The sequence below is a fragment of the Streptomyces lothianensis genome, from assembly GCF_047779955.1.
Lineage (GTDB): Bacteria > Actinomycetota > Actinomycetes > Streptomycetales > Streptomycetaceae > Streptomyces.
Genome location: NZ_JBLMKT010000064.1, coordinates 1 through 111,015, shown reverse-complemented (window position 1 = coordinate 111,015; position 111,015 = coordinate 1). Strand labels below are relative to the sequence as shown.

The following is a 111,015-nucleotide window of genomic DNA, read 5'->3' as shown; positions in this document are numbered from 1 at the left end:
AGGCCGGTGAGAAGGTCGACCTCAAGCTGCGCCTGAGCGTCTCCGGTGCCGCGCCCGCCGGTTCTGCGGTGGCCATCGCCTTCGGCATCTACTACGAGGGCGAAAACGAGGACTGCTTCCTCAACGAGAGCTGGTACAACTTCAAGATCCTTGCCGCCGGCGCCAAGGAGCCGGGCGGCAACGATGCCAAGCCCCAGACCGGCAAGCCGCCCGTGAAGATCAAGCCCGAGGCGAAGACCAGCCCGGAGAAGAAGATCGAGGGCAACCTCGCCGCCACCGGTTCCAGCTCGCAGCTGCCCGTCATCGGCCTCGTCGGCGGTATCACCGTCGTCGCCGGTGCCGGTGTCGTCTTCGCCGTGAGCCGGCGTAAGGGTGCCGACGCCGCGTAACGCGTCGGGCACACGAACCCGTTGAGGACCTGCGCTCGGAGGGGGGCGCAGGTCCTCGATGTTGTACGGGTCCGAAGGAGCCGGTTACGGCTGCGGTGGGCGGACCTTCGGGATGCCCAGGAACGGCAGACGCAGCGCGCCGAAGGCCGTGTCGGGGACCGTCGGGGACTTCGGCGCGACCGGGGCGAGGCGTTCGTAGGCCGCGTCCTGGGCCGGACGCGGGTCCTCCTCGCCCTTGTTGGGCCAGAGCGACATGGCCCGTTCGGCCTGCGCCGTGATCGTCAGGGACGGGTTCACGCCCAGGTTCGCGGAGACCGCCGCGCCGTCGACGACGGAGATGCCCGGGTGGCCGTACAGCCGGTGGTACGGGTCGATGACGCCGGTTTCCGCGGAGTCACCGATGGGGCAGCCGCCCAGGAAGTGCGCGGTGAGCGGGGTGCCCATCAACTCGCCGATGTTGGAGCCCGCGAAGCCGTTGATCTCCTTGGCGAGGAGGGTGGCGGCACGGGTGGCCGTCTCGATCTGGTTGGGGTTCGGGGCGCCGTGGCCCTGGCGGGCGGTCAGCAGGCCCTTTCCGATGCCGCGCGGCTTGCGGTACGTGGTCAGCGAGTTGTCCAGGGACTGCATGACCAGGCCGATCATGCTGCGCTCGGACCAGCGGCGGACGGAGAGGGAGCGCAGGGACTGGATGGGGTGGCGGGCGGTGTTGCCGAGCCAGGCAAGGACCCGCCGCGAGGAGTACGGGACCTGGAGGATGGTCAGGTTGCCCATCGAGTTGGAGCCCTTGCCGTAGCGGACCGGCTCGATGTGGGTGTCGCCGTCCGGGTGGATCGAGGACGTGATCGCCACGCCCTGGGTGAAGTCCACGCGGGGGACGCCGTGGCGCTTGCGGTAGCGGCGGTTGTCGGTCTGGGCGCCGACCAGGGCCTCGGAGTTGGTGCGGGTGAGGTCGCCGAGGCGGGGCGAGAGGCGCGGGAGCAGGCCCGTGTCCTTCATGCGGTGCAGAAGGGTCTGCGTTCCGTACGTACCGGCCGCCACGACGACGCGCCGCGCGCGGAAGACGCGGCCCGCGCCCTTGCGCTTCCTGTCGGTGGGCAGGGTCGCGACCGCGTAGCCGCCCTGGGCGTCCTCGGTGAGGGAGACGACGGAGGTCATCGGGTGGATGACCGCGCCCGCCTTCTCGGCGAGGTGCAGATAGTTCTCGTTGAGGGTGTTCTTCGCGCCGTGCCGGCAGCCCGTCATGCATTCGCCGCATTCGGTGCAGGCCTTGCGGGAGGGGCCTTCGCCCCCGAAGTACGGGTCCTCGACCTCCGTACCGGGGGCGGCTTTCGAGGCTCCCTCGGCGTCCTCGCCGTCGCCGAAGAAGACTCCGACGGGCGCCATGTGGAAGGAGTCGCCGACGCCCATCGCCTCGGCGGTCGCCTTCAGATGGACGTCCGAGGGCGTCATCGTCGGGTTGAGGCGGACGCCGAGCATGCGCTGCGCCTGGTCGTAGTACGGCTTGAGCTCGTCCTGCCAGTCGGTGATCGACGCCCACTGCGGATCGTCGAAGAACGGCTTCGGCGGTACGTAGAGGGTGTTGGCGTAGTTGAGCGAGCCGCCGCCGACGCCGGCGCCCGCGAGCACCATCACGTTGCCGAGCAGGTGGATGCGCTGGATGCCGTAGAGGCCGAGGGCCGGGGCCCACAGGTAGTTCTTCAGGTCCCAGGAGTTGCGGGGCAGTTCCTCGCGCGTGAAGCGGCGGCCCGCCTCCAGGACGCCGACCTTGTAGCCCTTCTCCGTGAGGCGCAGGGCCGATACGGAGCCGCCGAAGCCGGAGCCTATGACCAGGACGTCGTAGTCGTATTCGACGGCCGCCGCCTCGCCCACGGCCGCCGCCTCGCCCACGGCCCCGGCGTCGTCCACGGCCCCTGCTCCGTCCGTGGCCGCTGCCGCGTCCGCTCGCGTCTCGTCGCTCATCGCAGCCTCAGCGCCTTCATCGCACGCAGGCTGCGGCTCATGAACGCCGCGTACTTCTCGTCGTTCATCCCGAACGACGGCGCCATCGGCATGATCCGCTGGTGCGCCACGGTCTGCGCCTCGGTGTACTTGAGGATGCCCTCGGAGCCGTGCCGCCGCCCGAGCCCGGAGTCCTTCATGCCGCCCATGGGCGACTGGACGCTGCCGTAGGCGGGGGCGTAGCCCTCGTTGATGTTGACGGTGCCGGTGCGCAGGCGTGCGGCGACCTCGCGGCCGCGGCGGGCGTCCTTCGTCCAGACCGAGGAGTTGAGGCCGTACGCGGTGGAGTTGGCCTCGTCGATGACCGCGTCCTCGTCGCTGAAGCGGTAGACGGAGACGACGGGGCCGAAGGTCTCCTCGCCACAGACCGCCATGGGTGCCTCGACGCCGTCGAGGATGGTGGGCTCGTAGAAGTACGGGCCGATGTCGGGGCGGGCCGTGCCTCCTGCGACGACGGTGGCGCCCTTGGCGACGGCCTCGTCGACGTGGCGGGTCACGGTCTCCAGCTGGCGCTCGCCGACCAGGGAGCCCATGTCGGCCCCGTAGGCGAGGGAGTTGCCGAGGCGCATGGCCTTGGTCCGGGCGGCAAAGCGCTGCAGGAAGTCGTCGGCGATCGACTCGTGCACGTAGAGCCGCTCGATGGAGATGCAGAGCTGGCCGGCCGAGGAGAAGCAGGCACGGACGGCGCCCCCGGCGGCCTTGTCGAGGTCGGCGTCCTTGAGCACCAGCATCGCGTTCTTGCCGCCGAGTTCCAGGGAGACGCCGACGAGCCGGGCCGCCGCGCCCTGCGCGACCTCGCGGCCGGTGCGGGTGGAGCCGGTGAAGGAGACGTAGTCGGCGTGCTTGACCACCTCGGGTCCGACGACCGGGCCCTCGCCGAGCACCACCTGGAAGACCTCGGCCGGAAGCCCGGCCTCGATGAGCAGGTCGCGGGCCCACAGGGCGGTCAGGCAGGTCTCGGTGTCGGGCTTCATGACGACCGCGTTGCCCGAGACGAAGGCCGGGAGCGCGTCGCCGACCGAGAGTTCCAGGGGGTAGTTCCACGGGGCGATCTGGCCGACGACGCCGCGCGGGTGGCGCATCTCGGTGACCTTGGTGAGCGTCGGCACCGCGCCCGTGTGGCGCTTCGGACGCAGGTACGAGGGGGCCTTGCGGCCGTAGTGCCGGGCAGCGACGGCGACGGCCTGCACCTCCTCGTGGGCGTGCAGGCGCGCCTTGCCGGTCTCCAGCTGGATCAGGTCGAGCACCTCGGCCTGCCGCGCGAGCACCAGGTCGTGGAAGCGGAGGAGTACGGCGGCGCGCTTGCGCACGGGCGTCGCGGCCCAGACGCGCTGGGCCGCGCGGGCCCGTTCGAACGCCGTGGCCACGTCCTGTGGCGTGGACTCGGGCAGATCCGCCAGCTTCTCGCCCGTGTACGGGGTGTGGTTGGCGGTGCGGCCGGAGCCGACGACGTCACGGGTGAGCTGCGCGATCAGCTCGGGCGTGACCACGTCGGCGGCGGTGCGTGCGCCCGCGGGTGCGGGGGCAACCGGGTTGGTGCCGGTCTTCTCAGGGGCCTGGGCGTCCGTCATGAGCGTGAGCGTACGGCTCCGGGACGTGTTTGTGTACCCGTCGGTAACGGGGCTTCACGGGGTCCGCACACCCTGCCAGTGGTTGCTGGCAGCAAAGGCCCTGATCAGCGGGTTGTCACGGGCTCAGTCAGGGATTTCAGTCAGGGACTTCAGTCAGGGATTGACGACCTTCAGGGTCTTTACCGCGTGCTCGGCGACCTCACGGCCGCGCTCGACGAGATCACCCGCACCCGGGTACCAGATGCGCAGTCGGTACATATCGCCGTTCTTCGCCCGGTAGTACATGATCCGCACCTCGCGCGGCGCACCCGACTCGGTCTTGAAGGTGACCAGGTTCTCGGCCGCCTCCTTGCCCTCGTAGTCGGTGACCTTGGTCTTCACCTCGGCCTCGTCGGAATCGAACTCCGAGGACGTGCCCTGCCTGATCTTCTCCGCATCGGCGTTGGCCTGGGCGCTCGCCGTTCCCGCGATCCGGCCGCTCTTGTCCTCGTCCTTGCGCAGATGCTCGAGGTGGACGCTGATCGACCAGCTGACGTCGCTGTACTGCAGCCAGTACTCGTCGTCCTCGTACTTGTCCGGCTTGTCCGACTCGACATAGCCCTCGGGCACCTCGACGCTCGCGCCGATCGCCTTGGGGAACTTCGGGGTGTACCAGGCGCCGTCCTCCGCTCCCCCGGCGAACGGATCCGCGACCGCCACACCGAGCGCGAGCACCAGCGCGAGGAAGGCCGCGCCCGCCCCGTACAGCAGCTTCCTGCCGACGCGGATGCCGTCCGTGGGGCCGGGGACACCGCCCGATGCGGTCATCAGCTGGGTGGCCGGCTGCGGGAGCGGTGGCCGGACCGCCTCCTCCAGGAGGCGCCGTACGGTCGCCGCGTCCGGGCGGTGCGCCGGGTCCTTCTGCAGCAGGCCGTTGATCGCCTCGGCGAGCGGGCCGGTCGCCGAGGCCGGGGCGGCGGGGGTCGCGTTGAGGACGGACTGCAGCGTGGCCGGGGTGTTGCTGCGGCGGAACGGCGAGACGCCCTCCGTGGCCGCGTACAGGACGACACCGAGCGACCAGAGGTCGGAGGCGGGGCCGGGACGCTGGCCGAGGACCCGCTCGGGGGCGATGAACTCGGGCGAGCCGACGAAGCCGCCCGTGTCGGTCAGATTGGTCTCGCCCTCGATCTGGGCGATCCCGAAGTCCGTGAGCACGACCCGGTCGTACCGGCCGAGCATCACGTTGTCGGGCTTCACGTCGCGGTGCAGGATGCCCGCCTGGTGCGCTGCCTCCAGGGCGCCGAGCACTTCGAGGCCGACACGGGCCGCCTCCCGGGCGCCGAGCGTGCCCTCCTGGAGCGCGGCGCCCATCGAACGGCCCTGCACGAACTCCATGACGATCCACGGCTGGCCGTCCTCGACCGCCACATCGTGCACATTGACCACGGCCGGGTGGTCGAGCCGGGCCGCCGCGCGGGCCTCACGGCGCATCCGCTCGAAGGCGGTGGCGCGCTCACGCTCCGGCAGATGCTCCGGTACGCGCGGCTCCTTGACCGCGACCTCACGGTCCACGGTCTCGTCCTTGGCGCGCCACACCGTGCCCATGCCGCCGTGCCCGAGCTTCGACAGCAGCCGGTAGCGGCCCGCGATCAGGCGGCCCGCGCCCGGATCCGGCTCGGGGTCGGGAACGACCTGGGTCGGCAGCGGAGGCTGCGCGGGGGCGCCGCCCGGCGCGACCGGCGGTTGCGGGGCCTCGGGGGAGGCGGGTCCGGCCGGGTGCGCCTGGGTCGGGGCCGTGGGCCGGGAGTACGGGTTGACGCTGCCGGGGGCGTACGGGTCGCCGGGGTGCGGGCCGCCGCCGTAAGGGTTCTGCGGCTGTCCGGGGCCGCCGCCCTGCGCCTGGCGGGGGTCCTGGCCGTACGACGGTACGGGCCCCTGACCGTACGGCGGTACGGACCCCTGACCGTGCGGCTGCTGCGGCTGCTGCGGCTGCTGCAGCCCGAAACTCGTCGGCTCACCGTTCGGGAAGGGCGCTCCCCCGTCATTGCTCATGAGCACATCCCTATCGTGTCGGCCATGCCGGAATCCAGTTCGGTCACGGAGCCGTGACCGAGCCGGGGGTTTTCGATGGACTTACCGGGCGGGCATCACACCCTAAGCCGCATGAAATCGGGCCTGGTGCCGTACGGACCGGCCTCACGCGAGCGAGGGACGCCGCCCCCGATCGCCGGTTCAGCGCGTGGCTTCGTACGTGTCCACCGCCTGCTCGAAGAAGCGGGTCACCTCGTCCCGCTCGGCCTCGGGGCCCTTGACGAGGACGACGTGGTAGGCGCCGTCGACGATGATGGCCGCATTGCGCACATACAGCTTCCGGCCGCCCTCGTCCCAGGTGAACTGGCCCTCGGCCCGCACCTGCCCGCCCACCTCGACGCGGCGCAGGCCGCCGGAGGTCGCCCAGGTGGAATCGCGGAACGGCTGCAGCTCGCGCTCGTCCTCACGCTGGTAGGCGAGCGGATCGTCGCCGTAGTCCTCGGTGCTGTCGCGGCCGGGGACCACGGTGAGGGAGAAGCCGCCGCCGCTGTACACGACCTGGCCACGGCCGTTGGCCGGACTGCGGTCCCAGCCGGAGGCGACCGCGAGCCGGAAGCCCTCGGTGTCCTTGCGCAGAACGAAGCCCTCGGGCAGGCCGTCCGCAGGCGCGCCGGTCTCCTCGGCGGGCCCCTCCGTCTCCTTCGGCGGCTCCCCGGACTCCTTCGGGGGCTCGCCACCGCCGTCGCCGGGCGACTCGCGCTTCCCGCCTCCCGGCTCCTGCGGCGCCGAACTCGCCGAGCCCGCCGGATCCCTGCGGTCGCCCGAGCCCGAGCCCGCGCCCTTGTCCGCCGTATCGGCCTTCGGCATGAAGTACATCGCGTACGCCATCGCTGCGACGACCCCGAGCAGCACCAGGAGCAGCAGCACCCGCCCGAGCCGTCTCGGGCCGCCGCTGCCGCCCGGCCGGTCGTGGCTCAACTGCCGCATCTGGCGCTGCTGTCTTCGCTCCCACTTCTGGGCCGAGGGCGACATGCGCTCACGCCCGGCGCGCTCGGGGGCGCGGCCGTTGCCGCGCGTGTGCTTGTGCCGCTGCTTCTGCTGCTTCGGCTTGTTCTGCCCGTCCTTCTGCCGTCCCTGCACGTCCTTGCCGCCCCGGCGGCCGCGGCGCCTGCGGACCAGTTCGCCCCGGCGCCGTACGACGGGCAGCCGGGTGCGGTCGTACGCGGGGGCCGGGACGACATGCGCGCCCGCCTCGGCCTCGGGGGCCGAGCGCACGAGGGAACGCAGCCAGCCGCGGAGTTCCTCTATGTCGGGGCGCTCGGTGGGGTCCTGGCGCAGCAGCGATTCGACGACCGGGCGCAGCGGGCCGCACTCCTCGGCAAAGGCGGGCGGTTCGGCGCAGACCAGCTGGACGAGCTCGTAGGCGCTGTCCTCCGGGTAGGGCGCATGGCCCTGCACGGCGCGGAAGAGCAGCGCGCCGAGCGCCCACAGATCGGTGGCGGGGCCGATGGGGGCGGCCAGCTGCCAGTTCTCGTGCACGGGCCCGGCCTGCTCGGGCGCCCAGCGCTCGGTCACGGCCCCGACCACGGTCATCCTTGCCTGCCGCGCGCGCTCCAGCTCCAGCGGAGTGGCGCGCCGCGCACCACCTTGGCCGACACCGGCCAGTTCGTCCCAGCGGGAGGGGGCGTCGGGGGCTTGGGGGGCGTCGGGGGCTTGGGGGTCGTCCGGGTCGTCGACGGGGTGCGGGCTTCCGGTAGCCGGGCCGGGGAAGCGGCCGTCGGCCGCCGGGGACGGTCCGCTGACCGCCCGGCCCGGGAGCCCGTCGCCGTCCGCGGTGTCCGGATGCTGCAGCTGTCCGGGGATGCGCCGGGCGGCGCCGTGCCAGGCGACCCCGGACGGAGCGGCCTCGGGGGCGGCCTGGTGTCCGGGCCCGTCGGACGGGTGCGAGGGCGTGCCGCCTGCCGCACCGTACGCCGCGCCGCCCGTCGCACCGTCCACCCGGACGTCCCGGTCCTCCCGCTCCGTGGCCGCCGGTCCCGCCGAGAGGTGCCTGACCTGGGGGGCGGGCCGTGCACCGGGGCGTCCCGCGACTCCGTACGGGTCGGCTATCCGCCCCGGTGGCGTCGGGGCGGACTGCTGGGTGCCGCCCGGCACCGCTTCACCGGCCGCACCGCCCGGCGGCAGCGTGCGGGCCGCCGCCGCGGAGCGCACCCCGGCGCGGTACGCCGCGATCGCCCCGGCCCGCGCGGCCCGGACATCACCGGCGGGCAGGGCCCGCCCCGGCTGTCCGTACTGCTCCGGACGCCCCGACCCCGCCCTCGTACCGCCACTCCCACCACCGCTCCCGGCCGCACCCCCGTCACCGGCCGGCTGACCACCCGAAGCGGCGCCGTATCCGGCCGACTGGCCGCCCCACGTCCCTCCGCCACCGGCTCCGCCGCCCGCGGCCCCGTCCGACTGCTCCCGTGGTCCGGGCAGTGCGGGACGTTCGCCGGAGTACGTCGCGCGGCCGTCCGGGGCCGCCGTGCCCGGGCCTGCGGGGGGCTGCGGGACCGCGCCGGCCGCCGGTTCGCCCGCCGCGCGGCCGTCGAAGCCGCCGGTCGCGTCCGGGACCGGGTCGTAGCCGCAGAGCGCCTCCTCGGCGGCGCCCGCGGCGAGGCCCGTGAGCATCACCCGGCCGTCGTCGCAGACCAGGACCGTACGTACGGTGATGTTGCGGTGCACCCAGCCGTGCGCGTGCAGCGCGCGCAGCGCGGTGAGCACGTCGGAGGCCACCTCCGCCGCGCGGTACGGGTTCAGCGGGCGCTCGGCGAGCAGTGCGGCCAGCGGGCGGGCCTCGACGACCTCGCTGACGATCCACAGCGAGCCGTCCTCGGCGAACACGTCGAAGACCTGGTCGAGCCTGGGGTGGTCGGGAATCCGCGCCGCCGCCTCGGCCGCCTCGATCGCCCGCCGTACGGCCGGATCGCCGGGGGTCCTGCCCGTACGGAAGTTGCGGGGGTTGCGGGGGTTGCGGGAGCTGCCGGGGTCGCGGGGATCGGCCGGGTTGCGGGGGCCGTTCCCGTACGGCCACGCCTGCGCGCCCGGCTCCTCGATCACCTCCGCCTCGACGACCTCCGGCAACGGCACCTGCCGCACGAGGACTTCAAGGCCGCTGTGCGTGTCGAAGGCGCGTGTCTCCGCGAATTCGTACGCGTCCGAAGGGGGCAGCGGCAGGCGGTAGCGGTCGGCCAGCACCCGTCCCGCATAGTCGTCCACGTCGCCTCCCCGTCAGCGCGCGCACCGCCGATACCTGTGCCGCACACCGCACAAACCCGTCAACTCCGGTCGGAATCCGGCACGTTGCGGCTGCGTACGGTCCGCGGCTTCTCACGATACGTGGCCGCACCGACGTACGCGGCAGGTCTCACGAACCCGCGGCCCGATCCCTGGGAGCTTCCGGCTGGCTCAGTCGCGCGGCTCGAAGGTCCCGAAGGCCGTCTTGCGCAGCTGACGGCACTCCGCGCCGTCCCATTCGCTCGCCTTGCAGCTGATCATGATCGCATAGCCGTGGGTGGCGTCGGCCTTGAAGCCGCGGTTGAGTATCCGGATCCGCTGACCCTGCTGGTCGCGCTCGAACTCCCAGTCGGCGACGGTGGGATAGCCGTTGTAGTCGACCTTGTGGATGCCGAGCAGCTTGAAGTTGGTGCTGGAGCCTGCCACGGCGGGGGCGAGCGAACGCCACGCGGCCGCGGCGTCGTCGGCGGGGCTCGCGTTGAAGTCCACCTGGATCCGCGGGAATCCGCCGTCGGCGCTGTAGATGCCGCCGGAGTTCTGACCGGCGATCGCGGTGCGGCGGAAGTTCTCCGGCATGGCCATCGTGAACTTGAACCGCTCGTCCGTCACCTGCCGGAACCCGGCGGGCAGGCTGTCCTGACCACTCGCACCGCCGGTGTCGCCTTCGCCGTCCCCGTCGCCCTTGCCGTCTCCCTCGCCCTCGCCCTCGCCGGAGTCCGTCCCGGAGCCGCCTTCCTGCTCCTCACCCTTGCCGCCATCGGTCTTGCCGCCGTCGGTCCCGTCCTTGCCGCTCCCGCCCTCGGCCCCGGCGCTCGCGGCGGTGTTCTCGCGCCCGCCGCCATCGGCCTCGTCCCCGCCGCTGACCGCGAACCCGATCACGGTGCCGAGCACGGCAAGCGCCACGAAGACGGCCACGATCAGCTGCGTACGCTTCGGCACCACGTCCCCGAGCGAGGCCTTCGGCGGCTTCGCGGGGCCCGCGCCTCCGGATGAACTCACGGCGGCGGCAGATGCCTTGGCCGCCGCGGGGTCACTGACCGAGGTCTCGGAGACCGCGCCGACGGCAGCCGGCGCCGCCTTGCCCGCCACACCACCCGAAGCACCACCACCCGAAGCACCACCACCCGCAGCACCACCACCCGCAGCACCACCGGCAACTGCCGCACCGGCGGACGCCCCACCCGCAGCAGACGCACCGGATACGGCCGCACCGGAAGCCGCCGGGGCGGCGGGCGCCTTCGGCTCCTCCGGAAGCGGGACGACCTTGGTCTCCTCCGACACCGGCAGCACCGGCTTCTCGTCCACCGGCTCCGGCGCATGGATCACATCGAGCAGCAGCGCCCGCGCCCCCGCGTCGTCGAGGCGCTGGTCCGGGTCCTTCTCCAGGAGCCCGTAGAGCACCTTGTCGAGATTGCCCGCGTGCTCCGGCGGCTCCAGCGGTTCGGTCATCACCGCGGTGAGCGTGGCGATCGCCGAGCCCTTGTCGTACGGAGGGGTGCCTTCTACCGCCGCGTACAGCAGACCGCCGAGCGACCACAGGTCCGCCGCGGGGCCGGGCTTGTGGCCGCGGGCGCGTTCTGGCGAGATGTAGGAGGGCGCGCCGACGAGCATGCCGGTCGAGGTGATGGACGGGTCGCCCTCGACCTGGGCGATGCCGAAGTCGGTGAGGACGACGCGGCCGTCGTCCGAGATGAGTACGTTGGAGGGCTTCACATCGCGGTGCAGGATGCCCTGCTTGTGCGCACTGCGCAGCACGTTCAGGACGGCGAGGGCGACTTCGGCGGCGCGCTTCGGGGTGAGCCGGCCGTCCTCGCGGATGACCTCGGCGAGCGACTTGCCCTCGATCAGCTCCATGACGATCCAGGGCCGGTCGTCCTCGTCGACCACGTCGAAGACGGTGACGGCGCCGTGGTCGCGGATCCGCGCGATGGCCTTGGCCTCGCGCAGGGTGCGGGTGATCAGCCGGCGCTTCTCGTCCTCGTCGATGCTGGACGGGAAGCGCAGTTCCTTGACGGCCACCGTCCGCCCCAGCGTCTCGTCACTGGCTCGCCAGACGGTGCCCATGCCGCCGCGCCCGAGCACGTCGCCGAGCCGGTAGCGCCCGGCGATCAGCCGCGTGTTCTCTCCCTGACGGGCCTCCTCGGACCGCTCACCCTCCGACATGCGTCCCCTCTGCAATCAACCCGCCCTGGCAGAAGGACCATTGTCCCTCACGCCGGGCGGGACGCATGCCGCGGCCCCGGCTATCCGGAGCCTCGACCGGGACGCGTCACCGCGGCACGATCTCCGGCGCCCCCAGCCGTGCCGCGTCCGCCGTCAGGTCATCCGGCTGCAGCTGCGACTCGCGTTCCGCCTCCACCCGCTTCTCGTAGTGCTCGACCTCCCGTTCGACCTGGTCCTTGTCCCAGCCGAGCACCTTGGCCATGAGCTCGGCGCACTCCCGCGCGCTGCGGGTACCGCGGTCGAAGGTCTCGATGGAGATCCGGGTGCGGCGGGTCAGGACGTCGTCGAGGTGCCGGGCGCCTTCGTGCGAGGCCGCGTAGACGATCTCGGCCCGCAGGTAGTCGTCGGCGCCGGGCAGCGGATCGGCGAGCGAGGGGTCGGCGGCGATGAGTTCGAGCAGTTCCTCCGTCATCGATCCGTAGCGGTTCAGGAGGTGTTCGACGCGTACGACATGGAGTCCGGTCCGGGCGGCGATCCGGGCCCGCGCGTTCCACCGCGCCTTGTAGCCCTCGGCGCCGAGCAGCGGGATGTCCTCGGTGACGCATTCGGCGACGCGCTGGTCGAGCCCGTGCACGGCCTCGTCGACGGCGTCCTTCGCCATCACCCGGTACGTCGTGTACTTGCCGCCCGCGACCACCACGAGGCCGGGCACGGGGTGGGCCACGGTGTGCTCGCGCGAGAGCTTGCTGGTGGCATCCGACTCCCCGGCGAGCAGGGGCCGCAGGCCCGCGTACACGCCTTGCACGTCATCGCGGGTGAGCGGTACGCCGAGCACCGAGTTGACGTGTTCGAGCAGGTAGTCGATGTCGGCGCTGGAGGCCGCCGGATGGGCCTTGTCGAGGTCCCAGCCGGTGTCGGTGGTGCCGACGATCCAGTGCCGGCCCCAGGGGATCACGAAGAGCACGCTCTTCTCGGTACGCAGGATCAGCCCGGTGGTGGAGTTGATCCGGTCCTTGGGCACGACCAGGTGGATGCCTTTGGAGGCCTTGACGTGGAACTGGCCGCGCTCGCCGACCATGGCCTGGGTGTCGTCGGTCCACACGCCGGTCGCGTTGACGATCTGGCGGGCTCTGATCTCGTACTCGCCGCCGCCCTCGACGTCCTGCACGCGCGCCCCGACGACCCGTTCGCCCTCGCGCAGGAAGCCGGTGACACGGGCCTGGTTGGCGGCCTTCGCGCCGTAGGAGGCGGCGGTACGGACCAGGGTCGCGACGTAGCGGGCGTCGTCCATCTGGGCGTCGTAGTACTGCAGGGCGCCGACGAGCGCGTCCTTCTTCAGGCAGGGTGCGACCCGCAGCGCGTGCCGCCGGGTCAGATGGCGGTGCATGGGCAGGCCGCGGCCGTGGCTCTTCGCCATCGACATGGCGTCGTAGAGCGCGACGCCGGAGCCCGCGTAGAGCCGCTCCCAGCCCTTGCCCTGCAGCGGGTAGAGGAACGGCACAGGTTTCACCAGGTGCGGTGCGAGGCGTTCGAGCAGCAGGCCGCGTTCCTTCAGGGCCTCGCGCACGAGCGCGAAGTCGAGCATCTCCAGATAGCGCAGGCCGCCGTGGATCAGCTTGCTGGAGCGGCTGGACGTGCCGGAGGCCCAGTCGCGGGCCTCCACGATCCCCGTCGACAGGCCCCGGGTGACGGCGTCGAGCGCCGTTCCCGCGCCGACCACGCCGCCGCCCACCACCAGCACGTCAAGTTCCCGCTCGGCCATGGCCGCGAGGGCCTCCGCCCGCTCGGCCGGTCCCAGTGTCGCTGTCCTCACTGCTGCCTCCCGTCGCCCCTGTGGTCGGGCTCACACCGTCGATTCTGTCCGCAGTCGCCGGGTTCGGCCACCACCCGCTCCCCGGGTTCGGCCGCCATCCGGGGCCGTGGCGTCCGGGGTGCGGGGGCCGTCGGATGCCCTGACCTGCCGACACGCGCGCTGTCCTGACCTGCCGACACTCGCGAAACCACGATCCGCTAATCCGTCATATCGGTCATATTTACCCCTAACCTGACAGTGCGCTCAGCCGTTTGCCTGCCCGGCTTGCGCGTCCCGCCCGTTCCGGTTACTGGGGAAGGTGCTCGCCATGCCCGCGGATCTCGCCATCGTCGGACTCGGCCATCTCGGTCTCCCGCTCGCCCAGGCCGCCGTCTCGGCGGGCATCGAAACCCTCGCCTACGAGCCGCGGCACCCCGAGGAGAGCGCCGCAGAACTCGCCGCCGGACGCCTCCCCGCCGGCGAAGGCGCCCTGACCGCCGCCGAACTGCGCCGGATGCTCGCGACCGGTTTCCGCCCCGCCGCCACCCCCACCGGACTCGGCCGGGTCCGCACCGCAGTGCTCTGCGCCCCCACCCCGCTCGGCGCCGACCGCACCCCCGACCTCACCCAGCTGGCCGAAGCGGCCCGCGCGCTCGCACCGCGGCTGCGGCCGTACACCACCGTCATCCTCGAATCGCCCGCCTACCCGGGCACCACCGAGGACTTCCTGCGCCCCCTGCTCGAAGAAGGCTCCGGCCTCACCGCGGGCCGCGACTTCCACCTCGCCCACTCCCCCGGCCGCTTCGACCCCGGCAACCGCACCCACGGCTACACCAACACCCCCAAGGTGATCGGCGGCCTGACCCCCGCCTGCACGGAATCGGCGGCGGCGTTCTACGGGCGGCTCACCGAGAAGGTCGTCCGCGCCCGCGGCCTGCGCGAGGCGGAGGCGACACACCTCCTGGAGAGCAACTTCCGGCACGTCAACATCGCCCTCGTCAACGAGCTCGCGGTGCTCTGCCACGACCTCGACGTCGACCTGTGGGACGTCATCCGCTGCGCCGAGACCAAGCCTTACGGCTTCCAGGCCTTCCGCCCCGGACCCGGCGTCGGCGGGCACGCGCCCGCCCTCGACCCCGCGTACCTCCCGCACACCGCCCACGCCCCCGGCCATCCGCTGCGCCTGGTCGGCCTGGCGCAGGAGGTCAACCAGCGGATGCCGCAGTACGTCATCCAGCGCGCCGCCATGCTCCTCAACGAGCACGGCAAATCGGCCCGCGGCGCGCGGATCCTCCTCCTCGGCGTCACCTACAAGCCGGACATCGCGGACCAGGAAGGCACCCCGGCCGAGGAGATCGCCACGCGCCTCATGCAGATGGGCGCCTCGATCAGCTACCACGACCCGCACATCCCGCACTGGCGCGTCCTCGGCCACCCGGTCCCGCGCGCCGACACCCTCTACGAATCCGCCGCGGCCGCCGACCTCACCCTCCTGCTCCAGCCCCACCGCACGTACGACCTGCAGGGCCTGGCGGTGAAGGCCCAGCTGCTCCTTGACACGCGGGGGGTCACGCCGGTGGGGGCGGCACACCGGTTGTAGGCGGGGCCCCTTGGCGATATTCGCTGCACGGGCGTGGCGCACGGGCCTACCGTGAACGCATGGCTGCGCACCTGAGGTTCCTCCGCGCCCTGCGCCTGCTCGTACGGGAGAGGTGGCTGCGCCAGGCACGCACCGACGCCGAGCGCCTCGCGGACGAGGACCTCGACGCCGAGGCGGACGCGTGGCGACACCCGCGGCGCCCGGTGCCGGCCGGGGCGCCGGGTAGCTGCGGAGGTGCCGGGTAACCGCTGGGCCCCGTTGCAAGCGGCTGCTAGCCTGCGGCGTCGTTCGTCGTACTGGTGTGCGCCGCTCTCGGACGAGTGTGCGCAACCGTTCTTGGGGGGGATCACCCGCATGTCTCAGCAGTACCCGCCGCCGCAGCAGCCTGCGGGCGGCAACCCGTTCGGCCAGCAGGCCCCGTTCCAGCCCGCCCCGCCGGCCCCGCCCGCCCCGCGCACCGGCAACGTGGCGCTCGCCGTCCTCGTGGGCCTGGTGGCGATGATCGTCGGCGCAGCCGCGTACGGCGGTCTGATGCGCGCCTTCGCGGACGACGAAGGCGGCTACACCGAGATCGGCTACGTGGCCGTCGGTGTCGGCGCCCTGGTCGGCTTCGCGGTCGGCAAGCTCGGCGGCCGCAACCCCGTACTGCCCATCGTCAGCGCGGTGCTCGCCGTCGCGGGTGTCTACATGGGCCAGATCTTCGGCCTGTGCCTGGTCGCCAGCCACTTCTTCGAGGCCCAGTTCGGAGCCGATCTGTCCTGGACCGAGTTCGTCACGCACGAGGAGCTCAACGCCTTCGACGTGTGGTCGGAGGATTCGGCCCCGATGGCGTTCCTCTTCCTCGCCATCGGCGGCTTCGTCGGCTTCAGTTCCGCCAAGAAGGCCGGCGGCTGACCCACGGCAGCACACACAGAAGGGGCCCGCATCCGCCGGTTGGCGGTGCGGGCCCCTTCCGTGCGTACGAGCGGAAGCCCACCCCCGTACGAGAAGACCTCAGCGCTTGTGCTGCGCGTCCGCCACCGTGACCTCGACGCGCTGGAACTCCTTGAGCTCGCTGTAGCCGGTCGTGGCCATCGAGCGGCGCAGGGCGCCGAAGAGGTTCATGGAGCCGTCGGGGCTGTGCGAGGGGCCGGTGAGGATCTCCTCGGTGGTGCCGACCGTGCCCAGGTCGACCTTCTTGCCACGCGGCACGTCCTCGTGCACGGCCTCCATGCCCCAGTGGTGCCCGCGGCCCGGCGCGTCGGTGGCGCGGGCGAGCGGGGAGCCCATCATCACGGAGTCGGCGCCGCAGGCGATCGCCTTCGGCAGATCGCCCGACCAGCCGACACCGCCGTCGGCGATGACGTGCACATAGCGGCCGCCGGACTCGTCCAGGTAGTCGCGGCGCGCGGCCGCGACATCGGCGACGGCGGTCGCCATCGGGACCTGGATGCCGAGGACGTTGCGGGTGGTGTGCGCGGCGCCGCCGCCGAAGCCGACGAGGACGCCCGCCGCGCCGGTGCGCATCAGGTGCAGAGCGGCGGTGTACGTGGCGCAGCCGCCGACGATGACCGGGACGTCGAGCTCGTAGATGAACTGCTTGAGGTTCAGCGGCTCGGCGGCGCCGGAGACGTGCTCGGCGGAGACCGTCGTACCGCGGATGACGAAGATGTCCACCCCGGCGTCGACGACGGCCTTGGAGAACTGCGCGGTGCGCTGCGGGGAGAGCGCGGCGGCGGTGACCACACCGGAGTCGCGCACCTCCTTGATGCGCTGCCCGATCAGCTCTTCCTTGATCGGCTCGTCGTAGATCTCCTGGAGGCGGCGGGTCGCCGTCTCGGAGTCCAGTTCCGCGATCTCGTCGAGCAGCGGCTGCGGGTCCTCGTAACGGGTCCACAGGCCTTCGAGGTTGAGCACCCCGAGGCCGCCGAGCTCGCCGATGCGGATCGCGGTCTGCGGGGAGACCACGGAGTCCATGGGGGCCGCCAGGAACGGCAGCTCGAAGCGGTAGGCGTCGATCTGCCAGGCGATCGAGACCTCCTTCGGGTCCCGCGTACGACGGCTCGGGACGATCGCGATGTCGTCGAACGCGTACGCGCGGCGGCCGCGCTTGCCGCGCCCGATCTCGATCTCAGTCACTTGGGAGGTGCCTTTCCCTCGGGGTACTTCTGGGCCTGTGCATCCTGGCCCGGTACTTCTGGGCCCGGTACTTGTGGGCCTGCGCGTCCAGTATCCCTGACGCAGCAGGAAGGGGCGGCCCCGGTAATCCCGGGCCGCCCCGTCGCGTACGGCGGATGCTGCTCGCGGTGCCGCCCGCGGCTGCCCGCGGCTGCCCGCGGCTGCTGCGGCGGATGCTACTTGCGGCTGTAGTTCGGCGCCTCGACCGTCATCTGGATGTCGTGCGGGTGGCTCTCCTTGAGGCCCGCGGAGGTGATGCGCACGAAGCGGCCCTTGGACTCCATCTCGTCGATGGTGGCGGCGCCCACGTACCCCATCGTCTGGCGCAGACCGCCGACGAGCTGGTGCAGCACGTTGGCCAGCGGGCCGCGGTAGGGCACCTGGCCCTCGATGCCCTCGGGCACGAGCTTGTCGTCGGTGGCGACCTCGGCCTGGAAGTAACGGTCCTTCGAGTACGAGCGGCCCTGGCCGCGCGACTGCATGGCACCGAGCGAGCCCATGCCGCGGTACGACTTGAACTGCTTGCCGTTGATGAACATCAGCTCGCCCGGCGACTCCTCGCAGCCCGCGAGCAGCGAGCCGAGCATCACCGTGGAGGCACCGGCGGCGAGCGCCTTGCCGATGTCGCCGGAGTACTGCAGACCGCCGTCGCCGATGACCGGGACACCGGCCGCCTGCGCGGCGAGCGCCGCCTCGTAGATGGCGGTGACCTGCGGGACGCCGATGCCGGCGACCACGCGGGTGGTGCAGATGGAACCGGGTCCGACGCCGACCTTGACGCCGTCGACGCCGGCGTCGATGAGGGCCTGGGCGCCGTCGCGGGTGGCGACGTTGCCGCCGACCACGTCCACGTTCACCGCGGACTTGATCTTCGACATCCAGCTCAGGGCGTTGCTGTTGTGGCCGTGCGAGGTGTCGACGACGAGGAAGTCCACACCTGCGGCGGCGAGCGCCTGGGCGCGCTCCAGCGCCTCGGGGCTCGCGCCGACCGCGGCGCCGACGAGGAGACGGCCCTCGGCGTCCTTCGCCGCGTTCGGGTACTGCTCCGCCTTGACGAAGTCCTTGACGGTGATGAGGCCCTTGAGGACACCGGCGTCGTCGACCAGCGGCAGCTTCTCGATCTTGTGGCGGCGCAGCAGCTCCATGGCGTCCACACCGGAGATGCCGACCTTGCCGGTGACCAGCGGCATCGGCGTCATGACCTCGCGCACCTGGCGCGAGCGGTCCGACTCGAAGGCCATGTCACGGTTGGTGACGATGCCGAGCAGCTTGCCGTTGCCGTCGGTGACCGGGACGCCGGAGATGCGGAACTTCGCGCAGAGCGCGTCCGCCTCGGCGAGGGTCGCGTCCGGGTTCACGGTGATCGGGTCGGTGACCATGCCGGACTCGGAGCGCTTCACGAGGTCGACCTGGTTGACCTGGTCCTCGACGGACAGGTTGCGGTGCAGCACACCGACGCCGCCCTGCCGGGCCATGGCGATCGCCATCCGCGCCTCGGTGACCTTGTCCATCGCGGCGGAGAGCAGCGGGATGTTCACGCGCACGTTGCGCGAGATGCGGGACGAGGTGTCGACCGCGTTCGGCAGGACCTCCGACGCGCCCGGCAGCAGCAGCACGTCGTCGTAGGTCAGCCCGAGTGTCGCGAATTTTCCGGGCACTCCGTCGACGTTTGCAGTCATGACACCTTCCCCAAATGGCCTTGATCGGTGCGGATGTCCATGCTAACGGCCCGGGGAGGTGTCTCATTCCACGAGCAAGATCATCGCCATTCTTTGTACGTTCACACGTACGGCGGTGCGCAGGCGCGTGGGCGGGCGGGCGCGCGGGCGGGCAGTTCGGGCAGAGGTCGGGCGCCGGGTGCGGGCCCGGGCTGCCCGGCTACTGCTCGGCCAGCGCCCTGAGCCTGCTCAGTGCCCGGTGCTGTGCGACGCGCACCGCACCGGGGGACATCCCCAGCATCTGTCCGGTCTCCTCCGCGGTGAGACCGACAGCGATCCGCAGGAGCAGCAGCTCGCGCTGTGTCTGCGGAAGATTGGCGAGCAGTTTCTTGGCCCATTCGGCGTCACTGCTCAACAGCGCGCGTTCCTCGGGCCCGAGCGAGTCGTCGGGCCGCTCGGGCATCTCGTCGCTCGGCACGGCGGTCGAGCCGGGGTGACGCATGGCGGCGCGCTGCAGATCGGCGACCTTGTGTCCGGCGATGGCGAAGACGAAGGCCTCGAAGGGCCGCCCGGTGTCCTTGTAGCGCGGCAGTGCGAGCAGCACCGCCACGCAGACCTCCTGGGCGAGGTCCTCGACGAAGTGCCGTGCGTCGCCCGGCAGCCGGGAGAGCCGCGTGCGGCAGTAGCGCAGCGCGAGCGGGTGGACATGGGCGAGCAGATCGTGTGTGGCCTGCTGATCGCCCTCGACGGCACGCTGAACGAGGGCACCCACTGTGCTTGTCCCGTCCTCGCGCATCGGACCATGGTGCCTTGACGTCTTCCGGTCCGCGGCACCGCGTCCATAGTTGTGCACCGAAGCGTTATGAGCAGGTGCGCCGGAACTCATCCGCTGCGCCCTCCCCTCCCGCTCGACCGACTCGTCCCCGAGGAACTCCACACCTCAAGGATGCGGCATCGCGCGGGAAACTGGCCAAACCGCTCCCGGAGAGACCCCTTCGGCCTAGGGCGTGTTTCGAAAGTCGCCCTAGCCACCGGCCCGCCCGCGCGGCCGCGGGCGGGACTGGTCGGTGACAGCCGGAAGCGGACTCCGAACCGGGGCTCACCTGCCGCGAAACCGTTGCCGGACGGTTTCGGGGCGGACCGGCTCAGCGGACCAGACCCCAGCGGAAACCCAGCGCCACGGCATGCGCACGGTCGGAGGCGCCGAGCTTCTTGAAGAGCCGGCGCGCATGGGTCTTCACGGTGTCCTCGGAGAGGAAGAGCTCGCGTCCGATCTCCGCGTTGGACCGCCCGTGGCTCATGCCTTCGAGCACCTGGATCTCCCGCGCGGTCAGCGTCGGCGCGGCACCCATCTCGGCCGAGCGGAGCCGACGCGGGGCGAGCCGCCAGGTGGGGTCGGCGAGCGCCTGGGTGACGGTGGCGCGCAGCTCGGCGCGTGAGGCGTCCTTGTGCAGATAGCCGCGGGCACCGGCGGCGACCGCGAGCGCGACACCGTCCAGATCCTCCGCGACGGTGAGCATGATGATCCGGGCGCCCGGATCGGCGGAGAGCAGCCGGCGCACGGTCTCGACACCGCCGAGCCCCGGCATGCGTACGTCCATGAGAATCAGGTCCGAGCGGTCGGCGCCCCAGCGGCGGAGGACTTCCTCGCCGTTGGCCGCCGTCGTCACTCGCTCTACACCGGGCACGGTCGCGACCGCACGGCGGAGCGCCTCGCGGGCAAGCGGGGAGTCGTCGCAGACGAGGACGGAAGTCATGACTGTCGTCCTCCGCGGCTCCTGCAGCTGATGCGCGTCACCTTGAGCCTCCAGGCTGTGAATCGTCACCTGAGCGGTTGACACCCTCGGACACCTGCCCGAGCGCTTCCCTTTTCAACCGCCTCCGCACTCTCAACGACGGTCACTCGAAAGAGTTACGGGTCGGTCGGCTGCCATCGGCACTCTACGTGATGGGCCCCTCACGGCACCGTGATCGCGGGGATCGGAGCGGCGCCGGGGTGGGGCGAGGCGCCGAGGGTTCACCGAAAGCTGTGCCCCATTCAGCCGCTTTTCTTCCCTTTCGGTGGTGTCTGTGACTAGATTCGCAACCAGTCATATTTACATCTACTCAGACAGGAACAGTCAGGAGATGTACGGCACGGGCGGTCCGTCCGGCCTGGGGCCGGGCAGCCGCTCAGGCCCGCGCCGGGCATCGGATCCGCTTCAGAACGGCTGCAAGGGGACAAGCAATGGCAGATTTCTCCCGCCTTCCCGGACCGAACGCCGACCTGTGGGACTGGCAGCTGCTCGCAGCCTGCCGCGGGGTCGACAGCTCGCTCTTCTTCCACCCGGAGGGCGAGCGCGGCGCGGCACGGAGCGCGCGCGAGAACTCGGCCAAGGAGGTCTGCATGCGCTGTCCGGTACGTGCCGAGTGCGCGGCGCACGCGCTCGCGGTACGTGAGCCCTACGGCGTATGGGGCGGCCTGACCGAGGATGAACGCGAGGAGCTCATGGGACGGGCCCGCAACCGGCTCGTCACGGCGACGAGCCCGGTGTCGCCGGGGTCAGTCCCGCCCGGTTCCGTCTCGCCGAGCACGATGGCGTCGGGCTCCGTCTCGCCGAGCACGATGGCGTCGGGCTCCGTCTCGGCAGGCGCGATGTCGCCGGGGTCCGTTCCGGCAGGCACCGTGGCGTCGAGCACTGTCCCGGCCCACTGAGGAAGAGTTCGGCCGGTCGGCTGCCGAAACGTTTTTCCAGGGCAGCCGACCGCTCTTCCGAAGCGGAGTTCGGCAACAGCTTCTCAGCGCGTGACCGCCTCCGGCAGCCCGCCGGCGGCCGCCGCGAGCTGGTCCAGGGTGGCCGCGACAGTCGGCACCCGGGCGAGGTCCGGCAGCGTGAGCGCCACGATCTCGCGGCGTACGGCAGGCTCCACCGCGACCGCCCTGGCCCCCTTCGTACGGACCGAATCGAGCGCGAGCCGGGGCAGCACCGCGACACCGAGACCCGCACCCACCAGGCCGATCACGGCCGGATAGTCATCGGTCGCGAAGTCGATGCGCGGGGTGAAACCGGCGCCCTCGCAGACGTCGACCAGCTGGCGGCGGCAGCGCGGGCAGCCCGCGATCCACGACTCATCGGCGAACTCGGCGATGGACACCGCCTCCTCGCCCGCCAGCCGGTGCCGCTCCGGGATCAGGCCGACCAGCCGGTCGGCGAGCAGGGGCCGTACGACCAGATCGCTCCAGTCGTCGTCCTGCTGCGCCGCACCCCCGTCCGCCCGGCTCCCACCCTCCCCCCGGGCGCCGTCGCGCGCCTCGTACCGGAAGGCGAGCGCGATGTCGCAGTCGCCCTCGCGGAGCATCTCGACCGAGCGCGGCGGCTCGGCCTCCACGAGCGAGACCCGGGTGCCGGGGTGCTCGGCGCGCAGCGCGGCGAGGGCGGAGGGGACGAGCGCGGAGCTGCCGCTGGGGAAGGAGACGAGCCGGACCCGCCCGGCCCGGAGCCCGGCGATCGCGGCGACCTCCTCCTCGGCCGCGGTGAGCCCGGCGAGAATGCCCGCCGCATGCCTGACCAGCGCTTCCCCGGCCTGCGTGAGGCGCATCTCGCGGCCGGTGCGGATCAGCAGCGGGGTGCCCGTCGAGTGTTCGAGCGCCTTCATCTGCTGGCTGACGGCCGGCTGCGTACAGCCGAGTTCGCGGGCCGCGGCGGAGAAGGAGCCGGTGGCGGCGACGGTGCGCAGTACGCGGAGGTGACGGGCCTCGATCATGACATCAATCATAAGCGGGCCTTGGAGGGTGCCGCCCGAATCCACTCGACGGCTTGGAGATCATTCTCTACCGTCACCTTCTCGGCCGTGAACTGCCGAGCTGTATTGCTCGGTCGTTCACACTTTGTCGCGCTCCCGACTACCCCCTACAACGGGACGGTCACGGGTCGCATCTCGCTTCAGGTCCCGGATGGGGATGCTGGAGCGACGGGCATGGTGACGAATGCCCACGCCGAGCGTGCGCGGTCGCGCACGTTGACCCCGGCGACGAGGTCGGCCGGGCCAGCGAGACCGCACCGACGACAGGAGAAGTGGTCCCGGTCGGGCCGGTTGGCCCGCTCGGTGTGCCCGCAACGCGGGCAGCGCTGCGAGGTGTAGGCCGCATCCACCTCAAGGAACGGCACCCCTGCCCGGCGGGCCTTGTAGGCGAGGTGCTGGCCGAGCTGGTGGAAGGGCCAGGAGGAGAGTGTTGCCCGCTGGTCGCGGCGTAGCCGTGCCCGGTCCCGGATCCCGCCGAGTGCTTCGACGGCGATCCCTCTCCCGGTGCGTTGCGCAACGACAACGATCTCCTTGCTGATCCGGTGGTTCATGTGCGTGGCATGGCGCCGCTCCTTCTTGGCCCGACGCTTGAGGCGGCGCGTGGCCGAGCGAGTCTGCTTGGCCTGGAGTTCAGCGCGTTTACGGGCCTGCCAGCGCCGGTAGCGCGACAGACGACGCCCCTGGTAGTTGGTGTCGTCACTGGTGGTGGCAAGATTGATGACACCCCGGTCCACCCCGATGAAGTCGACCGGTTCATACACGTCCGGGTCGGGAATCTCGCAGGTGGCGTTCAGGAACCACTTCCCGTCGCGGAACAGCAGATCACTCTCACCCTTGCGGTACGCGGTCAGCGCCTTCAGCTGTTCCGGCGAACCCGCGAAGGCAATCCCCCGCAACCGCCCACGCACGGTCCAGATCGACACCGTGCGGGCATCGAACTGCCAGGACAGACACCGGTCGTCGAACGGCTGCGCGGCCAATGGCCGGAACGCGATCGCGGAGCCGGTGGCTTTGCGGTGCCGCTTCGACCCGACCGGGCCCAGATTCCCGGCCTTCACATTGGCGCGCAGCGTGGCATACGCGTCGACGACCTTCTTCACCACCCGCACGGCAGGCTGCGCGGACAGCCCGAACCCTGCCTTCAACTCGGCGTACACGGCCTTCTGCAGGCCATTACGACTCCGCACCCCCGTCGCGTACGCGACGGCCGAGGCACGGTCAGCGGCCTGGTTGCAGGCACGCAGGGTCGCCTCAAGCGCCGCCGCCTGCACGGGCGTCGGCAGCAGCTTCACGCGCACCACCAGCTTCACGGCCCCGACGCTAGTGCGACGATCCGACACCCGTACCCAACATCCCACTCATTCGTCATGATCAGTGATCACTCGTGCACACATTCGCATCCCCCGACTCCGTCGGGAAGCCACGGCAGGAGCTCCGCACCCGCATCCAGACTGATGCGGCGACGCTCCGCGTCGCAGTCACAGGATGCGATTCCTCCCCGGCGTGAACGCCGGGGCCTCCTCGCAAGAATCAGGTGAAAGCATGACGCCCATGAAGCTGCTCAGCGTGAACACCGGCAAGGCCCGGCCCGTCCAGGACACCAGTCACTCCAGCGGGACCTCCGGGATCGACAAGCTGCCGGTCGAGGGACCGGTGCGGGTGGCGGCGCCCGGGGTGCCCGGTGCGGGGCCGAGCGGGGTCGCCGGGGACACGATCATCGAGCAGCGCCACCACGGGGGCGACGACCAGGCCGTCTACGCCTTCGCGCGCGAGGACCTCGACGGCTGGGAGCGGGAGCTGGGCCGGGAGCTGCGCAACGGGTTCTTCGGCGAGAACCTCACCACCTGCGGACTCGACGTCTCCGGCGCGCTGATCGGCGAGCGCTGGCGGATCGGCGCCGGCGTGGTGCTGGAAGTGACCAGCAGCCGTATCCCGTGCGCCACCTTCGCCGGGCAGACCGGCGAGCAGGGCTGGGTGCGCCGCTTCACGCAGGCCTCGGCGCCCGGCGCGTACCTCAGGGTGATCGAGCCGGGCGAGATCACGGCCGGCGATCCGATCGAGATCGTGCACCGGCCGGATCACGACGTGACCGTCGCCGTGCAGTTCCGCGCGATGACCCTGGAGCGCTCGCTGCTGCCCCGGATGCTGACCGCCGGGGACGCGCTGTCCGAACGGGCTCGGCGCAAGGGGCTGGAGTACGTGGAGAAGCACGGGAGTTGAGGGCCCGGCGCCCCTCGATGATCCACCGCCCCTAGGGGAAGGGCCGGGGTCGGTTCAGGGCCCTTCCCGATGGGCCGGCGGGCCCTCCGCCGCGAGCGTGGACGCATGACGAAACAGGGTGGCGGGCGCGGCAGGCTGAAGCGGGTTCTCATCACGTTCGGTGTGGTCGTGGGGGTCCTCGCCGCCACGGCCGGCGGGGGCTTCGCCTGGCTGTGGACGAGCGCGGACGTCAGCACGGTCGGCAAGGAGCCCTTCGGCAACCGGCTGGCCGTGCCGCCGCTCGCCGAGTCCACCGTCGACGAGGAGGGCACGCGGGTCTTCGATCTGCGGATGCAGGCGGGCGAGACGGAGTTCCGGCCCGGGCGGCAGACCCCCACCTGGGGTTTCAACGGCAGCTACCTCGGGCCGACGCTGCGGGCCGCGCGCGGCGAGAAGGTGAAGGTGCGGATCGCCAACGGCCTGGACGAGGCGTCCACCGTGCACTGGCACGGGATGCATCTGCCGGCCCGGATGGACGGCGGCCCGCACCAGATGGTCGAGGCGGGCGGCACGTGGACCCCCGAGTGGCAGGTCGACCAGCCCGCCTCGACGCTCTGGTACCACCCGCACCCGCACGGGGCGACCGAGAAGCACGTGCAGCGCGGGCTCGCCGGGATGTTCCTGCTCGACGACGAGAACTCCGCGGCGCTGGATCTGCCCGATGAGTACGGGGTCGACGACGTGCCCGTCATCGTGCAGGACGTGAGGTTCGACGGGGACAACTTCGACCACGGGCACGGACTGATGCGGAGCACCGGCTTCCTCGGCGACCGCACCATGGTGAACGGCACGCTGAGTCCGTACCACGAGGTCGGGGACGAACTGCTCCGCCTGCGGCTGCTCAACGCCTCGACCGCCCGCGTCTACTCCTTCGGCTTCTCCGACGCCCGCGGCTTCAGCCTGATCGGCACCGACGGCGGGCTGCTCGAAGAACCGGTGCGCAAGCAGCGGCTGCAGCTGTCGCCCGGCGAGCGTGCGGAGATCGTCGTACGGATGGAGCCGGGCGAGCGGACCGTGCTGCGCAGCCACCCGCAGGACAACTACGGGGACGGCTGGCAGAAGCGGTTCGGCGGCGGTGACGACTCCTTCGACGTACTGGAGCTGCGGGCCGCGAAGCAGCTCCGCGCATCACCCGGACTCCCCGCGCGGCTCGGCGAGTTGGAGGTGCCCGAGGCGAAGGACGCGGTCCGCGGGCGGTTCTTCGGGCTCAGGATGTCCGGGATCAACGGGCGCAAGATGGACATGGGCCGGATCGACGAGGTCGTCACACGCGGCGAGGCGGAGACCTGGACGGTGCGCAACGAGGACGGGGTGCCGCACAACTTCCATGTGCACGATGTGCAGTTCAGGGTCCTGGAAGTGGACGGCGAGCAGCCGCCACCCGAGCTGCGCGGGGCGAAGGACACGGTGTTCGTGCCGGGCGGTACGACGGTGAAGCTGGCGATGCGCTTCGACGGGCCGGCCGATCCGGACACCCCGTACATGTACCACTGCCATCTCCTCTACCACGAAGACGCCGGGATGATGGGGCAGTTCGTGGTCGTGGAGAAGGGCCAGAAGGCCGGAAAGCCCGCGACGCCGGGCGGCGGCCACCACGATCACTAGAGGCGGCAGGTCGGCAGCGGTCACCAGGGCCACCACGGCCACACGGCCACACGGCCACCAGTACCGGAACGGCCGCCCAGGGCCACCGGAGCCGGAACCGGAGCGGGTCACTAGCCTTGGCGCATGACTACGGCTCTCATCACCGGTGCCACCGCCGGAATCGGCGCCGCCTTCGCGCGGCGGCTCGCGGCGGACGGGCACAACCTGGTCCTGGTGGCCCGGGACACCACGCGGCTCCAGGAACAGGCCACCGAGCTGCACGACCGGCACGGGATCGAGGCCGAGGTGCTCACGGCCGATCTCTCGACGGAGGAGGGCATCTCGTCCGTCGAGAAGCGGCTCGGCGATCCGCTCGCCCCCGTCGACCTCCTGGTCAACAACGCGGGCTTCGGCAACAAGGGCCGCTATCTCGAGGTCTCCATGGCCGACGAGCTGACCATGCTGAAGGTGCACTGCGAGGCTGTGCTCCGGCTGACCTCGGCGGCGGCCGCGTCGATGCGGGGGCGCGGGCGGGGCGGCGTGGTGAACGTGGCCTCGGTCGCCGCCTTCGTGCCGCGCGGCACGTACGGCGCCTCGAAGGCGTGGGTCGTGCAGTTCACGCAGGGCGCGGCGAAGGACCTGGCGGGCTCGGGGGTGCGCCTGATGGCCCTCTGCCCCGGCTTCGTCCGTACGGAGTTCCACGCGCGGGCCGGGATGGGCACCGACAACATCCCGTCGTGGATGTGGCTCGACGCGGACAAGGTGGTCGCCTCCGCCCTCACGGACCTGGCCCGCGGCCGCTCCCTGTCGATCCCCGACCCCCGCTACAAGGCGATGATGGGCGCGGCGAAGCTGGTCCCGCGCGGGATGCTTGGCGGCATCACGTCGAAGACGGGGCGCAAGTACGGGCCGCAGTAGCCCCTCAGTCCCGCGCGCCGGCCCCGGTCAGCCCCGCCGGCGTTTGAGGCGATCCGAGCGAAGCTCAGATGCGGGGTCCGGGGCGGGGCCCCGGGAAACGGTGAAAGGGCGGGGCGGGGAGAAAAGCCCGCCGCAGGCGCAACGACCCGCACCCGGCAACGCACCGCACCGCACAGACGACGGCCCGGCCCCCGCAGGAACGGGGCGCCGGGCCGTCGTACGACCGACCTACCAGGTCGAAGAAACCTCAGTGGGCGTGACCGTGACCGTGGCCGTGGCCCGCCTCGGGCTCCTCCTCCTCCGGCTTCTCGACGACCAGGGTCTCGGTCGTCAGGAGCAGGGAGGCGATGGAGGCCGCGTTCTCCAGGGCGGAGCGGGTGACCTTGACCGGGTCGATGACGCCGGCCTTGACCAGGTCGCCGTACTCGCCGGTGGCCGCGTTGAAGCCCTCGCCCTTGTCGAGCTCGGCGACCTTCGAGGTGATGACGTAGCCCTCGAGGCCGGCGTTCTCGGCGATCCAGCGCAGCGGCTCGACGGCGGCGCGGCGGACGACGGCGACACCGGTGGCCTCGTCGCCCTCCTTGCCGAGGTTGCCGTCGAGGACCTTCACGGCGTGGACGAGCGCGGAGCCACCACCGGAGACGATGCCCTCCTCGACCGCGGCGCGGGTCGCGGAGATGGCGTCCTCCAGACGGTGCTTCTTCTCCTTGAGCTCCACCTCGGTGGCCGCACCGACGCGGATCACGCAGACACCGCCGGCCAGCTTCGCGAGGCGCTCCTGCAGCTTCTCGCGGTCCCAGTCGGAGTCCGTGGCGTCGATCTCGGCCTTGATCTGGGCGACGCGGCCCTGGACGTCCTCGGAGTTGCCGCCACCGTCGACGATGGTGGTGTCGTCCTTGGTGATGGTGACGCGGCGGGCGGTGCCGAGCACGTCGAGACCGGCCTGGTCGAGCTTGAGGCCGACCTCCTCGGCGATGACGGTGGCGCCGGTGAGGGTCGCCATGTCCTGCAGCATCGCCTTGCGGCGGTCGCCGAAGCCGGGGGCCTTGACGGCCACGGCGTTGAACGTGCCGCGGATCTTGTTGACGACCAGGGTGGAGAGCGCCTCGCCCTCGACGTCCTCGGCGATGATCAGGAGCGGCTTGGAGCCGCCGGCCTGGATGACCTTCTCCAGGAGCGGGAGCATGTCCTGGATCGAGGAGATCTTGCCCTGGTGGATCAGGATGTACGGGTCGTCGAGGACGGCCTCCATACGCTCCTGGTCGGTGACGAAGTACGGGGACAGGTAGCCCTTGTCGAAGGCCATGCCCTCGGTGAAGTCGAGCTCCAGACCGAAGGTGTTGGACTCCTCGACGGTGATGACACCGTCCTTGCCGACCTTGTCCATGGCCTCGGCGATCAGCTCGCCGATCTGCTTGTCCTGGGCGGACAGCGCGGCCACGGCGGCGATGTCGGACTTCTCCTCGATCGGACGCGCGGTGGCGAACAGGTCCTCGGAGACGGCCTTGACGGCGGCGTCGATGCCCTTCTTGAGGAGGGCGGGGGAGGCGCCGGCAGCGACGTTGCGCAGGCCTTCGCGGACGAGTGCCTGGGCGAGCACGGTGGCGGTGGTCGTACCGTCACCCGCGATGTCGTTGGTCTTGGTCGCCACCTCCTTCACCAGCTGGGCGCCGAGGTTCTCGTACGGGTCCTCGACCTCGACCTCGCGGGCGATGGTGACACCGTCGTTGGTGATGGTGGGGGCGCCGAACTTCTTGTCGATGACGACGTTGCGGCCCTTGGGGCCGATCGTCACCTTGACCGTGTCGGCAAGCTTGTTGACGCCGCGCTCAAGGGCGCGACGGGCGTCCTCGTCGAACTTCAGGATCTTCGCCATGGAGCTTTTCAAGTCCTCTCAAATGAACCGCGCCCCTGGCCGCCCGGCAATCGCGGGGCCAGGGGCGCGGAACGGAAGCAAATCCGGTGAATTACTTCTCGACGATCGCGAGCACGTCGCGGGACGAGAGGACGAGGTACTCCTCGCCGTTGTACTTCACCTCGGTGCCGCCGTACTTGCTGTACAGCACGATGTCGCCGGTCTTGACGTCGAGCGGAAGGCGCTCGCCGTTCTCGAAGCGGCCCGGGCCCACGGCGAGGATGACGCCCTCCTGGGGCTTCTCCTTCGCGGTGTCCGGGATGACCAGGCCAGAGGCCGTGGTCTGCTCGGCGTCGAGCGGCTGGACCACGATGCGGTCCTCGAGCGGCTTGATGGCAACCTTGGAGCTGGCGGTCGTCACGATCCGACCTCCCCCTTCGGAGATCTCGGGGATGAACTGTCTGAGGTGGCGACCAGGTGGATCCGTCGTCGCGGGTGCCGGACCTGCCCGTCGCTGTGTTGGCACTCTCCAGTGGTGAGTGCCAGAGCTGAGACTATGACCGCGATTAGCACTCGGTCAAGCGGAGTGCCAAGTTGCGGGTTCGTGCCTCCGGCGCGGACCTTCTGGAGCCCCCCTCTGGAACCCCCTGGGGGACTGCCCGTCAGAGGTAGTCCTCAAGGCGCGCCACTCTGAAGCCCCGGGCCCGGATGCGGTGGACGAGGCGGGTCGTGGTCTCGGTGAGGGAAGCGGCCTGCGGCGCGTGGGGCAGGATGATGTCGCCCGGCTGGAGCCGCTGGAGCTGCGCGCCCGCCGCGCGTCCCCGTACCAGCGCCGTGATCCCGCAGTCCGCCGCGGCCCGCAGTGTGTCCGTGTCGTAGGCGCCGTGCGGCGGCCTGAGGAGGCGGGGGCGCTGCCCGAAGCGGGTTTTGAGTTTGTGCTGCTGTCCGCAGATCTCCCAGCGCTGGCCCTCGTAAGGGAGTCCCGGCAGGTACGGGTGGTCCAGGGTGTGGTTCTGGACGGTGGCGCCCACGGAGGCGAGTTCGCCCAGGTGGGCATAGCCGGGACCGGCCACGTGGCCGGTGAGGAACAGGCTGACGGGCAGCCGTAGCTCCTTGACCATGGGGACGAAGTCCGGATCGCGCTGGGCCTCGTCGCCGAAGACCAGGAACACCACCTTGTTCTCCGTCGGCACCCGGTCGACCACGGGCGGGAGCCCGGACCGCGCGCCCTGCGCAACCTCCCCGGCGGCCTTCATGTCGGCCGGACCGGCCGGGCCACCGCACCCGGTCACGGAGAGAGCGAGCGCACCGGCCGCCAGCACCCCGGCGAGCAGCCGGTGCGCGCGCCTCACAGGTAGTCCTCCAGGCGCGCCACCGCGTAGCCCTTGTCGGTGACGACCTTCATGAGCTTCCGGATCATGTCGGGCATCGTGCCCTTCCAGTCCTCCTCGCCCCGGAAGTGCGTGAGGATGATGTCCCCCGGGTGGATGTCGCGGTCCCATTCGCGGTAGTCCATCCGGTCCACGAACACCTCGGCGTTCCACAGCGGCACGGCCTTGATCCCGCAGGACTTCGCGGCCTTGAGCGTGTCGCGGTTGTAGTTGCCGTACGGCGGCCGGAAGAGCTCGGGGCGTTTGCCGTAGCGCTTCTCGATCACGTCCTGCATGCCGCAGATCTCCCGCTTCTGCTGGGCGTAGGTGAGGCCCGGCAGGTAGCGGTGGTTGAGCGTGTGGTTGTTCAGGACCACGCCCTGGTCCTGCATCTTCCTGAAGTAGCCGTAGTCCTCCTTGACCAGGTAGTCGCTGAGGAAGGCGGTGTAGGGGATCTTCAGTTCGCTCATCATCCTGAGGAACTTCGGATCCTTCTCGGCCCCGTCGTCGATCGTCAGGAAGACGACCTTGTCCTTGGTCGGGATGGTGGTGAAGACCGGCGGGAGGTGCTTCTGGCCGGAGACCTCGAAGCCTTTGCGAGTCGTCGGCTCGGTCTTCTTCTCGGGCGGCGCGGGTGGCTCGATCGGCATCTCGGCCAGGCCCCAGCGCTTGACCGCCTTCACCCTGGCGGCGCGCGCGGCGGCCTTCTGCTTGGCCTCGGCGGCCGCCTGCCGGCCGGGCGCGGGTTTCACGGGCTCCTCGGTGGCGCCACCGGAACAGCCGGTGGCGAGGACCGCGGTGGCGGCGATGACGGCCACCGCGGTCAGGGCCAGATGCGCCCGTTTCTTGTCCTTTTGTCGTACTAGTTGCATGGGGCAGGATCCTGGCAGCGCCCACCCCGCCGACCCGGCACGCACCGCCGCCCCGAGCCGCACGATCCACCGAGTGGCCGACAACGCGCGTGGCCGACAATGGCGGAGTGAACGCGCCCGACCCCGCCACCGCCACGTTCCGCGCCCTGCTCACCGACGAGGGCCGCGCCCTGCTCGCCGAGCTGCGCGACCACGATCCGGCCCAGGAGCTCGCCCTCGCCACCCGCCTGCGCCGCGGCTACCCGCCCGAGCTGGTCTCCGCCGCGTTCGGCCAGGCCCGCCTGCGCCAGCGCGCGGCGGCGAAGTTCGGGGCGGACGCGGCCCGGATGTTCTTCACCCCGAACGGCGTCGAACAGGCGACCCGGACCAGCGTCGCGGACTATCGCGCGGAGCAGTTCAGGGAGCTCGGAGTGCGCTCGCTCGCCGATCTGTGCTGCGGCATCGGCGGCGATGCCATCGCGCTCGCCCGCGCCGGCATCCCGGTACTCGCTGTCGACCGCGACCCGCTGACCTGCGAGGTCGCCCGCGCCAATGCCGAGGCGCTGGGCCTGGAGGAGCTGATCGAAGTACGCGAGGCGGACGTCACCGACGTCGATACGACCCCGTACGACGCCGTTTTCGTCGATCCCGCCCGGCGCGGCGGCAGACAGGCAGGGGCCGCGCGCAGCGCGTCCGTGAGGGGCGGTGGTCGGGCGACGGGCGGGCGGATCTTCGATCCGGAGGCGTACTCACCGCCCCTGTCCTGGGCCGTCGAGGCCGCCCGCAAGGCGCCGCACGCCGCGCTGAAGATCGCACCGGGCGTACCGCACGAGGCCGTCCCCGAGGACGCGTACGCGGAGTGGATCTCGGACGCGGGCGAGGTGAAGGAGGCCGTGCTCTGGTTCGGCACCCGGCCCGGCACCTTCGGCGCGCGGCTGCTCCCGTCCGGCGCCTCGCTGCGCTCCGCGCGCGCCACGATGCTGCCGGACCCCGAGCCGCGGCCGGTCGGGCGCTATCTGTACGAGCCGGACGGCGCCGTGATCCGCGCGCACCTGGTGGCCGAGGTGGCCAGGGAGGTGGGCGGCGGGCTGCTCGATCCGATGATCGCGTACGTCACCTCCGACGAACTGCACCCGAGCCCGTACGCCACGGCGTACGAGATCACCGACCAACTGCCCTTCAACGTGAAGAAACTGAAGGCGCTGCTGCGTGAGCGCGGGGTCGGGATCCTGACCGTCAAGAAGCGCGGTTCCGCGGTCGAGCCGGAGGAACTGCGCAAGAAGATGAAGCTGCAGGGGAGGAACGCTGCGACCGTGTTCCTCACCAAGGTGGCGGGGGCGCCGACGATGCTCGTCGGCCACCCCGCCGCAGCCTCGGCGTGACGAGGAGAGGGGAGGAGAGAGGAGAGGGGAGGAGAGAGGGACTCAGCCCTCGACGGTTCAGCCTCGCCGACTCAGCCCTCGACGATCTCGCGCAGCTCGCAGGTGATCGTCCACTCGGGCTCGTGGACCTTCAGGAAGCGCTTCGTCCACTCCACGGCCTCGGCCTCGTCCTTGGTCTGCATCAGCGCATAGCCGCCGATGACCTCCTTGGTCTCGGTGAACGGGCCGTCCGTGACGGAGAGTTCACCGCCGCTGTAGAGGACGCGCTTGCCCTCGGAGGCCGGGTGCAGGCCGGAGGTGTCCAGGAGGACGCCCGCCTTGGTCATCTCCTCCATCAGCTTGCCCATGCGCTCCATGAGCTCGTCGCTCGGACCGCCCGGGTTGTCGTTCTCGTCGACACGGATCAGCGAGATGAAGCGGGGCATGGTGGCTCCTTCGTACGGGGCGGAGGCGGGGCCGTTCCCCGGCCTCTCACCCATGTGTCGAACGGGAGACGCGCGGATCGACACCTGCGCGGAATTTTCTTCCGGGTTTTCGGGGCCACGAAGTCCGGGGCTACGAGTACAGGTTGTCCTTGGCCGCCTCGTGCACGTGGTCGTGCGTGTGCGCATGGCCGGGGACGTGCGGATCCGTGACCGGCAGGGAGGAGTCCGCCGACAGGTCCCAGTCCGAGGCGGACCGGTTCCGGGCGACCATCTCCGCGCCGAGCGCGGCCACCATCGCCCCGTTGTCCGTGCACAGCTTGGGGCGCGGGACCCGGAGCCGGATGCCGGCCTTCTCGCAGCGTTCCGCCGCCAGCGCGCGCAGCCGGGAGTTGGCGGCCACGCCGCCGCCGATCATCAGATGGTCGACGCCCTCGTCCTTGCAGGCCCGTACGGCCTTGCGGGTCAGCACGTCGACGACCGCCTCCTGGAAGGAGGCCGAGACATCCCGTACCGGAACGTCCTCGCCCGCATTGCGCTTCGCCTCGATCCACCGGGCGACGGCGGTCTTGAGGCCGGAGAAGGAGAAGTCGTACGCGGGGTCGCGCGGGCCGGTCAGGCCGCGCGGGAAGGCGATCGCGGCCGGATCGCCCTCCTTCGCGTACCGGTCGATGACCGGGCCGCCGGGGAAACCGAGGTTGAGCACCCGGGCGATCTTGTCGAAGGCCTCGCCGGCCGCGTCGTCGATGGTCTGGCCCATGGGCCGTACATCGCTGGTGATATCACTCGAAAGGAGGAGGGACGAGTGCCCGCCGGAGACGAGCAGCGCCATCGTCGGCTCGGGCAGCGGGCCGTGCTCCAGTTGGTCGACGCAGATGTGCGAGGCGAGGTGGTTGACCCCGTACAGCGGCTTGCCCAGCGCGTACGCGTAGGCCTTCGCGGCCGAGACGCCGACGAGCAGCGCGCCCGCGAGGCCGGGGCCCGCGGTCACGGAGATGCCGTCGAGGTCGCGGGCGGTGACACCGGCGTCCTTCAGGGCGCGTTCGATCGTCGGCACCATCGCTTCGAGGTGCGCGCGCGAGGCGACCTCGGGGACGACACCGCCGAAGCGGGCGTGCTCGTCGACGCTGGAGGCGACGGCGTCGGCGAGCAGGGTGGTGCCGCGGACGATGCCGACGCCGGTCTCGTCGCAGCTGGTCTCGATGCCGAGTACGAGCGGTTCGTCAGCCATGGGTCTCGGTTCCTTGCTCGGTTCCTTGTACGGAGGGGTCTGAGGCGGCGGGGTCCACGTCGGCCGGATCCACACCGGCGGTGGGCTCCGCAGGGGCGTGGGCGGGGTCGGCCAGGCGCATCACCAGGGCGTCGACATTGCCCGGCTGGTAGTAGCCGCGCCGGAAGCCGATCGGTTCGAAGCCGAAGCGTTCGTAGAGCTTCTGGGCGCGGGTGTTGTCGACGCGTACTTCGAGCAGCACCTCGGCGCACTCGAAAGCCGTGGCATGCCGCAGCAGGTCGGTGAGCAGTGCCGAGCCCAGGCCGGTGCCCCAGTGTTCGCGCGCCACCGCGAGGGTCTGGATATCGCCGAGCCCGCCGACGGCCGCGAGGCCGCCGTAGCCGACGATCCGGCCGTCCTCGACGGCCGCGACATAGCGGCGGGAGGCGCCGGGGCCGCGGGCGTGCGCGAGCTCGGACCAGAACATGCCCCGCGACCAGGCGTCGTCGGGGAACAGCTCCTTCTCCAGTTCGAGCACCGGCTCGATGTCCCACCAGCGCATCTCGCGCAGTTCGGGAGCCGACGGGGTCACTGCGGTCACTTGGGGGTGACCACCTTGTAGTTCTTGGGCACCTGGGCGTCCGGGCGGCGCAGGTAGAGCGGCCGGGGCTCGGCCAGCGCCTCGCCCGCGGCGAGCTTCTCGGCGGCGAGCCCGGCGAGCGCGCCAGCGGCCACGTGCTCGGGGGCGCGCGGGTCCGGGAAGGTGTCCGGGTAGAGCAGGGCGCCCGCGCCGACCGCGGGCAGGCCCGCGAGCTGCTCGGTGATCTCGGCGGGCCTGTCGACGGCCGGGTCGGTCAGTCTCGTACGGCTGTCGCGGTAGCGCGCCCAGAACACCTCCTTGCGGCGGGCGTCGGTCGCGACCACGAACTCCTCGTCGAGGCCCGAGGCGTAGGCGAGGGCGTCGAGGGTGCACAGGCCGTGCACCGGGATGCCGAGCGCCGAGCCGAAGCTCAGGGCGGTGGCGAGTCCGACGCGCAGGCCGGTGTACGGGCCGGGTCCTGTGCCGGCCACGATGTGGGTGACGGCGTCGAGTTTCACGCCCGCCTCGGCGAGCACCCGGTCGACGGCAGGAAGCAGCAGCTCACCGTGTCTGCGCGCGTCGATGCCGCTCGACTCGGCGAGGACGGTGCGGCCGTCGTGCAGGGCGGCCGTGACGGCGGGGGTGGCGGTATCCAGAGCGAGCAAGAGCACGCGAACAGCCTACGGCGTGCGGGAGCGGGGCACGGCGCCCCAGGGCAAAGGCGGCCCGACTGCTAACGTCGCTCCCCGGACGTATATGACGTCACCAGTCATATGTACGAAGGGTGTGGAGGTAGCTCGGTGGCACGCAGCAGCGCCGGATACGTGGCCGGGCTCACCGCGGCGGCGCTCGCGGTCGTCGGCTTCCTCGCCGTCCAGGCCTCGGGCACCGCGCCGGAGCCCACCGCCAAGCCCTCCACCTCGGCCTCGGCCTCCCCCGGCGCCTCGAAGAAGCCCGGCGTCAAGACCGAGCCGGACCGGCTGCCCGCGCAGTCCGGCCAGGGCGAGCGGGTCGTGTACTCCCTCGGCGCCGACCGGGTGTGGCTGGTGGCCGAGAACGGCAAGGTCACGCGGACGTTCACGGTGCAGCCGAGCACGGTCGACCCGCTGCCGGGCGAGTACCACGTGACCACGCGTTCCGGGGCGATCACCGGCTCGGACGGGGTGCCGATCGAGCATGTGGTGCGCTTCGCCTCGAACGAGGGCGTGACCATCGGATTCAGCGCGGCGGCGAACGGCGCGACACCGAAGCCGGACCCCTCGAAGCGGACCGGCGGCATCCGCGAGACCCGTGAGGACGGGCTGGCGATGTGGGAGTTCGCGACGGTGGGGACGAGCGTGGTGGTCGTCGGCTAGGGATCGGGCCGGGCTCGGGTTCGTCGGCCGGTTTCTGTCTAAGCGGCGTCGCGGTGCGGCGCCGCTTCTCGTTGCGCCACGTCCCGCTGCGCCACGTCCCGTTGTGCCACGTCCCGTTGTGCCACGGCACGCTTCGCGGCGGCCACGGCCCGTCGGCGGCCCTCGTCCCGTACCCGCTCCCGTACGCGGTCGTCGAGCCGGGGCGGTGTGGAGACCTCTCTGGCCGCCGCGCACGAGGCGAGCAGCCGGCTCATCGACGGCTGCGGGCGGGGGGTCTCGTGGTCCGGGGCCGACATGGTGCCTCCCGAGGTGCGCGGATGCGGGCGTGGTTAGGTAGACCTAACCACGTCTCGTATCCATGGGAACACGGCAGGCCCGGGCGATGCAATATCTTGCCGACGGCCTGTCGGAATACCCGGGGACGCCGTCCCCGGGCGACGCGGAATGCCTGCTTAGGACGAGATGGAGGCGTCGGCCTCGGACGAGGTGGGGCATCGGCCTCAGGCGAGGTGGGGCATCGGCCTCGGACGAAGTGGGGCGTCGGCCTCAGGCGACGAGATCCCGCAGGTCCATGTCGGCCCACCGGGCGCCGAGCCCGGTCAGCGTGACCGTACGGACATCGGAGTCCGTATCGCCCTCCTCGCGGTGGATCACCACATGCAGCCGGTCCTCGGTGAGGTCCTCGACCTTGCCCTCGCCCCACTCCACCACGATCACCGACTCGGGCAGCGAGACATCGAGGTCGAGGTCCTCCATCTCGTCGAGCCCGCCGCCGAGGCGGTACGCGTCCACGTGGACCAGCGGCGGTCCGTCGGCAAGCGAGGGGTGGACGCGGGCGATGACGAAGGTCGGCGAAGTGACCGCCCCGCGCACACCGAGGCCCTCGCCGAGGCCGCGGGTCAGGGTGGTCTTGCCGGCGCCCAGCTCCCCGTTGAGCATCACGAGATCGCCGGCGCGCAGGATCCTGGCCAGGCGCAGCCCCAGCTCGGTCATCTGCGCGGGTGAGCCGATGGTCAGGCGGGCGCTAGCCGCCGGGTGGTGCGGTGCTCGTACTGCTTCCATGAACCACCACGTTACTGGCCGACGCGGACACTCCCACCACTCCGGCCACTCCCGCCCGCGCAAGAAGACCGGCGAGACGGTCCGTGACGAGCTCCGGATGTTCCAGCATCACCAGATGCCCGGCGTCCGGCACGATCACCAGCTCCGCACCGGGCAGTTCGTCCGCGATCGCCTCGCTGTGCCCGCTGGGGGTGACCAGGTCCTGCTCGCCGGCGAGCACCAGGACGGGCAGGCCGTCGAAGTGCCTTAGCGCCGCCTTCTTGTCGTGCTCGCCGAAGAGCGGATAGAACTCCGCGACCACGTCGATGGGGGTCGACTCGATGAGACGTTCGGCGAAACGCTCGACGGCCGGGTCCACCTCGCGAGAGGCGAACGAATAACGCTTGATGACGCCCGCGAACAGGTCCGCGGTGGCGCCGCGGGCCCGCTCGACCAGCTCGACGCGCGAGCCGAGCGCTCTGAGGACCGAGGGCAGCACCCTGCGTACGGCGTTGACGCCCGCGCCCGGCAGCCCGTAGTTCACCTCGCCGAGCCGCCCCGAGGACGTACCGACGAAGGCGACACCCGCGACACGCTCGGCGATCAGCTCGGGGTACTGGTCGGCGAGCGCCATGACCGTCATACCGCCCATGGAATGGCCGACCAGGACCAGCGGTCCCTCCGGCGCGGCCGCGTCGATCACCGCCTTCAGATCGCGGCCCAACTGCTCCACGGTGACCGGCTCGTCCCGCTCCGTCTGCGCCCTGCCGCGCTCCGAACGGCCATGGCTGCGCTGGTCCCAGTGGACGGTGCGGACCACGCCGCGCAGGGCCGCGCGCTGGAAGTGCCAGGAGTCCTGGCTGAGGCAGTAGCCGTGCGAGAAGACCACCGTGACGGGCGCGGGAGCCCTGCGGCCGAAGAGGCGGCGGCGACGCCCCTTCGCGCCCGCCGCCGGTTCGGCCTCGTCGATCTCGTAGTGCAGCGCCGTGCCGTCCTCGGCGAGGGCCCTGCCGGGCAGGCCGCGCAGCGCGCCGTACGGGCCGGCCGAGTCCAGCGCGAGACGGGCCTTCCTGCGCATCCCGCGCCCCACCGTGAGTCGCTCGACCGCGACGCCCGCCGCCGCGCCCGCGGCGACCACGCCTATCGCGGCGCCCGCGATGCCCGCCCTGCGCCAGCCGCCGCCGGCCGTCTCCCCGGCGGCGGCCTGCGCGATCCGACTGCCTGTGTCACCCACGTGCCGCTCCTGCCTGACTGCGTTACGAGCCCTGCGAGTACACCGCACGCGCGCCGCACCCGCATCTCACCCGCGTGTCATCAGCATCACACCGGTCACTCGTTCACATAGACGCGGGGAACGCGGGCCCCGATGCGCGTGACGATCTCGTACCCGATCGTGCCCGCCGCACGCGCCCAGTCCTCGGCAGTCGGTTCACCCCGCTCCCCCGGACCGAAGATCACCGCCTCGTCGCCCACCGTGGGCTCGTCGCCCTCCAGATCGACCACGAACTGGTCCATGGCGATCCGCCCGGCGGCCGTACGTACCCGGCCGCCGACCAGGACCGGTCCCGCGCCGGAGGCGTGGCGGGGCAGCCCGTCCCCGTAACCGGCCGGGACGAGACCGAGGGTGGTGGGCCCGGGGGTGACGTAGTGGTGGCCGTAGCTGATGCCAAGCCCCTCCGGCGCGTGCTTCACCGAGGCGAGCCGGGCGCTGAGCGTCATCACCGGGCGCAGCCCGAAGTCCGCGGGTGTGCCGACCTCCGGGCTCGGCGAGAGCCCGTACATCGCGATGCCCGGACGGACCAGGTCGTAGTGCGCGCCGGGGAGCGTGAGCGTGCCCGGCGAGTTGGCGATATGCCGGACCTCGGGATCGAGCCCCGCCTCCTCGGCGTGGCGCAGCGCCTGCGCGAACTCCTGCTCCTGCAGGGCGATCGAAGGATGCCCCGGCTCGTCGGCGCAGGCGAAGTGCGACCAGATGCCGGTCACCTTCACCGTGCCCTCGGCCTCCGCCTTCAGCGCGGCCTCCACCAGCTCCGGCCAGTCGCCCGGCAGACACCCGTTGCGCCCGAGGCCCGTATCGATCTTCAACTGCACGCGCGCCGTACGCCCCGCCGCCCGTGCCGCCGCGGTCAGCTCACGCAGCGCCCACATGCCGCTGACACCGAGATCGACATCGGCCTCGATCGCCTCACGCCACGGGCCGCCCGGCGTCCACAGCCAGCACATCACGCGCGCGTCCTCGCCCCCGATCCCGGCCGCGCGCAGCGCCAGCGCCTCCTCGGGGGTGGCGGTACCCAGCCAGGTGGCACCCGCCCGCACGGCCGCACGGGCACACGGCACCATCCCGTGCCCGTACGCATCCGCCTTGACCACGGCCATGAACGCGGCCCGCGGCGCACGCGCCCGCAGTGCCCGCACATTGGCCCGCAGGGCGGCTAGATCGATCTCGGCGTGGATGCGCCCGGCTGTCTCAGTCATCGCGGCCCTAGTGTCTCAGAGCCGGACCGGCATGCCTGGCCGGCGGTTGCGGATGTGCGCGCCGGGCTCGTCATGAGCGATCCGCCGACGGCCGCTCGGGCATCGTCGGCTCAGCAGCCGGTCCGCGACGCCGCCGGCAACCGTCCGACCGGACCCCATCCGACCGGACCTTCCGGGGCCCGATCAGGCCAGCTGGTCGGCGCTCGTGATGTCGAGTGCCTGGTCGAACCAGGTGTCGAGCCGGTCGAGGTCCCGGCATGCGAGGATGCGGTCCCGCTGGGCGGCCGGGACCTCGATGCCGCGGTGCCCGAGGATGCGCAGCACGTCCTCGGCTTTGCCTTCCGCCCTGCCCTCCGCTTTGGCTTCGGCTTTGCCCTGTGCCTCCGCTTCGGCCCAGCGTTCCCTGGCGGAGACGGAGTTCCAGCGGTAGTCCTTGGTGTCCATCAAGTGCCTCCAGTGCTCTCCGGCGGGGCCGTCGCCCAGTCCGTCTTCGGTGAATTCGGCGAGCGCGTCGGCCTGCTCCTCGTCGAGGGTGTCCAGGGCGAGGGCGAGCGTCCCGGCTGGGAGGACAACCGGCCGGGGTGTCAGAGGAGTTCGTGATGTTCGCCCGAGTGGGTGATCACGCTCCGCCACACCGCAGGCAGTGCCTCCGCCACCTCCGACGCCGTGACGGGCGCCCCGCCCGAGGCCGCCCCCGGCCCCGTGACGGGCGCCCCGCCCGAGGCCGCCTCCCGCGTGGGAGACGCCGCCGCCCGCCCGGCGAGACCGTGCAGGTAGGCCCCCACGGACGCCGCGTCCACAGCGGAGAGCCCCGACGCGAGCAGCGCGCCGCACAGGCCCGACAGCACATCCCCGCTCCCCGCCGTGGCCAGCCACGGGCTGCCCGTGGGATTGACCCGCACGGGTCCGCCGCCCGCATCGCGCCCCGCGTCCGCGCCGTCCCCGCGCCCGCCCGCAGACGGGGGCGGGACCACCCCCGGCGCGACCACTCCCGGCGCAACCCCCGCGGGCGCGACCACCGTGGTCGCCCCCTTCAGCAGCACCGTCGAAGCGAGCGACGCGGCCAGCCGCCGTACGGACGCCAGCCGTGCGCTCTCCACCGAGGCGCGCGGCACCCCGAGCAGTGCCGCCGCCTCCCCCGCGTGCGGCGTCAGCACGGTCGCCGCCGTGCGCGCCCGCAGCAGTGCCGGGTCGGCGAGCCGCAGCGCGTCCGCGTCGACGAGGACGGGGACGTCCTGCGCGAGGACGTCCGCGACGCTCGCCGCGTCGTCCCCGAGCCCCGGCCCGACCGCCCACGCCTGTACCCGCCCCGCCGCCGACGGCGGCCCCTCGGAGACCAGCGTCTCGGGAAAGCGCGCGAGCACCTCCCGTGCGGCAGGCCCGACGTACCGGACCGCCCCGGCCCCGCCGCGCAGCGCGCCCGCGACGGCGAGGACCGCGGCCCCCGGATACGTGGCCGATCCGGCCGCGATGCCGACTACACCGCGCCGGTACTTGTCGCTGGCCGCCCCGGGCCGCGGCAGCAGCGCCGCGACGTCCGCGTACTGCAGCGCCTCGCACTCGGGCCCGGCGGGCAGCAGCCTGAGCCCGATGTCGACGAGGCGCACCGCCCCCGCGTACGAACGCGCCGGGTCGATGAGCAGGCCCGGCTTGTACGTCCCGAACGTCACCGTCGCATCGGCCCGCAACGCCTGACCGAGCACCTCCCCCGTGTCCGCCTCGATGCCGCTCGGCAGGTCGACGGCGACGACCGCGGCGCCTGATTCCCGTACGAGCGCGGCGAGCCGGGCCGCATCCGGCCGCAGTCCGCCGTGCCCGCCGATGCCGACGATGCCGTCCATGACGAGGTCGGCGCGGGCGATGACCGGACCGGCCTCGTCCGCGGTCACCGTCCACCCGCCTGCGGAGCGCAGCGCCGCGAGCCCGCCCTCGTGGGCCCGCGTGGGCGCGAGCAGCACCGCCGTGACCCCGGCGCCGCGCCGGGCGAGCCGAGCCCCGGCGTACAGCGCGTCGCCACCGTTGTCGCCGCTGCCGACGAGCAGCACGATCCGGGAACCGTAGACCCGGCCGAGGGGGTGTCTCCCCGAGACACCCCCTAGCAGATCCGCGCAGGCGGCCGCGAGCCCCGCCGCGGCGCGCTGCATCAGGGCGCCCTCGGGCAGCTCGGCCATGAGCGCGCGTTCGGCGGCGCGTACGTCCTCGACGCTGTGAGCGGTCCGCACTACGGCTTCACCTCATCCCTCCGCGATCACCACGGCGGAGGCGATGCCCGCGTCGTGGCTCAACGAGACATGCCAGCCGCGTACACCGAGCGCCTCCGCGCGGGCCGCCACCGTGCCGGTGACGCGCAGACGCGGCTGCCCGCTGTCCTCGACGTACACCTCGGCGTCCGTCCAGTGCAGGCCCGCGGGCGCGCCGAGCGCCTTCGCAATGGCCTCCTTGGCCGCGAATCGGGCGGCGAGGGAGGCGAAGCCGCGGCGTTCGCCGCTCGGCAGGTACAACTCGCTCTCCAGGAAGAGGCGTTGCGCGAGGGTGGGGGTGCGCTCCATGGAGGCCCGGAAGCGCTCGACCTCGGCGACATCGATCCCGACTCCGATGATCATTCGCTCCCGCCCGGCTGTGGTGCACGCATGGCGGCAGCCTACGGGGCGCGGGGCGCCCGCACCGTACGAGCGCGGCGCGCGAACACCCACCCGGACCCGCACCCGCACCCGCACCCGCACCCGCCCGCACGCACGCCCCGCCGTCCACCGCACCGACACCCACGCGTCCCACCGCACCGACACCCACGTGACCGATGCCACGTCACACACCGTCCACTCAGCCGCAACAATGACAGGGTGATCACCTCGTCGCTGCCGGACGCCCACCGCCGCACCGAGCCCACCCCGTACGTGGACCTCACCCGCCGGGAATGGAGCGCACTGCGCGAGAAGACCCCGCTGCCGCTGACCGCCACAGAGCTCGAACGGCTGCGCGGGCTCGGCGATGTGATCGACCTCGACGAGGTACGCGACGTCTACCTGCCGCTCTCCCGGCTGCTCAATCTGTATGTGGGCGCCACCGACAAACTGCGCGGCGCGCTCAACACGTTCCTGGGCGACGCGGGGGACGGGAACGGCACGCAGGCCGGCACGCCGTTCGTCATAGGGGTCGCGGGCTCGGTCGCCGTCGGGAAGTCCACGGTCGCGCGTCTGCTCCAGGCGCTGCTCGCGCGCTGGCCCGAGCATCCGCGGGTGGAGCTCGTGACGACCGACGGGTTCCTGTGGCCGATGAAGGAGATGGAGGCGCGCGGGCTGCTCTCCCGCAAGGGCTTCCCCGAGTCGTACGACCGGCGGGCGCTGACCCGGTTCGTCGCGGACGTCAAGGCGGGCAAGGCGGAGGTGAGCGCGCCCGTCTACTCGCACCTGAAGTACGACATCATCCCGGGCGAGCGCCTGACCGTGCGCCGCCCCGACATCCTGATCGTCGAGGGCCTCAACGTGCTCCAGCCCGCGCTGCCCGGCAAGGACGGCCGCACGCGCGTCGGGCTCGCCGACTACTTCGACTTCAGTGTGTACGTGGACGCCAAGGCCGAGGACATCGAACGCTGGTACCTGAACCGCTTCCGCAAGCTGCGCGAGACGGCCTTCCAGAACCCGGACTCGTACTTCCACCGCCACACGCTCGTCACGGAGGACGAGGCCATGGCCTACGCCCGCCGCATGTGGCAGACCATCAACCTGCCCAACCTCACCCAGAACGTGGCTCCGACCCGCGCCCGCGCCACCCTGGTCCTCCGCAAGGGCCCGGACCACAAGGTCCAACGCCTGCGCCTCCGCAAACTCTGACCCCCACCGCTGCCCCGCTCACCCACGGGCCGCTGCCCTGCTCACCCACGGGCAGCGGGGCCGGGGAGACTGCACCACGCACTCGGGCCGGTCGCCCGAACGGACGACCGGCCCGAATGGGGCAAGGACCGGGCTCAGCCCAGAGCCGACTTCACCGCGTCCGCCAGCCGCTCCGCCACCGACCGCGCCTGCTCGATGTCCGCCGCCTCCACCATCACCCGCACGAGCGGCTCGGTTCCGGAGGGACGGAGCAGTACGCGGCCCGTGGCGCCGAGTTCGCGCTCCGCGTCCGCCACCGCCGAGGCCAGCTCCCCGGAGGAGGCGACCCGCGACTTGTCGACGTCGGGCACGTTGATGAGGATCTGCGGCAGCCGCTCCATGACGCCCGCGAGCTCCTTGAGCGTGCGCCCGGTCTGGGCGACCCGGGCCGCGAGCAGCAACCCGGTCAGCGTCCCGTCGCCGGTCGTGGCGTGGTCGAGGACGATGACGTGCCCGGACTGCTCGCCGCCGAGCGCGTAACCGTGCTCCTTCATCGACTCGAGGACATACCGGTCGCCGACCCCGGTCCGTACGAGCGAGACGCCTTCGCGCTCCATGGCCAGCTTGAACCCGAGGTTCGACATCACGGTCGCCACGACGGTGTCCGACCGCAGCTGCCCCCGCTCGCGCAGCGCGAGCGCGAGGACGGCGAGAATCTGGTCGCCGTCGATCTCGTTGCCCTCGTGGTCGACGGCGAGGCAGCGGTCCGCGTCACCGTCGTGCGCGATACCGAGCTGCGCACCGTGCTCGACGACGGCGGCCTTGAGCAGGTCGAGGTGCGTGGAGCCGCAGCCTTCGTTGATGTTGAGACCGTCGGGTTCGGCCCCGATGGTGATGACCTCGGCACCGGCCCGCGCGAAGGCCTCGGGCGAGACCCGGGCGGCCGCGCCGTGCGCCTCGTCGAGGACGATCCTCAGCCCGTCGAGCCGGTTCGGCAGCACCCCGATGAGGTGCGCGACGTACTGGTCGAAGCCTTCGTCATACGTCTTGACCCGGCCCACACCCGCACCGGTCGGCCGGTCCCAGGGCTCACCGGCGCGGTGGCGCTCGTAGGCCGTCTCGATGCGGTCCTCGAGCTCGTCGGCGAGTTTGTGCCCGCCGCGCGCGAAGAACTTGATGCCGTTGTCGGGCATGGCGTTGTGGCTCGCGGAGAGCATGACGCCGAGGTCAGCTCCGAGGGCACCGGTGAGGTACGCGACAGCGGGGGTGGGCAGCACGCCGACGCGCAGGACGTCCACGCCCGCGCTGGCGAGTCCGGCCACGACGGCCGCCTCCAGGAACTCACCCGAGGCACGCGGATCGCGTCCGACGACGGCCACCGGGCGGTGCCCTTCGAAGGAGCCCGCCTCCCCCAGGACATGTGCCGCCGCCACGGAGAGTCCGAGCGCGAGCTCGGCCGTCAGATCCGCGTTGGCGACGCCGCGCACGCCATCGGTGCCGAAAAGTCGTCCCACTGCTTGTCCTCCGCTGCTCACCACTGAATGCTTATGCCGTTGTTCGCCTACGGGCTGTAATAAACGAACGCCCCGGCAGCACTCGCGTGCCGCCGGGGCGAACGGGATGGCAGAGCTCCGTGTCTGCCGGGCAGTGCAGCCGGCGAGATTAACGCTTGCTGTACTGCGGAGCCTTGCGGGCCTTCTTGAGACCGGCCTTCTTGCGCTCGACCGCACGGTCGTCGCGGCGGAGGTAGCCGGCCTTCTTGAGGGCGCCGCGGTTGTTGTCCACGTCGGCCTCGTTCAGGGCGCGGGCCACGCCGAGGCGCAGGGCGCCGGCCTGGCCGGAGACGCCGCCACCCGAGATACGGGCGACAACGTCGTAGCGGCCCTCCAGCTCGAGCACCTTGAAGGGCTCGTTGACTTCCTGCTGGTGGACCTTGTTCGGGAAGTAGTCCTCGAGCGTACGCCCGTTGACCTTCCACTTGCCGGTGCCCGGAACGATCCGGACACGGGCGATGGCGTTCTTGCGACGGCCCAGGCCGGCGGCCGGCTGCGGGTCGCCGAAGCGGGAGGCCATGGACTCCGAGGTGTACTCGCCCTCGACGGGGACCTCGGACTCGGTCGTGTACTGCTCGGGCGCCTCAGCCTCGATGTCTTCGATCGGCTGCTCTGCGGTGGTCTCGGCCACGATGCTCCTCAGATTTCTTTACGTCTTAGGGGGTGGCCGGAACTACTGCGCGACCTGGGTGATCTCGAACGGAACCGGCTGCTGCGCAGCGTGCGGGTGGTTCTCGCCCGAGTAGACCTTCAGCTTGGAGAGCATCTGACGGCCCAGGGTGTTCTTGGGGAGCATGCCCTTGACGGCCTTCTCGATGGCCTTCTCGGGGTTCTTCTCCAGAAGCTCGTCGTAGCGGACGGAGCGCAGACCACCCGGGTAGCCGGAGTGGCGGTACGCCATCTTCTGGGTCTTCTTGTTGCCGGACAGGTGCACCTTGTCGGCGTTGATGATGATGACGAAGTCACCAGCATCGACGTGCGGCGCATAGATCGGCTTGTGCTTGCCGCGCAGCAGGGTGGCGGCGGTGCTGGCGAGACGGCCGAGGACGATGTCCTGGGCGTCGATCACGTGCCACTGGCGCGTGATATCGCCGGGCTTGGGGCTGTACGTACGCACTTCGTAGCCTTCGCTTCTTCAGTGGATGGGAGTCCAGACACACGGATCCGCTGAAGCGATCATGCAGCTGGGGCCCACAAAGGCCCAGGCGGGACGCCCGGTATGCGAGCCACTGGTAACTGCTCCAGGGAACTTGCGTATGGGCCATCGCGTGAGAACGACCAACCCCATACGCATAACGAACTGGCAGAATACCCGCGCTTGGCCGTTCGGGTCAAAACGAACGGCCCGCACGCCGTATCACCGGTACGGCCTAAGATGCGGCGCATGAGCTTTGGGCAGGGGGGACCCCCGTGGGGTCCCGGGGGGACCGGCGAACCCGCAGGTCAGCAACCACAGCAACCACAGCAGCAGCCGCAGTCGAACTGGGCGACTCAGCCGGCCATGCCGCCCGTGCAGGGCGGCCCAGGACAGCCGGGGATGCCGGGCCAGCCGGGGATGCCGGGTGGACCGGGCATGCCGGGTGGACCGGGTATGCCGCCCGGCGCGGGCCTGCCCGGCACTCCGGGCGCGCCGGGCACACCGCCGGGCGCCCCGGGCGGCGGGACGCCGGACTGGGCCGCGCTCGCCGACGCCTCCGCCACCCGCACCCGCCGCCGCAGGCTCCTGATGATGGGCGGCGGCGCGCTCGCCGTCGTGGCCGTGGCCACCGCCGTGACCCTCGCCGTGGTCTCCGCGAACGGCGGCGACAACGGCAAGGCGGCGGGCGGCCAGTCCCCGTCCGCGAGCGACACCGCCGCCACGCCTTCGCAGCAGCCGAGCTTCGCCGAGACGAAGCCGCCCCCGCCGCCGGACCCGAAGGACTACATCTCCAGCGCCGACAAGGACAAGGCCCCGCTGAGCGCGGCCGGCTTGTTCCCGGGCTCGGAGTACACCAAGGGCGACGCCACCTACGACAAGGGCGCAACGGCCGAGACCAAGGACTGTGCCTCCGCCGCGAAGGAGCCGCTCGACGCGCTCCTGAAGAAGCACGACTGCACGAGGTTCCTGCGCGCCACCTACGAACGCGACGGCGTGGCCGTCACGGTCGGCGTCGCGGTCTTCGACACGGAGAAGCAGGCCACCAAGGTCAAGGACGCCTACGAGAAGGGCACCGTGAAGTCCCTCAAGGGCAAGGGCGTGAAGCCCTTCTGCAACACCACGATCTGCCGATCGACCGCCAACTCCTACGGCCGCTACGCCTACTTCACGATCGCCGGCTTCACCAACGGCAAGGACGTCACGACCAAGGACAAGAAGGTCTTCACGGCGGGCGACGACATCGCCTCGCTGGCCTTCCAGCAGATCCACCGCAGGGGCGAGGCCCAGGCCTCGGCGGCCGTCCAGAACCCCTGACCTGTCGGGGGCGGCGCGGACCCGCCCCCCGACAGGGCTCAGCAGCAGCCCGCCCCCGGCAGGGTCCGCTTGTTGCGGGCCGCCAGGTTCCGCGCCGCCAGCAGCTCGTCGGCCGGATACCCGACTTCCTCCAGCGTCAGCCCGTGCGGCCGTACGACGTGCACGGCCGAGTCCCGCACCCCCGCCGCGAGCACCTTCGCCGGCCAGCCGGGCCCGCGGTGCCCGTCCCCCACGAACAGCAGCGCCCCGATCAGCGAGCGCACCATGTTGTGGCAGAAGGCATCGGCCCGCACGGTCGCCGTGATGATGCCGTCCTCGCCGCGCACCAGGCTCAGCTCCTGCAGGGTGCGGATGGTCGTCGCGCCTTCCCGCTTCTTGCAGTACGCGGCGAAGTCGTGCTCGCCGAGCAGCTGGGCCGCCGCCTCGTTCATTGCCTCGACGTCCAGCGACCAGTCGTGCCACAGGACGTGGCCGCGCAGCAGCGGGTCGACGCCGCCCGGGTGGTCCGTCACGCGGTAGGCGTAGCGGCGCCAGATCGCCGAGAAGCGGGCGTTGAACCCGGCGGGCGCCTCGGCAAGCCGCCAGATCCGTACATCGTGCGGCAGCCGTCCCGCGAGGCGGCGCAGCAGCTTCTCGCGGTGCTCCGCCCACAGCTCGTCCGGCAGGTCGACGTGGGCGACCTGCCCGCGCGCGTGCACGCCGGCATCGGTGCGCCCGGCGACGGTCAGCTGGTACGTCTCGGCGGAACGGGTCACCGTACGCAGCGCGTCCTCGATCTCCCCCTGCACGGTCCGGGTCCCCTGCCGGGGCTGCTTGGCCCAGCCTGAGAAGTCCTTCCCGTCGTACGAGAGGTCGAGCCGCACCCGTACGAAACCGGGCGCCACCTCGTCAGAAGCTGTTGTCACGTGCCGCATATGCCTTTCGTTGCCCAGCCGTCATGCACTGATCGACTACCTATGACATGACCACCGCAACCCGATCGGGGTCCCGCGGAGTCCTACCCACCAAGCGGATGAGCCCGCTCTCCACGGGGGAAAGCGGGCTCATCCGTGCACTCGGCACCGAGACTCAGGCGTCCTTGACGTCCTCAGCGGCCTCGACCGGCTTGGCGTCCTCGACCGGCTTGGCGTCCTCGACGGCCTCGTCCTTCTTGAGGGCGTCTTCCTTGACCGCGCGCTTGGTGGCGGCCTCGGCCTCGTCGACGGTCGCCTTCTTGGCGATCTCGCCCTCGACCAGCTCGATCACGGCCATCGGAGCGTTGTCACCACGGCGGTTGCCGATCTTGGTGATACGGGTGTAGCCACCCGGACGCTCGGAGTAGCGCGGCGCGATCTCGGTGAAGAGGGTGTGGACGATGCCCTTGTCGGTGATCGTCTGCAGCACCTGGCGACGGTTGTGGATGTCGCCCTTCTTCGCCTTGGTGATCAGGCGCTCGGCGACCGGACGCAGGCGGCGGGCCTTGGCCTCGGTCGTCGTGATCCGGCCGTTCTCGAACAGCGAGCGGGCGAGGTTCGCCAGCATGTGCCGCTCGTGCGCAGCGCTGCCGCCCAGACGGGCACCCTTGGCGGGCTTCGGCATGATGTTTCTCCTTGTGTGCTGCCCCGGCCGTATCAGGTACCGAGGTCAGTATCCGAGCGAACGGTCGTCCGTCGGAGACCCGCGCCCCCGGTAAGGGGCGCGGGGAACTGCGCGACCAGCCGAAGCGGACCCGCAGCAAGAATCAGACCCTGCGGCCCGAGCTCTCAGTACTGCTCGGTCTCGACGAACCCGGCGTCGGCGTCGTCGTCGGCGCCGAAGGCGTCCGCGGCGGCGGTCGGGTCGAAGCCGGGAGGCGAGTCCTTGAGCGCCAGGCCCATACCCGCAAGCTTCGCCTTGACCTCGTCGATCGACTTCGCACCGAAGTTGCGGATGTCGAGCAGGTCGGCCTCGGAGCGGGCGACGAGCTCACCCACGGAGTGGATGCCCTCGCGCTTGAGGCAGTTGTACGAGCGGACCGTGAGCTCCAGCTCCTCGATCGGCAGCGCCAGGTCGGCGGCCAGGGCGGCGTCCGTCGGGGACGGGCCCATGTCGATGCCCTCGGCGTCGATGTTGAGCTCGCGCGCCAGACCGAACAGCTCGACCAGGGTCTTGCCGGCGGACGCCATGGCGTCACGCGGGCGCATGGCCTGCTTGGTCTCGACGTCGACGATCAGCTTGTCGAAGTCGGTGCGCTGCTCGACTCGGGTCGCCTCGACCTTGTAGGTGACCTTGAGAACCGGCGAGTAGATGGAGTCGACCGGGATACGGCCGATCTCCTGGCCCACCTGCTTGTTCTGGACGGCGGAGACGTAGCCGCGACCGCGCTCGACGGTCAGCTCCATCTCCAGCTTGCCCTTGCCGTTGAGCGTGGCGAGCACCAGGTCGGGGTTGTGCACCTCGACACCGGCCGGCGGGGCGATGTCAGCAGCGGTGACCAGGCCGGGACCCTGCTTGCGCAGGTACATCACGACCGGCTCGTCGTGCTCCGAGGAGACGACCAGCTGCTTGATGTTCATGATGAGGTCGGTGACGTCCTCCTTGACGCCCGGCACGGTGGTGAACTCGTGCAGGACACCGTCGATGCGGATGGACGTGACGGCCGCACCCGGGATCGAGGAGAGGAGCGTACGACGGAGGCTGTTGCCGAGGGTGTAGCCGAAGCCCGGCTCCAGCGGCTCGATCACGAACCGGGAGCGGAACTCGTCGACGACCTCTTCGGTCAGCGAGGGGCGCTGAGCGATCAGCATGAAGTGATTCCTTCAGTCGGGGGCACCCACTATTTGATGCCCGACAGAAACCGCGCCCGAAGGACGCGGGGTATTTCAAGGGTACGGGCGATACGGCACCGAAGCGCCGTACCGCCCGAAATCCTCAGCTCAAACAGCCGTGCGTCAGACGCGACGACGCTTGGGCGGACGGCAGCCGTTGTGCGGCGTGGGGGTGACGTCCTGGATCGAGCCGACCTCGAGGCCGGTGGCCTGGAGGGAGCGGATCGCGGTCTCACGGCCGGAGCCGGGACCCTTGACGAAGACGTCGACCTTGCGCATGCCGTGCTCCTGCGCGCGGCGGGCGGCCGACTCGGCGGCCATCTGCGCGGCGAACGGCGTGGACTTGCGCGAGCCCTTGAAGCCGACGTGGCCGGCGGAGGCCCAGGAGATCACGTTGCCGGTCGGGTCCGTGATGGACACGATCGTGTTGTTGAACGTGCTCTTGATGTGCGCGTGGCCGTGAGCGACGTTCTTCTTTTCCTTGCGGCGCACCTTCTTGGCAGCGCCCTGACGACCCTTGGGGGGCATCTCTTACTCCTACGGGGAGGTGGTCGGTCCTACAGACAGCTGGTGGACCGCTGGCTGCGGACTACTTCTTGCCCGGCTTCTTCTTGCCGGCGATGGCGCGACGCGGGCCCTTGCGGGTACGGGCGTTCGTGCTCGTGCGCTGACCGTGCACGGGCAGGCCACGGCGGTGACGCAGACCCTGGTAGCAGCCGATCTCGACCTTGCGGCGGATGTCGGCCTGCACCTCGCGACGGAGGTCACCCTCGGTCTTGAAGTTGTTGTCGACGTACTCGCGGATCTTGACCAGCTCCTCCTCGGAGAGGTCGCGAACGCGGGTGTTCGGGTTGACGCCGGTCTCGGCCAGCGCCTTCTGCGAAAGGGTCCGGCCGATGCCGAACACGTAGGTGAGAGCGACCTCCACACGCTTGTCGCGCGGGATGTCAACACCGGAAACGCGTGCCATTGAATGGCTCCAGTTTGATCTTCGGAGGTCTGCCGCAGGACCGCTCCCGGCTGCCGTCCCCGCCGCGTGCGGCGGATCGGTACATGCCGGGTCCCCGGCCTCCGAACCGGGGGTGTCGCCCTCCATCACTGAAGAGGGACGGGACCTGCGTAATAACTGTTCAGCTTGCGTCGCGCGATGATCTGCGGGTGCAGACCTGCGTCAGCCCTGGCGCTGCTTGTGGCGCGGGTTGTCGCAGATGATCATGACTCGGCCGTGACGGCGAATCACCCTGCACTTGTCGCAGATCTTCTTGACGCTCGGCTTGACCTTCATGGGGTGAGGTTCTCCGGGTCAGTGCCACCACCCCGCGCGGATGCGGGGCACAGGCAAGATCTACTTGTAGCGGTAGACGATCCGGCCACGCGTCAGGTCGTACGGAGACAGCTCCACCACGACCCGGTCGTCAGGGAGGATGCGGATGTAGTGCATGCGCATCTTGCCGCTGATGTGTGCCAGGACCTGGTGGCCGTTCTGGAGCTCGACCTTGAACATGGCGTTCGGAAGAGACTCGACGACAGTGCCCTCGATCTCGATGGCACCTTGCTTCTTGGCCACGCTTAGCCCTTCGAATCGACTACCTTGATCGGCCCCGCTGCCCCAGCCTGCGGACTGCAGGCATGAGGATGCACGAGAGCCGACGAGTCAGTCTACGTCAGAGGCTCCGGAAAAACGAATCCGGGAATTGTGCCCCGACGCGACGATCGTTATGCACGCTCCGGGAAGCCCTTCATCCCAACGGCGAGCCGGTCATCCCAACGGATCCGGGGCCGCGGTGATCCCCATCTCGGCCAGCTTGGCCTTGCCGCCGTCGGGAGCGGTGAGCACCAGGGGGCCCGCCTCGGTGACGGCCACGGAGTGCTCCCAGTGCGAGGACCACGTGCCGTCCGTCGTGATGACGGTCCAGTCGTCCTCCAGGACCTCGGTACGGGGCGTCCCGAGCGAGACCATCGGCTCGATGGCGAGACAGAAACCGGGCACCAGCTTCGGCCCGCGGCCACGGCGGCGCTCCACGTAGTTCAGGAGGTGCGGCTCCATGTGCATCTGGGTGCCGATGCCGTGACCGCCGTAGTCCTCGATGATCCCGTACTTGCCGGTCGACGGGCGCGGCTGGCGGCGGATGTACTGCTCGATGGCCTTGGAGACGTCGACCAGGCGGTTGCCCTGCTTCATGGCCGCGATACCGGCCCACATCGACTCCTCGGTGACCCGGGAGAGCTCGATCAGCTCGGGCGCGTGCCCGGAGCCCACGAAAGCGGTGTACGCCGCATCGCCGTGCCAGCCGTCGACGATCGCGCCGGCGTCGATGGAGATGATGTCGCCGTCGGCGAGGACCACCTCGTCGCTCGGGATGCCGTGGACCACGACTTCGTTCTTCGAGGTGCAGATCGTGGCCGGGAAGCCGCCGTAGCCGAGGAAGTTGGACTTGGCGCCGTGCTCGTCGAGCACCTTGCGCGCGGCCTCGTCGAGGTCCTTCGTGGTCGCGCCCGGCACGGCCGCCTCACGGGTGGCCTTGTGGATCGCGGCGACGACCAGGCCGGCCTCGCGCATCTTGGCGAGCTGCTCGGGGGTCTTGATCTCCACCATGGCCGGCATCGCTCCGTATCTGAAAATTCCGGGGTAAAGGCTGTGTACTGACACAACACTACGGCCGCGGCACCCCTGGGGGCACCGCGGCCGCAGCCGAGCTCAACGCTCTCAGTCTGATGTGCCCTTGCGCAGGGCGTTCATCGCGCGTTCGGTCACCTCGGCGACCTCGCCGAGCGCGGAGATCGTCACGACCAGGCCCTGGGACCGGTAGTGGTCGATGATCGGCTCGGTCTCGCTGTGGTAGACCTCGAGGCGTCGGCGGACCGTCTCCTCGCTGTCGTCACCGCGCTGGTACAGCTCGCCGCCGCAGACATCGCAGACGCCCTCGGTCTTCGGCTTCTTGTACTCGACGTGGAAGACGTGCGCTGATTCGTTGCGGCAGGTCCGTCGGCCGGCGATGCGCTTGACGATCTCGTCCTCGGGGACCTCCAGGTCGAGCACCGCGTCCAGCTGCTGGCCGTCGAGCTTGAGCGCCTCGTCCAGGGCCTCGGCCTGCGAGACGTTGCGCGGGAAGCCGTCGAGCAGGAAGCCACCCTCGGCGTCGGGCTGTGCCATGCGGTCCTTGGCCATCCCGATGGTGACCTCGTCCGGCACCAGGTTGCCCGCGTCCATGTAGGACTTGGCCTTCAGGCCGAGCTCGGTGCCCTGGCTGATGTTGGCGCGGAAGAGGTCGCCCGTGGAGATGTGCGGGATCGACAGGTTCTCGGCGAGGAACGCGGCCTGCGTTCCCTTGCCCGCACCGGGCGGTCCGACGAGGACGATACGCATCAGCGGAGGAACCCTTCGTAATTACGCTGCTGGAGCTGGCTCTCGATCTGCTTCACGGTCTCCAGACCCACACCCACGATGATCAGGATGCTCGTCCCGCCGAACGGGAAGTTCTGGTTCGCACCGAGAGGTGCCAACGCCATCGTCGGCACAAGAGCGATCAGGCCCAGGTACAGCGATCCCGGCCAAGTGATGCGGTTGAGCACGTAGCTCAGGTACTCGGCGGTGGGACGCCCTGCCCGGATGCCCGGGATGAAGCCACCATACTTCTTCATGTTGTCGGCGACTTCTTCCGGGTTGAACGAGATCGCCACGTAGAAGAAGGCGAAGAACACGATCAGAACGAAGTACGTGGCGATGTAGATCGGGCCGTCGGGCTGGATGAAGTGCGCTTCGATCCAGCGCTTCCACCCGGAGTCGCCACCAGCGAACTGTGCCACGAGAGCCGGGATGTAGAGCAGCGAGGAGGCGAAGATCACAGGGATGATGCCCGCCTGGTTGACCTTCAGCGGGATGTACGTCGACGTACCGCCGTAGGACCTGCGGCCGATCATGCGCTTCGCGTACTGCACGGGGATCCGTCGCTGGGCCTGCTCCACGAACACGACCAGGGCGACCATCGCGAGACCGACGGCGATGACGATGCCGAACTCGATCCAGCCGTCGGCCATCGAGCCCTCTTCCTTGATGGCCCACAGGGCGCCGACGAAACCGGCGGCGATGGAGATGAACATCAGGATGGACATGCCGTTGCCGATGCCGCGGTCGGTGATGAGCTCACCGAGCCACATGACGACGGCCGTACCGGCGGTCATCGTGAGCACCATCAGCATGGTGGTGAAGATCGACTGGTCGGGCACGATCTGGTTGCCGACCGGACAGCTGCCGAACAGCGCGCCGCTGCGGGCGGTGGCGACGAGGCCGGTGCCCTGGAGGACGGCGAGCGCGACCGTCAGATAACGCGTGTACTGCGTGATCTTCGCCGTGCCCGTCTGGCCCTCCTTCTTGAGGGCTTCCAGACGCGGGATGACCACGGTCAGCAGCTGCAGGATGATGCTCGCTGTGATGTACGGCATGATGCCGAGCGCGAAGATCGTGATCTGCAGCAGGGCGCCACCGCTGAACATGTTGACAAGACCGAACAGACCACTGTTGGTGTTGGCCTGGTCGATACAGATCTGCACGTTCTCGTAGGACACCCCCGGGATCGGGATGTGTGCACCGAGCCGGTAGATGACGATGATGCCGAGCGTGAAGAGCAGCTTCTTGCGCAGGTCGGGCGTCTTGAACGCCCGGGCGAACGCGGTGAGCACGGTGCCTCCTGCGACCCCCGCGCGCGTGCGTCAGAGGTGACGGTCTTGAGGTTCGACGAATAACGAAAAGTACAACTGAGGCAAGAGCCGCACGGTTCCCCAGCAGTGCAACTGACCGTGCGGAAGCATTAACGCACGCCACCTTACCGGCGACTACCGCCCCCTAGGAACGACCAACCGGGGATGCCCCTTTTGTGGGCATCCCCGGTGGGATCGTCAAGTCAGCAAGCTCACACGAGCTCGGTGACGGTGCCGCCGGCGGCGGCGATCTTCTCCTTGGCGGAGCCGGAGACGGCGTCGACCGTCACCTGCAGCGCCACGGAGATCTCGCCCTGGCCGAGGACCTTGACGAGGCTGTTCTTGCGCACGGCGCCCTTGGCGACCAGGTCCTCGACCGTGACCTCGCCACCCTCGGGGTAGAGCGAAGCCAGCTTGTCCAGGTTGACGACCTGGAACTCGGTCTTGAACGGGTTCTTGAAGCCCTTCAGCTTCGGAAGACGCATGTGGAGGGGCATCTGGCCACCCTCGAAGCGCTCCGGAACCTGGTAACGGGCCTTCGTACCCTTGGTACCGCGACCTGCCGTCTTACCCTTCGACGCCTCACCACGACCGACACGGGTCTTGGCGGTCTTGGCGCCCGGGGCCGGACGGAGGTTGTGGATCTTGAGCGGGTTCTGCTCACCCATGATCAGTCGACCTCCTCGACCGTCACGAGGTGGCGGACGGTGTGCACCATGCCGCGGAACTCGGGGCGGTCCTCCTTGACGACCTGCGTGTTGATGCCCTTGAGACCAAGGGAACGCAGGGTGTCACGGTGGTTCTGCTTGCTGCCGATGTACGACTTCGTCTGCGTGATCTTGAGCTGTGCCATTACGCACCTGCCCCTGCACGCGCACGCAGCAGAGCCGCGGGGGCGACGTCCTCGAGGGGCAGGCCACGGCGAGCCGCGACTTCCTCGGGACGCTGCAGGCCCTTGAGGGCCTCCACGGTCGCGTGGACGATGTTGATCTGGTTGTCGGAGCCGAGCGACTTCGACAGGATGTCGTGGATACCGGCGCACTCGAGCACAGCACGCACCGGACCACCGGCGATAACACCGGTACCCGGGGACGCGGGCTTGAGCAGCACGACGCCGGCAGCCTTCTCACCCTGGATGGGGTGCGGGATGGTGCCCTGGATACGGGGGACCTTGAAGAAGTGCTTCTTGGCCTCCTCCACACCCTTGGCGATGGCGGCCGGCACCTCCTTGGCCTTGCCGTAACCGACACCCACGGTGCCGTCACCGTCGCCCACCACGACCAGCGCGGTGAAGCTGAAGCGACGACCACCCTTCACAACCTTGGCGACGCGGTTGATCGCGACAACGCGCTCAACGTACGCGGTCTTCTCGGCGGCAGCGCCACCGTCGCGACCCTTCCGGTCCCGCCGCTCGCCGCCACCGGCACCGCCACTGCGGCGCTGGGGTCCAGCCATTGGAATTACCTCTCTCTGTTTCCGCTAGCTACGGAAGCAGGACTCAGAACTTGAGTCCGGCCTCGCGGGCGGCGTCCGCCAGGGCGGCGATGCGCCCGGCGTACTGGTTACCACCACGGTCGAATACGACAGCCTCGACACCGGCGGCCTTGGCGCGCTCGGCGACCAGGGCGCCGACCTGCTTGGCCTGCGAGGACTTGTCGGCCTCGCCGCCGCGGATCGTGGTGTCCAGGGTCGACGCCGACGCCAGGGTGTGACCCTTGATGTCGTCGATGACCTGGGCCACGATGTGGCGGTTCGAACGCGTCACGACCAGGCGCGGACGCTCAGCCGTACCCGAGATGTGCTTGCGGATACGGATGTGACGGCGCTTGATGGCAGCACGCTTGTAAGCGTCGCCCTTAGCGATCTTCGTGCCGTATGCCATGGCTTACTTACCCGCCTTTCCGACCTTGCGGCGGATGACTTCGCCCTCGTACTTGACACCCTTGGCCTTGTACGGGTCGGGCTTGCGCAGCTTGCGGATGTTGGCCGCAACCTCGCCGACCTTCTGCTTGTCGATGCCCTCGACCGAGAACTTGGTCGGCGACTCGACCTTGAACGAGATGCCCTCGGGCGCCTCGACCAGGATCGGGTGGCTGTAGCCGAGCGAGAACTCCAGGTTGGAGCCCTTCGCCAGGACGCGGTAACCGACACCGCTGATCTCGAGCTTCTTCACGTAACCCTGGGTCACGCCGGTGATCATGTTCGCCACCAGCGTGCGGGACAGGCCGTGCAGGGCCTTGTTCTGACGCTCGTCGTTCGGGCGGGTGACGTTCAGAACGCCGTCCTCGCCCTTAGCGATCTCGATCGGAGCCGCAATGGTGTGGCTCAGGGTGCCCTTGGAACCCTTGACCGTCACCGCCTGGCCGTCGATGGTGACGTCCACGCCGGCGGGAACCGTGATGGGGAGCTTGCCAATACGCGACATAGCTGTTTCCTCCGTTCCCTTCCGTTACCAGACGTAGGCGAGGACTTCTCCGCCTACGCCCTTCTTGCCGGCCTGCTTGTCGGTCAGGAGACCGTGCGACGTGGAGATGATCGCCACGCCGAGGCCACCGAGAACCTTGGGCAGGTTGGTGGACTTCGCGTAAACCCGGAGACCGGGCTTGGAGATCCGCTTGATGCCCGCGATGGAGCGCTCACGGTTCGGACCGAACTTCAGCTCGAGGACGAGGTTCTTGCCGACCTCGGCGTCCTCGGTCTTCCAGCCGGTGATGTAGCCCTCCTGCTGGAGGATCTCCGCGATGTGGGACTTGATCTTGCTGTGCGGCATCGACACCGAGTCGTGGTACGCCGAGTTCGCATTCCGCAGACGCGTCAGCATGTCTGCGATCGGATCAGTCATGGTCATGAATTGGCCTTCGGCCTCTCTCGCCGGGGTTTCCTGTATGCGCCATCCCTCTCCCCGCACAGAGGCGGGACGGGTGCGGCACGGGGACCTACGGCGTAGTAAGTCGTCAAAGGGCGGCAGACGCCCAACCCCACAAGCCTACGGCATGCGGAGGAGGGGTCTGCCGTCCAGAGTGCTTACCGAGAGCGCCTGGAAATCCCGAGGATTCGGGGTTTACCAGGAGCTCTTGGTCACGCCCGGCAGCTCGCCACGGTGAGCCATCTCACGAAGGCACACGCGGCAGAGGCCGAACTTGCGGTACACGGAGTGCGGGCGGCCACAGCGCTGGCAGCGGGTGTAGGCACGCACACCGAACTTGGGCTTACGAGCAGCCTTGGCAATCAGAGCCTTCTTCGCCATCTCGCTCACGCCTCCTTGAACGGGAAGCCGAGGTGACGCAGAAGGGCACGGCCCTCGTCGTCGTTGGTCGCCGTGGTGACCACGGTGATGTCCATACCCCGGACGCGGTCGATCTTGTCCTGGTCGATCTCGTGGAACATGACCTGCTCGGTGAGACCGAAGGTGTAGTTGCCACGGCCGTCGAACTGCTTGGGAGACAGACCACGGAAGTCGCGGATGCGCGGCAGCGCGAGCGACAGGGTGCGGTCCAGGAACTCCCACATGCGGTCGCCACGGAGCGTGACGTGGGCACCGATCGGCTGACCCTCGCGCAGCTTGAACTGCGCGATGGACTTGCGGGCCTTGGTGATGGCCGGCTTCTGACCGGTGATCGTGGTCAGGTCACGGACGGCACCGTCCATGAGCTTCGAGTCACGGGCGGCGTCGCCGACACCCATGTTGACCACGATCTTGACGAGGCCCGGGACCTGCATGACGTTCTCGTACGAGAACTCCTCACGCAGCTTGCCGGCGATCTCCTCGCGGTACTTCGTCTTCAGACGCGGAGTGGTGGTGGTCGTCATCAGATGTCCTCACCCGTCCGCTTGGCAACGCGGATCTTGTTGCCTTCGTCGTCGAAGCGGTAACCGACGCGGGTCACGACCTTGTTGCCGTCCTTCTCCACGACCAGCTGGACGTTGGAGACGTGGACGGGCGCCTCGGTGGTGATGATGCCGCCGGCCTGCGAACCGCTGGCGGTCGGCCCGGCCTTGGTGTGCTTCTTGACCCGGTTGACACCCTCGACCAGGACACGGTCCTCGCGGGGGTAGGCCGCGATGACCTTGCCCTGCTTGCCCTTGTCCTTACCGGTGATGACCTGGACCAGGTCGCCCTTCTTGATCTTCATGCTTACAGCACCTCCGGCGCGAGCGAGATGATCTTCATGAACTTCTTCTCGCGCAGCTCACGGCCCACGGGGCCGAAGATACGGGTGCCGCGAGGGTCGCCGTCGTTCTTCAGAACAACGGCGGCGTTCTCGTCGAAGCGGATGTACGAGCCGTCCGGACGGCGGCGCTCCTTGACGGTGCGAACGATGACCGCCTTGACGACGTCACCCTTCTTCACATTGCCGCCGGGGATCGCGTCCTTGACGGTGGCGACGATGACGTCACCGATGCCCGCGTAGCGGCGACCCGAGCCACCGAGAACACGGATGCAAAGGATCTCCTTCGCACCGGTGTTGTCGGCGACCTTGAGTCGCGACTCCTGCTGGATCACGTCTATCTCCTGTTTGTCTGCCGGTTCCCCCGGGGCAGTCGCGTGAACTGCCCCGGGAGCCTGGCGGAACTACCTCCGGGGGGCCCCTGAACTTTTTCCAGGGCCCCGGAGAATTACTTGGCCTTCTCGAGGATCTCGACGACGCGCCAACGCTTGGTCGCCGACAGCGGACGCGTCTCCATCAGGAGGACGCGGTCGCCGACGCCGGCAGCGTTCTGCTCGTCGTGCGCCTTGAGCTTGTTCGTACGGCGGATGACCTTGCCGTACAGCGCGTGCTTGACGCGGTCCTCGACGGCGACGACGACGGTCTTGTCCATCTTGTCGCTGACGACGAGACCCTCGCGGGTCTTGCGGAAGCCGCGGGCGGTGTCTTCAGTCACAGTCTTCTCGCTCATCAGGCGTTCTCCACCGTCTCGATGCCGAGCTCACGCTCACGCATGAGGGTGTAGATCCGGGCGATGTCCTTGCGGACCGCCTTGAGACGGCCGTGGTTCTCGAGCTGTCCCGTGGCCGCCTGGAAGCGGAGGTTGAACAGCTCTTCCTTGGCCTCGCGGAGCTTGGCGACAAGCTCCTCGTTGCCCAGCTCGCGCAGCTCGGACGCCTTGGTGCCGGCCGACATCACGCTTCACCTGCCTCGCGCTTGACGATCTTGCACTTCATCGGCAGCTTGTGGGCTGCGCGAGTCAGGGCCTCACGGGCGATCTTCTCGTTGGGGTACGACAGCTCGAACATGACGCGTCCGGGCTTGACGTTGGCCACCCACCACTCCGGGGAACCCTTACCGGAACCCATGCGGGTCTCGGCCGGCTTCTTGGTGAGGGGGCGGTCCGGGTAGATGTTGATCCAGACCTTGCCGCCACGCTTGATGTGGCGGGTCATCGCGATACGCGCGGCCTCGATCTGACGGTTGGTGACGTACGCCGGGCCGAGGGCCTGGATGCCGTACTCACCGAACGCAACCTGCGTACCACCCTTGCTCATACCCGAGCGCTTGGGGTGGTGCTGCTTGCGGTGCTTGACCCGACGGGGGATCAGCATGGTGGTCAGGCCTCCGTTCCGGTGCTCTCAGCAGCGGGGGCGGCGGCGGCCTCAGCCTTGGGGGCTTCGGCGGCCGGAGCCGACTGCTGTGCGGGCTTGCGGCCGCGGCCGCCGCGCTCGCCACGGCCACCACGGGCCGGGCGGTCGCTGCCACCGCGGGCCGGGCGGTTGCCCGCGCGGGCTGCGGCGTTCTCGGCGCGGACCTCGGCGATGTTCTTGACGTCGCCCTTGTAGATCCAGACCTTCACGCCGATACGGCCGAAGGTGGTCTTGGCCTCGAAGAAGCCGTAGTCGACGTTCGCGCGCAGCGTGTGCAGCGGCACACGACCCTCGCGGTAGAACTCCGAGCGGCTCATCTCGGCGCCGCCGAGGCGGCCGCCACACTGGATCTTGATGCCCTTGGCACCCGCCTTCATGGCCGACTGCATGCTCTTGCGCATGGCGCGGCGGAAGGAGACGCGGGAGGACAGCTGCTCGGCAACGGCCTGGGCCACGAGCTGGGCATCGGTCTCGGGGTTCTTGACCTCGAGGATGTTCAGCTGGACCTGCTTGCCCGTGAGCTTCTCGAGGTCACCGCGGATGCGGTCGGCCTCGGCGCCACGGCGGCCGATGACGATGCCGGGACGGGCGGTGTGGATGTCCACCCGCACGCGGTCACGGGTGCGCTCGATCTCAACCTTCGAGATGCCGGCGCGCTCCATGCCGGACGTCATCATCCGACGGATGGCGACGTCTTCCTTGACGTAGTCCTTGTACAGCTTGTCGGCGTACCAACGCGACTTGAAGTCGGTGGTGACACCGAGCCGGAACCCGTGCGGGTTTACCTTCTGGCCCATTACCGGGTTCCTTCCTTGCTGCTGACGACCACGGTGATGTGGCTGGTCCGCTTGCGGATCCGGTAGGCACGGCCCTGGGCACGCGGACGGAACCGCTTCAGGGTCGGGCCTTCGTCCACGAACGCCTCGCTGATGAACAGCGAAGAGGCGTCACTGTGGTCGTAGTTGTGCGCGGCGTTGGCGATGGCGCTGTCCAGCACCTTGCCAACGGGAACCGAGGCTGCCTGCGGAGCGAATCGCAGGACGGCCTGGGCCTCCGTGGCGTCCATGCCACGGATGAGGTCCACCACGCGGCGGGCCTTCATGGGCGTGACGCGGATGTACCGCGCCTGGGCCCTGGCTTCCATGGTTGTCCCTTCAGTTTCTTACGTGTCTGAATGCGATCCGCGTTAGCGGCGCTTCGACTTCCGGTCGTCCTTGACGTGGCCCCGGAAGGTGCGCGTCGGCGAGAACTCGCCGAGCTTGTGGCCGACCATCGACTCGGTGACGAACACCGGGATGTGGGTCTTGCCGTTGTGCACCGCAAGCGTGTGGCCGAGCATGGCCGGCACGATCATGGAGCGACGGGACCAGGTCTTGATGACGTTCTTGGTGCCGGCTTCGTTCTGGGCGTCCACCTTCTTGATCAGGTGGTCGTCGACGAAGGGCCCCTTCTTCAGGCTACGAGGCATCTCAACCCGTCCTTAGCGCTTCTTGTTCGTCTTGCGGCGGCGGACGATGTACTTGTTCGACGCCTTCTTGGGCGAACGAGTACGGCCTTCCTTCTGACCCCAGGGCGAGACCGGGTGGCGACCACCGGAGGTCTTGCCTTCACCACCACCGTGCGGGTGGTCAACCGGGTTCATCACGACACCACGCACGGTCGGGCGGACGCCCTTCCAGCGCATACGGCCGGCCTTGCCCCAGTTGATGTTGCTCTGCTCGGCGTTGCCGACCTCGCCGATGGTGGCGCGACAGCGCGCGTCGACCAGGCGGATCTCACCGGAGGGCATACGAAGGTGGGCCATCGTGCCCTCCTTCGCCAGGAGCTGCACCGAGGCACCCGCGGAGCGGGCGAACTTGGCGCCGCCACCGGGACGGAGCTCGATGGCGTGGATCGTCGTACCCACGGGGATGTTGCGCAGGGCGAGGTTGTTGCCCGGCTTGATGTCCGCGCCGGGGCCGTTCTCGATCCGGTCGCCCTGCTGCAGGCCGCGCGGCGCGATGATGTAGCGCTTCTCGCCGTCGGCGTAGTGCAGCAGCGCGATACGCGCGGTGCGGTTGGGGTCGTACTCGATGTGCGCGACCTTCGCCGGCACGCCGTCCTTGTCGTGACGACGGAAGTCGATCACGCGGTAGGCGCGCTTGTGGCCGCCACCCTGGTGGCGGACGGTCACACGACCGGTGTTGTTACGGCCGCCCTTGCTGTGCAGGGGGCGGACCAGCGACTTCTCCGGCGTGGACCGCGTGATCTCGACGAAGTCGGCAACGCTGGAGCCACGACGGCCCGGCGTAGTCGGCTTGTACTTGCGGATTCCCATTTCTCAGTCCTCGTCCGATATTCGGACCAGGGCGCTCCGTTAGGAGGCCTGGCCGAAGATGTCGATACGGTCGCCCTCAGCGAGGGTCACGATGGCGCGCTTGGTGTCGGCACGCTTGCCGTAACCGGTGCGCGTACGCTTCCGCTTGCCCTGACGGTTGATCGTGTTGACGCCGGTGACCTTGACCGAGAAGACCGCCTCGACGGCCTGCTTGATCTGGGTCTTGTTGGCGCCGGGCGCGACGATGAACGTGTACTTGTTCTCGTCGAGCAGCGCGTAGCTCTTCTCCGAGACAACCGGCTTGACGAGGATGTCGCGCGGGTCGGTGAAGGTCTTGCTGGTAACGGTAGCCGTCGTGGTCTCAGCCATCAGGCCTCGCTCCCTTCGGTGTCAGCCTTGTTGGGGCCGGCGACGAAGGTGTCGAAGGCGGCCTTGGTGAAGACCACGTCGTCCGAAACGAGCACGTCGTACGTGTTCAGCTGGCCCGGCTCCAGGATGTGGACCTGGGGCAGGTTGCGGGCGGACAGCAGAGCGGCCTCGTCCTCGCGGGTGATGACCAGGAGCAGGTTCTTGCGCTCGCTGACCTTGCCCAGGAGGGTCTTGGCCGACTTGGTGCTGATGTCGCCCTCAACCACGCCGGACACGACGTGGATGCGGTTGTTGCGGGCCCGGTCGGTGAGGGCACCGCGCAGGGCGGCGGCCTTCATCTTCTTCGGGGTCCGCTGCGAGTAGTCACGCGGCACGGGGCCGTGGACGACGCCACCGCCGGCGAACTGCGGCGCACGGGTCGAACCCTGACGGGCGCGGCCGGTGCCCTTCTGGCGGTAAGGCTTCTTGCCACCACCACGGACTTCGCCGCGGGTCTTGGTCTTGTGCGTGCCCTGACGGGCCGCGGCCAGCTGCGCGACGACGACCTGGTGGATCAGCGGAACGCTGACCTTCGCGTCGAAGATCTCCGAGGGGAGCTCGACGGTCCCGGCCTTGTCGCCTGCCGGCGAAAGGATGTCAATGGTGCTCATCGGTTCCTCAAACCCCCTTGGCCGCGGTGCGGACCAGGACGAGGCCACCGTTGGGGCCGGGGACGGCGCCCTTGATGAGCAGCAGACCCTTCTCGGCGTCAACGGCGTGGACGGTCAGGTTCTGGGTGGTGACCCGCTCGTTTCCCATGCGGCCCGCCATGCGCTGGCCCTTGAACACACGGCCCGGGGTGGCACAGCCACCGACGGAACCGGGCTTGCGGTGGATGCGCTTGGCACCGTGGGAAGCCTTGCCACCCTTGAAGTTGTGGCGCTTCATCACACCGGCGAAGCCCTTGCCCTTGCTCTTGCCGGTCACGTCGACCTTGACGCCGGACTCGAAGGTCTCGGCGGTGAGCTCCTGGCCGAGGGTGTACTCGCTGGCGTCAGCGGTACGGATCTCGACGAGGTGGCGGCGGGGGGTCACGTCGGCCTTGGCGAAGTGGCCCTTGAGGGGCTTGTTCACCTTGCGCGGGTCGATCTCGCCGAAGGCGATCTGGACCGACTCGTAGCCGTCGGAGTCATTCGTACGGACCTGGGTCACGACGCAGGGGCCGGCCTTGACGACGGTCACGGGGACGATGCGGTTGTTCTCGTCCCAGACCTGCGTCATGCCGAGCTTCTCGCCCAGGATGCCCTTGATCTGCTTAGCCATTCTCGATCACCAGACCCTTAGAGCTTGATCTCGATGTCGACGCCGGCCGGAAGGTCGAGTCGCATCAGAGAGTCAACGGTCTTGGGGGTCGGGTCGAGAATGTCGATCAGACGCTTGTGCGTGCGCATCTCGAAGTGCTCGCGCGAGTCCTTGTACTTGTGCGGCGACTTGATGACGCAGTACACGTTCTTCTCGGTGGGGAGCGGCACCGGGCCCGCGACCGACGCACCAGTACGGGTCACCGTCTCGACGATCTTCTTCGCCGAGGAGTCGATGACCTCGTGGTCGTAGGCCTTGAGCCGGATGCGGATCTTCTGTCCCGCCATGGCTACTCAGTAGTCCTGTCTCTAGTAAACGCTCTGGAACCCGGGGGTTCTGTTAACTCTTCTCCGACCCACGCGGTCGGGCGTGTCGCAACCTCACTGACGCGGATTCCCGAGGGAATCCCTGCTGGGGTTACGGCCGCGAGGACCGCGGGCGGGGGAAGAACACCCACCGGGTGCCTGGCTGAGCCACCCCACTGCACTTCCCGGAAGATTCCCGTACGTCCGCCCCAGCGCTGCCTTTCGGCAGTTGGAACGACGAGTACTGTGGGACTCGCTTCCGGTCCCCCCGGCGGGAGGCGCGCAGCATCGGCACTCAACCGAGCAACCCCGATAGTCTGCCATACGGGGCGCGGACCGCGCCAATCGGGCGCAGGAGAGTACCCCTCGACGCCGCCATGTCAAACCGGCGGGGCCGGACGGGCGCGGGGCGCGGCGCCGCTTTCGTGACGATCACCACACTTTCCGCTCGGCCCTCGCAGGGCGCAGTCGCACGGTCGCCGCCGATCAAGCCACGCAGCCTCCCCCGGCCGCTCCCCGCCACGGCTACGCGGCCGCCGCCACATGCCGTCCGGTCAGCTCCCGCAGCCGCTCGACCCCGCCGGTCGAGAGCACGCCGCGCTTCGGCAGCACACACAGGTTGTCCCCCCGGTCTCCGGCCGAGAGCACGAACAGGTTCTCGGTCTCGCGGCACTGCGTGAACGCCGCCCAGCGGGCGGTGCCGGAGGACGTGGCCGTCTCCCCGTGCACGCCGACCTCATCCACGCGCACGCTGCACACGCCCTGCCTGACCTGCCACCGGCGCAGTGCCCGCACCGCTCGCCGCAGCCGCAGCCAGTCGTAGACCGAACCCAGCATCGCCCCGAACGGCGCGAGCGCCAGAATCGAAGCCCCGTTCAACGGCTCCGGCAGATACGCGGCGCCGGCCACAATGAGCGTCACCCCGAACAGCATCGGTATGTGCTGTACGTCGCCGGTGCGCGGCCACCGCGATATCGCGCGCAGCGCCTCCCAGAACTCGACCTCCGCCACCAGGAACTCCAGCTCGACCGCCGGAGCCGAAGCACTCGGCTCGACGTCGGCCGACATCAGCGACCGCCCCGAACCGCGGGCAGCTGCGCGTCCAGCAACCCACGCAGCTCAGCGGAACGGTCCGTGCCGTCCGCGCTCACCTTGGGCAGGAACACCAGGCACGAGGCCCGCTTGTCCGCGCTGACCAGCAGGAACAGCTGGCGGGTCTCGACGTACCGGGACATGGCGGGCCAACCGAACCTCGTCAGTACGTGAGCGGTCTCGACGCACACCCCGGACCCGTCCACGGTGATCCGCCGCGCCCCCAGCCCCGCACTGATCCGCTGCTGGGCCCGGGCGGTGAGCCTGCGCATCATCAGCCACAGGCCCAGCATCACCACAGCAGGTACGAACGCCGAAGGCTTCACCGAAACGCCCGTCGCCGTCACGCGGACCGACATCGCCACCAGGGCCAGCGCCACCAGCACCAGAAGCAACCGCTGCCGCCGAGCCTGCGGCGACACCTTGGCGTGCCCCCGCAGGGCCTCCAGCCACTGCTCGGCCGTCGTCATATGCCGCAGCTCGACCCGCGCCGCACCGGCCTGCTGTTCCTGCGCTGTCATCCGACACCTCTGCTCGTCCCGCCCCGGTCCACTTCGCCGTCACCGCCGGGCAACGGCGGCGAGCGAAGCGGCGTACACGCTAGAGGAGCGGAGTCGACACGATGCGTGGGCATGACAACGCTTGCGTAACGGCGTTCGGCGCCATGTCCGCCCTCACAGGCCGCGTGATGCCCGCCCATCCGGCCCCGCACCACAGCTGACCTGCGAAAACGCCTTCAAGACGGCTGCGCGGCACCGGGTTTGACGCGCGCTCAGACCGTGATCACACCGAGATGACCAGCGGATACTCTGCGACCTCTTCGCCCTGGCTGCCATCCCACGAGAGGGCAGCCGAATCCTTCCTGCCCGCGTCGGCGATGCCGTGTACGCCGAGGAGACCACACCATGAGCACCGTGCCGCCCGAGGACCGTCCCGACGACGAGTCCGCGGACCCGAACGAGCCCAAGGCAGAAGGCGGCTCGATATCCGACGAGCGCTGGGAGTCGTTCCTGCGCGAGGCGATGGACGGCGACGCCTCCTCCGCGCCCAAGGAGCCCTCGGCCCGGGCGCGCATGGTGACGCGGCGGATGCAGGAGCAGGAGGCTGCGGGCGGGACCGGCCGCAGCTGGGGCCGGTCGCGGAAGAAGAAGGAGGCGGCGGCCACCCCGCCCGGCTGGCGCACCGGTCCCGCCTGGCAGGAGATGAACGGCACCCGTGCCCGCCGCCGCAAGGCGGGCACGGCACTGGGTGTGGTGCTCGCGGCGACGCTGGCCGTCCTCGCCGTGAAGCCCTCGCTGCTCACGGACCACCTCCCCGGCAACGACGACGACAGGACCACGGAGGCGGCCGCGTCGCCCACGCCGCTCGCGGCGGAGAGCGCGGCGCCGTCCGCCGCGCCGGGCGAGGTGGCGGCGGCGAGCCTGCCCACCCGCGAGCACCCGTGGCGCGGTTCGCCCGCCCTGCGCTGGGCCGAGGGCGCGGACGCGATCGAGCTGCCCGAGGCCAAGGCCGTGAAGGGCCTGAGCAAGGCCGACGTGGAGACGGCTCTGCGGCACACCAAGGACTTCCTGGTGGCGAGCAACCTGGATCCGGCCGTCCTGCGGGGCGAAAACCCTGAACGGGCCTTGGCTCTCCTTGAGCCGAAGGACAAGGAGTTGATGTCCGGCATACGTGCGGCGCTGCGGGAGCCGTCCGCGGACAACAATCCGTTCAGGTACTTCACCCGCTTCGATCCGGACGAGGTGCGCGTGGCCGGCGAGGTGGTCAAGGTGCGCGGCCGGATGTCGTTCTCCGCCGGAAAGTCGGGCCAGGTGAGGGTGCACGCGGACTACACGTTCGTCTATCCGCTGGTACGCGCCGAGGGGGACGATGACACGGTGGCCCGCACCATCGTCCGCCGGAAAGTCGAGATGACGGTATCCGACCCCGGACGGTGGATGGTCACGCAGGGCAAGCTGCTGCCCACAAGCGTCGCATCCGAGTTCGGCAACTCCGACTGCGACATCGACGACGGCTTTCTGCACCCCTGGTTCCCGGACGACCTGTCCCGGTCCGGGCCCACGCCCACCGGCCCCGCGATGGACCCGTACGACCGCAGCCGCCCGATGGACGAGGGCGAGCACAGGGACTGCGGCACCGTCACCCGCACCTGACGTCCGCGTCCCCGCGAGGCGAGTGCCGGTCAGCCCTCGGCGGCGTACGCCACGAAGTCGGCCCAGGCCGGGCCGCCGACGGTGAAGCGGGGGCCCTCGGCGTTCTTGGAGTCGCGGATGTGGACCGTGCCGGGGGTGTGGGCGACCTCGACGCAGTCGGGCTCGCTGTCCCCACTGCTGTGGCTGCTCTTGAACCAGGCCAGTTCGGACAGGTCACCAGCGGAGGTCTCGCGGTTCATAGTTCTCCCAGCACTTGCTCGATGAAGGCCAGTGACTCTCTGGGCGGGAGAGCCTGAGCCCGGATGATGCCACACCGCAGTTCGATGATCCGGAGTTGCTTGGGGTCGTCGGTTGGCCGCGCGTTGAAGAGCCGCACGCAGCGCCCGATCGCCGCGCCATCCCGGAACTTCAGCACCTCCATCTCACCAGTCATCGCAGCGTGGTCCTCACGGGCCGTCGGCATCACCTGAATCTCCACCTGCCGCAACTGGCCAAGTTCCAGAAGATGTTCGAGCTGGCGCCGCAACACCATCTTCCCTCCAAGCGGCCTCCGAAGCGTCACCTCCTCCTGGATGAAGCTGAGGGTCGGGCCGGGGTCGCGCGCGAAGATCGACTGTCGGGCCGTACGGGCAGCTAGCGCCCGCTCGATCTGCTCAGCCGGGAGGGCGGGCCGCCGCAAGGAGAAGAGGGTCTCCGCATACTCTGCCGTCTGCAACAGGCCATGCAGGTTGTGCTCCCAGTACGCCGTCAACTCGACGGCCCTGGCTTCCATCTCCGCGATATCCCGCACCCGTTTCGGATACCGAACCTCCGCCACCCGCTCCTTCATCCCCGAGATCATCCCGCCCGCGTCCAGGACAGGGTCCACCCCGTCCAGGAACTCGGGCTTCGGAATCCGCTTCCCCGACTCGACCTTGTACACCTGGTCCTCGCCGTAGCCGATCGCCGCGCCCAGCTCGCAGGCGCTCATTCCCAGCCGCTCCCGCCGGGTCCGGATCATCTGCCCGACCATGGCGATGATCGCGGCCCCCTGCTCGTCGTCCGGGTCCACGTCCCAGCCCGGCTCCACCGGACCGGCCGTCGCTCCCACCGCAGCTCCGCCCACCTTGTCCACACCGTCCACGCTGTCCACCGAGGCCACCTCCACCGTCCCGGGCGCTCCGCGCCGTTCCCCGCCGCTCACACAACGCCCGCCCTACCCTCACCACCCACCGGACAGCCCGGACAGCACCGGACAAGCTCCGGACAGTCACCGGGCACACACGGCATGTCACGGATCACGGTAGGCAGGCGCGGCCAGGCTGGACGGCATGACCGAGGATCTTGCCCAACTTCCCTGTCCCACGCGCCACTTCGGCGTACAGCTCTCCCCCACGCCACGCGGCGCCCGCCTCGCGCGCCTCCTCGCGACCGAACGGCTCCGCGGCTGGGACCTGCCGCCCGCCGCCGTCGAGCGCGCCGCTCACGTCATCGCGGAGTTGGCCACCAACGCCGTCACCCACGCCCGTATCCCCGGTCGCGACTTCCGCCTCGACCTGTATGTCGACACCGGCCCCACCGAAACCGAAGCACTCCGCATCGAGGTCACCGACACACGCCCCGAACGCATCCCCGCACCCCAACTCCCCGAGTCTTCCGCCGAATCCGGCCGCGGCCTGCTCCTCGTGGAGGCGTACGCGGACCGCTGGGGCGTCACAGGAGGGCCGCACCCGCGCAAAACCGTCTGGGCCCGGATCGACCTCGCACCGGCGACCGGCCTCGCACCGGAAACCGGGAACCCGTGCGCCGGTGACACGGGCGATCAACCCCAAAGGACCACAGGGAGAAAGGAACCCCAGCCAAGCCCCACCCCTCCCTCCCGCCACCCGGTCGGGTGAATATCGCCAACTCGGCTTGCGCGAGCGCCTGTTGCCAGCCCTAGGCTCACGCCAAGCGCACTCGGTCATATGACAGACCGCGCCCCACAACTCCAGACATGCGACGGCCCCCGCCGGGACGGCAATCCCGATGCGAGGGCCTGACCAACGAGGAAGAGAGAAGCTTCCCGATGGATACGCAGCACCCTAGCGCGCCCGCGCACCCGCAGTCCCCCGTTACCGCCGACGACCACCCGCCCGCGCGCCGCCCCGGCACCGCGCCCACCGTCGGCGTCCTGCACGACAACGTGCGGATCACGGACCGTTTCACGGTCATCAGCAACGATCTCGCCCAACACCCCTCGCTCTCCCTCACCGCCGTCGGGCTGTCCACGTACATCCAGTCGCTGCCCGCCGGAAGCCGCATCGACATCCGTACCCTGTCCGCCCGCTGGCCCGAGGGTGACACCCGGATCGCCACCGCCCTGCGCGAACTGGAGACCCACGGGTTCCTGCGCCGCGAAGTCCACCGCACCCCAGACGGCCGCGTCGCCACCCGCACCGTCTCCTGCAACCGGCCGGGCGGCAGGAGGAACGCCCCGCGGGCAGCCTCGAAGCAGCAACCGGCCCCTGTCGCGGACACGGACCGTGGCCCGGACGCTGACCGTGGACCGGACCCGGACCCGGACCGTGGCCCGGCCCCTGCCTCCGTCTCCCCCTCCGCCTCCACCCACGCGCCCGGACCGGCCCCCATGCGCGCCCCCACCCCCGAGCAGCGCCCCAAGAAACCCCCGAACCCCCTCCACGTACCGCACCCCGCCTACCCCTCCCCCACCCTCCTCCAGCAGGCCACCGCCCTCCTGGCCACCCTCCACCGCAACGAGCCGCGGCTCCTGCTGTCCGCCACAGACACCGCCCGCCTGGCTCCAGGAGTCGCCGCCTGGCTGGAACGCGACATCTCCCCCGCCGCCGTACGACAAGCGCTGACCGCCGACCTCCCACCCCAGGGCGTACGCCACCCCGCCGCGTTCCTCGCCCACCGCCTCAGCGCCCTGCTGCCGCCCGCACCACCCCTCGGCGCCCCGCGGCCGTCGGCATCCGAACCCGCGAAGCCCCACCCCCTCCGGAACTGCGACACCTGCGACCACGCCTACCGCGGCCCCACGCCCGGCGAGTGCCCGCCATGCTCCGCCGCCCGGCAGCTCGCGGGAACCCACCGCGGAAGTTGAGCAACTGCCGCAGCGGCCGCCGAGCCGTCCGGAAGCCCCGCGGAACGGCCATCACCGAGCGGAGGACCTGGGTCACCCCGCCCGGCGGCTCGGAGACCTCCGGCGAGGGCGCCGGATCGTGCTCGGCGGCCGGGCTTCGGGCAGCGGCTCGGGGTGCCAGCGGCGCAGGCGGGAGGCGTTGGTGACGACCGACAGGGAGCTGAGCGCCATGGCCGCGGCGGCGATGACGGGGCTGAGCCGGATGCCCCACAGCGGGTAGAGGGCGCCTGCGGCGAGGGGGACACCGATGGTGTTGTAGATCAGGGCGAAGAACAGGTTCTGTCGGATGTTGCGCATCGTGGCGCGTGACAGCCGGGTGGCGGTGACGACGCCGCCGAGGGAGCCGGAGATCAGGGTGATGTCGGCGGCTTCGATGGCGACGTCGGTGCCGGTGCCGATGGCCAGACCGACGTCGGCGGCGGCCAGGGCGGGGGCGTCGTTGATACCGTCGCCGACCATGCCCACGGTGCGGCCCTCGCCCTGGAGACGGCGGATCTCGTCGGCCTTGTGCTGCGGGAGCACGTCGGCGAGCACCCGGGTGATGCCGACCTGGGCGGCGATCGCGGCGGCGGTGCGGGCGTTGTCGCCGGTGAGCATGACGACATCGATGCCCAGGTGCCGAAGGGCGGCGATCGCGGCGGCGGAGTCGTCCTTGACGGTGTCGGCCACGGCCAGCACTCCCGCGGCCCGTGCGTCGACCGCGGCGAGGACGGGGGTCTTGCCCTCGGCCGAGAACCCCGCGGCCACGGGGGTGAGCGCGGCGGTGTCGATACCGGCGTCGCCGAGGAACCGGGCCGTGCCGACCATGACGGCGCGGCCGTCCACGGTGGCCCGCACGCCCTTGCCGGTGACCGAGTCGAAGCCGGTCGCGCCCGGCCAGGAACGACCGCCCTCGCGGGCGCCGGTGACGATCGCCTGCGCGAGCGGGTGCTCGCTGTCGGCCTCGGCTGCCGCGACCAGACGCAGCAGCTCCGTCTCGTCGAATCCGGCCAGGGGACGGACGTCGGTCAGGACGGGCTTGCCTTCGGTGACGGTGCCGGTCTTGTCCAGCACCACGGTGTCCAGCTTCTGTGCCGTCTCCAGCGCTTGCGCCGAGCGGATGAGGATGCCGGACCGGGCGCCCTTGCCGGTGCCGACCATGACGGACAGCGGCGTGGCAAGCCCGAGCGCGCAGGGGCAGGCGATGATCAGCACGGCGACCGCCGTCACCAGGGCCGGTGTGAGGGCGGGGGACGGGCCGCGGATGAACCAGAGGGCGAAGGTGGCGACGGCGATGGCGATGACCGCGGGCACGAAGTACGCGGAGACGGCGTCGGCGAGCCGCTGGATGGGCGCCTTGGACGCCTGGGCCTGCTGCACGAGACGGATGATCTGAGCCAGCATCGTGTCGGCGCCGACCTTGGCCGCCCGTACCCGCAGCGATCCGGTGCCGTTGACGGTGGCGCCGATGACCATGTCCCCCGCGTGTTTGGTGACCGGCATCGGTTCGCCGGTGACCATGGACTCGTCCACCGGCGAGGAGCCGGAGAGGACCTCGGCGTCCACGGGGATCTTCTCTCCCGGCCTGATGACGATCTCGTCCCCGCCCACGACGTCCTCGACGGGGATCTCCGTCTCGCTGCCGCCGCGTACGACGCGGGCGGTGCGCGCCTGCAGGCCCAGCAGGGCCCGGATGGCCTCACCGGTGCCGGCCTTGGCGCGGGCCTCCAGCAGCCTCCCGAGCAGAATCAGCGTCAGGATGACGCCGACCGCCTCGAAGTAGACCTCCCGCAGGTCCTGCGGCAGCAGCCCGGGAGCGAAGGTCACCAGCAGGCTGTAGCCGTACGCTGCGCTCGTACCCAGCGTGACCAGGCTGTTCATGTCCGCGGCCCGGTGGCGCAGGGTCAGCCAGCCGGTGGAATGGACGGGCCACCCGGTGTAGAACATCACCGGGGTGATCAGCGCCAGTTGCAGCCAGCGGTTCAGCATCCAGCCGGGCACCCAGTCGGCGCCGAGGAGTTCCTTCGCCATCACGGCGAACACCACCGGCGCCGTGAGCACCGCGCCCACCAGCACCCTGTGGCTCAGATCCGTGATCTCCGTCTGCCGCTCGACGGCCTCCGCCGCCTCCGCCTCGGCGGCCGACCGCTGTGCTCCGGAGCCTCCGCCCGCGGCAGAGGGTGCGGGGGCGGACACGGCATCGGCGCCGTGGCCGTCGTCCGGGCCCGGAGGTGCTGCCTCTTCCACGGGTTCGACCAGCAGCGTTCCATGGATCATGTTCATGCCGCAGGCGAACCCGAAGGAGCCCGGCCGGTCCGGCTTCAGCCGCACCACGGTGCGGGAGTGAGCGGGCAGCCCGGCACTCACCCCGAGGCCGGGAAAGACCACCCGGGAGGTGCACTCGCCGGCCTCCTGGCGGTCGAAGACCAGTTCCACCGGCGTGCCCTGCCGGACTTTGATCACGTCGGGGCTGTAGCCGCCCCGCACTGTCACCTCCATCCGCTGCACACCGCCCTCGACCCGTGCCGCACCGACACGTCGGGAGCCGAAGAAGAACCAGCCCAGCGCGGCGATCAGTACGCCACAGGCGAGGGCGACGACGACATCGAGGACACTCATGAGCTGCCCGCCTCCCTTGTCGGCCCACTCCCAAGCCTGCGCGCCTCTGCCCCCAATCCGAAAGGGGCGCTATGGCCCACACGGCATGGCCCATCCGACCCAGGATCGGCTGCCGCGCCCCGGGGACGATGCAGGTACAGGCAGGAAGCCTTCGGGTGCCTCCTCGCATCCGGCCACCGAAGCAGGTGAGTGATGATGATGTTCTGGTACGGGCACGACGTCAGCGGGTGGGGCTGGTTCACGATGTCGCTCGGCATGATCTTTTTCTGGGCCTTGATCATCACAGCGGCCGTGCTGCTGTACCGCGCGCTCAACCGTTCGCCCGAGCACACCCATCCCCCTGCCGCGCCCACGCCCACGCCCGAGGACATCCTCCGCGAGAGGCTGGCGCGCGGGGAGATAGACGAGGAGGGGTACCGGCGCCGCCTGAACATCCTGCGTACCGACCCGCTGGCCAAACCCTGATCCACGGCCGCACGCACACTCCTCGGCCCCGGACGGAGGAAGCCCGGACTGGCCGGGCGGCCCGGATCCGGAGGGGATCGGGGCGGCGAGCCCCTCCGGATCCGGGCGTCGTCAGTGGCCGTGCGGCTCGTCGTCGTGGCCGTGCCCGTCTGCGGGTTCCTCGGCCGGTTGCGTGGTGGGTGACTCCTCCGCGGAGGGAGCCGTCGTCTCCTCCGCGTCGGCCTTCGTCCCGTCCTGCGAGCCCGTACCGGAACCGGTTCCCGACGGCGGGGTCTCCTCGCCTCCGTGGGTGTCGTCCTCGTCGTGGCTGTGCGACGTCGGCCCGTCCGCCTCGCTGTGGCTGTGGCTCAGGGCGCCCTCCACCGCGGGCATCGTCAGGCCCGTGACCATCGCACCGGCGGCGCCGACCAGGACCACCGCCCGGAAGGAGGAAGCGAAGCCACGGGCGGGACGCCGCCGCAGCCGTGCCAGCGCCACCAGGCAGACCACTGCCTGGAAGAAGACGACTGTGACCCCCACCCGGGTCACCTCCTCGGGCACCCCCGCGCCGGGCCCGACCGGCATCCCCAGGGTCCGACTGACGGCCCATGTCGCGATCACCGCCGCGTTGGCAACGAGGCCGAGCAGCATGACGGCCGTGCCGGAGGCCCGCAGGACAGCCAGGGTCCAGCCGGCCTGGAAGGCGCCGACGGCGTAGAAGAACACCCCCGCGGCCCACCACTCGGCGTAGTGATCGGGGGCCGCGGCGAAGTGGATCGCGGCGGCACCCAGCGAGGCGAAGGCCGCAAGTATGCGCCCCGCGCCCACGTCCGCCATGACTCCGGTTTCAGACCTGCCTCTTGCTCCCATGTACATCTCTCCATCCGTGCTGCGCGAAAGAATCCACAAGCCGTCCTCGCGTCCCGCTGCGGGGGGGGCAGCGGCACGCGACGGCTCTTCTAGATCCGCAGCACCGACAGAGCGTCCAGAGAGGGCTTCGGAGGAGCACGGGCCTGTACGGCTGTGGCGCACGACAGGGCGGCGAGACGCTCGTCGGCCCACGAAGCGGCAAGGCCGCTCGCGACCAGGTGGAGGTGCGGGGCCCCGCCTCCGGGGAGGATGTCGCACGCCGTGCCGTCGTGCCCGTCGTGGTGCGGCTCGGCGCCCCCCGCATGCGGCGCCGAGCCGGCAGCGGAGACGGCGTGGGTCACCAAGGCGTGGTCGGGATGGTGCGGCAGATGCGTGGCCGCACCGGCGAACCCGTGCCCCAGAGTGACGGCGGCGACCGCGCAGACCGCGAGCAGCGCCCGCCAGCGCGTCACCACTCGCCCAGCCACCTGCGGCGCCTCCCTCCGCGTTCTCTTCGGCCTCCACGCCCCTGCTGTGGACAGGCACCGTACAGCACGCGGGCCACGGGAGCGGCAACTCTCTCGCCGCGGGCGGGCAGCGACGCGACCGGAAACCCCGTCCGCCCTGGCGGGAGGCCCGCGGGGGCAGCGAAGCTGAATAATTGTCATGTTCGTGTCTTCCCAGCAGGGCTACTCCCCGGTAAATACCGGGAGTAACACCTACCCGGGAGGCGCCTCATGCCCCACACCAGATCGCGGCTGAGAACCTGCGTCACCACCACAGCAGCAGCCGTGGCCCTGTCCCTCGCCGCGCTCTCCGCACCCACCGCGAGCGCGGCACCGGCCCCCAACAGCGCGACCCCCAGCAGCGCCACCGCGTCCACGCCCCTCCCCCCGGAACTGGAGGAGATCCGCGCGGCCGAGGCCACCGAGCTGTACGGCAGCCCCGAGGAACGGCCCATGGCCGAGCGGAAGACCGGGGTGATCTCGCTCGGCGACTCGGAGATCTCCGGCGAGGGCGCCGGATCGTACGAACCGGGCACCGACGGCCCGGACAACTGGTGCCACCGCTCCACCGAGGCCGCGATCCACCGCACCGGCCTCGCGGAGGTCACGGCGAACGCCGCGTGTTCGGGCGGGGCGACGTACAACGTGCGGATCGGCGGTTCGAAGCAGTACGCCGACGAACTCGTCCAGTCCGACGACCTGGCCATCAAGGCCCGCAACACCCGCCTGAAGATGGTGGTGGTGGTCGTCGGAGCCAATGACGACATCCAGTTCGGGCCCGTGATGACGGACTGCGTGACGCGCTGGGTGCTGTTCCAGGGCCCGTGCGAGCCGAAGTACGCGCCCGGCTGGCAGAACCGCGTCGACGGCATGGTGCCGAAGGTCGCCGCCACCGTCACCGACCTCAAGTCGGTCATGCGGGACGCCGGATACACCGACGGCTCGTACAAGCTCGTCCTGATGAGCTACCCGTCCCCGATCAGCCCCGACTTCAGGGACAACCCGGACTTCCCCGGGAAGTGGCCCGGCGGCTGCATCGGCTACGACTCGGACGCCGCCTGGGGCCGCAACGCCGCCGTACCCGCCTTCGAACGCGGCATCCGCCAGGCCGCCCAGCAGTCCGGCGCCCACTACCTCGACGCCTCCCGCCTCTTCCACGGGCACGAGGTGTGCACCCAGAGCACCTGGGCCCGGGGCTTCTTCTACGACGGCTCGTTCCCGCCGGACGAGAACTCCGTCCGCCAGAGCTTCCACCCCAACGCCGCAGGCCACGGCGCCTTCGCCGCCTGCTTCCGGCAGTTCTACGACTCCGGCCTGAGCGAGGCCTCGTGCGTCGACCCCGCGTCCACGAACAGCCCGCAGCTCTACGCGGGCGCGTGGGACGACAAGTTCAAGCCGATCAGGAACCAGGCCACCGGCCAGTGCCTGGACGCCAACGGCGGCTCCTCGCGCAACTTCACGGCGGTCATCGGCTGGGACTGCCACGACGGCCGCAACCAGACCTGGTGGTACGACCCCGCACGGCAGTCCATCCACATCGGCCTCTCCCACGACCGCTGCCTGGACGCCCGCGACGTCAAGGCCCCGACCGCCGCGATCCTGTGGAACTGCCACGGCGGCGACAACCAGAAGTGGACCCGCCCCGCGGACGGCACCATCCGCCCGGCGACCGCCCAGGGCCTGTGCCTGACCCAGCCGACTCCCGACAAGGCAGTGGCCCTCCGCACCTGCGACGGTTCGACGGCCCAGCGTTTCGCATAATCCTGCACCACTGCACCACTGCACCACTGCACCTGACCGGACCCGGTCCCCGGACGCCGCGCCATGGCGCCCGGGGGCCGGGTTCCGGCATGTTCGGCCGGCGATCTGCTGGCGACCTGTCGGCGATCTGCCGTCGGGGAAGGCCAGTTGCGCCGCCGTACGGGGAAGGCTCAGCCGTTGCGCGGCTGCCCGACGAGGTCGCTCGGGTCGGTGTTCGCGCCACACAGCACGACGGCGGTCTTCTCCCCCGCACCCGGGCGGTAGCCGTCGCCCGACCGGGAGGTGAGGACGGAGAAAGCCGTCGCCGCGGCGTGTTCGACGGCCAGTTTGTGGTGGTCCCAGAGGAACTGGCGGGCGCGGATGATCGCGTCGTCCGGTACCAGGACGGAGCGCACGCTCTCGTGCCGGGCGGCATGCAGGGCCAGGGATGTGGCGCGGCGGGCGCCGAGGGAGTCGGCGGCCACCGAGTCCACCGGGACGTCCACCAAGTCACCCGCTTCGAGCGCCGCGTCGAGGGCCCGGCAGTTCTGCGGTTCAACCGCGACGGTACGGATGCCGTGGTGCCGGGCCGCGGTGGCGATACCGGCGAACAGGCCACCGCCGCCCACGGACACGATCACGGTGTCCAGGCCGGGGATCCTGGCGCGGATCTCCTCAAGGAGTGTGCCCGCTCCGGCGGCGATCAGCGGATGGTCGTAGGCGTGTGAGGTGAGCGCGCCCGAGGATGCGGCGAATTCCTCGCACGCGGCCAGGGCCTCGGCGTACTCCGCACCGGCCAGGCGCACATCGGCCCCGTACGAACGGAGCTTGGCCACCTTGACCTCGGGGGCGGTGGTCGGCAGGAACACCGTCGCCGGCACCCCTCGGCGTCGCGCGGCCCATGCGCAGGCCAGGCCCGCGTTGCCGCCGGAGGCGATGGTCACGCCGGTGTCCGGGAGGGTGCCGGCTTCGTGGTGGGCCTGGAGGAAGTTCGCCGCGCCGCGGGCCTTGAAGCTTCCGGTGTGCTGCATGAACTCCAGTGCCAGATAGATCTGTTGGCCTTCCCGGCCGCCACCCCCAGCCCCCTGGCCGCTTTCGCCCTCCCGGCTCCCCCGGCTCCTCCGGCTTCCCTGGCTTCCCCGGCTCCCCTGGATTCCCTCGCTCCCCAGGCTTCCTTGGCTCCCCTGGCTCCCCGCCCGCGCCTCCTCCCCGCCCGCGCCGAGCACGACCGGGGCGATGGCGACGGGACGGACCTGTCCCGCGATCCGGTCGACGGCCGCCTTGATGTCGCCGTAGCCGAGTTCGTGCACTTCGTCGCTCCTGTCATGGGAGGGGAGGGAGGGAAAGCAGCGCCTGGAGGGGCGGCTGCGGTTCCGTCTCCCGATCCTCCCACCCGCTCATCCGCCCAGGAAGCCTGCATTGGTCTGCACCAACCTCTTGCCCATGGCGTCTGTCGGCCCGAAGCTCACCTCATGGAGCTGGAGTTGCGTCATCTCAGGACGGTCCGGGCCATCGCCGAGGCCGGGAGTCTCACCAAGGCGGCGACCGCACTCGGGCTGGCGCAGCCGGCGTTGAGCGCACAACTGAAGCGGATCGAGCGGGCGCTGGGCGGTGAACTGTTCCGGCGCGGACGCCACGGCGTGCGGGCCACCGCACTCGGGGAGCTGGTCCTGGAGCGCACCCGCATCGTGCTGCCCGCGGTGACCGAGCTGCAGGAGGAGGCGGTACGGTTCGCGCGCCGCACGCGGGCCGCCGCCGTGGTCCGCCTCGGCGGCACGCACGGCCCGCTGCTCGGCGCGCTCCTCGACCGGCTCGCGGACGCACTGCCCGAACTGCGCGTCGAGACCCGTACGTCGTGGTCCGAACGCGGGCTCGCCGAACTCGTCGACGAGGGCCGCCTCGACTTCGCCCTGGCCGGCACCTGCGGCTCGGCCGCTCCGCCCGGCGCGGAGCGGCTCGCCTGGCGCGAGGTGGCCATGGACCCGGTGTTCGTGATGATGCGCGAAACGCATCCGCTGGCCGTGCGAAGAGAGGTCGAGCTGGTCGATCTCGCCATGGAGGCATGGGCCTGTGTGCCCGGCGACGGCTGCTTCGGTGACTGCTTCACCGCCTGCTGCGCCACCGCCGGATTCACTCCTCGACGGATCTACGAGACGGATGTCAGCTCGCTCGTGCATCTGGTGCAGGTGGGGCGGGCCGTGGGGCTGTGCCGGGCCACGTTCCCGTCGACGCCCGGCATCGTCAGCCGGCCGCTGCGCGGCACACCGCTGGCCTGGCGGCATCTGCTCGGCTGGCATCCGCTCTCCCAGGAGGCGGACCTCGCACGCATGCTTCTCGCGCAGGCGCGCATGGGGCACGCGGCGGTGGCGGCGCGCAGCGACAGCTATACGGAGTGGCTCGCGGAGCACCCCGTTTCCTGAGCCAGTACCGGCAAGTACCGGCAAGTACCGGCAAGTACCGGCAGATACCGGCAGATACCGGCACGTACCGGCAGCTGCTGCCAGTAACAGCGGTAACGACAGCAACGACAGTGACGGCCTCGGGCACCCGAACCACCGGATCCATAACGCCATGCAGGGGGCCGGGCGGAGTCTTATGCATACCCCCGGCCCGTTCCTACGGTTTCCGTCGCACCCCCATCGAGCGACAAGACCGAAGCCGAGGAGATTCCCCCATGCTCCAGCGACACACCCGGACCAGAGCCGCGGGTGCCGCCCTCGCAGCCGCGGCCGCCCTGATAGCGGCCGGGCTCAGCAACTCCGCGAGCGCCGCGACTGCCCCATCCCCCACCCCGTCCGCCCCGCAGGCCCCGCAGTCCGCCGCGCAGACGCTGCGTACGGCCGACGCACCGTCCGCCCTGCTGCGCGCCATGGAGCGCGACCTGGGTCTGAGCGCACGGCAGGCCGAGCGCCGCCTCGTCAACGAGGCCGAGGCATCGGCCACCGCGGGCCGCCTGCGCCTCGCGCTCGGCGCCGACTTCGCGGGCGCCTGGGTGGGCGGGGCCGACTCCGGCACGCTCACCGTGGCGACCACGGACGCCGCCGACGTACGGGCCATCGAGGCGCGCGGCGCCGAGGCCACCGTCGTACGGCACTCGCTGTCCGATCTCGACGCCGCCAAGGCCCGGCTCGACCGGGCCGCCAAGCACCAGGACACCACCGACGCGCCCGTCCGCTACGTCGATGTCACCACGAACAAGCTGGTCATCGAGGCCATCCGCCCCGCCGCGGCCCGTGCGCTCCTGGACGCGGCCGGCATCGACGCCTCGCTCGCCCGGATCGAGCGGACCACCGAGCGGCCCCGCCCCCTGTACGACCTGCGCGGCGGCGAGGCGTACTACATCAACAACAGCGGACGCTGCTCCATCGGCTTCCCGGTCACCCGCGGCGGCCAGGACGGCTTCGCCACCGCGGGCCACTGCGGCCAGGCGGGTGCGAGCACCTCCGGCCACAACCGGGCCGCCCAGGGCAGCTTCCAGGGCTCGATCTTCCCGGGCCGGGACATGGCCTGGGTGGCGGTCAACTCGCAGTGGAACGCGACTCCGTACGTACGGGGTTCAGGCGGCCAGAACGTCCAGGTCACCGGGTCCACGCAGTCCCCGGTGGGCGCTTCGGTGTGCCGCTCCGGCTCCACCACCGGCTGGCACTGCGGCACGATCCAGCAGCACAACACCAGCGTCACCTACCCCGAGGGCACCATCTCGGGCGTGACCCGTACGACGGTGTGCGCCGAGCCCGGCGACTCCGGCGGCTCGTACATCTCCGGCAGCCAGGCACAGGGCGTCACCTCCGGCGGCTCGGGCAACTGCTCCAGCGGCGGCACGACGTTCTACCAGCCGATCAACCCGCTGCTGCAGAACTACGGCCTCACCCTGAAGACGACCACCGACCCGGGCGACCCGGGCGACCCCGGTGACCCGGGCGACCCGGGCGGCACCTGGGCGGCCGGAACCGTCTACCAGGCGGGCGACATCGTGACGTACGGCGACGCGACCTACCGCTGCATCCAGGGCCACCAGGCCCAGGCCAACTGGCAGCCGCCGAACGTACCGGCCCTCTGGCAGCGCCTGTAACAGCCCCCTCCCCGCATCTGGGCACACCTCCCCGCACAACGACGCGCCCCGCCCTGGCCTCAACCAGGCGCGGGGCGCGGTCTGTTGGCCTGCCGGACCTGCCAGCCCTGCCAGACCTGCCAGACCTGCGGGTCCGTGATCAGTGGTGCCGTTCCGGCTGCGGGCGGCCGAGGTTGCTGAGCTGCTGGTCGTAGTCGGCGAGCAGCCGGTTCAGCTGATCCACCGCCTCGGCGGGGACCTCGGCCGGTGCGGACTCGACGACATAGCGGGCCGCCGCGACCAGCGCCGCCAGCTCGTAGGCGTGGAAGGTGCCGCGAAGCACCAGGGGCCGGATCCGTTCGAGTTCCATCAGGCGGCCTTGGACCTGACGTACTCCGTGATCTGGTTCAGCTCGGCGGCGAACTGGTCGAAGTCCTCCTGCATACCGTTGATGTACGCACTCCAGCCCAGGCTCGCCTTCGCGTAGTGGACGGCCTCCTGGATCTCCTCGTCGGTCGCCCCGAACAGCTTCGCGGCCTCGGCGTGGAAGAGGCTGCAGTAGCGGCACTTCGTCTCGGCGTGCAGGCCGACGCCGATCAGTTCCTTGTACTTGTTCGGGATGAGCGTCTCACCGAGTTCGATCCGCTTGAAGATCTCCCACTCCGGACCCAGCAGCTCGGTCGGGATGGCCTGGAAGAAGTGCGGGATCAGGCCGAGGGTCTCCTTGATGTCGGCTTCGACCGCGTCGCGGTTGACCGTGGTAGTCATGGCGGTCTCCTCACAGGACTCCCGCCCTGCCTGAGCCGGCCAAGCCCACTCCTGTCCGCGAGCTACCAGGACCGGCTCTCGGAGCGGGCCCTTAGACCAGCCTATGCCCGATCCCGGCAAGCAGCCACGCGACTGGACCAGGCCTCTTCCGTGGCGACGGGCTGGACGAGGCCGCCGTTCCACTCATCCAGCAGTAGTGAGTAGGTCAGTGGTAGACGGCGGCGGACGCCCCACGAAAAGGATCAGCGACCCCCATCTACTAATCCGGTAGAAAATAGTAGTTCGCTGGTAGATCCCACAGGTAGGCGTGAAGGCGTCCGCGATCCCGTCTCAGCCCGTCCCGGTCAGACCTCGCGGGTGTACGCCACGAACTCGGCCCAGGCCGTGCCACACACGGTGAAGTGGGGGCGATGGATGTCCTTGGAGTCGCGGATGTGGACCGCGCCGGGGGCGTGGGCGATCTCGACGCAGTCGTTGCCGCTGCTGCTGTCGCTGTAGCTGCTCTTGAACCACTCCAGCTTGGCGCCGTCTCCAGCACTCGTCTTCCGGATCATGTTTCTCCCAGCACGTGCTCGATGAAGGCCAGCGACTCTCTGGGCGGGAGAGCCTGGGCCCGGATCATGCCATAGCGCAGTTCGAGGATGCGGAGCCGCTTGAGATCCTCCACCGGGCGCCCGCCGAACGCTCCGTCCGAACGTCCCACGGCCGTGCCATCCGGAAACTTCAACACCTCGATCCAGCCGCCCAGCCCTGGGTGCGTTTCACACTGCGTCGGCATCACCTGAAGCGAGACATTGCGCAACTTCCCTACCTCAAGCAGTCGTTCGAGCTGCCGACGCCATTCGATTCTGCCTCCGATGGGCCGCCGCAGCGCCGCCTCCTCCTGTACGAAGCTCAGCGTGGGGGCAGGCTCCCTCTCGAAGACCGACCGCCGGGCCATCCTGGCGGCGACACCTCGCTCGACCTCCTCCGGCGGGTAGGTGGGCTGCCTGGCCTCCAACAGAACCCGCGCATGCCCTTCGGTCTGCAGAAGCCCGTGGAGCCCGTGGTTGGCGTACACGCACACCTCCACAGCCTTGGCCTCCATCTTCGCCAGATCCCGCACCTTCTTCGGATACCGGACCTCCGCGACCCACTCCTTCATCGCCGAGATCATTCCGCCCGCCTTGAGCACCCGGTCCGAGCCGTCCAGGTAGGCCGGTTTCGGGATCCGTTTGCCCGACTCCACCTTGTAGACCTGGTCCTCGCCGTAGCCGATGGCCTGGCCGAACTGGGCCGCGCTCATCCCCAGCCGCTCGCGCCGCGCCTTGAGCTGCTGGCCGACCATGGCGATGACGGCTGCGCCCTGTTCGTCGTCCGGGTCGATGTCCCAGCCCGCCTCGTCGGCCCCGTCCGCGGCCCCGCCCCTGCCGCTCCCGCCCGTCGTGTCCACTCTCGCCACCTCCGCGATACCGCGTCCGTCCCCGCTCGCCACGCACCTGCCGCCCTACCCACACACCCCACCGGACAGCCCGGACAGCAGTGGACAAGTCCCCACCGGTGCCCGGAAACCCGTACGCCGGTGTGCCGGGCGATCACCCCGTAAAGAACGAGAGGAGAAAGCACCCGACCCGACCCAACCCCACCGCTCGAACCCTGCGGACCCCGGGACGACAGGGGTCATGACGTAGGGCGTGGCGTTGACGTCAAGGGTGGCGCGATCCACCACCCGGTCGGGTGAACACCGTGAACTCGGCTTGCACGGCGGCCTGTTGTCGGCCTTACGCTCACGCTTACACAACCGCAGACATACGACGGCCCCCGCCGGGACGGCAATCCCAGTGCGAGGGCCTGACCAACGAGGAAGAAGAGACCTTCCCGATGGATACGAAGCACCCTAACGCGCCCGCGCGCCCCGAGTCCCGCGTTGCCGCCGACAACCACCCCGCCGAGGGCGCCCCCCGGCACCCCACCTCCGGCGTGATCCACGAGAACATCCGGCTGACCAGCCGCTTCACGGTCATCGGCAACGAACTCGCCCAACACCGCGAACTTTCCTTCACGGCGATCGGAATCGCCGTCCACATCCAGTCGCTGCCCGCCGGATCCTCCGTCGACATCCGGACGCTCGCCACGTCACCCGACAAGGAGGGCCGGGAGCGGATCTCCGCCGCCCTCAACGAGCTGGAGCACCACGGCTTCCTGCGCCGCGAGGTCCACCGCCTCCCGGGCGGCCGCATCACCACCCGCACCGTCTCCTGTAACGCCCCCGGCCAGCGCACCCGAACCGGCCTCCACCTCGGTGGCGCCCGCCCCGAGCCACGCCCCGCCCGCCACGCACCGAACCCGACCGGTCCCGGCCCCGGTCCCGGCCCCGGCCCCGGCCCCGCACCTAGTGCACCGACTCCGCCCCCTCCCCGCCCGGGACCGTCCGTCACCGCCGAGCCCACTCCCTCCGTACCGGCATCCCCCTCCGTACCGGCATCCCCCTCCGCGCCCCCGTCCTCCACTGAACCACCGGCCCGCCCGAAGAGCTCCGCGCGCCCCCTCCATGTACCGCACCCCGCCTATCCCGCCCCCGGCCTCCTTCAGCAGGCCACCGACCTGCTCGCCACTCTCCACCACCACGATCCGGCCCTGCTGCTGTCCGCCCGGGACGCGGCCCGCCTCGCCCCCGGCGTCGCGGCCTGGCTGGAACGTGAGGTCTCCCCCGCCGCCGTCAGCCACGCCCTGATCAGCGAACTGCCCACCCCGCTGCACCGCCCGGCAGCCCTCCTGGCCCACCGGCTCACGGCCCTGCTGCCACCGCCTCCGCCGCTCGGAGCCCCGGCCGCGCCCGAGTCGCCCCGGCATCCGCTCCACAACTGCGACACCTGCGACCGCGCCTACCGAGGCCCCGAACCGGGCCTGTGCCCACTGTGCCGGGATGCCCCCGACCGCCAACCGGCCAACCACGGCTGACCAAGGCTGACCAGGGCTGACCAGGGAGAGTGTCCGCCCGTGCACGCCTTCTCCGCCATGACCCATGGCCGGGACCCGAAAGCCGCGGCCATATTGGAAGCCCTGGCACACGCCCTGAGCGCGGCCGACGGCGACTCCGTCTCGTACTACTCGGAACTGCTGGAGATCGGCCTGGGCGACACCCCGGCCACCGACGACGTCCAGGCCGAATAGACAGCCCGCCCAGGTCGCCCCGCCCTCCACCCCGCACAAACCCGAAAGAGCCCGTACGACCGAAGTCGTACGGGCTCTTTCTCAGCTCACAGAAGCTGACCGGGCATCAAGCCCAACAGGCAAGCGGGAAGCTTACTTGTTGATCTTGGTGACCTGGCCGGCGCCCACGGTCCGGCCACCCTCGCGGATGGCGAACTTCAGGCCCTCTTCCATGGCGACGGGCTGGATGAGCTCCACCGACATCTCGGTGTTGTCACCCGGCATGACCATCTCGGTGCCCTCGGGGAGGGTCACGACGCCGGTCACGTCCGTCGTACGGAAGTAGAACTGCGGGCGGTAGTTGTTGAAGAACGGGGTGTGACGGCCACCCTCGTCCTTCGACAGGATGTAGGCCTGGGCCTCGAACTCGGTGTGCGGGGTGACCGAACCGGGCTTGATGATGACCTGGCCGCGCTCGACGTCCTCGCGCTTGATGCCACGGAGGAGGAGGCCGACGTTCTCGCCCGCCTGGCCCTCGTCGAGCAGCTTGCGGAACATCTCGATGCCGGTGACCGTGGTGGTGGTCTTCTCCGGCTTGATGCCGATGATGTCGACGGTCTCGTTGACCTTGAGGACACCACGCTCGATACGGCCGGTGACGACCGTACCGCGACCGGTGATCGTGAAGACGTCCTCGATCGGCATCAGGAACGGCTTGTCGACGTCACGCTCGGGCTGCGGGATGGCCTCGTCGACGGCCTTCATCAGGTCGAGGACGGACTTGCCCCACTCGGCGTCGCCCTCGAGCGCCTTGAGCGCCGAGACCTTGACGACCGGAACGTCGTCGCCCGGGAACTCGTACTCGGAGAGCAGCTCGCGGACCTCGAGCTCGACGAGCTCCAGGATCTCCTCGTCGTCCACCATGTCGGCCTTGTTCAGGGCGACGACGATGTACGGAACGCCGACCTGGCGGGCCAGGAGCACGTGCTCCTTGGTCTGCGGCATCGGGCCGTCGGTGGCGGCGACCACGAGGATGGCGCCGTCCATCTGCGCGGCACCGGTGATCATGTTCTTGATGTAGTCCGCGTGACCGGGGCAGTCGACGTGGGCGTAGTGACGGGTCTCCGTCTGGTACTCGACGTGCGCGATCGAGATGGTGATACCGCGCTGGCGCTCTTCCGGCGCCTTGTCGATCATGTCGAAGGCCGAGGCCTCGTTCAGGTCCGGGTACGCGTCGTGCAGCACCTTGGTAATGGCGGCCGTGAGGGTCGTCTTACCGTGGTCAATGTGACCGATGGTGCCGATGTTGACGTGCGGCTTAGTCCGCTCGAACTTCGCCTTCGCCACTGGGGTCCTCCTGTGGAGTGGTTCTGTACGCCTTACTCATCGGCGCCAGGGTGATCTGTGGAAGCCAGCCGCCGGGGTCCGTTCCCGGGATGGGGGCGAACCCCGACGGATGGTGTCAAGCCTAAAGCGTGGAACCGGGGTGGGTTACTCGCCCTTGGCCTTCGCAATGATCTCCTCGGCGACGTTCCGGGGAACCTCGGCGTAGGAGTCGAACTGCATCGAGTAGCTTGCGCGACCCGAAGTCTTGCTGCGGAGGTCTCCGACGTAGCCGAACATCTCCGAAAGCGGCACGAGGCCCTTCACGACGCGGGCGCCGCTGCGCTCCTCCATGGCCTGGATCTGGCCACGGCGGGAGTTGATGTCGCCGATGACTTCACCCATGTAGTCCTCGGGCGTGGTGACCTCGACGGCCATCATCGGCTCGAGGAGCACGGGACCGGCCTTGCGAGCGGCCTCCTTGAACGCCTGCGAACCGGCGATCTTGAAGGCGAGCTCGGAGGAGTCGACCTCGTGGAAGGCACCGTCGAGAAGAATGACGCGGACGCCCGTCATCTCGTAGCCGGCCAGGATGCCGAACTGCATGGCCTCCTGCGCACCGGCGTCCACCGAGGGGATGTACTCCCTGGGGATACGGCCACCGGTGACCTTGTTCACGAACTCGTAGCTGTCCGCGCCCTCGATGGGCTCGATCGCGATCTGCACCTTCGCGAACTGACCGGTACCACCGGTCTGCTTCTTGTGGGTGTAGTCCACGCGCTCGACGGTCTTGCGGATCGTCTCGCGGTACGCGACCTGCGGCTTGCCGACGTTCGCCTCGACCTTGAACTCGCGCTTCATGCGGTCGACAAGGACGTCGAGGTGAAGCTCGCCCATACCACCGATGATGGTCTGGCCGGTCTCCTCGTCCGAGTGAACCTGGAAGGAGGGGTCCTCCTCCGCGAGACGCTGGATGGCGACACCCAGCTTCTCCTGGTCACCCTTGGACTTGGGCTCGATGGCGACCTGGATGACCGGAGCGGGGAACTCCATGGACTCCAGGATCACCGGCGACTTCTCGTCGCTCAGCGTCTCACCGGTGGTGGTCTGCTTCAGGCCCATGACGGCGACGATGTCACCGGCGCCCACCGACTCGATCTCCTCACGCTTGTTCGCGTGCATACGGTAGATCTTGCCGATGCGCTCCTTCTTGCCCTTCACGCTGTTCAGCACCGCGGTGCCGGCGTTCAGGCGACCCGAGTAGACCCGGATGAAGGTGAGCTTGCCGAGGTGCGGGTCGCTCGCGATCTTGAACGCGAGGGCGGCCAGCGGCTCCTCGTCGTTCGGCTTGCGGGCGATGACCTTCTCGGCGTCCTTGACGTCGTGGCCCTCGATGGCCTCGACGTCCAGGGGCGAGGGCAGGTAGCGCACGACCGCGTCGAGCAGGGGCTGGACGCCCTTGTTCTTGAACGCGGTGCCGCAGAACACGGGGGTGACGGTGGTGTCGCCGCCCTTGCCCGAGGCGATGGTGATACGACGGATCGCGGCGTACAGCTGCTCCACCGTGGGCTCCTGGCCCTCGAGGTACAGCTCCATGATCTCTTCGTCGTTCTCGGCGACGGTCTCCAGGAGCTTGCCGCGCCACTCGTCGGCGGCCTCGGTGTGCGTGGCCGGGATGTCGACGGTGTCGTAGGCCTCGCCCTTGGCGGCCTCGGCCGACCAGACGTACGCCTTCATCGTGACGAGGTCGACGACACCCTGGAAGTCGGCCTCGGCACCGATGGGGAGCTGCATGACGATCGGGGTGGCGCCGAGGCGGTCCACGATCATGTCGACGCAGCGGTGGAACTCGGCACCCGTACGGTCGAGCTTGTTGACGAAGCAGATACGCGGCACGCCGTAGCGGTCCGCCTGACGCCAGACAGTCTCGGACTGGGGCTCTACGCCGGCGACGCCGTCGAACACGGTGACAGCACCGTCGAGCACACGCAGGGAACGCTCCACCTCGACGGTGAAGTCGACGTGACCCGGGGTGTCGATGATGTTGATCGTGTGGTCGACGTTCTCGAGCGGCCAGTGGCAGGTGGTGGCAGCGGACGTGATCGTGATGCCACGCTCCTGCTCCTGCTCCATCCAGTCCATCGTGGCGGCGCCGTCGTGGACCTCACCGATCTTGTACGAGACACCGGTGTAGAACAGGATCCGCTCGGTGGTGGTCGTCTTGCCCGCGTCGATGTGGGCCATGATGCCGATGTTGCGCACCTTGGCCAGGTCAAGCGAAGTGGTAGCCATGTCGGCTCAGTCTTCTCTCGGTCTCGATGTGGGTTGCGACTACCAGCGGTAGTGCGCGAAGGCCTTGTTGGACTCGGCCATCTTGTGCGTGTCCTCGCGCTTCTTCACCGCGGCACCGAGGCCGTTGGAGGCGTCGAGGAGCTCGTTGAGGAGACGCTCGGTCATGGTCTTCTCGCGACGGGCGCGGGAGTAACCGACGAGCCAGCGCAGCGCGAGCGTGTTCGCACGACCCGGCTTGACCTCGATCGGCACCTGGTAGGTCGCGCCACCGACACGGCGGGACTTGACCTCGAGGGTCGGCTTGATGTTCTCGAGCGCGCGCTTCAGCGTGATGACCGGGTCGTTGCCGGTCTTCTCACGCAGACCCTCCATGGCGCCGTAGACGATGCGCTCGGCGGTGGAGCGCTTGCCGTTGAGCAGCACCTTGTTGATGAGGGAGGTCACCAGAGGAGAACCGTAGACCGGGTCGATGATGACCGGGCGCTTCGGGGCGGGGCCCTTACGAGGCATTCTTACTTCTCCTTCTTGGCGCCGTAGCGGGAACGAGCCTGCTTACGGTTCTTGACGCCCTGCGTGTCCAGGGAACCGCGGATGATCTTGTAGCGAACACCCGGCAGGTCCTTCACACGGCCACCGCGCACGAGCACGATGGAGTGCTCCTGCAGGTTGTGGCCCTCACCCGGAATGTAAGCGGTGACCTCGATGCCGGAGGTCAGGCGAACACGCGCGACCTTCCGCAGCGCCGAGTTCGGCTTCTTCGGGGTGGTGGTGAAGACACGCGTGCAGACGCCACGACGCTGGGGCGAACCCTCGAGCGCGGGCGTCTTGTTCTTCTCGACCTTGTCCTGCCGGCCCTTACGGACCAGCTGCTGGATCGTAGGCACTACTTCTCCGGTTTCTGTGTGCCGTCATAAAGCTAACCTGGAACGCCCCCGACCCACGCGGTCGGGTGTGTCGCACGCTGCAGGCTCCTGCCGTAGGGCGAGAAGGGGCGCAGATTGCGGTGTGGCCCTGAAAGAGGCCCGTCGCACGGACAGAGGCACGCGCGCGAGCCAGAGCACACCCCAGGCACAAGGTCTGAGCGTACCTATCGCATCCACTCCGGTCAAAACAACTGCCCACGCGCAGGCACAACGGCCTGTCCGCGCGACGGCCGCGACGCCCCCGGACTGCCGGAAACCGGCAAGGAAGTCGGTACGAACACGGCCTCCCGCCCACCTGATACCCGACCGCTCCCGCACGGCATGCTGCACCCAAGCTGTCCGGCAGTCGAACGGGAGGCGACATCGTGACCAGCAAAGACCTCAACACCGGCCTGACCGACCTGGATGTCTCGGTCCGGCTCACCATCCTCGAATACGGGACCGTGCTCGCCGAGTACGAGGCGGCCGGGCGGCCGGACGCGCCTGCCGGAGTACGGAGGAACTACCTCCTGGCACGCGAGGTCCTCGAGCTCGCCCACCTGGCTCCGGCCGGCGAGGTGGCCTCACTGCTCACCGTCGGCGTACAGGCCCTGCGGCGGGTCCGGCTGGGCCTGCTGCCGTAGCGCCCGCCCCGAGGGGCGCGCCCGGACGACGCCGAAGGGCGCCCACCCCGCACGAGACGGGGTGGGCGCCCTTTCGTTCAGACGGCGTGCGCCTTACTGGTTGTACGGACCGTAGTCGTAGTCCTCCAGCGGGACGGCCTGGCCGGAGCCGGAGCCGAACGGCGAGTAGTCGATGTCGTCGTAGCCGACGGCCGAGTACATCGCGGCCTTGGCCTCCTCGGTGGGCTCCACCCGGATGTTGCGGTAGCGGGACAGGCCCGTACCGGCCGGGATGAGCTTACCGATGATGACGTTCTCCTTGAGGCCGATGAGGCTGTCGGACTTGGCGTTGATCGCCGCATCCGTCAGGACTCGGGTCGTCTCCTGGAAGGAGGCGGCCGACAGCCAGGACTCCGTCGCCAGCGAGGCCTTGGTGATACCCATCAGCTGCGGACGGCCGGAGGCGGGGTGACCGCCCTCGGTGACCACACGACGGTTCTCGCCCTCGAACTTCGAACGCTCGACCAGCTCGCCCGGCAGCAGCTCCGCATCGCCGGACTCGATGATCGTCACACGGCGCAGCATCTGCCGGATGATGATCTCGATGTGCTTGTCGTGGATCGACACACCCTGCGAGTTGTAGACCTTCTGGACCTCGCCGACCAGGTGCACCTGCACCGCACGCTGGCCGAGGATGCGCAGCACGTCGTGCGGGTTGGTGGCACCCACGGTCAGCTTCTGGCCGACCTCGACGTGGTCGCCCTCGCCCACGAGCAGACGGGAGCGCTTCGAGATCGGGAAGGCCGTCTCGTCGCTGCCGTCGTCCGGGGTGACGACGATCTTCTTGGTCTTCTCGGTCTCCTCGATGCGGACGCGGCCCGCGGCCTCGGAGATCGGGGCGACACCCTTCGGCGTACGGGCCTCGAAGAGCTCGACGACACGGGGCAGACCCTGCGTGATGTCGTCACCGGCCACACCACCGGTGTGGAAGGTACGCATCGTCAGCTGGGTACCGGGCTCACCGATGGACTGGGCGGCGATGATGCCGACCGCCTCACCGATGTCGACCAGCTTGCCGGTGGCGAGCGAACGGCCGTAGCAGAAGGCACAGGTGCCGACCGCGGACTCACAGGTCAGGACCGAGCGGGTCTTGACCTCCTCGACGCCGTGGGCGACCAGGGCGTCGATGAGTACGTCACCGAGGTCGACGTTGGCCGGCGCGATGACCTTGCCGTCGATGACAACGTCCTCGGCGAGCATGCGGGCGTACACCGAGGTCTCGACGTCCTCGGCCTTGCGCAGCACACCGGCCGCGTCCTTCTCGGCGATCCGCAGCTTCAGACCGCGGTCGGTGCCGCAGTCCTCCTCGCGGATGATGACGTCCTGCGAGACGTCCACCAGACGACGGGTCAGGTAACCCGAGTCGGCGGTACGCAGGGCGGTGTCCGCCAGACCCTTACGGGCACCGTGCGTGGAGATGAAGTACTCCAGCACGGAGAGGCCCTCACGGAAGGAGGCCTTGATCGGGCGCGGGATCGTCTCGTTCTTCGCGTTGGACACCAGGCCACGCATACCGGCGATCTGACGCATCTGCATCATGTTTCCGCGCGCGCCCGAGTTGACCATCATGAAGATCGGGTTGGTCTTCGGGAAGTTGTCGTTCATCGCCTCGGCGACCTCGTTGGTCGCCTTGGTCCAGATGGTGATGAGCTCCTGCGTGCGCTCCTGCTTGGTGATCAGGCCGCGCTCGTACTGCTTCTGGACCTTCTCGTCCTGCGCCTCGTAACCCGTGACGATGGCCTTCTTGGCCTCGGGCACGACGACGTCGGAGATGGCGACGGTGACACCGGAACGAGTCGCCCAGTAGAAGCCGGCCGCCTTCAGGTTGTCGAGCGTCGCCGCCACGATGACCTTGGGGTAGCGCTCGGCGAGGTCGTTGACGATCTCGGAGAGCTGCTTCTTGCCGACCTCGTAGTCGACGAACGGGTAGTCCTCGGGCAGCAGCTCGTTGAAGAGCGCGCGGCCCAGGGTCGTCCGCAGCCGGAAGGTGTCGCCGGGCTGGTACTCCGGCTCGCCCTCCTCGGCGACCGGCGGCTGCCAGCCACGGGGCGGGAAGGTGCCCACCGGGAAGCGGATGTCGATCTTCGACTGGAGCGAGAGCTCGCCCGCGTCGAAGGCCATGATCGCCTCGGCGACGGAGGCGAAGGGACGGCCCTCGCCCTTGACGTCACGCATGTCGCCGTCGGTGGTGAGGAAGAACAGACCCAGGACCATGTCCTGCGTCGGCATCGTCACCGGACGGCCGTCGGCGGGCTTGAGGATGTTGTTCGAGGACAGCATCAGGATGCGGGCCTCGGCCTGCGCCTCCGCGGACAGCGGCAGGTGCACGGCCATCTGGTCACCGTCGAAGTCCGCGTTGAACGCGGTGCAGACGAGCGGGTGGATCTGGATGGCCTTGCCCTCGACCAGCTGCGGCTCGAAGGCCTGGATGCCGAGGCGGTGCAGGGTGGGCGCACGGTTCAGGAGAACCGGGTGCTCGGCGATGACCTCTTCGAGGACGTCGTACACGACCGTGCGGCCGCGCTCCACCATGCGCTTGGCGCTCTTGATGTTCTGCGCGTGGTTCAGGTCGACCAGGCGCTTCATCACGAACGGCTTGAAGAGCTCCAGGGCCATGGCCTTCGGCAGACCGCACTGGTGCAGCTTCAGCTGCGGGCCGACGACGATGACGGAACGCGCCGAGTAGTCGACTCGCTTGCCGAGCAGGTTCTGACGGAAGCGGCCTTGCTTGCCCTTGAGCATGTCGGACAGCGACTTCAGCGGACGGTTGCCGGGGCCCGTGACCGGGCGGCCGCGGCGGCCGTTGTCGAAGAGCGCGTCGACGGCCTCCTGGAGCATGCGCTTCTCGTTGTTCACGATGATCTCGGGCGCACCGAGGTCGAGAAGCCGCTTCAGGCGGTTGTTGCGGTTGATGACACGGCGGTACAGGTCGTTCAGGTCGGAGGTCGCGAAGCGGCCACCGTCGAGCTGCACCATCGGACGCAGGTCCGGCGGGATGACCGGGACGCAGTCCAGGACCATGCCCTTGGGGCTGTTGTTCGTGGTGAGGAACGCGGAGACGACCTTGAGGCGCTTGAGCGCACGGGTCTTCTTCTGGCCCTTGCCGGTACGGATGATCTCGCGGAGGCGCTCGGCCTCCTCGTCGAGGTCGAAGGTCTCCAGGCGCTTCTGCAGCGCCGCGGCACCCATCGAACCGTCGAAGTACGTGCCGAAGCGGTCCCGCAGCTCGCGGTAGAGCAGCTCGTCGCCCTCCAGGTCCTGGACCTTGAGGTTCTTGAAGCGGTTCCACACCTCGTCGAGGCGGTCGATCTCGCGCTGCGCACGGTCGCGCAGCTGCTTCATCTCGCGCTCGGCACCCTCGCGCACCTTGCGGCGCACATCGGCCTTGGCACCCTCGGCCTCGAGCTCGGCCATGTCGGTCTCGAGCTTCTTGGCGCGGGCCTCGAGGTCCGCGTCACGGCGCTGCTCGATCTGCTGACGCTCGACGGAGACGTGCGCCTCCAGGGAGGGCAGGTCGCGCGTGCGGCGCTCCTCGTCCACGAACGTGATCATGTACGCGGCGAAGTAGATGACCTTTTCCAGGTCCTTCGGCGCGAGGTCGAGCAGGTATCCCAGACGCGACGGGACGCCCTTGAAGTACCAGATGTGGGTGACGGGAGCGGCAAGCTCGATGTGGCCCATCCGCTCACGGCGCACCTTGGCGCGCGTGACCTCGACGCCACAGCGCTCACAGATGATGCCCTTGAAGCGGACACGCTTGTACTTGCCGCAGTAGCACTCCCAGTCCCGGGTCGGACCGAAGATCTTCTCGCAGAAGAGTCCGTCCTTCTCGGGCTTGAGGGTGCGGTAGTTGATGGTCTCGGGCTTCTTGACCTCGCCGTGGCTCCACTGACGGATGTCGTCAGCGGTGGCCAGGCCGATCCGGAGCTCGTCGAAGAAGTTGACGTCGAGCACTATGCGTCAATCCCTCTCAGGGTTTCGTGTCTCATCAATGGTCTGTACGGGGTCCGGGGTCCCGCCACCCGGCCGCGCGGGCGGCCGGGTGGCGGGGAACCCGTCAGACCTCTTCGACGCTGCTCGGCTCGCGCCGGGACAGGTCGATACCGAGCTCTTCCGCAGCGCGGAAGACGTCCTCGTCGGTGTCGCGCATCTCGATGGACATGCCGTCCGAGGACAGCACCTCCACGTTGAGGCAGAGCGACTGCATTTCCTTGATGAGCACCTTGAAGGACTCGGGAATGCCCGGCTCGGGGATGTTCTCGCCCTTGACGATCGCCTCGTAGACCTTCACACGGCCGGTGACGTCATCGGACTTGATCGTCAGAAGCTCCTGGAGCGCGTACGCGGCGCCGTATGCCTCAAGCGCCCACACCTCCATCTCACCGAAGCGCTGACCACCGAACTGCGCCTTACCACCCAGCGGCTGCTGGGTGATCATCGAGTACGGACCGGTCGAGCGGGCGTGCAGCTTGTCGTCGACCAGGTGGTGCAGCTTCAGGATGTACATGTACCCGACCGAGATCGGGTCCGGGAACGGCTCACCGGAGCGGCCGTCGAACAGCCGCGCCTTGCCGGACGGCAGGACCAGACGGTCACCGTCGCGGTTCGGCAGGGTGTGCTCGAAGAGGCCGGCGAGCTCGTCCTCACGCGCACCGTCGAAGACCGGGGTGGCGACGTTGGTGCCCGGGGACACCTGGTCGGCCTCGATCGCCTGCAGGCGCTGCGCCCATTCGTCCGCGAGGCCGGAGACGTCCCAGCCGCGGCTGGCGAGCCAGCCGAGGTGGATCTCCAGGACCTGTCCCGGGTTCATTCGGGACGGGACACCCAGCGGGTTGAGGATGATGTCGACCGGGGTGCCGTCCTCGAGGAAGGGCATGTCCTCGATCGGGTTGATCTTGGAGATGACACCCTTGTTGCCGTGGCGGCCGGCGAGCTTGTCACCGTCGGTGATCTTGCGCTTCTGCGCCACGTAGACGCGGACCAGCTGGTTCACGCCCGGGGGCAGCTCGTCGCCCTCCTCGCGGTCGAAGACGCGGACGCCGATGACCTTGCCGGTCTCGCCGTGCGGCACCTTCAGCGAGGTGTCACGGACCTCACGGGCCTTCTCACCGAAGATCGCGCGCAGCAGGCGCTCCTCCGGCGTCAGCTCGGTCTCGCCCTTGGGCGTGACCTTGCCGACGAGGATGTCGCCGGCGACGACCTCGGCACCGATCCGGATGATGCCGCGCTCGTCGAGGTCGGCGAGGACCTCCTCGGAGACGTTCGGGATGTCCCGGGTGATCTCCTCGGGGCCGAGCTTGGTGTCACGGGCGTCGACCTCGTGCTCCTCGATGTGGATCGAGGAGAGGACGTCGTCCTGCACGAGGCGCTGCGACAGGATGATCGCGTCCTCGTAGTTGTGACCCTCCCACGGCATGAAGGCGACAAGGAGGTTCTTGCCGAGCGCCATCTCGCCGTTCTCGGTGGCGGGACCGTCGGCCAGGACCTGGCCCTCGATCACCCGGGCGCCCTCGTCGACCAGGACCTTCTGGTTGACCGAGGTGCCCTGGTTGGAGCGGGAGAACTTCGCGACGCGGTACGTGGTGTAGGTGCCGTCGTCGTTGGCGACGGTGACGTAGTCCGCGGAGACCTCCTGGACCACACCGTCCTTCTCCGCCTTGATGACGTCACCGGCGTCGACCGCGCAGCGGTACTCCATGCCGGTGCCGACGAGCGGCGCCTCGGACTTGATGAGCGGCACGGCCTGGCGCATCATGTTCGCGCCCATGAGCGCGCGGTTGGCGTCGTCGTGCTCGAGGAACGGGATCATCGCGGTCGCGACCGACACCATCTGGCGCGGCGAGACGTCCATGTAGTCGACGTCGTCACCGGGGACGTAGTCGACCTCGCCGCCACGGCGGCGGACCAGGACGCGGTTCTCGACGAAGCGCAGGTCGTCACCGAGGGGCGCGTTGGCCTGGGCGATGACGAAACGGTCTTCCTCGTCGGCCGTCAGGTAGTCGACGTCGTCGGTGACGACACCCTCGACGACCTTGCGGTACGGCGTCTCGATGAAACCGAACGGGTTGATGCGGCCGTACGAGGCGAGCGAGCCGATCAGACCGATGTTCGGGCCTTCGGGCGTCTCGATCGGGCACATGCGGCCGTAGTGCGAGGGGTGCACGTCTCGCACCTCGAAGCCGGCCCGCTCACGGGAGAGACCACCCGGGCCCAGGGCGTTCAGACGACGCTTGTGCGTCAGCCCCGAGAGCGGGTTGTTCTGGTCCATGAACTGGGACAGCTGCGACGTACCGAAGAACTCCTTGATCGACGCCACCACGGGGCGGATGTTGATCAGGGTCTGCGGGGTGATCGCCTCGACGTCCTGCGTGGTCATGCGCTCGCGCACCACGCGCTCCATACGGGCGAGACCCGTACGGACCTGGTTCTGGATGAGCTCACCGACGTTGCGGATGCGGCGGTTGCCGAAGTGGTCGATGTCGTCGGTCTCGACGACGATCTCCCGGCCCGACTCGCTGACCGTCTCGGTCTCACCGGCGTGCAGCTTCACCAGGTACTTGATGGTGGCGATGACGTCGTCGGTGGTGAGCACGCCGGCGTCGAGGGGCTCCTCGGCGCCGAGCTTCTTGTTCACCTTGTAGCGTCCGACCTTCGCGAGGTCGTAGCGCTTCGGGTTGAAGTAGAGGTTCTCGAGCAGCGTCTGCGCGGCCTCACGCGTGGGCGGCTCGCCCGGGCGCAGCTTGCGGTAGATGTCGAGGAGCGCGTCGTCCTGGCCCTGGGTGTGGTCCTTCTCCAGGGTGGCGCGCATCGACTCGTACTGGCCGAACTCCTCGAGGATCTGCTCGGTGGTCCAGCCGAGCGCCTTGAGCAGGACGGTGACCGACTGCTTGCGCTTGCGGTCGATACGGACACCGACCATGTCGCGCTTGTCGATCTCCATCTCCAGCCAGGCACCCCGGGACGGGATGATCTTGGCGGAGAAGATGTCCTTGTCGGACGTCTTGTCGATGGAGGAGTCGAAGTAGACACCCGGCGAGCGGACGAGCTGCGAGACCACGACACGCTCGGTGCCGTTGATCACGAAGGTGCCCTTGTTGGTCATGAGCGGGAAGTCGCCCATGAAGACCGTCTGCGACTTGATCTCGCCGGTCTCGTTGTTGGTGAACTCGGCGGTGACGAAGAGCGGGGCCGCGTACGTGAAGTCGCGCTCCTTGCACTCGTCGATCGAGTTCTTCGGGGGCTCGAAGCGGTGGTCGCGGAAGGTCAGCGACATCGACCCGGAGAAGTCCTCGATCGGCGAGATCTCCTCGAAGATCTCCTCCAGACCGGACTTGGTGGGGACGTCGTGACCTGACTCCAGAGCCTCTTCGACCCGACTCTGCCAAGCGGTGTTGCCGAGCAGCCAGTCAAAGCTCTCGGTCTGCAGCGCGAGCAGGTTCGGAACCTCGAGGGGCTCCTTGATCTTTGCAAAGGAGATGCGCAGCGGGGCGGTGCTTGCGCCGTTGTTCGTAATCGCGGTCGAGGCAGTGCGCGAGGCGGCCAAGAGGGGGTCCTTCCGAGGGCTCGGACTCACTACGCGCGTACCGGTCCCAAGCTGAACGTGTCGACGAGAAACCCCAGGTCGGATGTGGGACCGGGGAAGGTCGGCGGACGATGCTCAAGCGTGGGCATGCCCCTGGTGACGGGCAGGAGGCAGCTAACAGGCAGCGCAAAGGGTCAGTGTAGCCACAAGGCCCACTGATGTCCAGTGCGGGTTGTGCCTCGACCCACGAACACCTCGTCATGCTGCTGTTGTGGCGCCCCCGGCAGACCCCTCACCGGTGGACGCATAACCACACTGCCCAGTTCGTCTTCGATCCATGCCTCGGATCCGGATCGATGTGACGACGCGTCCTGAGAATTGCGCGCTGCGTGCGGTTCGTCAAGGCCCCCCGTCCCGTGGAGATCGTCACCCGGGGGCCGCAGAAGGCCTGGGAGGGCGCAACGAAGATCACCATACTCGGCCACACCCACGACGCAAGGCAGCCGTCCCAGCGATCCACGAGAACGCCGAAGGGCGACCACCCGTATGGGTGATCGCCCTTCAGTGTCTGCGCGTTACAGCCCGGGGGCCGTTTCACGCGAACGAGTCAGCGGACTCGCAGAGGTCACTTGACCTCGACGGAGGCGCCGGCGCCCTCGAGGGCCTCCTTGGCCTTGTCCGCGGCGTCCTTGGCGACCTTCTCGAGGACCGGCTTCGGGGTGCCGTCGACGAGGTCCTTGGCCTCCTTCAGACCCAGCGAGGTCAGCTCACGCACGACCTTGATGACCTGGATCTTCTTGTCGCCGGCGCCGGTCAGGATGACGTCGAACTCGTCCTGCTCCGGGGCAGCCTCGGCGCCACCGGCGGCGGCACCACCGGCGGCGACGGCCACGGCGGCCGGGGCGGCGGCGGTGACGTCGAACTTCTCCTCGAAGGCCTTCACGAACTCGGAGAGCTCGATGAGGGTCATCTCTTCGAACTGCGCGAGCAGGTCGTCCTGGGACAGCTTCGCCATGATGGGCGTCCTTCCACTAATTCGGCTGGTGCCGGAGTTACATGAGTGGCGGGCGTACGTTCGGGCCCGCTTCGACCCTCGCCCTCACGGGCTCAGGTCATGACGCGAGCCGAATTACTCGGCACCGCCCTGCTCGGCCTGCTTGGCGCGAAGCGCTTCCGCGGTGCGGACGAACTTCGACGGGAGCGCCTGGAAGAGCGCGGCAGTCTGCGACTGCTTGCCCTTCATGGCACCCGCCAGCTTGGAGAGCAGAACCTCGCGGGACTCGAGGTCCGCAAGCTTCTTGATCTCGTCGGCGGACAGGCCCTTGCCGTCAAGGACACCGCCCTTGATGACGAGAGCGGGGTTTTCCTTGGCGAAGTCACGCAGACCCTTCGCCGCCTCGACCGGGTCACCGGTGACGAAGGCAACGGCCGTCGAGCCCTTGAGGTGCTCGTCCAGCGCGGAGATCCCGGCCTCCTGGGCCGCGATCTTGGTCAGCGTGTTCTTCACCACTCGGTACTGAGCGTTCTCGCCGAGAGAACGACGCAGCTGCTTGAGCTGCGCCACGCTGAGTCCGGTGTACGAGGTGACAACAGCGCCGTTGGAGTCGCGCAGCTTGCGCGCGACCTCCTCGACAGCTGCGACCTTGTCGGACGTCGCCATGAGCCTCGGCCTCCTTCCGGGGTGATGATCCTCGACTGGCCTGCCGGTCAGTCGTGTTTCGCCGGACCGCCTGAATCAGGCACGAGGAGAAGGGGGCTCTGCACAAACGGGTCTGTACAAAACAAAACGCCCCTGCGCAGGCGCACGGGGCGTGAACTCGACCGGGCGGAACCGTCCGGGAGTGCATTCCACAGTCACCTGCGCGGGTCGTCCGCGATTGCGGATCCTTCGGCCGCCGCACCCCCTTGCGGGCGCACAGCAACGACCAGCGGTCTTTGGCTTCTGTGGAAGAGTACGGGAAGGGATGCCCGCGGAGCAAATCGGGCCGGAAGCACCCCAGGGGCGCGCCCGGCCCGATCGCGGCGAAGGGCCTGTACGGCAGGGGCCGTCAGCCCTCCAGGCCGCCTTCCTCGCCCAGCTTCTCCAGCTCCTCGATCATCTTCATGAAGTCGAAGGTCTCGGAGGCCGGCGGGGTCACGACCTCGGCCTTGGCCCCGTAGTCGGAGAACGTCTGGGTGATCTCGACGGCGCCCTGCGGGGTGTCCATCTTGACGTCCATCTTCACCGGGTAGCCGTCCTTGTCGACCCACACCTCGGTGTCGTAGCCCTCGATGCCGGACTGCTCCATGCCCGCCAGGAGCTGCTCGCGCTCCTCGCCCTCCAGGAAGTCGAAGGACTTGTTGGAGTCCAGCATCTCCTTGACGGTGAGCTTGCCCTTGTAGTGGTCGGCCTTCTGGCCGGCCACCTTCTCGCTGCCGAGGTGCTCGAGGTTCCCGGACTCCAGGAGCAAGGCCATCTGCTGGGCCGGGTCCTGGTTCATGTTCTCCATGCTGCCCGTCAGAGCCTTCAGCATCTGCGGGTCACCGCCCTCTTCGGCCGCCTTCTCGGCGATGGCACCGAAGTCCATCTTCATCCAGCGCTTGCCGTCCATCTCGGCCGACATCGACGTGCCCATGTCCATGTACATGACGCTGTCCCGCATGATCATGCGGACCTGCTCGGGAGCGTCCGGGTCCCCGGCCGTCAGCGCTGAGCCCGACATCGTCATGTCCATCACGGTCGGGTTCCAGCCCATGACCCCGGACATCTTCATGGTGCCGCCGCCGTCCAGGGCGGCCGGCGTCTTCATGGTCATCTCGACCTTGGCGGACTTCGCCTCGACGGTCTTCTCGTACGCGGCCGTCAGCGCCTCGACCGCGCTCGCCTGCGACATGGCCTTCGGGGCCGTGTCGGCGGCCTTGCCGGCCGCCTTGTCCGATCCCTGGCAGCCTGCGACGGCGACCAGCGCGGCCGCCGATACGGCGGCAAGACCGATGCGCTTGAACCTACTCACTGTGGACCCCCCACTTGTGCATGTGTACCGACCGTCAAGATAACCGAGACCTGTGACAGCCAGAAACGCGATTGCCCGGCACCAGCAGCTCCGAAGAACTGCCGGTGCCGGGCAATCGACCAGCCTGTGAGCCGAGGAATCAGGCTCAGACCGCGGCCGGGTCCTCCTCGACGAGGAGGTTGCGGGTGCGGTTCGGGTCGACCGGAATGCCGGGGCCCATCGTGGTGGTGATGGCGGCCTTCTTGATGTAGCGACCCTTGGCGGCGGACGGCTTCAGACGGAGGATCTCCTCCAGGGCCGCGCCGTAGTTCTCCACCAGCTTGGTGTCGTCGAAGGACACCTTGCCGATGATGAAGTGCAGGTTCGCGTGCTTGTCGACACGGAACTCGATCTTGCCGCCCTTGATCTCGTTGACCGCCTTGGCGACGTCGGGCGTCACGGTGCCGGTCTTCGGGTTGGGCATGAGACCACGCGGGCCGAGGACGCGGCCGAGGCGGCCGACCTTGCCCATGAGGTCCGGGGTGGCGACGACGGCGTCGAACTCGTTGAGGCGGTTGCCCTTCGAGATCTCGTCGATGAGCTCGTCGGAGCCGACGATGTCGGCGCCGGCGGCTTCCGCAGCCGCAGCACGGTCACCGGTCGCGAAGACCAGGACCCGGGCGGTCTTGCCGGTGCCGTGCGGGAGGTTAACGGTGCCGCGGACCATCTGGTCGGCCTTGCGCGGGTCGACGCCCAGGCGGAAGGCGACCTCGACGGTGCCGTCGAACTTCGTCGCGGAGGTCTCCTGGGCGAGACGGATCGCCTCGAGCGGGGCGTAGAGCTTGTCCCGGTCGACCTTGGCGTCCGCAGCGCGGAGAGTCTTGCTGCGCTTCACATCTACTCCTGAGGTTCAGGTTTGGAGTTCGTGGTGCGGACCAGCGCCTGGTCCTACCACTTGAGGTACACGGGGTCGTCTCTACGACGCCCGCGCGGGGGTGAGGTTCAGCCCTCGACCGTGACGCCCATGGAACGGGCGGTGCCAGCGATGATCTTGGACGCGGCGTCCAGGTCGTTGGCGTTCAGGTCGGGCATCTTGGTCTCGGCGATCTCGCGGACCTGCGCCTGGGTGATCTTGGCGACCTTGGTCTTGTGCGGCTCGCCCGAGCCCTTCTCGACACCGGCGGCCTTGAGGATCATCTTCGCGGCCGGCGGAGTCTTGGTGATGAAGGTGAAGGAACGGTCCTCGTAGACCGTGATCTCCACCGGGATCACCCAGCCACGCTGCGACTCGGTCGCGGCGTTGTAGGCCTTGCAGAACTCCATGATGTTGACGCCGTGCTGACCCAGCGCGGGGCCGACCGGCGGAGCCGGGTTGGCGGCACCGGCCTGGATCTGGAGCTTGATCAGCCCCGTGACCTTCTTCTTCTTGGGAGGCATTGCTCTCTCCGGGTCCTAGTGAGAGTGAACTGCCTTCATCCGATCGACCGGATGGAGGCATACCGCACAACGATAACGGGTATCCATGTGCGGCTAAAAACCGAGCAGGTCAGACCGGCTTCGAGGGCCCGTCTGACCTGTTCGGAAGCTTGCTGTCCAGAAGTCCGGAAGCAGCCCTGCTGAGCGCCGGGAGCTAGTTCTTCTGGATCTGGTCGAAGCTCAGCTCGACCGGGGTCTCGCGGCCGAAGATCTCGACGAGGCCCTTGACCTTCTTCGAGTCGGCGTTGATCTCGTTGATGGTCGCCTGCAGCGTGGCGAACGGGCCGTCGGTGACGGTGACCGAGTCGCCGACCTCGAAGTCGAGCACCTGGACCTCGACCTTGCGGGCCGGAGCCGGCTTGCCCTCGGCCTCGGCGGCCTCGCGGGCGGCCTTCTCCTCGGCCTCCGGGGCGAGCATCTTGACGATCTCGTCCAGGGTCAGCGGGTACGGGTCGTAGGCGTTGCCGACGAAGCCGGTGACGCCCGGGGTGTTGCGGACGACACCCCAGGACTCGTTGGTCAGGTCCATGCGGACGAGCACGTAACCGGGCAGCTTGTTCTGCCGGATCGTCTTGCGCTCGCCGTTCTTGATCTGCGCGACCTCTTCCTGCGGCACCTCGGCCTGGAAGATGAAGTCCTCGACGTTCAGCGAGACGGCACGCTGTTCGAGGTTGGTCTTCACGCGGTTCTCGTAACCGGCGTACGTGTGGATCACGTACCACTCGCCGGGCAGCACGCGCAGTTCGTCGCGCAGCGCGGCGATCGGGTCGACGGGCTCGGCGGGCTCCTCGTCGGCTTCCTCGGTCTCGGTCTCGGTCCCGGCCTCGGCGCTCTCGTCGGAAGCGGTCTCCTCGGAGGCCTCGCCCTCGACGTGCATCGCGGCCTCTTCGGCCGACTCGCCCGCAGCGGCGTCGGCAGCCTCCGCCTGGTCCGGGTCCACGGAGTCCGCCGCCTCGACGATGTCGAGCTGGTCCTTGACGGACTCGATCGACTCGCTGGCGTCGTTCAGGTTCGGGTCAGACACGGTGGCTGCTTCTTCCTGGCTACATATGGGGGTGGAACGCGCGAAAGGGACGCCGGGGGTAACGGCGCCCTTCTCGCTGACTGCTAACCGAAGACGTACTTGACCGCTTCGGCGAAGCCATAGTCAATCACGGTCACAAAGCCGATCATGATGACAACGAAGACAATCACCACTGTGGTGTATGTCGTCAGCTGACTGCGAGTCGGCCAGACGACCTTGCGGAGCTCCGCGATGATCTGGCGGTAGAAGAGCGCGAGCCGGGCCAGAGGGCCCTTCTTGCCGCGCTTGCCGCCCTTGCGGGCTTTGCGGTCCTTCTTGGACTCGGTCGCCTCGTCCGGGGCATCAGGCGTGTCGATGGAGCCCACGGCGTCCGTCACTCAATCTCACCTGGTTCCGGGTCGTGGCCGTGCCGCGCCCGGTTGAGCCGCACGGCGGTGCTTTTGCAGTACGTACATGCGCACACATCCTGGCGATGGAGTGTGTAGCAGGGCCGGAGGGACTTGAACCCCCAACCGCCGGTTTTGGAGACCGGTGCTCTACCAATTGAGCTACGACCCTTTGATTTCCCCCAACGTACCGCATCCTCACGGGTACACGTTGTGCGTGCTGTGAGTGCGGCCGGTGAAGGCCAACGAGGCATGAGTGTACGTGCTCCGGGCCGTGGCGTCGAACAGATACCTGTCCGGACCTCGCCGGACAGGTGTTCCCACGCCCCTCGGACACCCGTCCGAGGCCCCGTCCGGCCCGCCGTCCGCTCTGCGGAACTCGTGTGCCCGCGCTCGCGCCGGTCTGGAACGATGGGGCGCATGAGCGCTGCAACCTCTCCCACCGAACGCCGTATCTCCCGCCGGATCGGAGCGATCTCCGAGTCCGCCACCCTCGCCGTCGACGCCAAGGCCAAGGCCCTCAAGGCCGCTGGACGGCCGGTGATCGGCTTCGGCGCGGGCGAGCCGGACTTCCCGACCCCGGACTACATCGTCGAAGCCGCCGTCGAGGCCTGCAAGAACCCGAAGTACCACCGGTACACCCCGGCCGGCGGCCTCCCCGAGCTCAAGGCCGCGATCGCCGCGAAGACGCTGCGCGACTCGGGCTACGAGGTCGAGGCCGCCAACGTGCTCGTCACCAACGGGGGCAAGCAGGCCATCTACGAGGCCTTCGCCACCATCCTCGACCCGGGGGACGAGGTCATCGTCCCCACCCCGTACTGGACCACCTACCCCGAGTCGATCCAGCTCGCGGGCGGTGTCCCGGTCTACGTGACCGCCGACGAGACCACCGGCTACCGGGTCTCCGTCGAGCAGCTCGAAGCGGCCGTGACCGAGAACACGAAGGTGCTGCTCTTCGTCTCCCCCTCCAACCCGACCGGCGCCGTCTACACCCGCGCCCAGGTCGAGGAGATCGGCCGCTGGGCCGCCGCCAAGGGCCTGTGGGTCCTGACCGACGAGATCTACGAGCACCTCGTGTACGGCGACGCGGAGTTCACCTCACTGCCGGTGGTCGTGCCCGAGCTGCGCGACAAGTGCATCATCGTCAACGGTGTGGCCAAGACGTACGCCATGACCGGCTGGCGCGTGGGCTGGGTCGTCGGCCCGAAGGACGTGGTCAAGGCCGCCGCCAACCTGCAGTCGCACGCCACGTCCAACGTCTCCAACGTCGCGCAGGCCGCCGCCATCGCCGCCGTCTCCGGTGACCTGACGGCCGTCGCCGAGATGCGGACCGCCTTCGACCGCCGCCGCCAGACCATCGTGCGCATGCTCAACGAGATCGACGGCGTCGTCTGCCCCGAGCCCGAGGGCGCCTTCTACGCCTACCCCTCGGTCAAGGGCCTGCTCGGCAAGGAGATCCGCGGCAAGCGCCCGGAGACCACCGTGGAGCTCGCCGCCCTGATCCTCGACGAGGTCGAGGTCGCGGTGGTGCCGGGCGAGGCCTTCGGCACGCCGGGCTACCTGCGGCTCTCGTACGCGCTGGGCGACGAGGACCTGGTCGAGGGCGTCTCGCGGATCCAGAAGCTGCTTGCCGAGGCCAAGGCCTGACACGATGCGGCGCACAAGCGGGCCTCCGGAAAGTCCCGGGGGCCCGCTTGTGCGTTCAGGCACGCGCTCGTTCGGTGAACTCGGCTGCCTGGGCCAAGATCTCTACGGCAGGATCTTGGGGTGACTCCGCCCCGATGGGGCTTCTCATGCATCGCATGACGGACAAGCCCTGTCCGGCACCTTTTCGGCACGGAACAGAGCCTAGCGACTACGGAGCGTAGATGGATATGGTTCGCGACATCCGACAACTGCCGAAGGCCCATCTGCACCTGCACTTCACCGGCTCGATGCGGCCCACGACCCTGCTCGAACTGGCCGACAAATACGGGGTGCACCTCCCGGAGGCACTGACCGGCGGGGAACCGCCGAAGCTGCGGGCCACCGACGAGCGCGGCTGGTTCCGCTTCCAGCGGCTCTACGACATGGCCCGGTCCTGTCTCCGTGCCCCCGAGGACATCCAGCGGCTGGTCAGGGAGGCCGCCCAGGAGGATCTGGCCGACGGCTCGGGATGGCTGGAGATCCAGGTCGACCCCACCTCGTACGCCCCCCGGCTCGGCGGTCTGATCCCAGCCCTGGAGATCATCCTCGACGCGGTGGACACGGCCTCACGCGAGACCGGGCTCGGGATGCGCGTCCTGGTCGCCGCGAACCGGATGAAGCACCCGCTCGACGCGCGCACCCTTGCCCGCCTGGCGGTGCGGTACGCGGACCGCGGCATCATCGGCTTCGGCCTCTCCAACGACGAACGCCGCGGCATGGCCCGCGACTTCGACCGGGCCTTCGCGATCGCGCGCGAGGGCGGCCTGCTCGCCGCGCCGCACGGTGGTGAGCTCACCGGACCCCCTTCCGTGCGGGACTGCCTGGACGATCTGGGTGCCGCCCGGATCGGGCACGGGGTGCGCGCGGCCGAGGACCCGCGGCTGTTGACGCGGCTCGCGGAGCGCGGGGTGACCTGCGAGGTCTGCCCCTCGTCGAATGTCGCGCTCGGCGTCTACGACAAGCACGAGGACGTACCGCTCAGGACGCTCTACGAGGCCGGCGTCCCGATGGCGCTCGGCGCCGACGACCCCCTGCTCTTCGGCTCACGGCTGGCCGCACAGTACGAGGTGGCCCGCGAGCACCACGGCTTCACGGACGCGGAACTGGCCGAGCTGGCCCGCCAGTCGGTGCGGGCCTCGGCCGCGCCCGAGGAGGTGCGGAAGCGGCTGCTGGCCGGGGTGGACACGTGGCTGGCTAGCTGAGACCGCCGGTGGGGGCGGTTCCGGGGTCGGGGGCGGCCTCGCGGGCCGGTGCGGCTTCGCGGGCCGGTGCGGCCTCGCGGGCCGGTGCGGCCTCGCGGGCCGGTGCGGCTTCGGCGTCCGTGGCGATTCCGGCAAGCAGCGTACGTACGAGGTCGCGGGCGAAGCGGTCGGCCGGCGGGGGCGGGAACGGGCCCGCCGCGTCGTAGGCGAAGGCCCGCTGCGCGCAGGCCCCGAGAAGCAGGGACGCGGCGGCCTGCGGGTCGGCGCCGCCGATGCGGCCCGCCGACTGCTCCGCGCGCAGATACGCCGCGAGGCCGAGGATCGGCATGTGCGGGCCGGTGCCCATCTCGCGCATGGACGCGTCATGGCGGGTCTTCAGCTGGGGCTCGGCGTAGAGCGAGGCGGCGATCGGGAAGCTCTGCTCGTAGAACAGCGCCGCTTCCCGCGCGATCCGGACAAGGTTCTCCTCGACCGTGGCCCCGGTGGGGTTCGTGGTGAGCTCCTCCAGGAGCGGAGTGAGGCGGGGCAGGCGCTCCTTGAGGACGGTGACGAACAGGTCCTCCTTGCTGCTGAAGTGCTTGTAGAGCGCGGCCTCCGAGCAGCCCGCCTCCTTCGCGATCGCCTTGGTGGTGGCCCGCGCCAGGCCGATGCTGAGCATCAGGCCATGGGCGGCGTCGAGGATGCGGGCTCTGGTCGGCTTCTGCACGAAGGCTCCTGGACGGGCTTGACGCGTGAGTGAGTGCTTACCCACTCTAGGGGTGAGTGAATACTCACCCACCGGGTGGAGGTCCACGGGTGAGCCTCCACCCGTCCGAGGAGGGACACACGATGAAGCTCACGGTTTTCGGTGCGACCGGCGGGATCGGCAGGGAGATCGTCCGGCAGGCGCTGGCGGCGGGCCACGAGGTGACGGCGGTGGTACGGGATCCGGCGCGGCTGTCCGTACAGGGCGAGCGCCTGGAGGTGTTCCGCTCCGATCTGTCCGATGCCGAGGAGTTGCGGGCGGCCGTGGCCGGACGGGACGCGGTGCTGTCCGGTCTGGGCGCGCGCGGCCTCAAGGACGCGCGCGAAGGGATCGCGGCGCGGCTGACTCGGCCGGTCCTGCGGGCGATGGAGGCCGAGGGGGTACGTCGGCTGCTCGTGGTCAGCGCGGCACCGCTCGCCCCGGCGCCCGCGCGGCGGGAACCGCTGGCGGACCGGGTGATGCTGGGGATGGTCGGCCGGCTGCTCAAGCCTGTCTACGACGATCTGCGCGCGATGGAGGACGAACTGGCCCGCAGCGCGACCGACTGGACCTCGGTACGGCCGCCGCGCCTCCAGGACAAGCCGCTGAGGGGGGTCTACCGACGCGAGACCGGGGGCAATCCGCGCAGCGCCCGGTTCATCGGGCGCGCGGATGTGGCGCACGCGATGCTGGCGATGGTGGAGGAGCCGGGGTCGGTGAAGCAGGGCGTCGGGGTGGCGTATTAGGACCTGCCTTTACCTGCCTTGACCTGCCTTGAACTGCCTTGCCCTCTATTTTCCTGCCTTTCGCCCCCTCTTGTCGCCCGAAGGGCGGTCGGGGTCGAGGTCGGGGACGGGGCCTACAGGGCCACACCCACCATGACCGGCTCGTTGACGAGCGTGATTCCGAACGTCTCGTGGACGCCCGCGACCACCTCGCGGGCGAGCGCGAGAAGGTCCTCCGTCGTGGCCGCGCCCCGGTTGGTGAGCGCGAGGGTGTGCTTGGTGGAGATGCGGGCCGGGCCCGTGCCGTAGCCCTTCGTGAAGCCCGACTTGTCGATCAGCCAGGCGGCGGAGGTCTTCGTCCGGCCCTCGCCCGCCGGGTACGCGGGCGCGGTGGCCTCGGGGCCGAGGCGGTCGCGGACGCGCCCGAGGAAGGCCTCGTACTCCCCGTCCGTGAGGATCGGGTTGGTGAAGAAGGAGCCCGCGGACCAGGTGTCGTGGTCCTCCGGGTCGAGCACCATGCCCTTGCCCGAGCGCAGCTTGAGCACCGTCTCTCGGGCCCGCTCCAGCGGAACCCGGTCACCGGCCTCGACGCCGAGGGCGCGGGCGGTCTCCGCGTACTTGATGGGCGCGCTCAGCCCGTCCGCGTCCTCCAGCTCGAAGCGGACGCGCAGCACGACATAGCGGTCCGGGTCGGCCTTGAAGCGGCTGTGGCGGTAGGCGAAGGCGCATTCGGCGTTCGTGAGCGTGACGGTCTCGCCCGCGGCACGGTCGTACGCGATCACCTCGGTGATCGTGCGGGAGACCTCCTGCCCGTACGCCCCCACGTTCTGGATCGGGGTGGCGCCCGCCGAGCCGGGGATGCCGGCCAGGCATTCGATGCCCGCGAGGCCGGCCTCGACGGTGCGGGCCACCGCGTCGGTCCAGGTCTCGCCGGCCGCCAACTCCAGCCTCGTACCGTCGAGGTCGAAGCCGCGGGTGGCGATCCTGAGGGCCGTACCGGCGAAGCCCTCGTCGGCGACGATCAGGTTGGAGCCGCCGCCGACGACGAGCAGCTCGGTGCCCGCGGCATCGGCCGCGCGCACGGCTTCGACCACCTCGGCATCGGTGGTCGCGGTGATCAGCCGGGCGGCCGGGCCGCCGAGGCGGAAGGTGGTCAGCGGGGCGAGCGGGGCTTCGTGGAGTTCCTGCACGCGCTCAAGGGTACGGTCCGGGGCGGACAGCTCCCGGACCGTACCCGTGTGCGTTCGCGCTCTTTCCGCTCAGCCCGGCCGCACGACTTCCACTCAGCCCAGCCGCACGACCGCCCGGGACATCCCGAGCACCTTCTGGCCGGCGCTCGTCGCCACCAGGTCCACGCGGACCCGGTTGTCGTCGAGCTTGGCCGCGACCTTCGCACTGACCTCGATCTCGGCGCCCTTGTCGTCATTCGGCACGACGACCGGCTTGGTGAAGCGCACGCCGTATTCGACGACCGCGCCCGGGTCGCCGGTCCAGTCGGTGACGACGCGGATCGCCTCGGCCATCGTGAACATGCCGTGCGCGATGACGTCGGGCAGGCCGACCTCGCGGGCGAACTTCTCGTTCCAGTGGATCGGGTTGAAATCCCCGGAGGCGCCCGCGTACCGCACGAGTGTGGCGCGTGTCACGGGGAAGGTCTGCGGCGGCAGTTCCGTGCCGACCTCGACGTCTGCAAAAGAGATCTTCGCGGTCATCGTCACTCTCCGTCCGCCGCGCGCGCCACGAGCTTGATCCAGGTGGTCACGACGTGCTCGCCGGCCTCGTCGTGAACTTCGCCACGGATGTCCATGATGTCGTTGCCCGCCATCGACCGGATCGCCTCGATCGTCGAGGTGACGCTGAGGCGGTCGCCCGCGCGTACGGGACGGGTGTACGCGAACTTCTGGTCGCCGTGCACCACCCGGCTGTAGTCCAGGCCGAGCTGCGGGTCCTCGATGACCTGGCCCGCCGCCTTGAACGTGATGGCGAACACGAAGGTCGGCGGCGCGATCACATCGCTGTGCCCGTACGCCTTGGCGGCCTCCGGGTCGGTATAGGCGGGATTCGCGTCGCCGACGGCCTCGGCGAACTCGCGGATCTTCTCCCGGCCGACCTCGTAGGGATCGGTGGGCGGGTAGGTCCGCCCGACGAAGGACTGGTCGAGCGCCATGGGCTCGGCACCTCCTGGAACCTGGAACAACAGACGGGGACGTACCGAAGGGGACGTCGGGACGTACTGCCGGGTTCGTCCGGCAGAAACGACGCGAGGCCGCCCCCAAGTGAATGGGGACGGCCTCGCGTACGAGCCTTTTTATCGCGTCTCGCGGTGCGCGGTGTGCGCGTTGCAACGCGGGCAGTGCTTCTTCATCTCAAGACGGTCCGGGTTGTTGCGCCGGTTCTTCTTGGTGATGTAGTTCCGCTCCTTGCACTCCACGCAGGCCAGCGTGATCTTCGGGCGGACGTCGGTGGCAGCCACTGGAGTGCTCCTACTTGGACGAACGGATGGACGATTAACGCATAGAAGAGTAGCCGACCGGAGGACCGACCCCACAATCGGCTACTGTCAGTAGCGGTGACCGGACTTGAACCGGTGACACAGCGATTATGAGCCGCTTGCTCTACCGACTGAGCTACACCGCTGAGATGCAGTCCACTTACGTGGTTTGCACCAGAGCCCCAATGCGGAATCGAACCGCAGACCTTCTCCTTACCATGGAGACGCTCTACCGACTGA

The 111,015-nt window shown here is 69.7% G+C and carries 116 protein-coding genes, 2 tRNA genes and 1 pseudogene (1 of these 119 only partly in view); 26 read left to right on the top strand and 93 right to left on the bottom strand.

What is annotated here, in order from left to right; genetic code table 11:
- Positions 1–389 carry part of the coding region annotated (locus ACLF6P_RS22395) for a hypothetical protein (RefSeq protein WP_415952422.1) on the top strand (this coding region is incomplete at its 5' end). Its footprint begins 420 nt before the window's first position, so 389 of the 809 annotated nt are shown.
- 84 nt (positions 390–473) lie between these two features.
- Here the strand turns inward: ACLF6P_RS22395 and ACLF6P_RS22390 are convergent.
- From ACLF6P_RS22390 to ACLF6P_RS22365, 6 genes are all read right to left on the bottom strand, one after another.
- The gene (locus ACLF6P_RS22390) at positions 474–2,348 is read right to left on the bottom strand and encodes a GMC family oxidoreductase N-terminal domain-containing protein (RefSeq protein ID WP_415952421.1); all 1,875 of its coding nucleotides are present in this window, start codon (positions 2,346–2,348) and stop codon (positions 474–476) included.
- A complete protein-coding gene (locus ACLF6P_RS22385) occupies positions 2,345–3,958 on the bottom strand; it encodes a succinic semialdehyde dehydrogenase (RefSeq protein ID WP_415952420.1) in 1,614 nt (537 codons plus the stop codon). The genes ACLF6P_RS22390 and ACLF6P_RS22385 overlap by 4 nt, the downstream gene beginning before the upstream one ends.
- A 153-nt stretch (positions 3,959–4,111) precedes the next feature.
- Entirely contained in the window at positions 4,112–5,989 is a 1,878-nt protein-coding gene (locus tag ACLF6P_RS22380) for a serine/threonine-protein kinase (protein ID WP_415952419.1), read from the bottom strand.
- Positions 5,990–6,169: 180 nt separating this feature from the next.
- On the bottom strand, positions 6,170–9,226 hold the full coding sequence (locus ACLF6P_RS22375) for a protein kinase (RefSeq protein ID WP_415952418.1): 3,057 nt from the start codon (positions 9,224–9,226) through the stop codon (positions 6,170–6,172).
- Positions 9,227–9,415: 189 nt separating this feature from the next.
- Positions 9,416–11,407, bottom strand: coding sequence for a serine/threonine-protein kinase (locus ACLF6P_RS22370; protein ID WP_415952417.1), 1,992 nt, complete (start codon positions 11,405–11,407; stop codon positions 9,416–9,418).
- A 106-nt stretch (positions 11,408–11,513) separates the two neighbouring features.
- Positions 11,514–13,220, bottom strand: coding sequence for a glycerol-3-phosphate dehydrogenase/oxidase (locus tag ACLF6P_RS22365; protein ID WP_415952416.1), 1,707 nt, complete (start codon positions 13,218–13,220; stop codon positions 11,514–11,516).
- Between the two features lie 307 nt (positions 13,221–13,527).
- Here ACLF6P_RS22365 and ACLF6P_RS22360 point away from each other — a divergent pair, with 307 nt between their 5' ends.
- The 3 genes from ACLF6P_RS22360 (at position 13,528) to ACLF6P_RS22350 (ending at position 15,693) form a co-directional block, all read left to right on the top strand.
- Positions 13,528–14,799 carry a nucleotide sugar dehydrogenase gene (locus ACLF6P_RS22360; protein ID WP_415952415.1) on the top strand — a complete coding sequence of 424 codons (1,272 nt, stop codon included), beginning with the start codon at positions 13,528–13,530 and terminating at the stop codon, positions 14,797–14,799.
- 59 nt (positions 14,800–14,858) lie between these two features.
- Complete coding sequence (locus ACLF6P_RS22355) at positions 14,859–15,044, top strand: hypothetical protein (protein WP_415952414.1); 186 nt, start codon at positions 14,859–14,861, stop codon at positions 15,042–15,044.
- Between the two features lie 109 nt (positions 15,045–15,153).
- Positions 15,154–15,693 carry a hypothetical protein gene (locus ACLF6P_RS22350; RefSeq protein ID WP_415952413.1) on the top strand — a complete coding sequence of 180 codons (540 nt, stop codon included), beginning with the start codon at positions 15,154–15,156 and terminating at the stop codon, positions 15,691–15,693.
- 99 nt (positions 15,694–15,792) lie between these two features.
- Here ACLF6P_RS22350 and ACLF6P_RS22345 read toward each other — a convergent pair whose 3' ends face one another.
- The 4 genes from ACLF6P_RS22345 to ACLF6P_RS22330 all read right to left on the bottom strand — a co-directional run bounded on the left by ACLF6P_RS22345 (position 15,793) and on the right by ACLF6P_RS22330 (position 20,371).
- A complete protein-coding gene (locus tag ACLF6P_RS22345; RefSeq protein WP_415952412.1) occupies positions 15,793–16,917 on the bottom strand; it encodes a GuaB3 family IMP dehydrogenase-related protein in 1,125 nt (374 codons plus the stop codon).
- A 215-nt stretch (positions 16,918–17,132) separates the two neighbouring features.
- Entirely contained in the window at positions 17,133–18,635 is a 1,503-nt protein-coding gene (gene guaB / locus ACLF6P_RS22340; protein ID WP_415952411.1) for an IMP dehydrogenase, read from the bottom strand.
- A gap of 199 nt (positions 18,636–18,834) precedes the next feature.
- Complete coding sequence (locus ACLF6P_RS22335; RefSeq protein WP_415952410.1) at positions 18,835–19,410, bottom strand: sigma-70 family RNA polymerase sigma factor; 576 nt, start codon at positions 19,408–19,410, stop codon at positions 18,835–18,837.
- A 349-nt stretch (positions 19,411–19,759) separates the two neighbouring features.
- Entirely contained in the window at positions 19,760–20,371 is a 612-nt protein-coding gene (locus tag ACLF6P_RS22330) for a response regulator transcription factor (RefSeq protein WP_003948568.1), read from the bottom strand.
- A 470-nt stretch (positions 20,372–20,841) separates the two neighbouring features.
- Between ACLF6P_RS22330 and ACLF6P_RS22325 the strand changes: the two are divergent.
- Positions 20,842–21,171 (top strand): annotated as a pseudogene (locus ACLF6P_RS22325) (WhiB family transcriptional regulator); the annotation flags it as partial.
- A gap of 221 nt (positions 21,172–21,392) precedes the next feature.
- Here the strand turns inward: ACLF6P_RS22325 and ACLF6P_RS22320 are convergent.
- On the bottom strand, positions 21,393–22,358 hold the full coding sequence (locus ACLF6P_RS22320; RefSeq protein WP_415952409.1) for a LysR family transcriptional regulator: 966 nt from the start codon (positions 22,356–22,358) through the stop codon (positions 21,393–21,395).
- 179 nt (positions 22,359–22,537) lie between these two features.
- Entirely contained in the window at positions 22,538–23,707 is a 1,170-nt protein-coding gene (locus ACLF6P_RS22315; RefSeq protein ID WP_415952408.1) for an RNA-guided endonuclease InsQ/TnpB family protein, read from the bottom strand.
- A gap of 241 nt (positions 23,708–23,948) precedes the next feature.
- Here ACLF6P_RS22315 and ACLF6P_RS22310 point away from each other — a divergent pair, with 241 nt between their 5' ends.
- The 3 genes from ACLF6P_RS22310 (at position 23,949) to ACLF6P_RS22300 (ending at position 27,158) form a co-directional block, all read left to right on the top strand.
- Positions 23,949–24,617, top strand: coding sequence for an MOSC domain-containing protein (locus ACLF6P_RS22310; protein ID WP_415952426.1), 669 nt, complete (start codon positions 23,949–23,951; stop codon positions 24,615–24,617).
- 105 nt (positions 24,618–24,722) lie between these two features.
- Positions 24,723–26,261 carry a multicopper oxidase family protein gene (locus tag ACLF6P_RS22305; protein ID WP_415952407.1) on the top strand — a complete coding sequence of 513 codons (1,539 nt, stop codon included), beginning with the start codon at positions 24,723–24,725 and terminating at the stop codon, positions 26,259–26,261.
- A 123-nt stretch (positions 26,262–26,384) separates the two neighbouring features.
- Positions 26,385–27,158 (top strand): SDR family NAD(P)-dependent oxidoreductase, encoded by a 774-nt coding sequence (locus ACLF6P_RS22300; protein ID WP_415952406.1) that lies wholly within the window; start codon positions 26,385–26,387, stop codon positions 27,156–27,158.
- A 247-nt stretch (positions 27,159–27,405) separates the two neighbouring features.
- Here ACLF6P_RS22300 and groL read toward each other — a convergent pair whose 3' ends face one another.
- The 4 genes from groL to ACLF6P_RS22280 all read right to left on the bottom strand — a co-directional run bounded on the left by groL (position 27,406) and on the right by ACLF6P_RS22280 (position 31,255).
- Positions 27,406–29,034: a chaperonin GroEL gene (gene groL / locus ACLF6P_RS22295; protein ID WP_415952405.1), complete on the bottom strand. Its 1,629-nt coding sequence runs from the start codon at positions 29,032–29,034 to the stop codon at positions 27,406–27,408.
- A 91-nt stretch (positions 29,035–29,125) separates the two neighbouring features.
- A complete protein-coding gene (gene groES / locus ACLF6P_RS22290; protein ID WP_415952404.1) occupies positions 29,126–29,434 on the bottom strand; it encodes a co-chaperone GroES in 309 nt (102 codons plus the stop codon).
- Between the two features lie 241 nt (positions 29,435–29,675).
- Positions 29,676–30,365 carry a polysaccharide deacetylase family protein gene (locus ACLF6P_RS22285; protein ID WP_415952403.1) on the bottom strand — a complete coding sequence of 230 codons (690 nt, stop codon included), beginning with the start codon at positions 30,363–30,365 and terminating at the stop codon, positions 29,676–29,678.
- Complete coding sequence (locus tag ACLF6P_RS22280) at positions 30,362–31,255, bottom strand: polysaccharide deacetylase family protein (RefSeq protein WP_415952402.1); 894 nt, start codon at positions 31,253–31,255, stop codon at positions 30,362–30,364. Before ACLF6P_RS22280 ends, ACLF6P_RS22285 begins: the two co-directional genes overlap by 4 nt.
- 107 nt (positions 31,256–31,362) lie before the next feature.
- Here ACLF6P_RS22280 and ACLF6P_RS22275 point away from each other — a divergent pair, with 107 nt between their 5' ends.
- The gene (locus tag ACLF6P_RS22275) at positions 31,363–32,616 is read left to right on the top strand and encodes a THUMP-like domain-containing protein (protein ID WP_415952401.1); all 1,254 of its coding nucleotides are present in this window, start codon (positions 31,363–31,365) and stop codon (positions 32,614–32,616) included.
- Positions 32,617–32,687: 71 nt separating this feature from the next.
- On the opposite strand, the gene ACLF6P_RS22270 is transcribed toward ACLF6P_RS22275, so the two are convergent.
- The 4 genes from ACLF6P_RS22270 to tsaB all read right to left on the bottom strand — a co-directional run bounded on the left by ACLF6P_RS22270 (position 32,688) and on the right by tsaB (position 35,499).
- Complete coding sequence (locus tag ACLF6P_RS22270; RefSeq protein ID WP_415952400.1) at positions 32,688–33,041, bottom strand: YciI family protein; 354 nt, start codon at positions 33,039–33,041, stop codon at positions 32,688–32,690.
- Positions 33,042–33,171: 130 nt separating this feature from the next.
- Entirely contained in the window at positions 33,172–34,269 is a 1,098-nt protein-coding gene (tsaD, locus tag ACLF6P_RS22265; RefSeq protein WP_415952399.1) for a tRNA (adenosine(37)-N6)-threonylcarbamoyltransferase complex transferase subunit TsaD, read from the bottom strand.
- Entirely contained in the window at positions 34,262–34,810 is a 549-nt protein-coding gene (gene rimI / locus ACLF6P_RS22260; protein ID WP_415952425.1) for a ribosomal protein S18-alanine N-acetyltransferase, read from the bottom strand. Before rimI ends, tsaD begins: the two co-directional genes overlap by 8 nt.
- A gap of 35 nt (positions 34,811–34,845) precedes the next feature.
- Complete coding sequence (gene tsaB / locus ACLF6P_RS22255; RefSeq protein ID WP_415952398.1) at positions 34,846–35,499, bottom strand: tRNA (adenosine(37)-N6)-threonylcarbamoyltransferase complex dimerization subunit type 1 TsaB; 654 nt, start codon at positions 35,497–35,499, stop codon at positions 34,846–34,848.
- 129 nt (positions 35,500–35,628) lie between these two features.
- Between tsaB and ACLF6P_RS22250 the strand changes: the two genes are divergently transcribed.
- Positions 35,629–36,183: a hypothetical protein gene (locus ACLF6P_RS22250; protein ID WP_415952397.1), complete on the top strand. Its 555-nt coding sequence runs from the start codon at positions 35,629–35,631 to the stop codon at positions 36,181–36,183.
- A 38-nt stretch (positions 36,184–36,221) separates the two neighbouring features.
- On the opposite strand, the gene ACLF6P_RS22245 is transcribed toward ACLF6P_RS22250, so the two are convergent.
- From ACLF6P_RS22245 to ACLF6P_RS22225, 5 genes are all read right to left on the bottom strand, one after another.
- Positions 36,222–36,479 (bottom strand): hypothetical protein, encoded by a 258-nt coding sequence (locus tag ACLF6P_RS22245; protein ID WP_415952396.1) that lies wholly within the window; start codon positions 36,477–36,479, stop codon positions 36,222–36,224.
- 250 nt (positions 36,480–36,729) lie between these two features.
- Positions 36,730–37,245, bottom strand: a complete 516-nt coding sequence (gene tsaE, locus ACLF6P_RS22240) for a tRNA (adenosine(37)-N6)-threonylcarbamoyltransferase complex ATPase subunit type 1 TsaE (protein ID WP_415952395.1) — start codon at positions 37,243–37,245, stop codon at positions 36,730–36,732.
- Complete coding sequence (locus ACLF6P_RS22235) at positions 37,208–38,458, bottom strand: alpha/beta fold hydrolase (RefSeq protein WP_415952394.1); 1,251 nt, start codon at positions 38,456–38,458, stop codon at positions 37,208–37,210. The genes tsaE and ACLF6P_RS22235 overlap by 38 nt, the downstream gene beginning before the upstream one ends.
- 95 nt (positions 38,459–38,553) lie before the next feature.
- The gene (gene alr, locus ACLF6P_RS22230; protein WP_415952393.1) at positions 38,554–39,699 is read right to left on the bottom strand and encodes an alanine racemase; all 1,146 of its coding nucleotides are present in this window, start codon (positions 39,697–39,699) and stop codon (positions 38,554–38,556) included.
- Between the two features lie 183 nt (positions 39,700–39,882).
- Positions 39,883–40,143 carry an RpnC/YadD family protein gene (locus ACLF6P_RS22225; RefSeq protein WP_415952392.1) on the bottom strand — a complete coding sequence of 87 codons (261 nt, stop codon included), beginning with the start codon at positions 40,141–40,143 and terminating at the stop codon, positions 39,883–39,885.
- Positions 40,144–40,146: 3 nt separating this feature from the next.
- Between ACLF6P_RS22225 and ACLF6P_RS22220 the strand changes: the two genes are divergently transcribed.
- Positions 40,147–40,299, top strand: a complete 153-nt coding sequence (locus ACLF6P_RS22220) for a hypothetical protein (RefSeq protein WP_415952391.1) — start codon at positions 40,147–40,149, stop codon at positions 40,297–40,299.
- On the opposite strand, the gene ACLF6P_RS22215 is transcribed toward ACLF6P_RS22220, so the two are convergent.
- On the bottom strand, positions 40,284–41,921 hold the full coding sequence (locus tag ACLF6P_RS22215; protein ID WP_415952390.1) for an NAD(P)H-hydrate epimerase: 1,638 nt from the start codon (positions 41,919–41,921) through the stop codon (positions 40,284–40,286). The genes ACLF6P_RS22220 and ACLF6P_RS22215 overlap by 16 nt on opposite strands.
- Positions 41,922–41,933: 12 nt before the next feature.
- Positions 41,934–42,302 (bottom strand): holo-ACP synthase, encoded by a 369-nt coding sequence (locus ACLF6P_RS22210; protein ID WP_415952389.1) that lies wholly within the window; start codon positions 42,300–42,302, stop codon positions 41,934–41,936.
- 237 nt (positions 42,303–42,539) lie between these two features.
- On the opposite strand from ACLF6P_RS22210, the gene coaA reads away from it, so the two are divergent.
- Positions 42,540–43,529 (top strand): type I pantothenate kinase, encoded by a 990-nt coding sequence (coaA, locus tag ACLF6P_RS22205; protein ID WP_415952388.1) that lies wholly within the window; start codon positions 42,540–42,542, stop codon positions 43,527–43,529.
- Between the two features lie 134 nt (positions 43,530–43,663).
- Here coaA and glmM read toward each other — a convergent pair whose 3' ends face one another.
- The 3 genes from glmM to rplM all read right to left on the bottom strand — a co-directional run bounded on the left by glmM (position 43,664) and on the right by rplM (position 46,178).
- Positions 43,664–45,022: a phosphoglucosamine mutase gene (glmM, locus tag ACLF6P_RS22200; RefSeq protein WP_415952387.1), complete on the bottom strand. Its 1,359-nt coding sequence runs from the start codon at positions 45,020–45,022 to the stop codon at positions 43,664–43,666.
- 148 nt (positions 45,023–45,170) lie between these two features.
- Positions 45,171–45,692: a 30S ribosomal protein S9 gene (rpsI, locus tag ACLF6P_RS22195; RefSeq protein WP_415952386.1), complete on the bottom strand. Its 522-nt coding sequence runs from the start codon at positions 45,690–45,692 to the stop codon at positions 45,171–45,173.
- 42 nt (positions 45,693–45,734) lie between these two features.
- Positions 45,735–46,178: a 50S ribosomal protein L13 gene (gene rplM / locus ACLF6P_RS22190; protein WP_415952385.1), complete on the bottom strand. Its 444-nt coding sequence runs from the start codon at positions 46,176–46,178 to the stop codon at positions 45,735–45,737.
- 456 nt (positions 46,179–46,634) lie between these two features.
- Between rplM and ACLF6P_RS22185 the strand changes: the two genes are divergently transcribed.
- Positions 46,635–47,513: a hypothetical protein gene (locus ACLF6P_RS22185; protein WP_415952384.1), complete on the top strand. Its 879-nt coding sequence runs from the start codon at positions 46,635–46,637 to the stop codon at positions 47,511–47,513.
- 38 nt (positions 47,514–47,551) lie between these two features.
- On the opposite strand, the gene truA is transcribed toward ACLF6P_RS22185, so the two are convergent.
- The 33 genes from truA to ACLF6P_RS22020 form a co-directional block, all read right to left on the bottom strand.
- The gene (gene truA, locus ACLF6P_RS22180) at positions 47,552–48,418 is read right to left on the bottom strand and encodes a tRNA pseudouridine(38-40) synthase TruA (protein ID WP_415952383.1); all 867 of its coding nucleotides are present in this window, start codon (positions 48,416–48,418) and stop codon (positions 47,552–47,554) included.
- A gap of 163 nt (positions 48,419–48,581) precedes the next feature.
- Complete coding sequence (gene rplQ, locus ACLF6P_RS22175; RefSeq protein WP_415952382.1) at positions 48,582–49,091, bottom strand: 50S ribosomal protein L17; 510 nt, start codon at positions 49,089–49,091, stop codon at positions 48,582–48,584.
- Between the two features lie 164 nt (positions 49,092–49,255).
- Complete coding sequence (locus tag ACLF6P_RS22170) at positions 49,256–50,278, bottom strand: DNA-directed RNA polymerase subunit alpha (protein ID WP_415952381.1); 1,023 nt, start codon at positions 50,276–50,278, stop codon at positions 49,256–49,258.
- A 144-nt stretch (positions 50,279–50,422) separates the two neighbouring features.
- Complete coding sequence (rpsK, locus tag ACLF6P_RS22165; protein ID WP_003948617.1) at positions 50,423–50,827, bottom strand: 30S ribosomal protein S11; 405 nt, start codon at positions 50,825–50,827, stop codon at positions 50,423–50,425.
- 61 nt (positions 50,828–50,888) lie between these two features.
- Positions 50,889–51,269 (bottom strand): 30S ribosomal protein S13, encoded by a 381-nt coding sequence (gene rpsM / locus ACLF6P_RS22160; protein ID WP_415952380.1) that lies wholly within the window; start codon positions 51,267–51,269, stop codon positions 50,889–50,891.
- A 201-nt stretch (positions 51,270–51,470) separates the two neighbouring features.
- Positions 51,471–51,584, bottom strand: a complete 114-nt coding sequence (gene rpmJ / locus ACLF6P_RS22155) for a 50S ribosomal protein L36 (protein WP_003948619.1) — start codon at positions 51,582–51,584, stop codon at positions 51,471–51,473.
- A gap of 60 nt (positions 51,585–51,644) precedes the next feature.
- The gene (gene infA / locus ACLF6P_RS22150) at positions 51,645–51,866 is read right to left on the bottom strand and encodes a translation initiation factor IF-1 (protein WP_003948620.1); all 222 of its coding nucleotides are present in this window, start codon (positions 51,864–51,866) and stop codon (positions 51,645–51,647) included.
- A gap of 192 nt (positions 51,867–52,058) precedes the next feature.
- Positions 52,059–52,895, bottom strand: coding sequence for a type I methionyl aminopeptidase (gene map / locus ACLF6P_RS22145; RefSeq protein WP_415952379.1), 837 nt, complete (start codon positions 52,893–52,895; stop codon positions 52,059–52,061).
- A gap of 111 nt (positions 52,896–53,006) precedes the next feature.
- A complete protein-coding gene (locus tag ACLF6P_RS22140; RefSeq protein ID WP_415952378.1) occupies positions 53,007–53,666 on the bottom strand; it encodes an adenylate kinase in 660 nt (219 codons plus the stop codon).
- Positions 53,666–54,979, bottom strand: coding sequence for a preprotein translocase subunit SecY (secY, locus tag ACLF6P_RS22135; protein ID WP_415952377.1), 1,314 nt, complete (start codon positions 54,977–54,979; stop codon positions 53,666–53,668). Before secY ends, ACLF6P_RS22140 begins: the two co-directional genes overlap by 1 nt.
- 230 nt (positions 54,980–55,209) lie before the next feature.
- The gene (gene rplO, locus ACLF6P_RS22130) at positions 55,210–55,665 is read right to left on the bottom strand and encodes a 50S ribosomal protein L15 (protein WP_187819701.1); all 456 of its coding nucleotides are present in this window, start codon (positions 55,663–55,665) and stop codon (positions 55,210–55,212) included.
- Between the two features lie 2 nt (positions 55,666–55,667).
- On the bottom strand, positions 55,668–55,850 hold the full coding sequence (gene rpmD / locus ACLF6P_RS22125) for a 50S ribosomal protein L30 (RefSeq protein ID WP_005481207.1): 183 nt from the start codon (positions 55,848–55,850) through the stop codon (positions 55,668–55,670).
- Positions 55,850–56,452, bottom strand: coding sequence for a 30S ribosomal protein S5 (gene rpsE / locus ACLF6P_RS22120; RefSeq protein ID WP_415952376.1), 603 nt, complete (start codon positions 56,450–56,452; stop codon positions 55,850–55,852). The genes rpmD and rpsE overlap by 1 nt, the downstream gene beginning before the upstream one ends.
- 43 nt (positions 56,453–56,495) lie before the next feature.
- Positions 56,496–56,879, bottom strand: a complete 384-nt coding sequence (gene rplR / locus ACLF6P_RS22115) for a 50S ribosomal protein L18 (RefSeq protein WP_399202848.1) — start codon at positions 56,877–56,879, stop codon at positions 56,496–56,498.
- A gap of 3 nt (positions 56,880–56,882) precedes the next feature.
- Complete coding sequence (gene rplF, locus ACLF6P_RS22110) at positions 56,883–57,422, bottom strand: 50S ribosomal protein L6 (RefSeq protein WP_415952375.1); 540 nt, start codon at positions 57,420–57,422, stop codon at positions 56,883–56,885.
- Positions 57,423–57,446: 24 nt separating this feature from the next.
- Entirely contained in the window at positions 57,447–57,845 is a 399-nt protein-coding gene (rpsH, locus tag ACLF6P_RS22105) for a 30S ribosomal protein S8 (RefSeq protein WP_093613762.1), read from the bottom strand.
- Positions 57,846–58,058: 213 nt separating this feature from the next.
- Positions 58,059–58,244, bottom strand: coding sequence for a type Z 30S ribosomal protein S14 (locus ACLF6P_RS22100; RefSeq protein ID WP_003956452.1), 186 nt, complete (start codon positions 58,242–58,244; stop codon positions 58,059–58,061).
- A gap of 5 nt (positions 58,245–58,249) precedes the next feature.
- On the bottom strand, positions 58,250–58,807 hold the full coding sequence (gene rplE / locus ACLF6P_RS22095; protein WP_415952374.1) for a 50S ribosomal protein L5: 558 nt from the start codon (positions 58,805–58,807) through the stop codon (positions 58,250–58,252).
- On the bottom strand, positions 58,807–59,130 hold the full coding sequence (gene rplX, locus ACLF6P_RS22090; protein WP_415952373.1) for a 50S ribosomal protein L24: 324 nt from the start codon (positions 59,128–59,130) through the stop codon (positions 58,807–58,809). Before rplX ends, rplE begins: the two co-directional genes overlap by 1 nt.
- A gap of 2 nt (positions 59,131–59,132) precedes the next feature.
- Positions 59,133–59,501: a 50S ribosomal protein L14 gene (gene rplN / locus ACLF6P_RS22085; RefSeq protein WP_282546403.1), complete on the bottom strand. Its 369-nt coding sequence runs from the start codon at positions 59,499–59,501 to the stop codon at positions 59,133–59,135.
- Between the two features lie 113 nt (positions 59,502–59,614).
- On the bottom strand, positions 59,615–59,896 hold the full coding sequence (gene rpsQ / locus ACLF6P_RS22080) for a 30S ribosomal protein S17 (protein ID WP_415952372.1): 282 nt from the start codon (positions 59,894–59,896) through the stop codon (positions 59,615–59,617).
- Entirely contained in the window at positions 59,896–60,120 is a 225-nt protein-coding gene (gene rpmC, locus ACLF6P_RS22075) for a 50S ribosomal protein L29 (RefSeq protein WP_030759371.1), read from the bottom strand. The genes rpsQ and rpmC overlap by 1 nt, the downstream gene beginning before the upstream one ends.
- The gene (rplP, locus tag ACLF6P_RS22070) at positions 60,120–60,539 is read right to left on the bottom strand and encodes a 50S ribosomal protein L16 (protein ID WP_415952371.1); all 420 of its coding nucleotides are present in this window, start codon (positions 60,537–60,539) and stop codon (positions 60,120–60,122) included. The genes rpmC and rplP overlap by 1 nt, the downstream gene beginning before the upstream one ends.
- Positions 60,540–60,544: 5 nt before the next feature.
- Complete coding sequence (rpsC, locus tag ACLF6P_RS22065; RefSeq protein WP_415952370.1) at positions 60,545–61,375, bottom strand: 30S ribosomal protein S3; 831 nt, start codon at positions 61,373–61,375, stop codon at positions 60,545–60,547.
- Complete coding sequence (gene rplV, locus ACLF6P_RS22060; protein WP_135332555.1) at positions 61,375–61,722, bottom strand: 50S ribosomal protein L22; 348 nt, start codon at positions 61,720–61,722, stop codon at positions 61,375–61,377. The genes rpsC and rplV overlap by 1 nt, the downstream gene beginning before the upstream one ends.
- 42 nt (positions 61,723–61,764) lie before the next feature.
- Positions 61,765–62,046, bottom strand: coding sequence for a 30S ribosomal protein S19 (rpsS, locus tag ACLF6P_RS22055; RefSeq protein ID WP_003992359.1), 282 nt, complete (start codon positions 62,044–62,046; stop codon positions 61,765–61,767).
- Positions 62,047–62,058: 12 nt separating this feature from the next.
- Positions 62,059–62,895: a 50S ribosomal protein L2 gene (rplB, locus tag ACLF6P_RS22050; RefSeq protein WP_415952369.1), complete on the bottom strand. Its 837-nt coding sequence runs from the start codon at positions 62,893–62,895 to the stop codon at positions 62,059–62,061.
- 39 nt (positions 62,896–62,934) lie between these two features.
- Positions 62,935–63,264 carry a 50S ribosomal protein L23 gene (gene rplW / locus ACLF6P_RS22045; protein WP_415952368.1) on the bottom strand — a complete coding sequence of 110 codons (330 nt, stop codon included), beginning with the start codon at positions 63,262–63,264 and terminating at the stop codon, positions 62,935–62,937.
- Positions 63,264–63,914 (bottom strand): 50S ribosomal protein L4, encoded by a 651-nt coding sequence (gene rplD / locus ACLF6P_RS22040; protein ID WP_415952367.1) that lies wholly within the window; start codon positions 63,912–63,914, stop codon positions 63,264–63,266. The genes rplW and rplD overlap by 1 nt, the downstream gene beginning before the upstream one ends.
- Positions 63,915–63,921: 7 nt before the next feature.
- On the bottom strand, positions 63,922–64,566 hold the full coding sequence (gene rplC, locus ACLF6P_RS22035) for a 50S ribosomal protein L3 (protein WP_415952366.1): 645 nt from the start codon (positions 64,564–64,566) through the stop codon (positions 63,922–63,924).
- Between the two features lie 17 nt (positions 64,567–64,583).
- The gene (rpsJ, locus tag ACLF6P_RS22030; protein WP_003948644.1) at positions 64,584–64,892 is read right to left on the bottom strand and encodes a 30S ribosomal protein S10; all 309 of its coding nucleotides are present in this window, start codon (positions 64,890–64,892) and stop codon (positions 64,584–64,586) included.
- A 543-nt stretch (positions 64,893–65,435) separates the two neighbouring features.
- Positions 65,436–65,978, bottom strand: coding sequence for a YcxB family protein (locus tag ACLF6P_RS22025; protein ID WP_415952365.1), 543 nt, complete (start codon positions 65,976–65,978; stop codon positions 65,436–65,438).
- The gene (locus ACLF6P_RS22020) at positions 65,978–66,523 is read right to left on the bottom strand and encodes a hypothetical protein (protein WP_415952364.1); all 546 of its coding nucleotides are present in this window, start codon (positions 66,521–66,523) and stop codon (positions 65,978–65,980) included. The genes ACLF6P_RS22025 and ACLF6P_RS22020 overlap by 1 nt, the downstream gene beginning before the upstream one ends.
- A gap of 384 nt (positions 66,524–66,907) precedes the next feature.
- Here ACLF6P_RS22020 and ACLF6P_RS22015 point away from each other — a divergent pair, with 384 nt between their 5' ends.
- A complete protein-coding gene (locus ACLF6P_RS22015; protein ID WP_415952363.1) occupies positions 66,908–68,155 on the top strand; it encodes a hypothetical protein in 1,248 nt (415 codons plus the stop codon).
- A gap of 29 nt (positions 68,156–68,184) precedes the next feature.
- Here ACLF6P_RS22015 and ACLF6P_RS22010 read toward each other — a convergent pair whose 3' ends face one another.
- Together ACLF6P_RS22010 and ACLF6P_RS22005 are read right to left on the bottom strand one after the other, a co-directional pair.
- A complete protein-coding gene (locus ACLF6P_RS22010; protein WP_415952362.1) occupies positions 68,185–68,394 on the bottom strand; it encodes a DUF397 domain-containing protein in 210 nt (69 codons plus the stop codon).
- A complete protein-coding gene (locus ACLF6P_RS22005) occupies positions 68,391–69,269 on the bottom strand; it encodes a helix-turn-helix domain-containing protein (RefSeq protein WP_415952424.1) in 879 nt (292 codons plus the stop codon). The genes ACLF6P_RS22010 and ACLF6P_RS22005 overlap by 4 nt, the downstream gene beginning before the upstream one ends.
- A gap of 196 nt (positions 69,270–69,465) precedes the next feature.
- Here ACLF6P_RS22005 and ACLF6P_RS22000 point away from each other — a divergent pair, with 196 nt between their 5' ends.
- Positions 69,466–70,032, top strand: a complete 567-nt coding sequence (locus ACLF6P_RS22000; RefSeq protein WP_415952361.1) for an ATP-binding protein — start codon at positions 69,466–69,468, stop codon at positions 70,030–70,032.
- A 170-nt stretch (positions 70,033–70,202) separates the two neighbouring features.
- Entirely contained in the window at positions 70,203–71,240 is a 1,038-nt protein-coding gene (locus ACLF6P_RS21995; RefSeq protein WP_415952360.1) for a helix-turn-helix domain-containing protein, read from the top strand.
- Between the two features lie 72 nt (positions 71,241–71,312).
- On the opposite strand, the gene ACLF6P_RS21990 is transcribed toward ACLF6P_RS21995, so the two are convergent.
- Positions 71,313–73,877, bottom strand: a complete 2,565-nt coding sequence (locus ACLF6P_RS21990) for a heavy metal translocating P-type ATPase (protein WP_415952359.1) — start codon at positions 73,875–73,877, stop codon at positions 71,313–71,315.
- Positions 73,878–74,069: 192 nt separating this feature from the next.
- Between ACLF6P_RS21990 and ACLF6P_RS21985 the strand changes: the two genes are divergently transcribed.
- Complete coding sequence (locus ACLF6P_RS21985; protein ID WP_415952358.1) at positions 74,070–74,342, top strand: SHOCT domain-containing protein; 273 nt, start codon at positions 74,070–74,072, stop codon at positions 74,340–74,342.
- A 111-nt stretch (positions 74,343–74,453) separates the two neighbouring features.
- Here ACLF6P_RS21985 and ACLF6P_RS21980 read toward each other — a convergent pair whose 3' ends face one another.
- Positions 74,454–75,158: a hypothetical protein gene (locus ACLF6P_RS21980; protein WP_415952357.1), complete on the bottom strand. Its 705-nt coding sequence runs from the start codon at positions 75,156–75,158 to the stop codon at positions 74,454–74,456.
- A 122-nt stretch (positions 75,159–75,280) separates the two neighbouring features.
- Positions 75,281–75,658, bottom strand: coding sequence for a DUF6153 family protein (locus ACLF6P_RS21975; RefSeq protein ID WP_415952356.1), 378 nt, complete (start codon positions 75,656–75,658; stop codon positions 75,281–75,283).
- A 249-nt stretch (positions 75,659–75,907) separates the two neighbouring features.
- On the opposite strand from ACLF6P_RS21975, the gene ACLF6P_RS21970 reads away from it, so the two are divergent.
- Complete coding sequence (locus ACLF6P_RS21970; RefSeq protein WP_415952355.1) at positions 75,908–77,437, top strand: ricin-type beta-trefoil lectin domain protein; 1,530 nt, start codon at positions 75,908–75,910, stop codon at positions 77,435–77,437.
- Between the two features lie 170 nt (positions 77,438–77,607).
- Here ACLF6P_RS21970 and ACLF6P_RS21965 read toward each other — a convergent pair whose 3' ends face one another.
- Positions 77,608–78,726 carry a threonine/serine dehydratase gene (locus ACLF6P_RS21965; protein ID WP_415952354.1) on the bottom strand — a complete coding sequence of 373 codons (1,119 nt, stop codon included), beginning with the start codon at positions 78,724–78,726 and terminating at the stop codon, positions 77,608–77,610.
- Positions 78,727–78,888: 162 nt separating this feature from the next.
- Here ACLF6P_RS21965 and ACLF6P_RS21960 point away from each other — a divergent pair, with 162 nt between their 5' ends.
- A complete protein-coding gene (locus tag ACLF6P_RS21960; protein ID WP_415952353.1) occupies positions 78,889–79,836 on the top strand; it encodes a LysR family transcriptional regulator in 948 nt (315 codons plus the stop codon).
- A 254-nt stretch (positions 79,837–80,090) separates the two neighbouring features.
- Positions 80,091–81,488: a carbohydrate-binding protein gene (locus tag ACLF6P_RS21955; RefSeq protein WP_415952352.1), complete on the top strand. Its 1,398-nt coding sequence runs from the start codon at positions 80,091–80,093 to the stop codon at positions 81,486–81,488.
- Positions 81,489–81,627: 139 nt separating this feature from the next.
- Here ACLF6P_RS21955 and ACLF6P_RS21950 read toward each other — a convergent pair whose 3' ends face one another.
- The 4 genes from ACLF6P_RS21950 to ACLF6P_RS21935 all read right to left on the bottom strand — a co-directional run bounded on the left by ACLF6P_RS21950 (position 81,628) and on the right by ACLF6P_RS21935 (position 83,667).
- Complete coding sequence (locus ACLF6P_RS21950; protein ID WP_415952351.1) at positions 81,628–81,837, bottom strand: hypothetical protein; 210 nt, start codon at positions 81,835–81,837, stop codon at positions 81,628–81,630.
- A complete protein-coding gene (locus ACLF6P_RS21945) occupies positions 81,837–82,235 on the bottom strand; it encodes a carboxymuconolactone decarboxylase family protein (RefSeq protein ID WP_415952350.1) in 399 nt (132 codons plus the stop codon). The genes ACLF6P_RS21950 and ACLF6P_RS21945 overlap by 1 nt, the downstream gene beginning before the upstream one ends.
- Positions 82,236–82,579: 344 nt before the next feature.
- Positions 82,580–82,789: a DUF397 domain-containing protein gene (locus tag ACLF6P_RS21940; RefSeq protein WP_415952349.1), complete on the bottom strand. Its 210-nt coding sequence runs from the start codon at positions 82,787–82,789 to the stop codon at positions 82,580–82,582.
- Complete coding sequence (locus tag ACLF6P_RS21935) at positions 82,786–83,667, bottom strand: helix-turn-helix domain-containing protein (protein ID WP_415952348.1); 882 nt, start codon at positions 83,665–83,667, stop codon at positions 82,786–82,788. The genes ACLF6P_RS21940 and ACLF6P_RS21935 overlap by 4 nt, the downstream gene beginning before the upstream one ends.
- Positions 83,668–84,095: 428 nt before the next feature.
- Here ACLF6P_RS21935 and ACLF6P_RS21930 point away from each other — a divergent pair, with 428 nt between their 5' ends.
- A complete protein-coding gene (locus ACLF6P_RS21930; RefSeq protein ID WP_415952347.1) occupies positions 84,096–85,175 on the top strand; it encodes a helix-turn-helix domain-containing protein in 1,080 nt (359 codons plus the stop codon).
- A 39-nt stretch (positions 85,176–85,214) separates the two neighbouring features.
- Entirely contained in the window at positions 85,215–85,388 is a 174-nt protein-coding gene (locus ACLF6P_RS21925) for a hypothetical protein (protein ID WP_415952346.1), read from the top strand.
- 132 nt (positions 85,389–85,520) lie between these two features.
- Here the strand turns inward: ACLF6P_RS21925 and tuf are convergent, their stop codons facing one another.
- From tuf to rpsL, 4 genes are all read right to left on the bottom strand, one after another.
- On the bottom strand, positions 85,521–86,714 hold the full coding sequence (gene tuf, locus ACLF6P_RS21920; RefSeq protein ID WP_415952345.1) for an elongation factor Tu: 1,194 nt from the start codon (positions 86,712–86,714) through the stop codon (positions 85,521–85,523).
- Positions 86,715–86,858: 144 nt separating this feature from the next.
- Positions 86,859–88,982: an elongation factor G gene (gene fusA, locus ACLF6P_RS21915; protein WP_415952344.1), complete on the bottom strand. Its 2,124-nt coding sequence runs from the start codon at positions 88,980–88,982 to the stop codon at positions 86,859–86,861.
- A gap of 39 nt (positions 88,983–89,021) precedes the next feature.
- The gene (gene rpsG, locus ACLF6P_RS21910; protein ID WP_003974303.1) at positions 89,022–89,492 is read right to left on the bottom strand and encodes a 30S ribosomal protein S7; all 471 of its coding nucleotides are present in this window, start codon (positions 89,490–89,492) and stop codon (positions 89,022–89,024) included.
- A 2-nt stretch (positions 89,493–89,494) separates the two neighbouring features.
- A complete protein-coding gene (gene rpsL, locus ACLF6P_RS21905) occupies positions 89,495–89,866 on the bottom strand; it encodes a 30S ribosomal protein S12 (RefSeq protein ID WP_003948652.1) in 372 nt (123 codons plus the stop codon).
- A gap of 404 nt (positions 89,867–90,270) precedes the next feature.
- Here rpsL and ACLF6P_RS21900 point away from each other — a divergent pair, with 404 nt between their 5' ends.
- Entirely contained in the window at positions 90,271–90,528 is a 258-nt protein-coding gene (locus ACLF6P_RS21900; RefSeq protein ID WP_415952343.1) for a hypothetical protein, read from the top strand.
- 93 nt (positions 90,529–90,621) lie between these two features.
- On the opposite strand, the gene ACLF6P_RS21895 is transcribed toward ACLF6P_RS21900, so the two are convergent.
- The 10 genes from ACLF6P_RS21895 to ACLF6P_RS21850 form a co-directional block, all read right to left on the bottom strand.
- On the bottom strand, positions 90,622–94,521 hold the full coding sequence (locus ACLF6P_RS21895) for a DNA-directed RNA polymerase subunit beta' (protein ID WP_415952342.1): 3,900 nt from the start codon (positions 94,519–94,521) through the stop codon (positions 90,622–90,624).
- 103 nt (positions 94,522–94,624) lie between these two features.
- Positions 94,625–98,110: a DNA-directed RNA polymerase subunit beta gene (gene rpoB / locus ACLF6P_RS21890; RefSeq protein WP_415952341.1), complete on the bottom strand. Its 3,486-nt coding sequence runs from the start codon at positions 98,108–98,110 to the stop codon at positions 94,625–94,627.
- A gap of 604 nt (positions 98,111–98,714) precedes the next feature.
- Positions 98,715–99,104: a 50S ribosomal protein L7/L12 gene (rplL, locus tag ACLF6P_RS21885; protein ID WP_415952340.1), complete on the bottom strand. Its 390-nt coding sequence runs from the start codon at positions 99,102–99,104 to the stop codon at positions 98,715–98,717.
- Between the two features lie 114 nt (positions 99,105–99,218).
- Positions 99,219–99,749 (bottom strand): 50S ribosomal protein L10, encoded by a 531-nt coding sequence (rplJ, locus tag ACLF6P_RS21880; protein ID WP_415952339.1) that lies wholly within the window; start codon positions 99,747–99,749, stop codon positions 99,219–99,221.
- A gap of 388 nt (positions 99,750–100,137) precedes the next feature.
- Complete coding sequence (locus tag ACLF6P_RS21875; protein ID WP_415952338.1) at positions 100,138–101,082, bottom strand: SCO4651 family lipoprotein; 945 nt, start codon at positions 101,080–101,082, stop codon at positions 100,138–100,140.
- A 145-nt stretch (positions 101,083–101,227) separates the two neighbouring features.
- Entirely contained in the window at positions 101,228–101,956 is a 729-nt protein-coding gene (rplA, locus tag ACLF6P_RS21870) for a 50S ribosomal protein L1 (protein ID WP_415952337.1), read from the bottom strand.
- Between the two features lie 107 nt (positions 101,957–102,063).
- On the bottom strand, positions 102,064–102,498 hold the full coding sequence (gene rplK / locus ACLF6P_RS21865; RefSeq protein WP_395572004.1) for a 50S ribosomal protein L11: 435 nt from the start codon (positions 102,496–102,498) through the stop codon (positions 102,064–102,066).
- Between the two features lie 193 nt (positions 102,499–102,691).
- On the bottom strand, positions 102,692–103,561 hold the full coding sequence (nusG, locus tag ACLF6P_RS21860; RefSeq protein ID WP_415952336.1) for a transcription termination/antitermination protein NusG: 870 nt from the start codon (positions 103,559–103,561) through the stop codon (positions 102,692–102,694).
- 83 nt (positions 103,562–103,644) lie between these two features.
- A complete protein-coding gene (gene secE, locus ACLF6P_RS21855; RefSeq protein WP_415952335.1) occupies positions 103,645–103,938 on the bottom strand; it encodes a preprotein translocase subunit SecE in 294 nt (97 codons plus the stop codon).
- Positions 103,939–104,046: 108 nt separating this feature from the next.
- A tRNA-Trp gene (locus ACLF6P_RS21850) sits at positions 104,047–104,119 on the bottom strand.
- A 248-nt stretch (positions 104,120–104,367) separates the two neighbouring features.
- Here ACLF6P_RS21850 and ACLF6P_RS21845 point away from each other — a divergent pair.
- Together ACLF6P_RS21845 and ACLF6P_RS21840 are read left to right on the top strand one after the other, a co-directional pair.
- Positions 104,368–105,594 (top strand): pyridoxal phosphate-dependent aminotransferase, encoded by a 1,227-nt coding sequence (locus ACLF6P_RS21845; RefSeq protein WP_415952334.1) that lies wholly within the window; start codon positions 104,368–104,370, stop codon positions 105,592–105,594.
- A gap of 221 nt (positions 105,595–105,815) precedes the next feature.
- Positions 105,816–106,835: an adenosine deaminase gene (locus ACLF6P_RS21840; protein ID WP_415952333.1), complete on the top strand. Its 1,020-nt coding sequence runs from the start codon at positions 105,816–105,818 to the stop codon at positions 106,833–106,835.
- Here the strand turns inward: ACLF6P_RS21840 and ACLF6P_RS21835 are convergent.
- On the bottom strand, positions 106,828–107,541 hold the full coding sequence (locus ACLF6P_RS21835) for a TetR/AcrR family transcriptional regulator (RefSeq protein WP_415952332.1): 714 nt from the start codon (positions 107,539–107,541) through the stop codon (positions 106,828–106,830). The genes ACLF6P_RS21840 and ACLF6P_RS21835 overlap by 8 nt on opposite strands.
- 122 nt (positions 107,542–107,663) lie before the next feature.
- Between ACLF6P_RS21835 and ACLF6P_RS21830 the strand changes: the two genes are divergently transcribed.
- Entirely contained in the window at positions 107,664–108,305 is a 642-nt protein-coding gene (locus ACLF6P_RS21830) for an NAD(P)-dependent oxidoreductase (RefSeq protein ID WP_415952331.1), read from the top strand.
- Positions 108,306–108,418: 113 nt separating this feature from the next.
- Here the strand turns inward: ACLF6P_RS21830 and ACLF6P_RS21825 are convergent, their stop codons facing one another.
- From ACLF6P_RS21825 to ACLF6P_RS21805, 5 genes are all read right to left on the bottom strand, one after another.
- Positions 108,419–109,504: a UDP-N-acetylmuramate dehydrogenase gene (locus ACLF6P_RS21825; RefSeq protein ID WP_415952423.1), complete on the bottom strand. Its 1,086-nt coding sequence runs from the start codon at positions 109,502–109,504 to the stop codon at positions 108,419–108,421.
- A gap of 63 nt (positions 109,505–109,567) precedes the next feature.
- Complete coding sequence (locus tag ACLF6P_RS21820; protein ID WP_415952330.1) at positions 109,568–109,996, bottom strand: MaoC family dehydratase; 429 nt, start codon at positions 109,994–109,996, stop codon at positions 109,568–109,570.
- A gap of 2 nt (positions 109,997–109,998) precedes the next feature.
- Positions 109,999–110,451, bottom strand: a complete 453-nt coding sequence (locus ACLF6P_RS21815; protein WP_415952329.1) for an FAS1-like dehydratase domain-containing protein — start codon at positions 110,449–110,451, stop codon at positions 109,999–110,001.
- A 141-nt stretch (positions 110,452–110,592) separates the two neighbouring features.
- Entirely contained in the window at positions 110,593–110,757 is a 165-nt protein-coding gene (rpmG, locus tag ACLF6P_RS21810; RefSeq protein WP_003948671.1) for a 50S ribosomal protein L33, read from the bottom strand.
- A gap of 91 nt (positions 110,758–110,848) precedes the next feature.
- Positions 110,849–110,921: transfer RNA gene (locus ACLF6P_RS21805), tRNA-Met, on the bottom strand.
- Positions 110,922–111,015 lie beyond the last annotated feature (94 nt).

Coding starts and splice junctions, on each gene's coding strand:
- ACLF6P_RS22390 (WP_415952421.1), bottom strand. CDS start 2,348: ATGAGCGACGAGACGCGAGCGGACGCGGCAGCGGCCACGGACGGAGCA.
- ACLF6P_RS22385 (WP_415952420.1), bottom strand. CDS start 3,958: ATGACGGACGCCCAGGCCCCTGAGAAGACCGGCACCAACCCGGTTGCC.
- ACLF6P_RS22380 (WP_415952419.1), bottom strand. CDS start 5,989: ATGAGCAATGACGGGGGAGCGCCCTTCCCGAACGGTGAGCCGACGAGT.
- ACLF6P_RS22370 (WP_415952417.1), bottom strand. CDS start 11,407: ATGTCGGAGGGTGAGCGGTCCGAGGAGGCCCGTCAGGGAGAGAACACG.
- ACLF6P_RS22360 (WP_415952415.1), top strand. CDS start 13,528: ATGCCCGCGGATCTCGCCATCGTCGGACTCGGCCATCTCGGTCTCCCG.
- ACLF6P_RS22355 (WP_415952414.1), top strand. CDS start 14,859: ATGGCTGCGCACCTGAGGTTCCTCCGCGCCCTGCGCCTGCTCGTACGG.
- ACLF6P_RS22350 (WP_415952413.1), top strand. CDS start 15,154: ATGTCTCAGCAGTACCCGCCGCCGCAGCAGCCTGCGGGCGGCAACCCG.
- guaB (WP_415952411.1), bottom strand. CDS start 18,635: ATGACTGCAAACGTCGACGGAGTGCCCGGAAAATTCGCGACACTCGGG.
- ACLF6P_RS22335 (WP_415952410.1), bottom strand. CDS start 19,410: ATGCGCGAGGACGGGACAAGCACAGTGGGTGCCCTCGTTCAGCGTGCC.
- ACLF6P_RS22330 (WP_003948568.1), bottom strand. CDS start 20,371: ATGACTTCCGTCCTCGTCTGCGACGACTCCCCGCTTGCCCGCGAGGCG.
- ACLF6P_RS22320 (WP_415952409.1), bottom strand. CDS start 22,358: ATGATCGAGGCCCGTCACCTCCGCGTACTGCGCACCGTCGCCGCCACC.
- ACLF6P_RS22310 (WP_415952426.1), top strand. CDS start 23,949: ATGAAGCTGCTCAGCGTGAACACCGGCAAGGCCCGGCCCGTCCAGGAC.
- ACLF6P_RS22305 (WP_415952407.1), top strand. CDS start 24,723: ATGACGAAACAGGGTGGCGGGCGCGGCAGGCTGAAGCGGGTTCTCATC.
- ACLF6P_RS22300 (WP_415952406.1), top strand. CDS start 26,385: ATGACTACGGCTCTCATCACCGGTGCCACCGCCGGAATCGGCGCCGCC.
- groL (WP_415952405.1), bottom strand. CDS start 29,034: ATGGCGAAGATCCTGAAGTTCGACGAGGACGCCCGTCGCGCCCTTGAG.
- ACLF6P_RS22280 (WP_415952402.1), bottom strand. CDS start 31,255: ATGCAACTAGTACGACAAAAGGACAAGAAACGGGCGCATCTGGCCCTG.
- ACLF6P_RS22270 (WP_415952400.1), bottom strand. CDS start 33,041: ATGCCCCGCTTCATCTCGCTGATCCGTGTCGACGAGAACGACAACCCG.
- tsaD (WP_415952399.1), bottom strand. CDS start 34,269: ATGGCTGACGAACCGCTCGTACTCGGCATCGAGACCAGCTGCGACGAG.
- rimI (WP_415952425.1), bottom strand. CDS start 34,810: ATGCGCTGGTGGGACATCGAGCCGGTGCTCGAACTGGAGAAGGAGCTG.
- ACLF6P_RS22245 (WP_415952396.1), bottom strand. CDS start 36,479: ATGTCGGCCCCGGACCACGAGACCCCCCGCCCGCAGCCGTCGATGAGC.
- tsaE (WP_415952395.1), bottom strand. CDS start 37,245: ATGGAAGCAGTACGAGCACCGCACCACCCGGCGGCTAGCGCCCGCCTG.
- alr (WP_415952393.1), bottom strand. CDS start 39,699: ATGACTGAGACAGCCGGGCGCATCCACGCCGAGATCGATCTAGCCGCC.
- ACLF6P_RS22225 (WP_415952392.1), bottom strand. CDS start 40,143: ATGGACACCAAGGACTACCGCTGGAACTCCGTCTCCGCCAGGGAACGC.
- ACLF6P_RS22210 (WP_415952389.1), bottom strand. CDS start 42,302: ATGATCATCGGAGTCGGGATCGATGTCGCCGAGGTCGAGCGCTTCCGG.
- ACLF6P_RS22185 (WP_415952384.1), top strand. CDS start 46,635: ATGCCGGGTGGACCGGGTATGCCGCCCGGCGCGGGCCTGCCCGGCACT.
- rplQ (WP_415952382.1), bottom strand. CDS start 49,091: ATGCCGAAGCCCGCCAAGGGTGCCCGTCTGGGCGGCAGCGCTGCGCAC.
- ACLF6P_RS22170 (WP_415952381.1), bottom strand. CDS start 50,278: ATGCTGATCGCTCAGCGCCCCTCGCTGACCGAAGAGGTCGTCGACGAG.
- rpsK (WP_003948617.1), bottom strand. CDS start 50,827: ATGCCCCCCAAGGGTCGTCAGGGCGCTGCCAAGAAGGTGCGCCGCAAG.
- rpsM (WP_415952380.1), bottom strand. CDS start 51,269: ATGGCACGCGTTTCCGGTGTTGACATCCCGCGCGACAAGCGTGTGGAG.
- rpmJ (WP_003948619.1), bottom strand. CDS start 51,584: ATGAAGGTCAAGCCGAGCGTCAAGAAGATCTGCGACAAGTGCAGGGTG.
- map (WP_415952379.1), bottom strand. CDS start 52,895: ATGGTGGAGATCAAGACCCCCGAGCAGCTCGCCAAGATGCGCGAGGCC.
- ACLF6P_RS22140 (WP_415952378.1), bottom strand. CDS start 53,666: ATGCGTATCGTCCTCGTCGGACCGCCCGGTGCGGGCAAGGGAACGCAG.
- rplO (WP_187819701.1), bottom strand. CDS start 55,665: ATGGGTGAGCAGAACCCGCTCAAGATCCACAACCTCCGTCCGGCCCCG.
- rpmD (WP_005481207.1), bottom strand. CDS start 55,850: ATGGCACAGCTCAAGATCACGCAGACGAAGTCGTACATCGGCAGCAAG.
- rpsE (WP_415952376.1), bottom strand. CDS start 56,452: ATGGCTGGACCCCAGCGCCGCAGTGGCGGTGCCGGTGGCGGCGAGCGG.
- rplR (WP_399202848.1), bottom strand. CDS start 56,879: ATGGCATACGGCACGAAGATCGCTAAGGGCGACGCTTACAAGCGTGCT.
- rplF (WP_415952375.1), bottom strand. CDS start 57,422: ATGTCGCGTATTGGCAAGCTCCCCATCACGGTTCCCGCCGGCGTGGAC.
- rpsH (WP_093613762.1), bottom strand. CDS start 57,845: ATGACCATGACTGATCCGATCGCAGACATGCTGACGCGTCTGCGGAAT.
- ACLF6P_RS22100 (WP_003956452.1), bottom strand. CDS start 58,244: ATGGCGAAGAAGGCTCTGATTGCCAAGGCTGCTCGTAAGCCCAAGTTC.
- rplE (WP_415952374.1), bottom strand. CDS start 58,807: ATGACGACCACCACCACTCCGCGTCTGAAGACGAAGTACCGCGAGGAG.
- rplX (WP_415952373.1), bottom strand. CDS start 59,130: ATGAAGATCAAGAAGGGCGACCTGGTCCAGGTCATCACCGGTAAGGAC.
- rpsQ (WP_415952372.1), bottom strand. CDS start 59,896: ATGAGCGAGAAGACTGTGACTGAAGACACCGCCCGCGGCTTCCGCAAG.
- rpmC (WP_030759371.1), bottom strand. CDS start 60,120: ATGTCGGCCGGCACCAAGGCGTCCGAGCTGCGCGAGCTGGGCAACGAG.
- rplP (WP_415952371.1), bottom strand. CDS start 60,539: ATGCTGATCCCCCGTCGGGTCAAGCACCGCAAGCAGCACCACCCCAAG.
- rpsC (WP_415952370.1), bottom strand. CDS start 61,375: ATGGGCCAGAAGGTAAACCCGCACGGGTTCCGGCTCGGTGTCACCACC.
- rplV (WP_135332555.1), bottom strand. CDS start 61,722: ATGGAAGCCAGGGCCCAGGCGCGGTACATCCGCGTCACGCCCATGAAG.
- rpsS (WP_003992359.1), bottom strand. CDS start 62,046: ATGCCTCGTAGCCTGAAGAAGGGGCCCTTCGTCGACGACCACCTGATC.
- rplB (WP_415952369.1), bottom strand. CDS start 62,895: ATGGGAATCCGCAAGTACAAGCCGACTACGCCGGGCCGTCGTGGCTCC.
- rplW (WP_415952368.1), bottom strand. CDS start 63,264: ATGGCTGAGACCACGACGGCTACCGTTACCAGCAAGACCTTCACCGAC.
- rplD (WP_415952367.1), bottom strand. CDS start 63,914: ATGAGCACCATTGACATCCTTTCGCCGGCAGGCGACAAGGCCGGGACC.
- rplC (WP_415952366.1), bottom strand. CDS start 64,566: ATGGCTAAGCAGATCAAGGGCATCCTGGGCGAGAAGCTCGGCATGACG.
- rpsJ (WP_003948644.1), bottom strand. CDS start 64,892: ATGGCGGGACAGAAGATCCGCATCCGGCTCAAGGCCTACGACCACGAG.
- ACLF6P_RS22025 (WP_415952365.1), bottom strand. CDS start 65,978: ATGTCGGCCGACGTCGAGCCGAGTGCTTCGGCTCCGGCGGTCGAGCTG.
- ACLF6P_RS22020 (WP_415952364.1), bottom strand. CDS start 66,523: ATGACAGCGCAGGAACAGCAGGCCGGTGCGGCGCGGGTCGAGCTGCGG.
- ACLF6P_RS22015 (WP_415952363.1), top strand. CDS start 66,908: ATGAGCACCGTGCCGCCCGAGGACCGTCCCGACGACGAGTCCGCGGAC.
- ACLF6P_RS22010 (WP_415952362.1), bottom strand. CDS start 68,394: ATGAACCGCGAGACCTCCGCTGGTGACCTGTCCGAACTGGCCTGGTTC.
- ACLF6P_RS22000 (WP_415952361.1), top strand. CDS start 69,466: ATGACCGAGGATCTTGCCCAACTTCCCTGTCCCACGCGCCACTTCGGC.
- ACLF6P_RS21995 (WP_415952360.1), top strand. CDS start 70,203: ATGGATACGCAGCACCCTAGCGCGCCCGCGCACCCGCAGTCCCCCGTT.
- ACLF6P_RS21990 (WP_415952359.1), bottom strand. CDS start 73,877: ATGAGTGTCCTCGATGTCGTCGTCGCCCTCGCCTGTGGCGTACTGATC.
- ACLF6P_RS21985 (WP_415952358.1), top strand. CDS start 74,070: ATGATGATGTTCTGGTACGGGCACGACGTCAGCGGGTGGGGCTGGTTC.
- ACLF6P_RS21980 (WP_415952357.1), bottom strand. CDS start 75,158: ATGGCGGACGTGGGCGCGGGGCGCATACTTGCGGCCTTCGCCTCGCTG.
- ACLF6P_RS21970 (WP_415952355.1), top strand. CDS start 75,908: ATGCCCCACACCAGATCGCGGCTGAGAACCTGCGTCACCACCACAGCA.
- ACLF6P_RS21960 (WP_415952353.1), top strand. CDS start 78,889: ATGGAGCTGGAGTTGCGTCATCTCAGGACGGTCCGGGCCATCGCCGAG.
- ACLF6P_RS21955 (WP_415952352.1), top strand. CDS start 80,091: ATGCTCCAGCGACACACCCGGACCAGAGCCGCGGGTGCCGCCCTCGCA.
- ACLF6P_RS21950 (WP_415952351.1), bottom strand. CDS start 81,837: ATGGAACTCGAACGGATCCGGCCCCTGGTGCTTCGCGGCACCTTCCAC.
- ACLF6P_RS21945 (WP_415952350.1), bottom strand. CDS start 82,235: ATGACTACCACGGTCAACCGCGACGCGGTCGAAGCCGACATCAAGGAG.
- ACLF6P_RS21940 (WP_415952349.1), bottom strand. CDS start 82,789: ATGATCCGGAAGACGAGTGCTGGAGACGGCGCCAAGCTGGAGTGGTTC.
- ACLF6P_RS21930 (WP_415952347.1), top strand. CDS start 84,096: ATGGATACGAAGCACCCTAACGCGCCCGCGCGCCCCGAGTCCCGCGTT.
- fusA (WP_415952344.1), bottom strand. CDS start 88,982: ATGGCTACCACTTCGCTTGACCTGGCCAAGGTGCGCAACATCGGCATC.
- rpsG (WP_003974303.1), bottom strand. CDS start 89,492: ATGCCTCGTAAGGGCCCCGCCCCGAAGCGCCCGGTCATCATCGACCCG.
- rplL (WP_415952340.1), bottom strand. CDS start 99,104: ATGGCGAAGCTGTCCCAGGACGACCTGCTCGCGCAGTTCGAAGAGATG.
- rplJ (WP_415952339.1), bottom strand. CDS start 99,749: ATGGCGACGTCCGACAAGGTCGCAGCTGTCGAGGAGGTCGCGCGCAAG.
- rplK (WP_395572004.1), bottom strand. CDS start 102,498: ATGCCTCCCAAGAAGAAGAAGGTCACGGGGCTGATCAAGCTCCAGATC.
- ACLF6P_RS21845 (WP_415952334.1), top strand. CDS start 104,368: ATGAGCGCTGCAACCTCTCCCACCGAACGCCGTATCTCCCGCCGGATC.
- ACLF6P_RS21840 (WP_415952333.1), top strand. CDS start 105,816: ATGGATATGGTTCGCGACATCCGACAACTGCCGAAGGCCCATCTGCAC.
- ACLF6P_RS21830 (WP_415952331.1), top strand. CDS start 107,664: ATGAAGCTCACGGTTTTCGGTGCGACCGGCGGGATCGGCAGGGAGATC.
- ACLF6P_RS21820 (WP_415952330.1), bottom strand. CDS start 109,996: ATGACCGCGAAGATCTCTTTTGCAGACGTCGAGGTCGGCACGGAACTG.
- ACLF6P_RS21815 (WP_415952329.1), bottom strand. CDS start 110,451: ATGGCGCTCGACCAGTCCTTCGTCGGGCGGACCTACCCGCCCACCGAT.